101 protein-coding genes (2 of these 101 running past the window's edge) are annotated in these 113,400 nt (G+C 64.5%); 49 read left to right on the top strand and 52 right to left on the bottom strand.

What is annotated here, in order from left to right; all coding sequences use genetic code 11:
• On the top strand, window positions 1–387 hold the 3' end of the coding sequence (locus tag ACT6QG_RS14310) for a c-type cytochrome (RefSeq protein ID WP_444978234.1). The gene continues 774 nt to the left of window position 1, outside the view; the window shows 387 of its 1,161 coding nt (coding positions 775–1,161); the start codon falls outside the window, past its left edge; the stop codon is at window positions 385–387.
• A 254-nt stretch (window positions 388–641) separates the two neighbouring features.
• On the opposite strand, the gene ACT6QG_RS14305 is transcribed toward ACT6QG_RS14310, so the two are convergent.
• Window positions 642–848: a TOBE domain-containing protein gene (locus tag ACT6QG_RS14305; RefSeq protein ID WP_444978233.1), complete on the bottom strand. Its 207-nt coding sequence runs from the start codon at window positions 846–848 to the stop codon at window positions 642–644.
• Between the two features lie 360 nt (window positions 849–1,208).
• Here ACT6QG_RS14305 and ACT6QG_RS14300 point away from each other — a divergent pair, with 360 nt between their 5' ends.
• Window positions 1,209–1,739, top strand: coding sequence for a gamma carbonic anhydrase family protein (locus tag ACT6QG_RS14300; protein WP_444978232.1), 531 nt, complete (start codon window positions 1,209–1,211; stop codon window positions 1,737–1,739).
• 145 nt (window positions 1,740–1,884) lie between these two features.
• Window positions 1,885–2,637 (top strand): class I SAM-dependent methyltransferase, encoded by a 753-nt coding sequence (locus tag ACT6QG_RS14295; RefSeq protein ID WP_444978231.1) that lies wholly within the window; start codon window positions 1,885–1,887, stop codon window positions 2,635–2,637.
• Between the two features lie 136 nt (window positions 2,638–2,773).
• Here the strand turns inward: ACT6QG_RS14295 and hemA are convergent, their stop codons facing one another.
• Window positions 2,774–4,057: a 5-aminolevulinate synthase gene (gene hemA, locus ACT6QG_RS14290; RefSeq protein ID WP_444978230.1), complete on the bottom strand. Its 1,284-nt coding sequence runs from the start codon at window positions 4,055–4,057 to the stop codon at window positions 2,774–2,776.
• A 748-nt stretch (window positions 4,058–4,805) separates the two neighbouring features.
• Between hemA and ACT6QG_RS14285 the strand changes: the two genes are divergently transcribed.
• Window positions 4,806–5,936, top strand: coding sequence for a type III PLP-dependent enzyme (locus ACT6QG_RS14285; RefSeq protein WP_444978229.1), 1,131 nt, complete (start codon window positions 4,806–4,808; stop codon window positions 5,934–5,936).
• On the opposite strand, the gene ACT6QG_RS14280 is transcribed toward ACT6QG_RS14285, so the two are convergent.
• The gene (locus ACT6QG_RS14280; RefSeq protein ID WP_444978228.1) at window positions 5,924–6,121 is read right to left on the bottom strand and encodes a hypothetical protein; all 198 of its coding nucleotides are present in this window, start codon (window positions 6,119–6,121) and stop codon (window positions 5,924–5,926) included. The genes ACT6QG_RS14285 and ACT6QG_RS14280 overlap by 13 nt on opposite strands.
• Before the next feature lie 174 nt (window positions 6,122–6,295).
• On the opposite strand from ACT6QG_RS14280, the gene ACT6QG_RS14275 reads away from it, so the two are divergent.
• On the top strand, window positions 6,296–6,856 hold the full coding sequence (locus ACT6QG_RS14275; protein WP_444978227.1) for a GNAT family N-acetyltransferase: 561 nt from the start codon (window positions 6,296–6,298) through the stop codon (window positions 6,854–6,856).
• A gap of 399 nt (window positions 6,857–7,255) precedes the next feature.
• Entirely contained in the window at window positions 7,256–8,686 is a 1,431-nt protein-coding gene (locus ACT6QG_RS14270) for a homospermidine synthase (RefSeq protein WP_444978226.1), read from the top strand.
• Window positions 8,687–8,806: 120 nt separating this feature from the next.
• Here ACT6QG_RS14270 and ACT6QG_RS14265 read toward each other — a convergent pair whose 3' ends face one another.
• From ACT6QG_RS14265 to ACT6QG_RS14255, 3 genes are all read right to left on the bottom strand, one after another.
• Window positions 8,807–10,024: a patatin-like phospholipase family protein gene (locus ACT6QG_RS14265; RefSeq protein WP_444978225.1), complete on the bottom strand. Its 1,218-nt coding sequence runs from the start codon at window positions 10,022–10,024 to the stop codon at window positions 8,807–8,809.
• A gap of 105 nt (window positions 10,025–10,129) precedes the next feature.
• Window positions 10,130–10,879 carry an acetoacetate decarboxylase gene (locus ACT6QG_RS14260; protein ID WP_444978224.1) on the bottom strand — a complete coding sequence of 250 codons (750 nt, stop codon included), beginning with the start codon at window positions 10,877–10,879 and terminating at the stop codon, window positions 10,130–10,132.
• A gap of 123 nt (window positions 10,880–11,002) precedes the next feature.
• A complete protein-coding gene (locus ACT6QG_RS14255; protein WP_444978223.1) occupies window positions 11,003–11,995 on the bottom strand; it encodes a WD40 repeat domain-containing protein in 993 nt (330 codons plus the stop codon).
• Between the two features lie 215 nt (window positions 11,996–12,210).
• Between ACT6QG_RS14255 and hrpB the strand changes: the two genes are divergently transcribed.
• Complete coding sequence (hrpB, locus tag ACT6QG_RS14250) at window positions 12,211–14,691, top strand: ATP-dependent helicase HrpB (RefSeq protein WP_444978222.1); 2,481 nt, start codon at window positions 12,211–12,213, stop codon at window positions 14,689–14,691.
• 105 nt (window positions 14,692–14,796) lie between these two features.
• Here the strand turns inward: hrpB and ACT6QG_RS14245 are convergent, their stop codons facing one another.
• On the bottom strand, window positions 14,797–15,192 hold the full coding sequence (locus ACT6QG_RS14245; protein ID WP_444978221.1) for an acyl-CoA thioesterase: 396 nt from the start codon (window positions 15,190–15,192) through the stop codon (window positions 14,797–14,799).
• A gap of 854 nt (window positions 15,193–16,046) precedes the next feature.
• Between ACT6QG_RS14245 and ACT6QG_RS14240 the strand changes: the two genes are divergently transcribed.
• The 3 genes from ACT6QG_RS14240 (at window position 16,047) to ACT6QG_RS14230 (ending at window position 19,197) form a co-directional block, all read left to right on the top strand.
• A complete protein-coding gene (locus ACT6QG_RS14240) occupies window positions 16,047–17,252 on the top strand; it encodes a D-alanyl-D-alanine carboxypeptidase family protein (RefSeq protein WP_444978220.1) in 1,206 nt (401 codons plus the stop codon).
• A 149-nt stretch (window positions 17,253–17,401) separates the two neighbouring features.
• Complete coding sequence (locus ACT6QG_RS14235) at window positions 17,402–18,541, top strand: CobW family GTP-binding protein (protein ID WP_444978219.1); 1,140 nt, start codon at window positions 17,402–17,404, stop codon at window positions 18,539–18,541.
• Between the two features lie 101 nt (window positions 18,542–18,642).
• Window positions 18,643–19,197 carry a DUF924 family protein gene (locus tag ACT6QG_RS14230; protein WP_444978218.1) on the top strand — a complete coding sequence of 185 codons (555 nt, stop codon included), beginning with the start codon at window positions 18,643–18,645 and terminating at the stop codon, window positions 19,195–19,197.
• Here the strand turns inward: ACT6QG_RS14230 and ACT6QG_RS14225 are convergent.
• Window positions 19,187–20,416, bottom strand: a complete 1,230-nt coding sequence (locus ACT6QG_RS14225; protein ID WP_444978217.1) for a TIGR03862 family flavoprotein — start codon at window positions 20,414–20,416, stop codon at window positions 19,187–19,189. The genes ACT6QG_RS14230 and ACT6QG_RS14225 overlap by 11 nt on opposite strands.
• Window positions 20,417–20,855: 439 nt before the next feature.
• Between ACT6QG_RS14225 and ACT6QG_RS14220 the strand changes: the two genes are divergently transcribed.
• The 4 genes from ACT6QG_RS14220 (at window position 20,856) to ACT6QG_RS14205 (ending at window position 26,762) form a co-directional block, all read left to right on the top strand.
• Window positions 20,856–24,404 carry a DNA translocase FtsK gene (locus ACT6QG_RS14220; RefSeq protein ID WP_444978216.1) on the top strand — a complete coding sequence of 1,183 codons (3,549 nt, stop codon included), beginning with the start codon at window positions 20,856–20,858 and terminating at the stop codon, window positions 24,402–24,404.
• Between the two features lie 101 nt (window positions 24,405–24,505).
• Entirely contained in the window at window positions 24,506–25,309 is an 804-nt protein-coding gene (locus tag ACT6QG_RS14215) for a hypothetical protein (RefSeq protein WP_444978215.1), read from the top strand.
• A complete protein-coding gene (gene catB / locus ACT6QG_RS14210) occupies window positions 25,306–25,956 on the top strand; it encodes a type B chloramphenicol O-acetyltransferase (RefSeq protein ID WP_444978214.1) in 651 nt (216 codons plus the stop codon). Before ACT6QG_RS14215 ends, catB begins: the two co-directional genes overlap by 4 nt.
• Window positions 25,953–26,762: an aminoglycoside adenylyltransferase domain-containing protein gene (locus ACT6QG_RS14205; RefSeq protein WP_444978213.1), complete on the top strand. Its 810-nt coding sequence runs from the start codon at window positions 25,953–25,955 to the stop codon at window positions 26,760–26,762. The genes catB and ACT6QG_RS14205 overlap by 4 nt, the downstream gene beginning before the upstream one ends.
• 86 nt (window positions 26,763–26,848) lie before the next feature.
• Here the strand turns inward: ACT6QG_RS14205 and prfB are convergent, their stop codons facing one another.
• Window positions 26,849–27,979 (bottom strand): peptide chain release factor 2, encoded by a 1,131-nt coding sequence (prfB, locus tag ACT6QG_RS14200; RefSeq protein ID WP_444978212.1) that lies wholly within the window; start codon window positions 27,977–27,979, stop codon window positions 26,849–26,851.
• A 213-nt stretch (window positions 27,980–28,192) separates the two neighbouring features.
• Between prfB and ACT6QG_RS14195 the strand changes: the two genes are divergently transcribed.
• On the top strand, window positions 28,193–28,579 hold the full coding sequence (locus tag ACT6QG_RS14195) for a DUF423 domain-containing protein (protein ID WP_444978211.1): 387 nt from the start codon (window positions 28,193–28,195) through the stop codon (window positions 28,577–28,579).
• A 61-nt stretch (window positions 28,580–28,640) separates the two neighbouring features.
• Here the strand turns inward: ACT6QG_RS14195 and ACT6QG_RS14190 are convergent, their stop codons facing one another.
• Window positions 28,641–29,357 carry a hypothetical protein gene (locus tag ACT6QG_RS14190; protein ID WP_444978210.1) on the bottom strand — a complete coding sequence of 239 codons (717 nt, stop codon included), beginning with the start codon at window positions 29,355–29,357 and terminating at the stop codon, window positions 28,641–28,643.
• A gap of 342 nt (window positions 29,358–29,699) precedes the next feature.
• Here ACT6QG_RS14190 and ACT6QG_RS14185 point away from each other — a divergent pair, with 342 nt between their 5' ends.
• The 7 genes from ACT6QG_RS14185 (at window position 29,700) to phoB (ending at window position 37,436) form a co-directional block, all read left to right on the top strand.
• Window positions 29,700–31,421 carry an ATP-binding protein gene (locus tag ACT6QG_RS14185; RefSeq protein WP_444978209.1) on the top strand — a complete coding sequence of 574 codons (1,722 nt, stop codon included), beginning with the start codon at window positions 29,700–29,702 and terminating at the stop codon, window positions 31,419–31,421.
• Between the two features lie 151 nt (window positions 31,422–31,572).
• Entirely contained in the window at window positions 31,573–32,613 is a 1,041-nt protein-coding gene (gene pstS / locus ACT6QG_RS14180) for a phosphate ABC transporter substrate-binding protein PstS (RefSeq protein ID WP_444978208.1), read from the top strand.
• 395 nt (window positions 32,614–33,008) lie between these two features.
• Window positions 33,009–33,986: a phosphate ABC transporter permease subunit PstC gene (gene pstC, locus ACT6QG_RS14175; RefSeq protein WP_444978207.1), complete on the top strand. Its 978-nt coding sequence runs from the start codon at window positions 33,009–33,011 to the stop codon at window positions 33,984–33,986.
• Window positions 33,987–34,004: 18 nt separating this feature from the next.
• Entirely contained in the window at window positions 34,005–34,838 is an 834-nt protein-coding gene (pstA, locus tag ACT6QG_RS14170) for a phosphate ABC transporter permease PstA (RefSeq protein WP_444978206.1), read from the top strand.
• Window positions 34,839–34,971: 133 nt separating this feature from the next.
• A complete protein-coding gene (gene pstB / locus ACT6QG_RS14165) occupies window positions 34,972–35,796 on the top strand; it encodes a phosphate ABC transporter ATP-binding protein PstB (RefSeq protein WP_444978205.1) in 825 nt (274 codons plus the stop codon).
• 19 nt (window positions 35,797–35,815) lie between these two features.
• Complete coding sequence (gene phoU, locus ACT6QG_RS14160) at window positions 35,816–36,544, top strand: phosphate signaling complex protein PhoU (protein WP_444978304.1); 729 nt, start codon at window positions 35,816–35,818, stop codon at window positions 36,542–36,544.
• A 193-nt stretch (window positions 36,545–36,737) separates the two neighbouring features.
• Window positions 36,738–37,436 carry a phosphate regulon transcriptional regulator PhoB gene (gene phoB, locus ACT6QG_RS14155; protein WP_444978204.1) on the top strand — a complete coding sequence of 233 codons (699 nt, stop codon included), beginning with the start codon at window positions 36,738–36,740 and terminating at the stop codon, window positions 37,434–37,436.
• 42 nt (window positions 37,437–37,478) lie between these two features.
• Here phoB and ACT6QG_RS14150 read toward each other — a convergent pair whose 3' ends face one another.
• Both ACT6QG_RS14150 and ACT6QG_RS14145 read right to left on the bottom strand, forming a co-directional pair.
• On the bottom strand, window positions 37,479–38,348 hold the full coding sequence (locus ACT6QG_RS14150; RefSeq protein ID WP_444978203.1) for an EamA family transporter: 870 nt from the start codon (window positions 38,346–38,348) through the stop codon (window positions 37,479–37,481).
• Between the two features lie 216 nt (window positions 38,349–38,564).
• The gene (locus ACT6QG_RS14145) at window positions 38,565–39,122 is read right to left on the bottom strand and encodes a GcrA family cell cycle regulator (RefSeq protein ID WP_444978202.1); all 558 of its coding nucleotides are present in this window, start codon (window positions 39,120–39,122) and stop codon (window positions 38,565–38,567) included.
• 581 nt (window positions 39,123–39,703) lie between these two features.
• Here ACT6QG_RS14145 and ACT6QG_RS14140 point away from each other — a divergent pair.
• The 4 genes from ACT6QG_RS14140 (at window position 39,704) to ACT6QG_RS14125 (ending at window position 43,812) form a co-directional block, all read left to right on the top strand.
• On the top strand, window positions 39,704–40,906 hold the full coding sequence (locus ACT6QG_RS14140) for an aspartate aminotransferase family protein (RefSeq protein WP_444978201.1): 1,203 nt from the start codon (window positions 39,704–39,706) through the stop codon (window positions 40,904–40,906).
• Window positions 40,907–40,911: 5 nt separating this feature from the next.
• Window positions 40,912–41,838, top strand: a complete 927-nt coding sequence (argF, locus tag ACT6QG_RS14135) for an ornithine carbamoyltransferase (RefSeq protein WP_444978303.1) — start codon at window positions 40,912–40,914, stop codon at window positions 41,836–41,838.
• A 12-nt stretch (window positions 41,839–41,850) separates the two neighbouring features.
• Window positions 41,851–42,954, top strand: coding sequence for an Hsp33 family molecular chaperone (locus ACT6QG_RS14130; RefSeq protein ID WP_444978200.1), 1,104 nt, complete (start codon window positions 41,851–41,853; stop codon window positions 42,952–42,954).
• A 201-nt stretch (window positions 42,955–43,155) separates the two neighbouring features.
• Window positions 43,156–43,812, top strand: a complete 657-nt coding sequence (locus ACT6QG_RS14125; protein WP_444978199.1) for an FABP family protein — start codon at window positions 43,156–43,158, stop codon at window positions 43,810–43,812.
• A 127-nt stretch (window positions 43,813–43,939) separates the two neighbouring features.
• Here ACT6QG_RS14125 and hisS read toward each other — a convergent pair whose 3' ends face one another.
• The 4 genes from hisS to irrA form a co-directional block, all read right to left on the bottom strand.
• Window positions 43,940–45,472 (bottom strand): histidine--tRNA ligase, encoded by a 1,533-nt coding sequence (gene hisS / locus ACT6QG_RS14120; RefSeq protein ID WP_444978198.1) that lies wholly within the window; start codon window positions 45,470–45,472, stop codon window positions 43,940–43,942.
• A 127-nt stretch (window positions 45,473–45,599) separates the two neighbouring features.
• Window positions 45,600–46,220, bottom strand: a complete 621-nt coding sequence (locus ACT6QG_RS14115; protein WP_444978197.1) for an SCO family protein — start codon at window positions 46,218–46,220, stop codon at window positions 45,600–45,602.
• Window positions 46,221–46,246: 26 nt separating this feature from the next.
• Window positions 46,247–46,456, bottom strand: a complete 210-nt coding sequence (locus tag ACT6QG_RS14110) for a hypothetical protein (RefSeq protein WP_444978196.1) — start codon at window positions 46,454–46,456, stop codon at window positions 46,247–46,249.
• 229 nt (window positions 46,457–46,685) lie between these two features.
• Window positions 46,686–47,216: an iron response transcriptional regulator IrrA gene (gene irrA / locus ACT6QG_RS14105; protein ID WP_444978195.1), complete on the bottom strand. Its 531-nt coding sequence runs from the start codon at window positions 47,214–47,216 to the stop codon at window positions 46,686–46,688.
• Window positions 47,217–47,519: 303 nt separating this feature from the next.
• Between irrA and ACT6QG_RS14100 the strand changes: the two genes are divergently transcribed.
• Window positions 47,520–48,029: a disulfide bond formation protein B gene (locus ACT6QG_RS14100; protein ID WP_444978194.1), complete on the top strand. Its 510-nt coding sequence runs from the start codon at window positions 47,520–47,522 to the stop codon at window positions 48,027–48,029.
• A gap of 16 nt (window positions 48,030–48,045) precedes the next feature.
• Here ACT6QG_RS14100 and ACT6QG_RS14095 read toward each other — a convergent pair whose 3' ends face one another.
• On the bottom strand, window positions 48,046–48,603 hold the full coding sequence (locus ACT6QG_RS14095; RefSeq protein ID WP_444978193.1) for an HNH endonuclease: 558 nt from the start codon (window positions 48,601–48,603) through the stop codon (window positions 48,046–48,048).
• Between the two features lie 119 nt (window positions 48,604–48,722).
• Window positions 48,723–49,409 carry an alpha/beta hydrolase gene (locus tag ACT6QG_RS14090; protein ID WP_444978192.1) on the bottom strand — a complete coding sequence of 229 codons (687 nt, stop codon included), beginning with the start codon at window positions 49,407–49,409 and terminating at the stop codon, window positions 48,723–48,725.
• 278 nt (window positions 49,410–49,687) lie between these two features.
• On the opposite strand from ACT6QG_RS14090, the gene gluQRS reads away from it, so the two are divergent.
• On the top strand, window positions 49,688–50,602 hold the full coding sequence (gene gluQRS, locus ACT6QG_RS14085; RefSeq protein WP_444978191.1) for a tRNA glutamyl-Q(34) synthetase GluQRS: 915 nt from the start codon (window positions 49,688–49,690) through the stop codon (window positions 50,600–50,602).
• Here gluQRS and ACT6QG_RS14080 read toward each other — a convergent pair.
• From ACT6QG_RS14080 to ACT6QG_RS14045, 8 genes are all read right to left on the bottom strand, one after another.
• On the bottom strand, window positions 50,581–51,522 hold the full coding sequence (locus tag ACT6QG_RS14080) for an AEC family transporter (RefSeq protein ID WP_444978190.1): 942 nt from the start codon (window positions 51,520–51,522) through the stop codon (window positions 50,581–50,583). The two genes, gluQRS and ACT6QG_RS14080, sit on opposite strands and share 22 nt — an antisense overlap.
• A gap of 196 nt (window positions 51,523–51,718) precedes the next feature.
• Window positions 51,719–52,138, bottom strand: a complete 420-nt coding sequence (locus tag ACT6QG_RS14075) for an MliC family protein (protein ID WP_444978189.1) — start codon at window positions 52,136–52,138, stop codon at window positions 51,719–51,721.
• Window positions 52,139–52,337: 199 nt separating this feature from the next.
• Window positions 52,338–53,012, bottom strand: a complete 675-nt coding sequence (locus ACT6QG_RS14070) for an NUDIX domain-containing protein (protein ID WP_444978188.1) — start codon at window positions 53,010–53,012, stop codon at window positions 52,338–52,340.
• A complete protein-coding gene (locus ACT6QG_RS14065) occupies window positions 53,009–54,652 on the bottom strand; it encodes an ABC transporter ATP-binding protein (RefSeq protein WP_444978187.1) in 1,644 nt (547 codons plus the stop codon). The genes ACT6QG_RS14070 and ACT6QG_RS14065 overlap by 4 nt, the downstream gene beginning before the upstream one ends.
• Window positions 54,653–54,663: 11 nt before the next feature.
• Window positions 54,664–55,821 carry an ABC transporter permease gene (locus ACT6QG_RS14060; protein ID WP_444978186.1) on the bottom strand — a complete coding sequence of 386 codons (1,158 nt, stop codon included), beginning with the start codon at window positions 55,819–55,821 and terminating at the stop codon, window positions 54,664–54,666.
• Between the two features lie 4 nt (window positions 55,822–55,825).
• On the bottom strand, window positions 55,826–56,935 hold the full coding sequence (locus ACT6QG_RS14055; RefSeq protein WP_444978185.1) for a microcin C ABC transporter permease YejB: 1,110 nt from the start codon (window positions 56,933–56,935) through the stop codon (window positions 55,826–55,828).
• Window positions 56,936–56,988: 53 nt separating this feature from the next.
• Window positions 56,989–59,001, bottom strand: a complete 2,013-nt coding sequence (locus tag ACT6QG_RS14050) for an extracellular solute-binding protein (RefSeq protein WP_444978184.1) — start codon at window positions 58,999–59,001, stop codon at window positions 56,989–56,991.
• 14 nt (window positions 59,002–59,015) lie between these two features.
• Window positions 59,016–60,923, bottom strand: a complete 1,908-nt coding sequence (locus ACT6QG_RS14045; protein WP_444978183.1) for an extracellular solute-binding protein — start codon at window positions 60,921–60,923, stop codon at window positions 59,016–59,018.
• Window positions 60,924–61,150: 227 nt separating this feature from the next.
• On the opposite strand from ACT6QG_RS14045, the gene bluB reads away from it, so the two are divergent.
• Both bluB and ACT6QG_RS14035 read left to right on the top strand, forming a co-directional pair.
• Window positions 61,151–61,819: a 5,6-dimethylbenzimidazole synthase gene (gene bluB, locus ACT6QG_RS14040; protein WP_444978182.1), complete on the top strand. Its 669-nt coding sequence runs from the start codon at window positions 61,151–61,153 to the stop codon at window positions 61,817–61,819.
• Window positions 61,820–61,886: 67 nt separating this feature from the next.
• Entirely contained in the window at window positions 61,887–62,786 is a 900-nt protein-coding gene (locus tag ACT6QG_RS14035; RefSeq protein WP_444978181.1) for a methylated-DNA--[protein]-cysteine S-methyltransferase, read from the top strand.
• 6 nt (window positions 62,787–62,792) lie between these two features.
• Here the strand turns inward: ACT6QG_RS14035 and ACT6QG_RS14030 are convergent, their stop codons facing one another.
• The 4 genes from ACT6QG_RS14030 to murD form a co-directional block, all read right to left on the bottom strand.
• Window positions 62,793–64,766: a MacB family efflux pump subunit gene (locus ACT6QG_RS14030; protein ID WP_444978180.1), complete on the bottom strand. Its 1,974-nt coding sequence runs from the start codon at window positions 64,764–64,766 to the stop codon at window positions 62,793–62,795.
• On the bottom strand, window positions 64,767–66,023 hold the full coding sequence (locus ACT6QG_RS14025) for an efflux RND transporter periplasmic adaptor subunit (RefSeq protein ID WP_444978179.1): 1,257 nt from the start codon (window positions 66,021–66,023) through the stop codon (window positions 64,767–64,769).
• A 40-nt stretch (window positions 66,024–66,063) separates the two neighbouring features.
• On the bottom strand, window positions 66,064–67,623 hold the full coding sequence (locus ACT6QG_RS14020) for an efflux transporter outer membrane subunit (RefSeq protein WP_444978178.1): 1,560 nt from the start codon (window positions 67,621–67,623) through the stop codon (window positions 66,064–66,066).
• A gap of 242 nt (window positions 67,624–67,865) precedes the next feature.
• Entirely contained in the window at window positions 67,866–69,368 is a 1,503-nt protein-coding gene (murD, locus tag ACT6QG_RS14015; protein WP_444978177.1) for a UDP-N-acetylmuramoyl-L-alanine--D-glutamate ligase, read from the bottom strand.
• A 301-nt stretch (window positions 69,369–69,669) separates the two neighbouring features.
• Between murD and ACT6QG_RS14010 the strand changes: the two genes are divergently transcribed.
• Window positions 69,670–69,894, top strand: a complete 225-nt coding sequence (locus ACT6QG_RS14010; protein ID WP_444978176.1) for a YgaP family membrane protein — start codon at window positions 69,670–69,672, stop codon at window positions 69,892–69,894.
• A gap of 65 nt (window positions 69,895–69,959) precedes the next feature.
• On the opposite strand, the gene mraY is transcribed toward ACT6QG_RS14010, so the two are convergent.
• The 7 genes from mraY to ACT6QG_RS13975 form a co-directional block, all read right to left on the bottom strand.
• Window positions 69,960–71,042, bottom strand: coding sequence for a phospho-N-acetylmuramoyl-pentapeptide-transferase (gene mraY / locus ACT6QG_RS14005; RefSeq protein WP_444978175.1), 1,083 nt, complete (start codon window positions 71,040–71,042; stop codon window positions 69,960–69,962).
• 3 nt (window positions 71,043–71,045) lie between these two features.
• A complete protein-coding gene (locus tag ACT6QG_RS14000) occupies window positions 71,046–72,446 on the bottom strand; it encodes a UDP-N-acetylmuramoylalanyl-D-glutamyl-2,6-diaminopimelate--D-alanyl-D-alanine ligase (RefSeq protein ID WP_444978302.1) in 1,401 nt (466 codons plus the stop codon).
• 68 nt (window positions 72,447–72,514) lie between these two features.
• Window positions 72,515–74,017, bottom strand: coding sequence for a UDP-N-acetylmuramoyl-L-alanyl-D-glutamate--2,6-diaminopimelate ligase (locus ACT6QG_RS13995; protein WP_444978174.1), 1,503 nt, complete (start codon window positions 74,015–74,017; stop codon window positions 72,515–72,517).
• Between the two features lie 180 nt (window positions 74,018–74,197).
• Window positions 74,198–76,093: a peptidoglycan D,D-transpeptidase FtsI family protein gene (locus tag ACT6QG_RS13990; protein WP_444978173.1), complete on the bottom strand. Its 1,896-nt coding sequence runs from the start codon at window positions 76,091–76,093 to the stop codon at window positions 74,198–74,200.
• A gap of 10 nt (window positions 76,094–76,103) precedes the next feature.
• Complete coding sequence (ftsL, locus tag ACT6QG_RS13985; RefSeq protein WP_444978172.1) at window positions 76,104–76,757, bottom strand: cell division protein FtsL; 654 nt, start codon at window positions 76,755–76,757, stop codon at window positions 76,104–76,106.
• 5 nt (window positions 76,758–76,762) lie between these two features.
• Window positions 76,763–77,800, bottom strand: coding sequence for a 16S rRNA (cytosine(1402)-N(4))-methyltransferase RsmH (rsmH, locus tag ACT6QG_RS13980; RefSeq protein ID WP_444978171.1), 1,038 nt, complete (start codon window positions 77,798–77,800; stop codon window positions 76,763–76,765).
• Window positions 77,797–78,270: a division/cell wall cluster transcriptional repressor MraZ gene (locus ACT6QG_RS13975; protein WP_444978170.1), complete on the bottom strand. Its 474-nt coding sequence runs from the start codon at window positions 78,268–78,270 to the stop codon at window positions 77,797–77,799. Before ACT6QG_RS13975 ends, rsmH begins: the two co-directional genes overlap by 4 nt.
• Before the next feature lie 333 nt (window positions 78,271–78,603).
• Between ACT6QG_RS13975 and ACT6QG_RS13970 the strand changes: the two genes are divergently transcribed.
• Window positions 78,604–79,155 carry a DUF3060 domain-containing protein gene (locus ACT6QG_RS13970; protein WP_444978169.1) on the top strand — a complete coding sequence of 184 codons (552 nt, stop codon included), beginning with the start codon at window positions 78,604–78,606 and terminating at the stop codon, window positions 79,153–79,155.
• Between the two features lie 170 nt (window positions 79,156–79,325).
• Here the strand turns inward: ACT6QG_RS13970 and ACT6QG_RS13965 are convergent, their stop codons facing one another.
• From ACT6QG_RS13965 to ACT6QG_RS13920, 10 genes are all read right to left on the bottom strand, one after another.
• Complete coding sequence (locus ACT6QG_RS13965) at window positions 79,326–80,117, bottom strand: GntR family transcriptional regulator (protein ID WP_444978168.1); 792 nt, start codon at window positions 80,115–80,117, stop codon at window positions 79,326–79,328.
• 304 nt (window positions 80,118–80,421) lie between these two features.
• On the bottom strand, window positions 80,422–81,702 hold the full coding sequence (locus ACT6QG_RS13960; RefSeq protein ID WP_444978167.1) for a UxaA family hydrolase: 1,281 nt from the start codon (window positions 81,700–81,702) through the stop codon (window positions 80,422–80,424).
• Window positions 81,703–81,710: 8 nt separating this feature from the next.
• A complete protein-coding gene (locus ACT6QG_RS13955) occupies window positions 81,711–81,998 on the bottom strand; it encodes a UxaA family hydrolase (protein ID WP_444978166.1) in 288 nt (95 codons plus the stop codon).
• A 267-nt stretch (window positions 81,999–82,265) separates the two neighbouring features.
• A complete protein-coding gene (locus ACT6QG_RS13950) occupies window positions 82,266–83,264 on the bottom strand; it encodes a zinc-dependent alcohol dehydrogenase (RefSeq protein ID WP_444978301.1) in 999 nt (332 codons plus the stop codon).
• 11 nt (window positions 83,265–83,275) lie between these two features.
• Window positions 83,276–84,046 (bottom strand): SDR family NAD(P)-dependent oxidoreductase, encoded by a 771-nt coding sequence (locus ACT6QG_RS13945; RefSeq protein ID WP_444978165.1) that lies wholly within the window; start codon window positions 84,044–84,046, stop codon window positions 83,276–83,278.
• A 3-nt stretch (window positions 84,047–84,049) separates the two neighbouring features.
• On the bottom strand, window positions 84,050–85,363 hold the full coding sequence (gene hpsN / locus ACT6QG_RS13940) for a sulfopropanediol 3-dehydrogenase (protein WP_444978164.1): 1,314 nt from the start codon (window positions 85,361–85,363) through the stop codon (window positions 84,050–84,052).
• A 44-nt stretch (window positions 85,364–85,407) separates the two neighbouring features.
• Window positions 85,408–86,496 (bottom strand): ABC transporter substrate-binding protein, encoded by a 1,089-nt coding sequence (locus tag ACT6QG_RS13935; protein ID WP_444978163.1) that lies wholly within the window; start codon window positions 86,494–86,496, stop codon window positions 85,408–85,410.
• 179 nt (window positions 86,497–86,675) lie between these two features.
• Window positions 86,676–87,464: an ABC transporter ATP-binding protein gene (locus ACT6QG_RS13930; RefSeq protein ID WP_444978162.1), complete on the bottom strand. Its 789-nt coding sequence runs from the start codon at window positions 87,462–87,464 to the stop codon at window positions 86,676–86,678.
• A gap of 9 nt (window positions 87,465–87,473) precedes the next feature.
• The gene (locus ACT6QG_RS13925) at window positions 87,474–88,256 is read right to left on the bottom strand and encodes an ABC transporter permease (protein ID WP_444978161.1); all 783 of its coding nucleotides are present in this window, start codon (window positions 88,254–88,256) and stop codon (window positions 87,474–87,476) included.
• Complete coding sequence (locus ACT6QG_RS13920; RefSeq protein ID WP_444978300.1) at window positions 88,253–88,969, bottom strand: ABC transporter permease; 717 nt, start codon at window positions 88,967–88,969, stop codon at window positions 88,253–88,255. Before ACT6QG_RS13920 ends, ACT6QG_RS13925 begins: the two co-directional genes overlap by 4 nt.
• A gap of 311 nt (window positions 88,970–89,280) precedes the next feature.
• Between ACT6QG_RS13920 and ACT6QG_RS13915 the strand changes: the two genes are divergently transcribed.
• Window positions 89,281–90,321: a LacI family DNA-binding transcriptional regulator gene (locus ACT6QG_RS13915; protein WP_444978160.1), complete on the top strand. Its 1,041-nt coding sequence runs from the start codon at window positions 89,281–89,283 to the stop codon at window positions 90,319–90,321.
• Window positions 90,322–90,363: 42 nt separating this feature from the next.
• On the opposite strand, the gene ACT6QG_RS13910 is transcribed toward ACT6QG_RS13915, so the two are convergent.
• Both ACT6QG_RS13910 and ACT6QG_RS13905 read right to left on the bottom strand, forming a co-directional pair.
• Window positions 90,364–91,380 (bottom strand): Ldh family oxidoreductase, encoded by a 1,017-nt coding sequence (locus tag ACT6QG_RS13910; protein WP_444978159.1) that lies wholly within the window; start codon window positions 91,378–91,380, stop codon window positions 90,364–90,366.
• Complete coding sequence (locus ACT6QG_RS13905; protein ID WP_444978158.1) at window positions 91,377–92,309, bottom strand: hydroxyacid dehydrogenase; 933 nt, start codon at window positions 92,307–92,309, stop codon at window positions 91,377–91,379. Before ACT6QG_RS13905 ends, ACT6QG_RS13910 begins: the two co-directional genes overlap by 4 nt.
• Before the next feature lie 701 nt (window positions 92,310–93,010).
• Here ACT6QG_RS13905 and ACT6QG_RS13900 point away from each other — a divergent pair.
• Both ACT6QG_RS13900 and ACT6QG_RS13895 read left to right on the top strand, forming a co-directional pair.
• Complete coding sequence (locus ACT6QG_RS13900; protein ID WP_444978157.1) at window positions 93,011–93,781, top strand: ABC transporter ATP-binding protein; 771 nt, start codon at window positions 93,011–93,013, stop codon at window positions 93,779–93,781.
• A 151-nt stretch (window positions 93,782–93,932) separates the two neighbouring features.
• Entirely contained in the window at window positions 93,933–94,754 is an 822-nt protein-coding gene (locus ACT6QG_RS13895) for an ABC transporter permease (RefSeq protein ID WP_444978299.1), read from the top strand.
• Window positions 94,755–94,808: 54 nt separating this feature from the next.
• Here ACT6QG_RS13895 and ACT6QG_RS13890 read toward each other — a convergent pair whose 3' ends face one another.
• Entirely contained in the window at window positions 94,809–95,561 is a 753-nt protein-coding gene (locus tag ACT6QG_RS13890) for a GntR family transcriptional regulator (RefSeq protein WP_444978156.1), read from the bottom strand.
• 190 nt (window positions 95,562–95,751) lie between these two features.
• On the opposite strand from ACT6QG_RS13890, the gene ACT6QG_RS13885 reads away from it, so the two are divergent.
• From ACT6QG_RS13885 to ACT6QG_RS13850, 8 genes are all read left to right on the top strand, one after another.
• The gene (locus ACT6QG_RS13885) at window positions 95,752–96,762 is read left to right on the top strand and encodes an ABC transporter substrate-binding protein (protein WP_444978155.1); all 1,011 of its coding nucleotides are present in this window, start codon (window positions 95,752–95,754) and stop codon (window positions 96,760–96,762) included.
• Window positions 96,763–96,936: 174 nt separating this feature from the next.
• Window positions 96,937–97,749, top strand: coding sequence for a succinate dehydrogenase/fumarate reductase iron-sulfur subunit (locus ACT6QG_RS13880; protein WP_444978154.1), 813 nt, complete (start codon window positions 96,937–96,939; stop codon window positions 97,747–97,749).
• On the top strand, window positions 97,746–98,075 hold the full coding sequence (locus ACT6QG_RS13875; protein ID WP_444978153.1) for a succinate dehydrogenase: 330 nt from the start codon (window positions 97,746–97,748) through the stop codon (window positions 98,073–98,075). The genes ACT6QG_RS13880 and ACT6QG_RS13875 overlap by 4 nt, the downstream gene beginning before the upstream one ends.
• A complete protein-coding gene (locus ACT6QG_RS13870; protein WP_444978152.1) occupies window positions 98,072–98,458 on the top strand; it encodes a succinate dehydrogenase, cytochrome b556 subunit in 387 nt (128 codons plus the stop codon). The genes ACT6QG_RS13875 and ACT6QG_RS13870 overlap by 4 nt, the downstream gene beginning before the upstream one ends.
• 6 nt (window positions 98,459–98,464) lie before the next feature.
• The gene (locus tag ACT6QG_RS13865; RefSeq protein ID WP_444978151.1) at window positions 98,465–99,196 is read left to right on the top strand and encodes a sulfite exporter TauE/SafE family protein; all 732 of its coding nucleotides are present in this window, start codon (window positions 98,465–98,467) and stop codon (window positions 99,194–99,196) included.
• A 9-nt stretch (window positions 99,197–99,205) separates the two neighbouring features.
• Complete coding sequence (locus ACT6QG_RS13860; protein WP_444978150.1) at window positions 99,206–100,078, top strand: fumarate hydratase; 873 nt, start codon at window positions 99,206–99,208, stop codon at window positions 100,076–100,078.
• 110 nt (window positions 100,079–100,188) lie between these two features.
• On the top strand, window positions 100,189–100,800 hold the full coding sequence (locus ACT6QG_RS13855) for a fumarate hydratase C-terminal domain-containing protein (protein WP_444978149.1): 612 nt from the start codon (window positions 100,189–100,191) through the stop codon (window positions 100,798–100,800).
• A complete protein-coding gene (locus ACT6QG_RS13850; RefSeq protein ID WP_444978148.1) occupies window positions 100,797–102,524 on the top strand; it encodes an L-aspartate oxidase in 1,728 nt (575 codons plus the stop codon). The genes ACT6QG_RS13855 and ACT6QG_RS13850 overlap by 4 nt, the downstream gene beginning before the upstream one ends.
• Window positions 102,525–102,582: 58 nt before the next feature.
• On the opposite strand, the gene ACT6QG_RS13845 is transcribed toward ACT6QG_RS13850, so the two are convergent.
• Together ACT6QG_RS13845 and msrB are read right to left on the bottom strand one after the other, a co-directional pair.
• Window positions 102,583–104,736, bottom strand: coding sequence for a S9 family peptidase (locus ACT6QG_RS13845; protein WP_444978147.1), 2,154 nt, complete (start codon window positions 104,734–104,736; stop codon window positions 102,583–102,585).
• Window positions 104,733–105,176 (bottom strand): peptide-methionine (R)-S-oxide reductase MsrB, encoded by a 444-nt coding sequence (gene msrB, locus ACT6QG_RS13840; RefSeq protein ID WP_444978146.1) that lies wholly within the window; start codon window positions 105,174–105,176, stop codon window positions 104,733–104,735. The genes ACT6QG_RS13845 and msrB overlap by 4 nt, the downstream gene beginning before the upstream one ends.
• Before the next feature lie 377 nt (window positions 105,177–105,553).
• Between msrB and ACT6QG_RS13835 the strand changes: the two genes are divergently transcribed.
• From ACT6QG_RS13835 to ubiB, 6 genes are all read left to right on the top strand, one after another.
• A complete protein-coding gene (locus ACT6QG_RS13835; protein WP_444978145.1) occupies window positions 105,554–105,967 on the top strand; it encodes a Ros/MucR family transcriptional regulator in 414 nt (137 codons plus the stop codon).
• Between the two features lie 203 nt (window positions 105,968–106,170).
• On the top strand, window positions 106,171–107,169 hold the full coding sequence (gene lptB / locus ACT6QG_RS13830; RefSeq protein ID WP_444978298.1) for an LPS export ABC transporter ATP-binding protein: 999 nt from the start codon (window positions 106,171–106,173) through the stop codon (window positions 107,167–107,169).
• Between the two features lie 40 nt (window positions 107,170–107,209).
• The gene (gene rpoN / locus ACT6QG_RS13825; RefSeq protein WP_444978144.1) at window positions 107,210–108,787 is read left to right on the top strand and encodes an RNA polymerase factor sigma-54; all 1,578 of its coding nucleotides are present in this window, start codon (window positions 107,210–107,212) and stop codon (window positions 108,785–108,787) included.
• 94 nt (window positions 108,788–108,881) lie between these two features.
• Entirely contained in the window at window positions 108,882–112,358 is a 3,477-nt protein-coding gene (locus tag ACT6QG_RS13820) for a sensor histidine kinase (protein WP_444978143.1), read from the top strand.
• Between the two features lie 143 nt (window positions 112,359–112,501).
• Entirely contained in the window at window positions 112,502–113,302 is an 801-nt protein-coding gene (ubiE, locus tag ACT6QG_RS13815) for a bifunctional demethylmenaquinone methyltransferase/2-methoxy-6-polyprenyl-1,4-benzoquinol methylase UbiE (RefSeq protein WP_444978142.1), read from the top strand.
• 54 nt (window positions 113,303–113,356) lie between these two features.
• Window positions 113,357–113,400, top strand: the start of a protein-coding gene (gene ubiB / locus ACT6QG_RS13810) for a 2-polyprenylphenol 6-hydroxylase (protein ID WP_444978141.1). Its footprint extends 1,525 nt past the window's final position; only the first 44 of its 1,569 coding nucleotides appear in the window; it begins with the start codon at window positions 113,357–113,359; its stop codon lies off the right edge, out of view.

Raw genomic sequence — 113,400 nt, 5'->3', positions numbered from 1 at the left:
GTGTGGGCGGTTTCCACCGGCGATTCACTGGTGCTGCGCCAGCCGGCCACCCAGGATGGCCCGCTGTCCTGCCCCTCGACCGAGGCTGCCGGCATTCCCCAGGATCTGGCCGCTGCCGGTGTGAAGATTCTCGGCACCCCGGCCAAGCTGCCGGTGGATGGCGATGCCGCCGCCAAGCTGGCCCAGACCTTCATGAGCGATGTGCCGAACGCCAATCTCGCTACCGCCGCCAATGCGCTGATCTCGGCCTATTGCACGGTCGTGTCCGCGGACAAGGCGCTGGAAGCCCCGCAGCAGAAGGAGTTCGTGAACGTCTTCGGCACGCAGGTCATCCAGACCCTGCAGATGGAAGAGGCACGCCTCGTTTCTGCCGCCGCGGCCAAGTGAACTGTGGTCAGGTGAACTGTGGCCAGGTGAGCTGGGATCAGGTGATCTGTCGCGAAGAGGGGTGAGGGCATGGGGGAATGGGCGCTTCAGTCGCCCGCCCCGCAGCTGGCCGCGCCCTGCATCACCGAGCCATCTGCCCGGCGCTGAAGAGCCGCCGGACGGGATCGAAAAGAAAGGCCGGTCGGGTTTGCCCCGCCGGCCTTTCCTTTTCCGGGCCCGGCCATGCGCGGCATGGCAGGCCCTGTGCGGTGAACTCACTTCACGGCGACGAGAACGTCCGATGCCTTGACGATGGCGGTGGCTTCATCGCCCACCTTCAGGTTCAGATCGTCCACGGCCTCATTGGTGATGGAGGCCGTGACCTTCAGGCCCTGCACATCCAGCACCACATGGGCGGTGGTCGCGCCCTTCTTGATTTCGAGGATCTTGCCGGGGAAGGCGTTGCGCGCGGAAACCTTCATGATGGTCATATCCTTTTCGGTGGCCAGGTTTCATGTGGCCATGGCACGGCCAGCATGCGTCATGGCAAGCGCGTATAAGCTATATCTTTTTGGCTACAGCTTCAATGCGCCCGATGGTCTTCCCGGGGAGGGGCAGACATCTGCACGCGGGCCGGCCGTGGCGATGATGGTGCCATCCGGACAGGGATGGGCGCCGGCGAGAGGCGATTTTCCGGTTTCCCTGCGGCGCTGAAACATTCTAAAGCTGGTCTGGCTACCGGCCGGTTTGCCCTTTCACCATGGAATGTGGCAGACCTCGCAAGAATGTGAAGGCAGGGCAGGCGCCAGGGGGCGCCGGCTGCCTGTTGGAGGAAATCGACCATGCCGCTTTATTCTCTTGATGGCATTGAACCCCAGTTGCCAGCATCCGGAAATTACTGGATCGCGCCGACCGCCGTACTCATCGGCAATGTCATCATCAAGGAAGGGGCAAGCGTATGGTTCGGCGCGGTGCTGCGCGGCGACAATGATCCGCTGATCGTGGGTGAAGGCACCAATGTGCAGGACAACAGCGTGCTGCACACCGATCTCGGCATTCCCATGACCCTCGGGCGCAATGTCACCGTGGGCCACAAGGTGATGCTGCATGGGTGCGTGATTGGCGACAACACCCTCATCGGCATGGGCTCCACCATTCTCAATGGCGCGAGCATTGGCGCAAACAGCATTGTGGGCGCGAATGCGCTGGTGACGGAAAACAAGAGTTTCGAGGGCAATTCCCTCATTGTCGGCTCACCCGCGCGGGCCGTGCGGGCGCTGGATGAGGAGACCATTCGCCGCCTCACCCTCAGCGCCGAAAGCTACCAGCGCAATGCCGAACGCTTCGCCAAGGGGCTGAAGCGGATCGACTGAGACAGGCCGGTGAGGGAGGGCTCACACGGTTCTTTCATCCGATGACAGGCGTGCTGCCGCAGGCCCGTTCCGGCGGGCAGCCTTCTGTCATCATCCGCATGGCCGCCATCTGTGGCCATGCGCGCGGAATATCGGGAGCTTGATCGTGTCTTCGTTGTTCGACCGTATCGCAGCCTTGCATGGCGAGCGGCCATGGGGTGCAGTGCTGGATGCGGGCACGGGGCGCAGCTCGATGCGCTGGCTTCTGGGGCTTGAAACGGAACGCTGGACAGCGGTGACCGGGGCATCATCCATGGCCCGGCAGACACGGCTGGAGGTTGGCGAACGGATGCGGGAGGATGACCGCATCGTCATCGGCAACTGGTCTGATCCCGAATTTCTCGCCGGGCAGCGTTATGATACCGTTCTGGCGGATTATCTTCTGGGTGCCATCGAGGGCTTCTCGCCCTATTGGCAGGATCGTCTCTTTGAAAGATTGCGGCCGATGGTGGATGGCCGGTTATATGTCATCGGGCTGGAGCCATATGTCCACCGCTGGCCGGCGGATGTGGATGGCCAGCTTGTGAGCATGATCGGGCGGGTGCGTGATGCCTGCCTGCTTCTGGCCGGGGCGCAGCCTTATCGCGAATATCCCATGGACTGGACCCTGCGCCATCTTGAATCTGCCCGCTTTCGCATCATCTCCGCGGAGAAAATCGCCATTCGCTATGGGGAGCGCTTCGTCAACGGGCAGCTCGACATGTGCGTGCGCAATGCGGACCGCTTCCAGGACGGGAAGATGGCCGCGGCGATGCTGGAGCATGTGGAGCAGTTGCGGCAGCGGGCTCTGGCGCATGTGCGCCAGTATGGCGGCATTCGCCACGGGCATGATTATATCGTGGTGGCCGAACCGGTCTGAGCCGTGCGCGGGGACATGACCGGCCCGCATCGCGTTCATCCATTCATGCGGAGGGTTCCATCATCCGGCAGGACCGGCGCACAAAAAAGCCCCGGTTTTTGACCGGGGCTTTGAAAATCTGCAGTGCGCGTAACGGTCAGCCGCCAGCGACCGGAACCGGAATGGGGGCCGGCCCAAGCGCCACGCGGCGCGAGCGGCTCTGTTCCGCCAGACGGTCGGCATAAGGCAACTCCAGCCGCTCCCACACATCGCTCAGCGCCCGGACCAGATGCGCGATCAGCGCGTCATCATGGAAGGGGGTGGGAGTGATGCGCAGCCGCTCCGTGCCGCGCGGCACGGTGGGGTAATTGATGGGCTGGATATAGATGCCATATTCCGCCAGCAGCAGATCGGTCGCCATCTTGCAGGCCTTGGCATCGCCCACCATCAGCGGAATGATGTGGGTGTCGGTGTTCATCTGCGGCAGGCCCGCGGCGGTAAAGGCCGCCTTGACCTTGGCCACCTGGGCGCGCTGGCCCTCGCGCTCCACCTGGGATTCCTTCAGGTGGCGCACGGATGCAGCCGCCGCCGCCGAAATGGCCGGAGGCAGGGCGGTGGTGAAGATGAAGCCCGGTGCATAGGAACGCACGGCATCAATGATGACGCGCTTGCCGGTGATATAGCCGCCGATGACGCCGAAGGCCTTGCCCAGCGTACCCTCGATGACATCCACCCGGTGCATCACGCCATCACGCTCGGCGACACCGCCGCCGCGTGCGCCATACATGCCAACGGCATGCACTTCATCCAGATAGGTCATGGCGCCATAGCGCTCGGCCAGATCGCAGATTTCCGCGATGGGGGCGATGTCGCCATCCATGGAATAGACGCTCTCGAAAGCGACCAGCTTGGGACGGTCGCCCGCCGCGATCAGCAGTTCCTCGAGATGCTCAAGGTCGTTATGGCGGAAGATGGCCTTCTGCCGGCCGCCCTGGCGCACGCCCTCGATCATGGAATTGTGGTTCAGCTCATCGGAGATCACCACGCAATCGGGAATCAGCTTCACGATGGTGGAGATGCCGGTGGCGTTGGAGATGTAGCCGGAGGTGAAGACGAGGCCGGATTCCTTGCCGTGCAGGTCCGCCAGCTCGCGCTCCAGATTCACGATCTCATGGCTGTTGCCGGAGATGTTGCGGGTGCCGCCCGCGCCCGCGCCGCGCGCTTTTGCGGTCTCGCACATGGCGTTGACCACCTTGGGATGGGAGCCCATGCCCAGATAGTCATTGGAGCACCACACCACGATTTCACGCGGGCCGCCGGGGGAATGCCACACCGCGCGCGGGAACTGGCTCGCATCGCGCTCGATTTCGGCGAAGGTCCGGTAACGGCGCTCCTTGCGCAGAGCGTCAATGGCATCAATGAAGAAATGATCGTAGTTCATTCCATTCCCTGCAGGCGGCGGGGGGCCGGGGCTTGGTTGTCCCGACTTCTTCTAATCCTAGTATTGGGCACATTGCGCCCTGATCTTCTTCTAATCAAGGCCTTATCGGTCAGGCGCGGCGATCCGGCGCGCCTGCGCCCCGCGCAATACGTAGGATCCCGGAGGCTGACACGAAAAGAGGCAGGATCTGGTGCATTTTTCGTCATTTGCCTCTTGCATCGTCAGGGCGAATCTCTTAAATCCGCCCTTGCCCAAATTCGCACGTGCCTGTGGTTACGTGTCGGTCGGTAGGATCTCCGGACAAGAGGCCGGAAAGCTGCCAGGACGATCGACAAGCTGGAGGGAACCAGCCCACCCCGCTCCTCAATGCGGGGGACGTGACTTGAAGCAACGACGTAAGGGCTTTTTTGGTCTCGGCGGCCCCTCCACAGGGTTGCGTTACTGAAGAGGCGCTACATCTTGCCGGCCGTGCGGAGCGGGAACTCCCTCTCCAAACGCGCGCAGTCTTTTTCGCCCGGGTCATGCCGTGCGTGAAGATGTGCTGTCGGTACCATGATGCGGCCGGTTGAAAAGACCGGCGAAGCGGGCATGGTTCGTGGCTTCGTAGGCGTGTCCACATCGCCGGGAAGCACGGATGCATGCCCCGGATGGGTCAACTGCCGCCGGGATGGCGCGGTGTCTCATTCGTTCCTGTCGGCGCGCGGGCCCCACCGCGCATCACGAGGCTTCTGGTCACTGGGAGGATACCATGACCGATCGCATCCGCGAGTTCCTGCGCAACCGACGTGAAGACGGTCCCTGCGTGGTGGTTGATCTGGACGTTGTGCGTTCCAATTATCGTGCTTTCGCCCGCGCGCTGCCGGACACCCGCGTGTTCTATGCCGTCAAGGCGAATCCCGATGCTTCTATTCTGAAGGCGCTCCAGGAGCTGGGCTCCTGCTTTGACTGCGCCTCTGTCAACGAGATCCTGATGGTGCTCGCCACTGGCGCCACCGCGGATCAGATCTCCTTTGGCAATACCATCAAGAAGGAGCGCGATATCGAGCGCGCCTTCAAGCTGGGTGTGCGCCTGTTCGCTGTCGACTGCTATGAGGAAGTCGAGAAGATCGCCCGCGTGGCGCCCGGTTCCAAGGTGTTCTGCCGCATCCTGTGCGATGGCGCGGGTGCCGAGTGGCCGCTCTCCCGCAAGTTCGGCTGCGAGCCGTCCCTTGCCGTGGATGTGCTGGAGCATGCGCACCGTCTCGGCCTTGCCGCCTATGGTGTGTCCTTCCATGTGGGTTCGCAGCAGAAGAATGTTGATGCGTGGGACGGGGCCCTGGCCACCGCCGCCGGCATTTTCCATGAATGCGCGGAGCGGGGCATCGCCCTCTCCATGGTGAATCTGGGCGGCGGCTTCCCGGCCCGCTACCTGCAGGACGTGCCGGCCGCGCAGGCCTATGGCGAAGCCATCTTCTCCTCCCTGCGCAAGCATTTCGGCAACCGTATCCCGGAAACCATCATGGAGCCGGGCCGCGGCATGGTCGGCAATGCCGGCCTGATCGAGACGGAAGTGGTGCTGATCTCCCGCAAGTCCGAGGGTGAGGCGCTGCGCTGGGTGTATCTCGACATCGGCAAGTTCGGCGGTCTGGCCGAGACGATGGACGAATCCATCCGCTATCCGCTGCGCACCCCGCGTGACGGCGATGACACCGCCCCGTGCGTGCTTGCCGGCCCGACCTGCGATTCGGCTGACGTCATGTATGAAAAGACGCCGGTCGAGCTGCCTCTCTCCCTCGCGATCGGTGACAAGATCCTGATCGAGGCGTGCGGGGCCTATACCACCACCTATTCGGCGGTGGCATTCAACGGCTTCCCGCCGCTGAAGTCCTACGTCATCTGACGCGCCGGGGCGTGCTCCGGCACGCCCGAACGCAGCCTGGCATTGCGCCCGCCCCATGGCTGGGCGAGGGCTGGTGCATGGGCCGGGTCGAGGCCGGAGATCGAGTGCCCTTCCGGGCGGGTGGCCTTGCGGCCGCGCCTGTTGAACGGTCCGATCATCCGGTGTGGACCTTCGCCCGCGCTCATGCCGCCCTGTTCTGCCTGCTGCGTCTTCCCCCGGTTCCGGCTGTGCCGCCCGGAGGCGTGAGGAGGGGGTAAACCCCCTCGTCTTCCGCAGCCATCCTTGTGCCTGGTTTGCTCAGGCCCGGTCGCACATGTGGCCGGGGTGGCGTTCTTCACGTCTCGGTTATGGCACAGGAGATGCCGGTGACTGACATTGTGCTTGAATCCGTGGAAGATGTGGCCGCGCGCGATGCCCTGCTCGAATTGTGCATGGGCGAAGGCTGGCGCGCCAAGGCTTCCGAACGCCTGCGTGAGGGCCGTCTGCCGTCCGAGGGGCTGGCTTTTGTCGCCCATGGTCCGGATGGCCGTCTCGTCGGCTCCGTGCGCCTGTGGGATATTTCCGCGGGTGTGAATTGCCCGGCGCTTCTGCTGGGGCCGCTTGCGGTTCACCCCTGGTTCCGCGCGCATGGTCTGGGCGGGGCGCTGATGCGCGCAGCCCTCGATGCCGCGCGCGCACTGGGCCATGGCGCGGTGCTGCTGGTGGGGGATGCCGCCTATTATGAGCGCTTCGGCTTTTCCAGTGCCCGAACCGGCGCATTGTGGATGCCCGGCGCGTTCGATCGCCACCGCCTGCTGGCGCTGGAATTGCAGACCGGGGCGCTGGAAGGCGCGCGCGGTCTCATCAGCCCCACCGGGCGCCTGCTGGCTCGCCCCTCCCTCGACGATCTCATCGCTGTGGAGCTGCGTCAGTCGGCCTGAGGCTGAAGCTCGGTGAAACGCCTTTTGCCGGTTCTTTTGCCGAGAGAAGGCATCACTGCACGGTGGAGCCCATGAGGACCACTGAAGCGCCGGGCTGCGGCGCAGGCAGGGGATGTGCCGTGGCGGGTGCAGGGCGTGCAATGCGTCCTGATTCTTTTCCCGCGCCGGCGCATTTCGGGGCATGAGCGGGGTGCATCAGGATGATGCGCGGCCCGGAAGCCGAAAGCGTTTCGCCATGAGGTGAAAGGCTTCAGCCTGTCATATCAGTGTCTGCTCCATCGCGTGAACTGCCGTCGCGTGCCCTGCGCATGCGGCGGCAGTTCCGTTTTTGATGGGGCTCCCTTTCCTCCCGCGCGCGTGCAATGCAAAACTGGGCATCCGAAACGGAAGGCGGGAAAAATGGGAAACTGGCCGGTGCATGCGCAAATTGACGGCCCGATCGTGATGATCGGCTTCGGGTCCATCGGGCGTGGCGCGTTGCCGCTGATCGAACGGCATTTCAGCTTCGATCGCGCGCGCATGGTGGTGATCGACCCTCTGCCCACGCATGCCTCCCGCCTTGAAGCCGCCGGTATCCGTTTCATTCAGGCCGAGGTGACGGCGGAGAATTACCGCGACCTGCTCACCCCGCTGCTGACAAACGGGCCGGGGCAGGGATTTTGCGTCAATCTCTCGGTTGATGTCTCCTCCATTGCCATGATGGAACTGTGCCGGGAGATTGGCGCGCTTTACATCGATACGGTGATCGAGCCGTGGAAGGGTTTCTATTTCGATGAAACCCTCGGGCCGGCCGGGCGTACCAATTATGCGCTGCGCGAAAGCCTGCTGGATGCGCGCCGGCGCAATCCCGGTGGCAGCACGGCGGTTTCCACCTGCGGGGCCAATCCGGGCATGGTGTCATGGTTCGTGAAGCAGGCTCTGGTGAATCTGGCTGCAGATACGGGACTGGCCCATGCCCTGCCCGCCACGCGCGCCGAATGGGCCGGGCTGGCCCAAACCCTCGGGGTGAAGGGCATTCATATTGCCGAGCGTGACACCCAGCGCGCCCGCCGCCCGAAAGCCATGGGCGAGTTCGTCAATACATGGTCGGTGGAAGGCTTCGTGGCCGAGGGATTGCAGCCGGCGGAGCTGGGCTGGGGCACACATGAGAAGCGCCTGCCGGCCCTTGCGCGCACGCATGCGCAGGGCTGTGGCGCGGGCATTTATCTGCTGCGGCCGGGCGCGGATACGCGCGTGCGCTCATGGACCCCGACAGCACAGGCCCAGCACGCCCTGCTTGTCACCCATAATGAGGCAATCTCGATCGCCGATTATCTGACCGTGCGCGAGGAGGGCAAGGTCATCTACCGCCCCACCTGCCATTATGCCTACCATCCCTGTGATGACGCCATTCTCTCTGTCCGCGAGATGTTCGGCAATGGCGGCCATGCCCAGGGCAGCTGGCGCATTCTGGAGGAGGAGGACATTCTGGACGGGCGTGATGAGCTGGGCGTGCTGCTCTATGGCCATGCCCGCAACGCCTACTGGTTCGGCTCCCGGCTGTCCATCGAGGAAACGCGCGCGCTGGCGCCGGGGCAGAATGCCACCGGCCTTCAGGTCACATCCGCGGTGCTGGCCGGCATGGTCTGGGCGCTGGAAAATCCGCGTGCGGGCATTGTCGAGGCGGATGAGATGGATTTTGCCCGCTGCCTTGAGGTGCAGAAACCCTATCTGGGCCCGCTGGCCGGCATCTATACGGACTGGACCCCGCTGACCGGCCGCCAGACCCTGTTTCCCGAAGACATCGACAGGGATGATCCCTGGCAGTTCAGCAATATTCTGGTGCCCTGACCCTCACCCGCCACGGCCTCTTCACGGGGCCTGCGGCATGGCCCGTTCCCCATGAAAAAGCCCCCGGCGCTGGCCGGGGGCTTTCAGTGGTCTGAAGCATCCACCAAACAGGGCGGAGGCTCAGTTGTGCTCTTCCGTGGTGGTGCGGCTGTGTTCTTCCGTGCGCAGGCCGGTATCATTGGTTTCGCGCGAAAGGTGGTGAACGTCATGCACCACAATGCCGATGTCGCTGGCCGGCATCTTCAGCCAGTCACGCTGGCGCAGGGTCTTGATGGTGTCATCATAGCCCGTGCGCCAGTGGTCGCGCATCGATGAGGTCGAGAACTCATAGTCCTTGTATTCGCGCTCATATGCCTTTTCCTGATAGATCAGGTGGCAGATGTTCACGGGGCCGGATGCGGCATATTCATCCATCAGCTCGCGGTCTTCATCATTGAGCTGGTCGGCCGGCACCCGCTGGAGGGCGCTGTAGAGCTTGCCGCGCAGGTCCTGCACCCGGCGGAACACGTCCGTGGTGTAGCGGGTGCGGCTGGAATAGGTGATGTCCTTCTGGCGCTCGGCCACATCATAGATATCGCGCGGCAGGGGGCCACGGGCGCTGAACAGGTCCACCTGGAAGACCAGCGCGCTGGGATGGTCCGGCTGGTCCAGCAGGAACTGGAGCGGGGTGTTGGAGACAACGCCGCCATCCCAGTACAGCTCGCCGTCGATCTTCACGGCCGGGAAGCCGGGAGGCAGCGCGCCGGAGGCCATGATGTGCTCCGGCGTGATGACATCCACCTTGTTGTCGAAATAGATGAAGTTGCCGGTGCGCACATTCACCGCGCCGACCGAGAAGCGCTTCTCGCCGGAATTGATGCGGTCGAAATCCACCAGCTTGAGCAGCGTCTCGCGCAGGGGCGAGGTGTCATAGAAGGAGGTCGCCCCGCTCGCGCCAGCCGGCTGCAGCAGCGGGCCGGGAATGCGCGGGCTGAAGAAGCCGGGCTGTCCGCGCAGAACCGTCATGGTTGCGCTGAGCTGGTTGCGGATCTGGCGGAAGATGTCCCCTTCGGGAGTCCACATGGCGAACTTGCCGTGCGAGATGGTTTCCCAGAACTCGCGCAGGCGCTGGACACGCAGCTCCGGCGGGTTGCCGGCGATGATCGCCGAATTGATCGCGCCGATGGAGACGCCGGAAATCCAGTTCGGTTCGGCGCCAGCCTCCGCCAGAGCCTCATAGACACCCGCCTGATAGGCACCGAGCGCCCCACCGCCCTGAAACACCAGGGCCAGCCGCTGGTATTCGTTCACGATATCGCACAGATCCGGGGGGAGTTGTTCCTTGGTGCTCTGAACCATGTCGTTCCTCTCTTCTGCAAGGGCATGGATGGCTGATAGGCCGGAGATGATTGTGGAAAGGACAGGGCGGGAAGGGGCGGCATCGCACCCTTCCCGCCAGCCGCCTCACTTCTTTCCGTCAGCCAGATAGTCGTAGACCACCTTGCCCATGCCGAGCGTGAGGTCCGCCTTCAGATGCACGGCGGACAGGACTTCCAGAACCGGAAGCTGGGATACGGTGCACAGCGCGTGCGGGAACAGGCCCAGGGCGGAAGGCCCGGTCCAGCATTCCTTGAGCACGACATCCTCGGCCGCATACTGGACCAGCTCGCAGATGCGCGGGGTGCCGTCCACATGAGGGATGATCTTGAGCAGGAAGGCCGGTGCCTTCACCGATTCCAGAACGGCGTCATGGTCCGCGGCCACATGCTTGTAGCCCATGGTGGCGGAGGCGCACAGCACGCTGCCATAATAGAGCGAGCCGACCAGCGTGTCCTTTTCCACTTCCAGCGTCGGGTTGGCGTACTTCTTGGGGAAGCCCCACAGTTCGCGCCCGCCGGCAATGGGAGCCTCGTCGTTCAGATACATGTCGAGCACATATCCGCCCTTGACGCCGTCGAGGGTCACCGGAATGACCTGCCCGGTTTCAGTATAGTCGCCAAAGCCGGTGGAGTCCGGCATGCGGATGAACTCATACTTGACGATCGGCTCATCGAACTTCAGCGGCTCGGGCACCACCTTGGCGAGCGCGGCCGGGTCCGTGCGATAGGTGATGGTGAGAAATTCGCGATCAATGAAGCGATACGGGCCTCGGGGAAATGAAGGGCTGGTGAGCGGCATGGAATAGGCCGCGCGGCGGACGTCCTCGATCTTCATGATACGGCGACTCCAATCTGAGGGATGCAGACAGGTAAGGCATCAGCTATAGCGCGTGGTGCAGCGCAATAACACCCCCGGACCGAGGCGTTTTAACCTGTAAAGGACAGTTTTGCCGGGTCATCAGAAGTTGAGTAGCCCGGCAGAGCCATGTGTTGTGGCGAAAGCCAGGGCTCCGCCGGGGGCGTTCCACGCCATTGCACTGACGGGATGACCATCCGGGGCGCGCAGAAGTATTTCAGCACCGTCCGATATCCGGACCATCATCACCATGCCATCATCATATCCGATCGCCAGAACCGGGTCGGTGGGGTGCGGTGTAACGACGCTGACCCGGGCGGAGGGCGAGGGCGCCAGCATGGCGGGCTGTTTGCCCATGGGGCCATCCTTGGCCTGGAACGGCCAGAGAATGGCCTCGCCCGAGCCGGAGGAGGCCAGCCATTTGCCATCCGCCGTGAAGGCGAAGGAGCGCACGCGCGAGGGATAGCCGGTCATGCGCATATGCGCGCCATCAGCCACCCGCCAGCCATGCAAGGCGGGCTCCTGCATGGTGGAGACGATGAAGCGGCCATCAGGCGAGAACAGCACGCCCAGATGCGAGCCCTTCCAGTCCAGCCGCTCCGGCTTTGCGCCGGCCGCATTGGGGAACCAGAGCGTCACCCCGCCATAATGGGCGATGGCCAGGCGCAGCCCCTTGGGCGCGAAGGCCAGTCCGCCGACGGTCGAGGGCGCATCAAAGCTGCTGATCTCGCCCTTTGCATTGCGGACAAAGGCGGTTTTGCCGGCAGACCAGGCGATCGCCCCGTTCGGCCCGATGGCGATACGGTCGATCCAGCGCCCCTTGTGCTCGGAAACGGTGTGGGGAATGCCATCGGCCCGCACCTCCACCACCCTGCCGTCGTCACCGCCGGTCAGGATGCGGGTGTTGTCGGCGACCGCGCACAGGGTCACGCCCTCATGCAGGCGGACGCGGCGCAGGTCGTCGCCGGCCAGAATCAGCTCCCCTTCCGCCGTGACATAGGCCGGGGCAGCGCCAAGAAAGGCGGCGGCGATGATGTCGGCATCCAGGGAAAAGGGCTGGACCTTGTCGGTGAGGCTGGAAGGGGCGGAGGACATCGCTTTGCTGATTCCCGCTGAATGACACAACTGCCTCTCTTTAAGCCTTTGTGCCCAAAACCGAAACCACGTTGCTGCGCGGGAGGTGGAAAAGAGGGCGCATACAGGCGGTGATTGCCGCAGATCCGCCGCCCGTTCGGGCACATCCGGCGCGCATGGTTCCCTTGTGGGCTGAAACTGCTTTATGAGCGGGGCGGTTTTTCAGGCGGCCCTTCATGTTCGATACAGCCCTGCCCATTGATGTGATCCTGCCGGAGCTGCGCGCCACGCTTGCGGCGCGCTCCGGCGCCGTGCTCGTCGCCCCGCCCGGCGCGGGCAAGACGACCCGCGTGCCACTGGCGCTGCTGGATGAGCCATGGGTTGCGGGGCGGCGCATTCTGGTGCTGGAGCCCCGCCGCCTTGCCGCCCGCGCCGCCGCCCTGCGCATGGCGCAGACCCTGGGGGAGGCTGTCGGGGAGCGGGTGGGCTATCGTGTGCGGTTGCGCGCCGAAATATCCCGCCGCACCCGTATCGAGGTGGTGACGGAAGGGGTCTTCACCCGGATGGTGCTGGATGATCCGGCGCTGGAAGATGTGGCCGCAATTCTCTTCGATGAGTTCCACGAGCGCAGTCTGGATGCGGATCTGGGCCTTGCTCTCGCGCTCGACAGCCAGAGCGGGCTGCGGGAGGATCTGCGCCTGCTGGCCATGTCGGCCACGCTTGACGGGGCGCGGGTGGCGGCCCTGATGGGGCAGGGAGGCGAACCGGCCCCGGTGCTGGTGAGCGAGGGCCGCGCCTTTCCGGTGGAAACCCGTTATCTCGGCCGCGATGCGCGCGCGCCCATTGCCCCGCAGGTGGCCTCCGCCGTGTTGCAGGCCCTGGCGCAGGAGGAGGGATCGGTGCTCGCCTTCCTGCCGGGTGCCGGTGAAATCCGCCGGGCGCAGGAGATATTGGCCGCCAGTATCCGTGATCCCTCGGTGGATTGCGTGGCCCTGTTCGGCACGCTGGATCAGGCCGAGCAGGACCGTGCCATAAGGCCCGCGCCGGCCGGTCGTCGCAAGGTGGTGCTGGCCACCTCCATCGCGGAGACATCCCTCACCATAGAGGGCGTGCGGGTGGTGGTGGACAGTGGCCTTGCCCGTGTGCCGCGTTTCGAGCCGGATGTGGGCATGACCCGGCTGGAAACCGTGCGTGTCTCGCGCGCCAGTGCGGATCAGCGGCGCGGGCGTGCGGGCCGTACCGGGCCGGGCATATGCTACCGGCTGTGGAATGCGGGTGAAACCGCGAGCCTCCCGCCCTTCGCCACACCGGAAATCCTGAGCGCCGATCTCACCGGGCTGGTGCTGGATCTGGCGCGGGTGGGGGTGCGTGATCCCGCCGCTTTGCCATTTCTGGACCCGCCGCCCGCCCCCGCCATTGCCGAGGCGCGGGCGCTTCTGGAACTGCTTGGCGCGCTGGACAGGACGGGCGCGGTCACAGCGCTTGGCCAGCAGATGGCGCGCCTGCCGCTGCCGCCCCGGCTTGCCCATATGGTGGTGAGGGGCGCGCAACTGGGATGCGGGCGGCGCGCTGCCGAAATCGCCGCCCTGCTCACCGAGCGCGGGCTGGGGGGCAATGATGTGGATCTGCTTCACCGGCTGGAGGCCTTCCGCCGCGATCGCTCCCGCCGGGCGGAGGATGCGCGCCGGCTGGCCGGGCGCTGGGCGGAGCTGGCGCAGCGCGATGCGGAGCCGCTTGCGGGGGAGGCGCCGGAGCCGGCCGCCCTGCTGGCGCTGGCCTATCCGGACAGGGTCGCCAAGGCGCGCGGGGATGGCACACGCTTTTTGCTGGCCAATGGGCGCGGCGGCATGATGGACCCCGCCACCAGCCTTGCCCGCGCGCCTTTTCTGGCGGTGGCGGACATATCCGGCAAGGCCGAATCCGCCCGAATCTCCCTTGCCGCGGCGCTTGATGCCGATGAGGTGGAGAAGATGTTCGCCGGGCAGATCCGTTCCGGGCGCGAGATCGAGTTTGACAGGGCGGCCCATGCGGTGCGCGCGCGGGAGGTGCGCCGGCTCGGCGCGCTGCAGCTGGCCAGCCGGCCCTGCAAGCTGGAGGCGAATGGGGAAACCGCCCGCCTTCTGGCCGCAGGCATTGCCTCTGTGGGGCTGGACAGGCTGCGCTGGAGCACGGCCCTGCAGCAGTGGCGCGAGCGGGTCATGTTTCTGCGCGCCGCGGAAGGAGAGCCATGGCCGGACCTGTCCGATGCCGCCCTCGTCGCCAGCGTGGAAGAATGGCTGGCCCCCTTCATTGAAGGCGAGACATCCCTTTCCGGCATTGGCGCGGACCAGATCTCCAATGCCCTGCACGCGCTCTTGCCCTATGCTCTTGCCCAGCGGCTGGAGGAGGAGGCCCCCACCCATTTCACGGCGCCCACCGGCTCACGCCTGCCGATAGATTATGGCGCCGAGGGCGGGCCGCAGGTGAGCGTGCGGGTGCAGGAGCTGTTCGGGCTGAAGACACATCCGGCCATGGCGGGCGGGCGTGTGCCGCTGACGCTGGCGCTGCTGTCTCCCGCCCATCGTCCGATCCAGGTGACGAAAGACCTGCCGCAATTCTGGCGCGGCTCCTGGAAGGATGTGCGGGCGGACATGCGCGGGCGCTATCCCAGGCATCCATGGCCGGAAGACCCGGCACAGGCCCCGCCGACAAGCCGGGCCAAGCCGCGCGGAACGTGAAGCGGGCGGCACATGGCCCGCGCCGGCCGAGCCTTTATGGCGCGGAGGGACGGGAGGCCTTGTGAAGCCGGTGCTCCACAACGCCTCTTTTCCGGGTGGGGTGGCTCATGCGCCTTCGGGCGGCAGGGGCCGGGGATGGCCATCCTTGTCCACGGCGACACAGGTGAACACTGCCTGCGTGACCTTTACGGCCTCGCTCGATCCGCGATCCCGCCGCCATGCGGCGACATCGATGCGGATGGAGGTGCGCCCGACCTTCTCGATTTCCGCGAACAGGCTCACCTCATCGCCCACAAAGACCGGGGAAATGAAGCTGATGGCTTCCACAGCTGCTGTCACGGTGCGGCCCTTGGCGCGGCGGGCGGCGACATTGCCCGCGGCAAGATCCATCTGCGCCATCAGCCAGCCGCCGAAAATATCGCCCGCGGCATTGGTATCGGCCGGCATGGCAATGGTGCGGATGGCGGGGGCGCCCGCTGGCATCTGGGTATTGTCCGTCATGGAAGCATCTCCGGGAGGGGGCCGCGCGTGAAGTATGGGCGGCAGGAAAGACATGTGCCCGGCAGTATACGGAAAAGCGAGACCATTCCACCTGCCGGAAAAACACTGTCCACCCTTATAGGAGACATGGGGTGGCGCGATTGTGACCTTTCACACGCCGCCTTTTATCGCGCGCATGTTGCCGCGGGCGGGGGAGGGGATGATACGTTTGGTGTAGAAGAAATGGCCTGAAATGTGTCGTGGGAGAGTTGAATTTGATTCATCTCAGAGATTTTCGGGCCGGATTATGTTTTCTGAAGCCAATCCATGTCTTCTCGGGGCAGACAGGGCATGGATAACCGGCTCCGTCTGGCTGTGTGGGCGGAGCCGGTGCACCCGACTTGAGGATGAGGCGCCATTGCTTGCCTCTCTCTGTGTCAACCTGCTCCATTTCTTCACATTTCAGGATATTTCACCTGCTCCGCGCCGGCCGGGCGGGTGGCATGCACTTTCGCTTGTCTTCCGACATGCTGATGCGGGCCGCAGTAAAATCTGCACATTGTGAGCGGGTTGCAAGATTTCGGCGAAAATGTGGCGGGAAATCGCCGGTTGTTTCTTGCCGGAGCCGGCGTCATTCGTGGCTTATCGTCTTTCCCCGGTCGCAGAAAAGGGCTAAAGAGAAGCCACACACTCAGGGGCTCTCCTTTCAGGACGGGAGCGATAGCTGGTGCGCGTGGCCTATCTTGTACACATGTTGCCCTCGGGACATGCCGGAACGGCAGGTGCAGGCGGCATGGCGCGCTTCCGGTCACTGACGCACCGGATCCTGCACTGGAAGACTGGCCCGAACCATGCGTAACAGGAAGATGTCAGCCTTGAAACCGCGGTTTGCTTCCCTTCTGGCTCTGGTGGCCCTCATGGGCCTTGCGCCTGCCGCCGCGCAGGCCAGCCCCTTTCTGCTGGTGGAGGCGGATACCGGACGGGTGGTGGAGCAGAAGGATGCGGGCAAGCCCTGGTACCCGGCTTCCGTCACCAAGCTCATGACCGTCTATGTCGCGCTCCATGCCGTGAAATCCGGCCGGATGACCATGGATACGCCGCTGACGGTCTCCAGCCGCGCCGCCGCGCAGAAGCCGTCCAAGATGGGCTTTGCGCCCGGCACCAAGATCACGCTGGGCGATGCCCTGCGCATGCTCATGGTGAAGTCCGCCAATGATGTCGCGGTCACCGTGGCGGAAGGTGTGGGGGGCTCGGAGCCGACATTCGTCGCCGAGATGAACGCCATTGCCCGTCATCTGGGCATGAGCGGCACCCATTTCGAGAATCCCCACGGCCTGCCCAACTCCCAGCAGGTGACCACCGCGCGGGACATGGCCATTCTCGCCCGCGCGCTGATCTATCATTTCCCCGATCAGGAAGCGCTGTTCCGCATTCCGGCCATCCGCATGGGGAACAAGGTCTATCGCAACAACAACCGTCTGATCGACCGCTATCCCGGAGCCGATGGGATGAAGACCGGCTTCATCTGCGATTCCGGCTTCAATCTGGTGGCAACCGCTGAGCGTGACGGGCGGCGGCTGATCGCGGTGGTGTTTGGCGGGCGCTCCGCCGTGGCGCGCAATGAAGATGCCGCCCTGCTGCTGGAAAAGGGTTTCCGCTCCCAGCCGACGCTGGGCATTTTCGGGGGCATGGCGCAGACCCTCTCCTCCCTGCCGAATGCCGGGGGAACACCCGCGAGCATGCGCGCCCAGGTCTGCAGCGCCGAGCGTGGCGTCGTGGCTGCCGAGAATGAGGATGAGCGCCCCAATGCCCGTCTGCTGGGCGGTGTTCTGTCCTTCGGGGATTCCGGCCTGCCGGCCTCGGGGGCGGAGCTGCTGCAGAATCTGCCGCCTTCCATGCCGCCGGTCGAGGTTTCCGCGGATACGAGCGGCGTGCAGGTGCGCTCTGCCACCAAATCGGATGGCAAGAAGACCCAGACACGCGCCTCTTCCGGGCAGGGGGCTGCAAAGCCCAAGCCGCAGAACCGTGCGGCCTCGCCCGCCGGCTCCGCTCCGGTTCCGCCCACGCGCCCGGCCGGCTGAGCCGCCTTGCCCTCATAAATCCCCGGGAAATGCGCCGTGCCTCCGCCCGGCGCATTTTTCTTGTGAGGAGAGGCGGGAAAGATGCCGCCGGCGCCGGGCCATGGCACTTTCTGATTCCGCAAGCGGCGCAAACATTCTAGCCTGCCGCCATGTCTGGATCAGATCGCAAGGCGGGGCCGCCCGCCCCCATTTCCGTCACCGTGCTCACAGGCTTTCTCGGCGCGGGAAAGACGACGCTTCTCAATGCCCTTCTGGCAGACCCGGCTTTGGCTGATACCGCCGTTCTGATCAATGAGTTCGGTGAAATCGGGCTGGATCATCTGTTCGTGCGCGCGGTGGAGGAGGGGGTAGTGCTGCTTTCTTCCGGCTGCCTGTGCTGCACGGTGCGCGGAGATCTGGTGGCGGCGCTGGAAGATCTCCTGCGCGGGCGGGACAATCACCGCCTGCCGCCCTTTTCCCGCGTGGTCATCGAAACCACCGGTCTGGCTGATCCGGCCCCGGTTCTGCACACCCTCATGACCCACCCCTATCTGATGCTGCGTTACCGGCTGGACGGGGTGGTGTGCGTGGTGGATGCGGTGAATGGCATGGCGACGCTGGATGCCCATGAGGAAGCCGTGAAGCAGGCGGCGATGGCGGATCGCATCGTGCTGACCAAGACCGATCTGCTCACCACGCCGGAGCTTCAGGCGCAGGGTGCGGAGTTGCGCGCCCGCCTTGCCCGGCTTGCGCCGGGGGCCATGCTGCTGGATGCGGCAGCAGGTGAGGCCGGGCCAGGGGCGCTGCTGAATGCCGGTCTCTATGATCCTGCGACCAAGACGCCGGATGTCGCCCGCTGGCTGGCGGCGGAGGAGGTGGCAGCCGCGCAGGATCTGGCCGCGACAGGACAGGCCCATGGCCATGACTACAACCGGCATGATGCCCATATCCGTGCCTTCACTCTCGCCACGGATGCGGCGATTCCCGCATCGGCGCTGGATCTGTTTCTGGAGCTGGTGCGCGCCAGCCATGGGTCGCAGGTGCTGCGGCTGAAGGGCATCGTGAAGGTGAGGGAAACCCCGGAGCAGCCGGTGGTGATCCATGGCGTGCAGCATGTGATGCATCCGCCGGAGCGCCTTGCCGAATGGCCCGATGATGACCACCGCACCCGGCTGGTGATGATCGTGCGGGATCTCGATCCGCGCCAGATCACCCGGCTGTTCAATGCCTTTCTTGGCATTCCCGAAATTGATGCGCCAGACCGCGCGGCACTGACGGAAAACCCGCTGGCGCCGCCGGGCCTGCTTTAGGCCAGCCCTGCGGCTCCGGCCGTCCCGGGCTCTTGTGGTGGAACCGGATGCGGGGCCTGGCTCTTGTTGTTTCGTGGTGACCGGAAGAGTGAGGACGGAAAATGCAGCATGATGCAGCCGGCATTCTGGATTTCTGGCGCAAGGCCGGCCCTGACAAATGGTTCGGCGGTGGCCCGGCTTTCGATGATGAGGTGAGACAGCATCTTTTGCCGGCTTATGAGCAGGCCGTCGACCGGCTTCTGGACCATTGGCAGAAGGATGCCGAGAGCGCGCTGGCCCGGCTGATCCTGCTGGATCAGGTGCCGCGCAACATCTTTCGCGGCTCCCCGCGTGCTTTCGCGACCGATGCTCTGGCGCGGGCAGGGGCGGAGGAGGCCATTGCGAAAGGGTTCGATCGCGCCCCGGAGGTGGAGCGGGCGCCCACATTGCGCGGCTTCTTCTATCTGCCGCTCATGCATGCGGAAGATGTGGAGGCGCAGGCGCGCTGTGTCGCGCTCTATCGTGAATGGGGCGAGGAAAACGGCCTTTCCTACGCCCTGGTCCATCAGGATATCATCGTGCGCTTCGGCCGCTTTCCCCATCGCAACCTGATTCTGGGCCGGACGATGACGCCCGATGAGCAGGCCTATCTGGATGCGGGTGGCTTCAGCGGCTGATTGCGCTGTCCATCTGTCCCAGATGCGCAAGAACACCCTCGGCCGCGGCGCGCCCGGTGGCGAAACAGGCCTGAAGCAGATAGCCGCCGGTTGGGGCATCCCAGTCCAGCATTTCGCCGCATGCGAAGGTGCCGGGGAGGGGGCGCAGGGCGTAATCCTCGCCCACATCATCCCAGACGATGCCGCCCGCGCTGGAAATGGCGCGGCTGATGCCGGCAAGGCCGGTAATGGCGACAGGCACGGTCTTGATGAGATGGGCAAGGGTGGCGGCATTCTCCGGGCGCTCCTGTCCCATGGCCTCACGCAGCAGGCCGGTGGCGACAGGTGAGAGCCCGGCGGCCTTGCGCATGAGATTGGAGAAGGACAGCTTGGGGGAGGCGGCCTCGATGCGGGCGGTGAGGGCCGTGACATCCATGTCCGGGCGCAGATCGACAAGCAATGTGCTCATGCCGCTCTGCACCTCGTGCCGCAGGCGGCGGGAGAGGGCATAGATCGCCCCGCCCTCAAGGCCGTTCTGCGTGACCATCGCCTCGCCGCGTACCCTTGCGCCACCGCATGTGAGGGCAATGCGCTTGAGGGGTGTGCCGGCAAAGCGGTTTCGGAACAGCTCTGACCAGTTCACATGTACGCCCATATTGGACGGGCTGAGTTCGCGCACCTGCACGCCCTTTTCGCGCAGAATACGCACCCATCCGCCATTAGAGCCCAGCCGCGGCCAGGATGCGCCCCCGAGCGCCAGAATCGCGGCCTGCGGCCGGGCGGTGCTGCGCCCCTCCGGGGTCTCGAAGACAAGGCTGCCCGTGTCATCCCATCCCAGCCAGCACTGGCGCGGCATGAGCATGGCACCCTGCCGGGCCAGCCGCGCCAGCCATGCGCGCAGCAGGGGCGAGGCCTTGAAGCTTTTCGGGAAAACCCGCCCACTGCTGCCGATAAAGGTTTCCTCTCCCAGCTCCAGCGCCCATTCGCGCAGGGCCTGCGGGGGAAAGCGCTCCAGCGCTGGCCTCAGCCGGTCCGCGGCTTCGGCATAACGGGCCAGAAACAGCTCGAACGGCTCGGAATGGGTGAGATTGAGTCCGCCACGCCCGGCCATGAGGAATTTGCGGGCCGGTGAGGGCATGCGGTCATGGATATGCACGCACAGGCCGGCCTGTGTCAGGCGTTCTGCCGCGGCAAGGCCGGCGGGGCCTGCGCCGATAATGGCGATATGAGGGGGGGCCATGGATCAGACCGGGATTTCACCAGCCTGTGGCCGGTGCGGATGACGGGGGGTGAATGCGGAAGGCGAGTGTAGAGCGCCTGCCTGTCACATGGAACCATGCGGGGATCACGGACATGGTAAATGAGGTGTAAAACCTCATTGAGGGGCCGCGCGGCGGAGAACGGTGCTGTTCCCCTCTCCCCATCCGTTGCCGATGTGCGCCCCTAACATGTTGGCAGAACGTGCTTAATCCGTGTCCATGCCGGGTTCCGGCCGAAGTTTCCCATGAGTAAGGTCTTCCCCGGCTCTCGACCTCCTGCCGGGTGCGGGAAGGCAGGGGTGTGGACCCTGCATCATCTCTATGCACAGCCTGGCCTTCATTTGGCCGAAGATGAAAACCTCCTTTTAATTCCGCCCTCCTATCCCTTGGAACATCAGCGTTCCTTTGGGTTATGGATCTATGTCAGCTTCGAACCAGCCTCCGAGACAGGTCAACTTCCCCTCGCTCCTGGTTTCGGAGGATGTTGGCGCGGTTGGGCGCTCACATGCCTCCGCCGAAGCCGAGTCCTCCGTTCATACCTGGATCGACTCGGACTTCGTGCCGAGCTGGCTTCGTCCCTTCAGCCTGGGCGGAACCGCGCGCTTCACCCGCACGCCCGACCATCTGCTGCGCAAGAATGACGAGCCTGAACTCCAGATGGACAGCCCCGGCTACTGCATCGGCGGGGCGGGCTGGCATTTTCTGGATGTGCCGGGCGAAGTCGAGGAGGATCTGGCCTCCTATCCCAGCCTGAAGGCAGACCTTGAGGCGCTGGAAACCGCTTTTTCCGACATGAAGGGCGCGGCCCATCTGAAGGAAGAGGACATGCTGCCCAACGGCTACCGGGCCGGTGAGACGGCGCGGGACGAGGCGGAAAGCTTCAGGGCGGAATCTGGCCTGATCGCCAGCTTTGTTTCCGAGGAGCTGGGCCCGGCCCATGCGGGGCAGGCGGAAGCACTGTCTGCCATGGAGGACGCCTCTTGCGAGGACGCTTCCTACGAGGACGCTTCCTACGAGGACGCGGCCCACGGGGAGATGGCTCATGAGGAAACCGCCCATGGGGCGGCGCCCTGGGCCGCCGTGGAAATGGACGGGCTGATCGACCTGCTGGAAACCGCCGGGCAGGATGCTGCGCCTGAGTCTGAGCCGGAAGCCGCATCGGTACAGCTTGTCGATTCAATTGGACGGCAGATGGCGGAAAGCTGGTCTGTGCGTGTGGTGGATACGGCCGGTCCGCCCGCCTATCTGCTCGCGCTCCAGCAGGCCATTCTGCTGGGCCATGCCGATTTTGTGCGCGATTATGTGCATGAGCCGGTCTCCCGGTCGCAGCAGCCGGTCTCCCGGTCGCAGCCTGCCCTCGATGAGATCGAGGACAGCGGCGATGCCGTGATGCTGAGCGACTGGGATGAGCCGCTTGAACTCCAGACCGCCATCTCCGATGCCGGGCACGGCATGGAGGATGGCGATGCGCTCATGCTGAGCGATTTCGATGAGGAACCGCAGGCTGAAGCCATGATGCGGGCCAGCGATGCGCGTCCGGCTGTGGCCGTGGACGAGCGGATGATCGCGGCCGCCATCGCGGAAGCGGTGGCTGAGGCCATCACCATGCCCGCCCTTCAGGCCCCGGCGGCTCTCGACGAGAGCCCGGTTGCGGGCGAGAGCGCGGCTCTGGCACAGGAAGATGAGGCCCAGGACGATGCCGCACAGGCTTGGCAGGTGCAGGAATGGGAAGATGCCTTCCTGACCTATCTGGCCGATGAGGAACTGGAAGAAACGGCTTCCGCGCCGGTGGTGGAACAGCCTGCCCTGAAGGTGGAAGCTGCCGCTGCCGCGCTTGTGGAGCGTGTGGCGGATGAAGAGGCCGAGATCATCGCGGTGGCTGACGACGCCGGTGATGTGATCGCCGCCCGGATCGCCGAGGCGGAGATGCCGTGCGCGGCGGATGAGGTGCAGGACGACGCTGACGAGGAAGCCCTTCAGGCGCAGGCCGGGGACGACCGCGTTGAGGAAGACTGCGAGGACATTGAGGATATCGAGCTGGCGGCCGGTGAGGATCTGGATGCCGATGACGATGTCCATGTCGCGGAGGAGGACGCTGCGGAGGAGGTTGCCGTGGAGGCAGCCGCAGAAATTCTCCATGCCGTGCCGGCTCCGGTCGCGATGGATCAGGAGGCCGCCAGCCTTCGGCCTGCCGCTGCCGCTTTCACCGCGCCGGTTGTCAGCTCCTTCTTCTGGCAGCCCTATCAGCAGACGATCGGGTCCGATCTGATGCGGTTCGGGGCCGGCGTCGCCGCAGCCGTGTCTGCCGCGCCTGTCGCTGTCGCGTCTGCGTCGCCCGCGCCGCAGGCTGGCGCTTCCGTGCCGGCTCTGTCCCCGGAGGTTCCCCCTTCTGCCGCCCTGCCTGCCATGCAGGCGGATGATGAGGAGGAGCAGGGCGGCTTCACGGGCTATGAGCTGCCCTCACTGGACCTGCTGAGCGAGCCGCCCCAGCTTGAGCCGGACTATGAGCTTTCCGAAGAGGCGCTGGACCAGAACTCCACCGCGCTCCAGCAGATCCTGCGTGATTTCGGTGTGCGTGGCGAGATCATCGATGCCAATCCCGGCCCGGTGGTGACCCTCTATGAGTTCGAGCCCGCACCGGGGGTGAAGTCCTCCCGCGTCATTGGTCTGGCAGACGATATCGCCCGTTCCATGAGCGCCATTTCCGCCCGTGTGGCGGTGGTGCCCGGTCGCAATGTGATCGGTATCGAACTGCCCAACCGCCGCCGTGACACGGTGTGGCTGCGTGAACTGCTCTCCAGCCAGGAATTCGGCGAGGCCCGCACCAAGCTGGGCATCGGCCTTGGCAAGACCATCGGTGGCGAGCCGGTGATCGCGGATCTGGCCCGCATGCCGCATCTGCTGGTGGCCGGCACCACGGGTTCCGGCAAGTCGGTCGCCATCAACACCATGATCCTGAGCCTGCTCTACCAGCACACGCCGGAACAGTGCCGTCTCATCATGATCGACCCGAAGATGCTGGAGCTGTCCATCTATGAGGGCATTCCGCACCTGCTGACCCCCGTGGTGACGGACCCCAAGAAGGCCATCATCGCCCTGAAATGGGCGGTGAAGGAGATGGAGGACCGCTACCGCAAGATGGCCCGCCTCGCCGTGCGCAACATCGATGGCTACAACGCCCGCATGGCCGAAGCGCGCGTCAAGGGCGAGGTGATCACCCGGCAGGTCCAGGTGGGCTTCGACAAGGAAAGCGGCGAGGCGCTGTATGAAGAGCAGGAGATGGACCTCTCCCCGCTGCCCTACATCGTCATCATCGTGGATGAAATGGCCGACCTGATGATGGTGGCGGGCAAGGAAATCGAGGGCGCGATCCAGCGTCTGGCCCAGATGGCCCGCGCCGCCGGGATCCATCTGGTGATGGCCACCCAGCGCCCGTCGGTGGATGTCATCACCGGCACCATCAAGGCCAATTTCCCCACCCGCATCTCCTTCCAGGTGACCAGCAAGATCGACAGCCGCACCATTCTCGGTGAAATGGGCGCGGAAACGCTGCTGGGACAGGGTGACATGCTGTTCATGGCCGGTGGCGGCCGTATCCAGCGCGTCCACGGCCCCTTCGTCTCGGATGCCGAGGTGGAGCATGTGGTGAACTTCCTGAAAACCCAGGGCGGGCCGGAATATCTGGACGACGTGGTGACCGACGAGGAAGCCGACGGCCCGGCCGACGGGGATGACAGCGCGGTGTTCGACAAGAGCGCGCTGGGTGAAGGTTCCGGTGACCTTTACGATCAGGCGGTGGCCATTGTGATGCGGGACCGCAAGGCTTCCACCTCCTATATCCAGCGCCGCCTTCAGGTGGGCTACAACAAGGCCGCCAGCCTGATGGAGCGCATGGAGAATGAGGGGATTGTCGGCCCCGCCAACCATGCCGGAAAGCGCGAGATCCTCGCCTTTTCACGCGGGGATTGAGAAGCCGTCCATTCCACAGCAAGGCCCCGGTCGCAGGACCGGGGCTTTTTGTTTTGAAAACGCCATGGCGGGCGGGATGATGCCGCCCGAATGGAGGCCGCGTGATGGGCATTGATGGTGAGGGGCGGATCAAAACGGTGGGAGAGCCCCCATGGCAGGAGGCCTTTTGCCCGGTGCTGGAAGATGTCCGTCGCCGCCTGTCCCCCGGTTCCATGCGGTTCATCCACAGCGTTCATGTCTATGGAAGCGTTGCTGCCGCAAAGGCCGTGCCCGGGCGCTCCGATCTTGACCTGTGCCTGATCCTCCACCACCTGCCCGGAGAGGATGAGACGGCTCTTCTCGAACATGTCAGGCAACAGATCGAGGCGGCCCATCCGGTGGTGGGCAAGGTGGATCTCGATATCGGGTGTGTGGATGATCTCTCCGCGCCGGAGACAGGCATGGCGTGGCGCTATTGGCTGCGTCATCACTGCCGGCGCCTGATGGGGGAGGATCTGGCGGCGGATATTCCACTGTTCCGCCCCTCCCGCGCCCTTGCCCATGCGGTGAACGGGGATTTCCGGCAGGTGCTGGGGGCCTATCTGGAGCAGCTGGAGAAAGCGGGCAGCCGGGAGGAGAGCGGTCGTCTCATCCGCGCCGCCGCGCGCAAGCTGGTACGCTCCACCAATATATTGCGCCATGATGCGGACAGGGACTGGCCCGATAGCCTGGAAGACCATGCCCTGCGGTTCAGCACAGCCTTCCCCGAGCGCCGGGCGGACATGCTCTATTTTCTGGAGCAGTCCCGGATGGCCAATGGCGATCCGGCCGCGTTTGCAGGGCGGATGCGCGGTTTCATCGGCTGGATGGCGGATCTGGCGGAAAAGACAGATTCTTCCGGGCCGAAACAGAAGATTTTACCATGACACAGTTCTTTGAAAGCCCCTTCCGGGGCATCACGCTCGACAGGCAGGTCACCAATCCCAATATCCATGTGGGGCGGTACAGCTATTATTCCGGTTATTATCATGGCCACAGCTTCGATGACTGCGCGCGCTTCCTGCTGCCGGATGCCGGGGTGGACCGGCTGATCATCGGCAGTTTCTGTTCCATTGGCTCGGGCGCGGCCTTCATCATGGCCGGAAACCAGGGCCACCGGAATGACTGGATCAGCACCTTCCCCTTCTTCTGGATGTCCGAGGTGCCGGCCTTCGCCGGGGCACAGAACGGGTATGAACCTGCCGGGGATACGGTCATCGGCAATGATGTGTGGATCGGTTCGGAAGCCATCATCATGCCGGGCGTGCGGATTGGCGATGGGGCGGTGATCGGCACCCGCGCTTTGGTGACGCGCGATGTGGAGCCTTTTGCGATTGTGGGCGGAAATCCCGCGCGCACCATCCGCAAGCGCTTTGACGAGGCGCAGGTCGAGATGCTGATGGAGATGAAATGGTGGGACTGGACGGATGAGCAGCTCCAGCCCGCCATGGCGCTTCTCACCAGCGGGGATGTGGCGGGGCTGCACCGCTACTGGCGCACTCACGCCGGGGCGCATCGGGACCGGCCCGAATGACGGCCGGGCGGGATGACGGGCGCCAGATTTCCGGGGTGGTGCGCCTGCTGCAATCGGTCTTTCACCCTGCACTTGCCGGTGTCTGTCTTCATGGCTCCGCGGTCGCGCACGGGCTGCGCGCGCAGAGTGACATCGACATGCTCGCCATCATCGAGGGCACGATGACGGATGCGCAGCGAGATCACCTGCTGTCCGGTCTGCTGGAGATGTCCGGCCGGCATCCGGCACCGCCTGATGGGCCGCGCTCTCTGGAGGTGATGGTGTTTGCGCGCGCCGACCTGTCCGCCGGACTGTTCCCTGTCCGGGTGCAGTTCACCTATGGCGAATGGTTGCGGGGCTGCTTTGAGGCCGGTTCCTGCCCTGCGCCTGTGGCCGACCCGGACAACACGCTTGTTCTGGCGCAGGCGCGGCTGGCATCCCGGCCGCTGCTTGGTCCGCCCCTTTCCGAGTTTCTGCCTGCAATTGCGGCGGAGCATGTGCGCATAGCGATTGGCGAGGCGCTGCCGGCTCTTGTCGGCGGCCTGTGCGGGGATGAGCGCAATGTTCTGCTCACCCTCGCCCGCATGTGGCGGACGGCGGCGCAGGGGGATTTTGTCAGCAAGGATACCGCAGCCGCATGGGCCGCGCCCCAGCTGCCGGAACCGGCATCACAGGCTCTTGCCCATGCCCGCGCGGCATATCTGGGCGAGGTGGAGGAGGGTGATTGGCGCAGCCGGCAGGCGCAGGCCCGGGAGGCCGCAAGCCATATGCGGCAGCGCATTCTCGCGCAGCTCCAGCATCCGGCGGAAGATCTGCCCCGCACATGATAAAGGCCGCCTCAGGAAAAGGCGGCCTTTCAGTCTTCCGGGGTGGGATGCGGGGCATCCTCTCCCGTCACGGCTTCAGGTGGGGGTCAGTCCACGTCTTCCACATTCACCGGCCCGCCGCCATAGGCGCGCTGGGCAAGGGCTGCCTGCATGAAGGGATCGAGATCGCCATCCAGCACTTCCTGCGGGGTGCCGGACTGCACGCCCGTGCGCAGATCCTTCACCAGCTGGTAGGGCTGGAGCACATAGGAGCGGATCTGGTGGCCCCAGCCGATATCGGTCTTTGAGGCCTGCTCGGCGGCGGCGGCCTCCTCGCGCTTTTTCAGCTCGGCTTCATAGAGCTTGGCGCGCAGCATGTTCCACGCCGTGGCACGGTTCTTGTGCTGGGAGCGGTCACCCTGGCTCACCACGGCGATGCCGGTGGGGATATGGGTGAGGCGCACGGCGGATTCGGTCTTGTTCACGTGCTGGCCGCCCGCACCGCCGGAGCGCATGGTATCCACCCGCACGTCGGATTCATTGATGTCCACCACGATGCGGTCATCGATGACAGGGTAGATGACCACCGAGGCGAAGGAGGTCTGGCGGCGGGCATTGGCATCGAAGGGCGAGATGCGCACCAGACGGTGCACGCCGGCCTCGGTCTTCAGCCAGCCATAGGCATTGTGGCCCTTCACCAGAACGGTGGCGGACTTGATGCCGGCCTGCTCGCCCTCGGATTCGTCCACCAGCTCCACCTTGAAGCCGCGCCGTTCCGCCCAGCGCTTGTACATGCGCAGCAGCATCTCGGCCCAGTCCTGGCTGTCGGTGCCGCCGGCGCCCGCATGGACTTCCAGATAGGTGTCGCTGGAATCCGCCTCGCCCGAAAGCAGGGATTCGAGTTCGCGCCGGGCCAGTTCCACCTTCAGCGCATCGAGCGCGCCGGTGGCTTCGGAGACGATGCTCTCGTCCTTTTCCGCCTCGCCCAGCTCGATCAGCTCGATATTATCGGCCAGATCCTGGGTGATGCGGTCAATCGCGTTCACGCCGTCTTCCAGCGTGGTGCGCTCCTGCATCACCTTCTGCGCCCGCTCGGGCTCGTCCCACAAGGTGGGGTCCTCTGCCATGGCGTTCAGCTCGTCGAGCCGCCGCCGTGCGCGATCCACATTGATGTGTTCGCGCAGCAATTGCAGGGATTGTGTGATCTCGTCGACCTTCGCGGCGAGTTCCGCACGCATGGCTTGTCATCTCCGGATAAGGCCGCGGAAGATAGCCAGCACCGGGCCATGTGTAAACGGCCCAACTGACCCAAAGGCAATTTCGTGATGCCGCCTGTGGGTTCGCCTGCCTTGCGCAGGCTGAAAGCGGGCTGGTAAGAAACTGCGGGCCGTCTGCCGTTCCCGGTTCAGGCGCGCCGCAAACATGAGGCGCAGGCGCGCCGGGGTGGGGTCATGGACTGGTGGAGACGGATTCTGTTTTTTCTCGGCGGGCTTTATGGTGCGCTCGGGGTGGCGGCAGGCGCGGCGGCGGCCCATCTGGTCGGGGATGACATGCTCACCACCGCCTCGCATTTCCTGCTGTTCCATGCCGCCGCACTGGTGGCCATAGGTGCGGCCAGCGCCGCGGTGGATGGCGGGCGCGCGCCCCTGCTCACCGGCGCATCCGCCATTGCGCTCGGCACATTCCTGTTCACCGGCGATCTGGCCCTGCGGGCCCTGTCCGAAGGGGAATATCACTGGGGCACCGCGCCCGTTGGCGGCAGCGTGCTGATTGTCGGCTGGATCTTTGTGGCGATTGGCGGCCTGATGGCGCGCGGCAAGCCGCAGACCCATGGCTGATGAACGTTGAGTGAAAATCGCGGCCCTGCCTCCGGGCGGGGCCGCATGGCTTTCGCGCGGCTTACTGGGCTCCCGCGGCACCTTGCCCCTGCTGCAACAGGCCACCCAGCCCGCCAAGGCCACCCAGCGCTCCAATGCCGCTCTGGATGCCCTTGATGGTCTTGGCATTGAGCTGGATGATCTGAACCTCCGGCGGGAAGGAGAATTTCGCCGGGTCCTGCGGCGCCCGGGTCACGCGCTCCGCCTCGAACAGGACGCGGGGCGCTCCGCCCATTTCCGTGTGGCTGCGCAGGGCAATGCCGTCACTGGTGATGCAGGTGACGGTTTCTCCGGTCTTGGTGTCGTCCAGATGCCACAGGTCACAGCTCTCCCCGGCCACCTCGGCCTCTCCCACCTTCCTGCCGGTGCCCCTCTTGATGGTGGCGGCATATTGGGGCGGCAGCTCCACCTCCATCGCCATGTTGGGCATGGCCGGCACGAGGGTCAGCATTTTTGCGGTTTCCAGATCGATGATGCCGGTCATCACCGCATCCTCGCCGGGCTTCTTCATCTCCACCCGCATCTTGCCCTTGTGATGCGACATCTCCAGCCGGGCTCCGCGCATGGACTTTGCTGTCATGGAGTAGTCCACGCTCGGCTTGGGCAGGGGGGCGCTGGCTGCCTCCCCGGCGCTTGCCGGTTCCAGAATGCCTGCTGCACACACAACCAGCACCGCACCCATCGCCGGATGGAACAGTCTGCCGGATATGGGAGGCAGGTGGCCGCACATCGACTTCATTCAATCCGTTCCTGTTACTTTACGCTCATGATATCAAACGGTTGACCCGCGTATATAGAGTTTAGCAGCTTTACGCCCGCAAATGAGGCGGTGCCGATCACATTGCGTGACGGAGCTGGCACAAACCGGTTCCGGCGCCTGTTCGCCCTGATCCGGACCTGTGGGCCATGGAGTGTCGTAAAGCTTTTGCGCATTCGGGCGACCATCAGAATTCAGCCTGTATTTTTGATTCGCTGATATTCTGGAGACCGGCCTTTGGCCCCATGGGCCGAAGGTGGCAGGGCTTTGCATTGGCCGGGGCTTCAGGCGCATGGTATCAGCTAAGGTTCGGGGGAGGCGCCCATGTCGCGTGGACGCAAGAGCGGGGACAAGTCGGTGCAGGGGGACGATCAGCCGCAGCGTGCCGGGCGTGGGGCGCGGCCGGCGCGGGCCGCCTCGGCGCGCAAGGCCCGCCCGGATGGGGATGTCATCCGGGAGGATGCGCCCGAGCGGGACGCGCCGCCGCCTGAACAACCCGCTCCTGTTCCCCCCAAGACGGCCCCCCCGAAATCTGGCGGCCCGAAACCTGACCTCTCCGTGATGCCGGAAACGGCCGCGCCGGAGCCTGTGTCCGGGTCTTTGCCCCAGCCGCTTTCGCAGTCTCCGCCTCTTCCCCTGGCTGAATCCCATGCCGTGCCGGTTCCCGCAGATGATGCCGCCGCCCGGCCGGCTTTTCTGGAAGGGGCCGGGGAGCAGCCTTCACCGGTGATGCCCTCCCCGTCGCCCATGCCTGAAGATGAGCCGGTTGTGACCGTGACCGCGCTGAACCGTTTCCGCCGCGCCCTGTGGGTGTGGTGGGCGCTGGTGGCGATTCTGCTGCTGGCCTGCGCCTGGGGCGGGCTGTTGCATGTCGGTCTGGCGCTGGCCCTTGTCGTGATAACCGCCGCGCCCGGTCTTGTGCCCGCGCCCCGCCCGGCGCGCAAGGCCAGCCCCGCCCCATCCCCCCGCAGCCGGAGGGACAGGCGGATCGAGGCGCTGGTGGCCGCCTTGCCGGAGCCGGCCCTGCTGCTGACAGCAGGGGGCGAGATCGTCACCGCCAATGCACGCGTGGCCCTTTCCATAGGGCAGGCGCGGGCGGGAGACCCCCTGTCTTTCGTGGTGCGGGTGCCGGAAGTGCTGGAGGCGGTGCGGGCCGCCGCCACCGATGGGCTGACAAGACGTGTGGAGTTTGCCGAGCGCGTGCCGCTGGACCGGTGGCTGGAGGCCCATGTGGTGCCCCTGCATCTGGATGGGCGCGCGAGGAAAGGGGCGTCCGCGGCGGCCTCGCCCCCTGATGGTGTGTTGCTGACCTTCCGGGATCTGACACATCAGAGGCGGGTGGAGCAGATGCGCGCGGATTTCGTCGCCAATGCGAGCCATGAACTGCGCACGCCGCTGGCCTCGCTCTCCGGCTTCATCGAAACCCTTCAGGGACCGGCCCGCAATGACGAGAAGGCCCGGGAGCGTTTTCTCGGCATCATGTCGGCCCAGGCCCGCCGCATGTCCCGCCTGATCGATGACCTGCTCTCGCTCTCCCGTATCGAGCTGCATGCCCATGTCCAGCCCGAGACCGAGGTGGACCTGTGTGACATCCTCAACCATGTCTGTGACGCCCTCTCGCCGCTGGCGCAGGAGCGGGGCATGCAGATCGAGCAGATCTGCGAGGCGCGGAGCCTGCCGGTGCGGGGGGATCGTGACGAGCTGATCCGCCTGCTGGAAAATCTGGTGGAAAATGCCCTGAAATATGGATCGGGCGGCGAGCGCGTCACCGTACGCATGTCGCGGGAGGAGGCGCCGAATGGTGCCTTTGCGCTGGTCAGCGTCCGCGACTATGGTCCCGGAATACCGCCCGAGCATCTGCCCCGCCTTACGGAGCGCTTCTACCGGGTGAATGTGGCAGCCAGCCGGGGGCAGGGGGGAACAGGGCTGGGACTGGCCATTGTGAAGCACATTGTGGCGCGCCATCGGGGGCGTCTGAACATCGAAAGTGTGCCAAATGAAGGCGCAACTTTTTCATTCCGACTCGACATTTTGCCGGACAAGTAAAATTCCTGTTCAGGATCAGCCTGTTATCAAGTCATTTAACTGTCACCCATGCGTCATAGAAGGTTGGCTCAGGCGGACTATGAGTCCGGCACTCAATTATTGCGTCACGGCGGGGTCGTCGGGCAGCAGTGATTAGGCAAGGAGAGAGAACGTGAAGCTCACTACCGCTTTCGGCACCATGGCCATTGCTGGAACCATGTTTGCCGGTGTTGCCCAGGCGACCGATTTCAATGGCGCTGGCGCGTCTTTTCCGGCTCCCGTCTACCAGAGCTGGGGCGCGGCCTATAAGGAAAAGTCCGGCAATGCCCTGAACTACCAGTCCATCGGCTCTGGTGGCGGCCAGAACCAGATCATCAACCGCACGGTTGATTTCGGCGCTTCCGATGCCCCGGTCGCCGACGACAAGCTGGAAGCCAACAAGCTGCTCCAGTTCCCCACCGTGATCGGCGCCGTTGTGGCGACCTTCAATCTCGATGGCATCAAGAGCGGCGAGCTCAAGCTCACCGGCCCGCTTCTGGCCGATATCTATATGGGCAAGGTCACCAAGTGGAATGACAAGGCGATCGCCGACCTCAATCCCGACCTGAAGCTGCCGAACCAGGCCATCGTTCCGGTGTATCGTTCCGATGCCTCCGGCACCTCCTACATCTTCACCAACTATCTCTCCGACGTGAGCGCCACGTGGAAGAGCGAAGTGGGTGCGGCCACCTCCGTGCAGTGGCCGGCCGGCTCGGGCGCCAAGGGCAATGAGGGTATTGCCTCCAACGTCAAGAACCTCAAGGGCGCCATCGGCTACGTGGAATATATCTACGCTTCCGCGAACAATCTGGTCGTGACCCAGCTCCAGAACAAGGCCGGCAACTTTGTCAGCCCCGACGTGCCGAACTTCATCGAGGCCGCCGACGCTGCCGACTGGGACAATGCGAAGAATTTCGCCGCGCCCATGATCAACACCGCCGGCGAGAAGGCCTGGCCGATCGTCAGCCCCACCTATGTGCTGCTGCCGACCAACCCGACCAATGTGGAAGCGTCCAAGGCGGTCATGGAGTTCTTCGCCTGGGCCTACACCAAGGAAGGCGCCGAGATCGCCGAGAAGCTGCACTACATTCCGCTGCCGGAATCTGTCGTGAAGCGTATCGAAGCCGCCTGGAAGGACCAGGTGAAGGGCCCGGACGGCAAGCCGGTCCTCTGAGAGCTTCCAGAAGCTGAGTGAACGGTTTCGCCTCCCCTGATGTCAGGGCATCGGGGGAGGCGATCCCGGAGCCATGGCCGGAAGGACCATGGCCTGCACATCACGGATGCCCGTGTGGCATCTGTCCATGCCGCACAAGAACGGCATCGCGCATCGAGTTGCATGGCTTCATCGGAAGTCGGGAGAGGAACGCGGTGGCTTCGGGACCGGATCGCGCCGGAGTGGCTGTCGGGATGGGTGTCCCTGTCTGGCGGAAGTCGGCGGGCATGTGCGCCGGGCGCAGTGCCTGCGGGGCCCTGCCGCAGTGAAACGGACTTTTCGGGGCCTGATGGCGGGTCCTGATATTTTCAATGAGAGCCACGCACGGGTCGTGGCGGGCGAAGGGTTGGCATCCGATGGACGCAACGGTGGACAGTTTGAAGGGAGGCGGAAGCCAACCCATTCATTTGGCCCGGCGGCGAGGGGCGATTTCTGACCCCATCTTCGTGGGTCTGCTCTGGGCGAGCGGCATATTCGTCCTGATCCTGCTGGGACTGATCATCACCGAGCTGTTCAAGGGCGGCCTGCCGGCCCTGCAGCATTTCGGCCTCGACTTCATCTGGACGGCCTCCTGGAATCCGGTGACGGAGAAATATGGCGCGCTGGTGATGATTTACGGCACGATTTTCAGTGCCGTCATCGCCGTGGTCGTTGCGCTGCCCCTGTCCTTCGGCATCGCCTTCTTCCTGACTGAAATCGCCCCCCCGGCCCTGAAGCGGCCCATCGGCGTGGCCATTCAGCTTCTGGCGGCCGTGCCCTCCATCATCTTCGGCATGTGGGGCTTCTTCATCATCGTTCCGCTGATGGCCGCCTATGTGCAGCCCCCGCTGATCGACTGGCTGGGCGGCATTCCGCTGATCGGCCTGCTGTTCCAGGGCCCGCCGCTGGGCTCGGGCATGCTCACCGCCGGCCTCATTCTGGCGGTGATGATCCTGCCCTATATCACCTCCATGTTCGTGGAAACCCTCGAGTCCGTGCCGGCCATGCTCAAGGAGTCGGCCTATGGCGTGGGGTGCACCACCTATGAGGTCTACAAGAATGTCTCGGTGCCCTACGGCCGCACGGCCATGGTGGGCGCGGTGATGCTGGGCCTTGGCCGCGCGCTTGGCGAGACCATGGCGGTGACCTTCGTCATCGGCAATGCCACGCGTCTTTCGGCCTCTCTCTTCGCGCCGGGCGCCACCATCGCCTCCACCATCGCGAACGAGTTTCCCGAAGCCCCCATCGGCTCGCTGAAGCTGACCTCGCTGCTGGAGCTGGGCTTCATCCTCTTCGTCATCTCCTTCATCGTTCTTGCATTGTCCCGGGCGCTCATCCGCTCGCGGATGGACTGATCGGGAAAGGCACGCATCATGGCTTCTCTTGCAGTCCGCCGGGCCAAGGACACGACGATCAAGGCCATCTCCATCGCGTTCGCGGTCTTCAGCATCTTCCTGCTGGGCTGGATCCTGTGGACTTTGCTGGCGCGGGGCCTTCCCGCACTGGGGCTGAATGTCTTCACCCAGATCACCATGCCTCCGGGCCAGAATGGCGGCCTTCTGAACGCCATTGTCGGCTCGATCATCCAGGTCGGCATCGCGGTGCTGATCGGTGGGCCGATCGGGATTTTCGCCGGCACCTTCCTTGCCGAAAACGGCAAGGGCACCAAGATTGCCAGCATCACCCGCTTCGTGAACGACATCCTGCTTTCCGCCCCGTCCATTCTGGTCGGCCTGTTCATCTACTCCCTTCTGGTGGTGCCCTTCGGCGGCTTTTCCGGCTGGGCGGGTGCGCTGGCACTGGCCATTCTGGTCATCCCGGTCGTGGTCCGCACCACCGAGGACATGCTGAACCTTGTGCCGGTGGGGCTGCGTGAGGCCGCCTTCGCGCTGGGCGCCCCGCAGTGGAAGGTGGTGATGTTCATCACCTGGCGTGCGGCCCGTGCCGGTATCGTCACCGGCGTGCTGCTGGCCATTGCCCGTGCGGCGGGCGAGACCGCGCCCCTGCTGTTCACCTCGCTGGGCAACAATGCCTGGTCGGTTGACCTGAACCGCCCGATGGCGAGCCTTCCTGTCGCCATCTACCAATATGCCGGCGCACCGTTCGATGACTGGGTTGCGCTTGCCTGGGCCGGCGCCCTGCTGATCACCGCCGGCGTGCTCTTCATCAATGTGGTATCGCGCCTCGTTCTGGCGCGGATGAACTGACCTTCAGGCCGGATGCCGAAGGGCAACATGCACACCACCTTCACCCGACGGATGGTTCGCCGGGTTCGCACCATCCTCGTGCCCCCAAGGCCCTCTGACATGGCCGGGCAAAAGAAAGTTCAGTGAGGCTCAGATGACTTCTGCGGTCGATCCCACCTTCAATATCTCCTCTTCCGTGGCCGCCAAGCCGGGCGCTGCCGCCGCGGCCACGAAGATCAAGGTGCAGAACCTGCAATTCTATTACGGGCAGAACCACGCCCTGAAGAATATCAATTTCGATATTCCCGAAAAGCGCGTGACGGCGATGATCGGCCCCTCGGGCTGCGGCAAGTCCACCCTCCTGCGCGTGTTCAACCGCATGTATGACCTCTATCCCGGCCAGCGCGCCGAGGGGCAGGTCATGTTTGACGGTGTGAACATCGTCGGCAAGGAGCTGGATTCCACCGTGGTGCGCTCGCGCATCGGCATGGTGTTCCAGAAGCCCACGCCCTTCCCCATGTCCATCTATGACAATATCGCCTTCGGCGTGCGCCTGCATGAGCGCCTCAACAAGGCGCAGATGGATGAGCGCGTGGAATGGTGCCTGCGCAAGGCCGCCATCTGGGAAGAAACCAAGGACCGGCTGAACACCTCGGCGCTGGGCATGTCGGGTGGCCAGCAGCAGCGCCTGTGCATCGCCCGCACCATTGCGGTGCGCCCCGAGGTGATCCTGCTGGACGAGCCGACCTCCGCGCTCGACCCGATCTCCACCTCCAAGATCGAGGACCTGATCGACGAGCTCAAGCGCGAGTTCACGATCGTGATCGTGACGCATAACATGCAGCAGGCCGCGCGCTGCGCCGACAACACCGCCTTCTTCTATCTGGGCGAGCTGATCGAGGTGGCGCCTTCGGACGTGATCTTCACCAACCCGAAGGAAATCAAGACGCGCGATTACATCACCGGCCGCTTCGGCTGAGGGAGAAGGACAAATGGAGATGCCCGATCATATCGTTACGTCCTTCGATATCGAACTGAAGGAAATCAGCCGCGCCGTTGTGGAAATGGGTGGCAAGGCCGAGCGTCTGGTGGCGGATTCCGTCACCTCGCTCATCAAGCGCGATGTGGCGCTGGCGCAGAAGGTGGTGATGCTGGATGCCGGCATCGACCAGGTGCAGCGTGACATCGAGGAGAAGGCCGTCCTCATCATCGCCAAGCGCCAGCCGGTGGCCGGGGACCTGCGCGAGATCGTCGCCGCGATCCGCATCGCCAATGATATCGAGCGGATCGGTGATCTGGCCAAGAATATCGCCCGGCGCGTCATCGCGATCGAGGGAGAGTATCAGCCCCAGAAGCTGGTGCGCGGCGTGGAGCATATCTCCGATCTGGTGCTGGAGCAGCTCAAGGAAGTGCTGGATGCCTATGCCGGCCGCAATGATGCCAAGGCGCTGGAAGTATGGGGCCGCGATGGCGCCATCGACACCATGTACACCTCGCTGTTCCGCGAGCTGCTGACCTATATGATGGAAGATCCGCGCAACATCTCGGTGTGCACTCATCTTCTGTTCAGCGCCAAGAATATCGAGCGCATGGGCGACCACGCCACCAATGTGGCGGAGATCGTCTATTACATGGTCACCGGCGAGGTTCTGCCGGAAAGCCGCCCCAAGGCGGATGCTTCCAGCGACACCACTGTGGTGTTTCCCGGAACGGGCGTGAAGGGCTGACCTCCCCTCGGGAGGTGGTCAAACCGGCTCATGGCCCGCCCTGCATCTCGATGGGATGCCGGCGGGCCTCCGGCCTGTGCGCGCGGGGCCTTCAGAGGCCTTGAACCGCGCATCTTTTCCCTGCCAGCCGGAATTGTCCCGCGCCCTCCCGGGGCGGCACATTCGGGCGCAGGCCGCAAGATGGATGTGAACAGTGGCGGCGCAAATTCTGATCGTCGAGGACGAGGAGCCCCTCACCTTGTTGCTCCGCTACAATCTTGAAGCGGAAGGTTATGGTGTGGAGAGCGTGGACCGGGGCGACGAGGCCGAGACGCGGCTGCGCGAAACGGTCCCGGACCTGGTGATCCTCGACTGGATGCTGCCCGGCCTTTCCGGCATTGAACTGTGCCGTCGCCTGCGCAGCCGGCCGGAAACACAGCGCCTGCCTGTCATCATGCTCACCGCCCGCGGGGAGGAGACCGAGCGTGTGCGCGGCCTTTCCACCGGGGCGGATGACTATGTGGTGAAGCCCTTCTCCGTACCCGAGCTGCTGGCCCGCGTGCGCGCCCTGTTGCGCCGGGCCAAGCCGGAGCATGTGGCCACGCTGTTGCGGGCCGGAGACATCCAGCTTGATCGTGAAACCCATCGTGTCCACCGGGCCGGGCGCGAGGTCCATCTCGGGCCGACCGAATTCCGCCTGCTGGAATTCCTGATGCAGAGCCCCGGCCGCGTCTTCTCCCGCGAGCAGTTGCTGGACGGGGTCTGGGGACAGGATGTCTATATCGACGAGCGCACGGTGGATGTGCATGTCGGCCGCCTGCGCAAGGCCATCAATCGCGGGCGCCAGTCCGATCCCATCCGCACGGTGCGCGGGGCGGGCTATTCCTTCAACGAGATGTTCGCACGGGGCTGAGGCGCTGCTCTGCTCCGCCGCCGGCCCGCGCGAACAGGAAGGTCAGGCCGTGATGTCCGGCACGGGCTCGGCCTGCACGCGCTGGTTCAGCCAGATGCTGCTGATGACGAGCAGGGCGCCGGCAATCTGCCCGGCGCTGAGGGCCTCCCCCAGCAGACCCCAACCCAGAAGCACGGCGGTGAGGGGGCTGAGAAAGCCGAGCGAGGACACCACGGCCGTCTCCAGCCGGGAAATGCCTCGAAACCACAGAATATAGGTCAGCGCGGCTCCGAACACGGACAGCCAGCCAATGCCCATCACATTGTGCAGGGTGATGGTGGCCGGCGGCGGCTCCAGCAGCAGCGCGAAGGGCACGAGCAGCAGCCCGCCGGCCGTGAGCTGCCAGGCGGCAAAGGTGGTGAGCGAGACAGGCGGCATCCAGCGCCGGCTGAGCACGAGGCCGGCCGCCATGGAACCCGCGCTGATCAGGCCGGCGGCCACACCGGAAGGGTTCAGCGCCGTGCTGGGCGTCGCAACCAGAAGGGCCACGCCGCAAATGCCCGCCAGCACAGCCAGTATGGACCACAGGCGGATCGGCGTGCTCAGCAGAAAATAGGAGAGGATGATGACGATGGGCGGCTGGAAATTGGCCAGTGTCGCCGCGACACCTCCCGGCAGCCGGTAGGCGGCATAGAACATCAGGCCCCAGAACATCGAGAAATTCAGCGCCCCGAGAATGAAGCTGCGCACCCACCACACTCCCCATGGCAGCTTGCGCGTGAAGGCCAGCAAAAGCAGGCCGGCCGGCAAGGCGCGCAGGGTGGCGGTCGTGAGGGGATAGTCCCTGGGGAGGAATTCCGTCGTCACATAGAAGGTGGATCCCCAGATGACAGGCGCAAGCGCCGTCAGGAGAATATCAGAACTGCGGGACATGGGGGCATCTCTACCGGGCGTGTCGGTGCTGTGAAGGAGGGGCAGGCAGACAGGTTGAGCCGCACAGGCCACCCATGATGCCTGTTTTTTATGCACGGGCAACGTCCGAAAGGTTGTTTGCGGCGGATGGTGGGGCGCAAACAGAAAACGGGGCGCCAGGCGCCCCGTTTGGGAAATTGGGATGACGCTGTCTCGCGTCGGAAAAGGCCGCAGCCCTCAAAGATAGGCGAGGCGGCGATCGCGGCGGCGATCCTGCACCGGCTGATAGGCGATGCGGGCATGGTGCGCGCAATAGGGCACGCCGGGCGTGGAGCGGGCGCCGCAGAAGTGGAAGCTTTCGCTGCCCGGCTCGCCGATCGGCCAGCGACAGGTATATTCGGTGAGGCTCATGATGGTGCAGCCCTGACCCATGGGCACCACATTGTCCTCGACAATGCGGGCGACGGGAGCTTCCTCCACCATATCCTCCAGCACGGGCGCAAGGGCCACATTGCCCTGCGTCACCGGACGCTGGGGAGCAACAGGCTGTTCCTGCTGCTCCATCTGTTCCTGCTCGAGCTCCTGCTCCACCGCCTGTTCAGGCCGGGTCTTGCCACGGGGCCGCGCGGGAGGGGCGGAAACCGACTTCGCACGCCCGGAAAGACCCAGGCGGTGCACCTTGCCGATCACCGCATTGCGGGTGACTTCGCCCAGTTCACCTGCGATCTGGCTTGCAGAGAGGCCTTCGCTCCACAGCTTCTTCAGGAGTTCGACGCGCTCGTCGGTCCAGCTCATCGCTCATCTCCAATTGCCGCATCATCAGTCCCGGCCGGATCGCACACGGCTCGGGTCATCACTATGGCCGTTTCATCCGCCGGTTTGCAGGCGGAACGAGAACCCGGCCACCGGGCCCGGCATCTCGGGCTGTAGTGCAGCTTCACAATCTCTTGTTACCGCGAGGTGGTGATACACGACATCTCGTAGGTAGCAGCGGCGAAGCTACAATATGCCCGGCTGCGGGAACAGGCCCGGTTAACGAATCATTAGCGTTTTCCCCAGTTGCTTGCGAGCATTTCCTTCACACGCCCGTCCTGCGGGTTCTGCCGCCGGCGCGCGCGGGGGGTGAATTGCCGTTTCGGCAACCCTTGTCCGCGTTTTGCGTATCGGGGCCTGTCAAGAATTGTTGACCTCGCGCGTGTGATCATTAGAATTTCAATGTCGGGCCGTCCCCCGCTGGGGCGGCCCTTTTTAGTTTGTGCCTTGTTGGTTCTTACATGCGCGGCTGCCGTCCAGGACGGATCTTCCGGCCGCGTTGTCTGTTCCGTTTTCCATCCAGCCCCGTGAGGAGGGGCATCCAGGCACCCCAGGAGGGTCTCGTGATCACCGCCGTTCTGCCGACCTATGCGCGCATCGACCTCGAATTCGAGAGGGGAGAGGGCTGCTGGCTCGTCACGACGGACGGGCGACGTTTTCTGGATTTCACCGCCGGCATCGCGGTGAACGTGCTGGGCCATGCGCATCCCCATCTGGTGAAGGCGCTGGAAGGCCAGGCCGAGAAGCTCTGGCACATCTCCAACATTTTCCGCATTCCCGGCGGTGAGCGGCTGGCCGAGCGGCTTTGTGCCGCCACCTTCGCCGATACCATGTTCTTCACCAATTCCGGCGCCGAGGCGCTGGAATGCGCCATCAAGATGGCCCGCAAATATCACTTCGCCAATGGCGATGCGGAGAAGAACCAGATCATCGCCTTCAAGGGGGCTTTCCACGGGCGCACGCTGGCGACCATCGCGGCGGGCGGCAACCCGGCCTATCTCGAAGGCTTCGAGCCCAATATGCCGGGCTTCACCCATGTGCCCTTCGGCGATATCGAGGCGGTCTGCGCGGCCATCACCCCGCGCACCGGCGCGATCCTGCTGGAGCCGGTACAGGGCGAGGGCGGCGTGCGTGTTCACCCGGAAGGGTTCCTCAAGCAGTTGCGCGCCCTGTGTGATGAAAAGGGCCTGCTTCTGGTGCTGGATGAGGTGCAGTGCGGCGTGGGCCGTACCGGCCGACTCTTCGCCCATGAATGGGAGGGCATCACGCCGGATATCATGGCCGTGGCCAAGGGCATTGGCGGCGGTTTCCCCATGGGAGCCTGCCTTGCCACCGAGAAGGCCGCCAAGGGCATGACGCTGGGCACGCATGGCTCCACCTATGGCGGCAATCCGCTGGCCATGGCGGTGGGCAATGCGGTTCTTGATGTCATCCTGAAGGATGAGTTCCTGGCCCATGTGAATGCGGTCAGCACCCATCTGCGCGCCCGGCTGGAAAAGCTGGTGGCCGATCATCCGGCCATTGTGGCCGAGGTGCGGGGCAAGGGCCTGCTGCTGGGCCTGAAGCTGAACGTGCCGGTGGGTGAAATGATCACGCAGCTGCGGGGCGAGGGGCTGCTGGCTCCCGCGGCGAGTGACAATGTGATGCGTCTGCTGCCCCCGCTCGTCGTGAGTATTGAGGAAGCGGATATCGCGGTCGACAAGATCGAGACCGTGTGCCGGCGGCTGGAGGCGGCTGGTGCTGTGGTGCAGGGGGGCGCCGAATAATGGGGATGGAAAGCGGATTGCGTCATTTTCTTGACCTGACGGAACTGTCGGCCGCGGAACTGCGCCGGCTTCTGGACTTCTCGAAGGACCTCAAGGCCCGTTTCCGGAAGGGCGAGCAGGAAAAGCCCCTGACGGGGAAGATCCTCGCCACGGTGTTCGACAGGCCCTCCACCCGCACGCGCGTGTCCTTTGATGTGGGGATGCGCCAGTTGGGCGGCGAGACCATCATGCTCACCGGCGCGGAGATGCAGCTGGGCCGGGGGGAGACCATTGCGGACACCGCCCGCGTGCTCTCCCGCTTCGTGGATGCCATCATGATCCGCATTCTGGATCATGATGCGCTGCTGGAGCTGGCGGAATATGCCTCCATCCCGGTCATCAATGGCCTGACCCGCGTCTCCCATCCCTGTCAGGTGATGGCGGACCTGATGACCTTCGAGGAGCATCTGGGGCAGATCAATGGACGCGCCGTGGCATGGGTGGGCGATTCCAACAATGTGCTCGCCTCATGGATCCATGCCGCCGAGCGGTTCGATTTCACGCTGAATGTCGCCACACCGCGCGAGTTCGCCCCGCGACAGGACATGGTGGATTTCGTCGCCGCCACCGGTGCGAAGGTGCATTTCACGCAAGACCCGAAGGCCGCGGCCGAAGGGGTGGACTGCATCCTCACCGATACCTGGGTCTCCATGGGCGACAAGGAGGCCGAGCGTCGCCACAAGCTGCTCGCCCCCTATCAGGTGAATGGCGATCTGATGCGCCTTGCCAACCCCGATGCCATCTTCATGCACTGCCTTCCCGCCCACCGCGGGGAGGAGGTGACCAGCGAAGTGATGGACGGGCCGCAATCGGTGGTGTTTGATGAGGCGGAAAATCGCCTGCATGCACAAAAGGGCGTTCTGGCCTGGTGCTTCAATGCGGCGGGAGAATGAGGAGACTGCCTCATGAGCGCTGACAGGAAAAAGGCTGCCGGTTCATCCGGCGCGGATGAGGGCGCCAAGGCGCAGGGGAGCGCAAGAGCCCATGCGGCAGGCGCTTCCGCCGCCCCGGGCGAGGGCCCGCGCACCCGCAAGGCCAATGCGGATGTGGTGGACAATATCGTCACGCCCTTTCAGGTGGATGCGCTGGATGTGCGCGGGCGTGCCCTGCGTCTGGGGTCCACCCTGGATGCGGTGCTCGCGCATCATGACTATCCCGCCCTTGTGAAGCGGGTGGTGGGCGAGGCGGTGACGCTGGCGGTTCTGCTCGGCTCCTCCCTCAAGTTCGAGGGGCGCTTCATTCTGCAGACGCAGACCGATGGCCCGGTGAACATGGTGGTGGCGGACTTCGTCGCTCCCGACAAGATCCGCGCCTATGCCCGCTATGATGCCGATGCGCTGGCGGAAGCCGAGCGCAAGGGCGAGGCCACGCCCGCCGCCCTGCTGGGGCGCGGCCATCTGGCCATGACCATTGATCAGGGGCTTTCGACCAACCGGTATCAGGGCGTGGTGGCGCTGGATGGCAGCGGGCTGGAAACGGCGGCGCATGAATATTTCCGCCAGTCCGAGCAGATTCCCACCCTGGTGCGTCTGGCCGTGGGCGAGGAAATGCGGGCCGGCGGGAATGCCTCGGCATGGCGGGCCGGCGGGCTTCTGGTGCAGTTCTTCCCGCAGGATGCTTCCCGTTCCCGCATGGCGGACCTGCCCTCCGGTGATGCGCTGGAGGCGCAGAATGGGGATGATGGGCAGGTGGACGAGGCCTGGATCGAGGCCCGCTCCCTGCTCGGCACGCTTGAGGATGTGGAACTGCTGGACGATACGCTCTCCAGCGAGCGGCTGCTGTTCCGCCTGTTCCATGAAGGCGGCGTGCGCGTTTATGATGTGACACCCGTGCTTTCGCACTGTTCCTGCTCCCGCGAGAGGGTGGCCGGTGTGCTGGCGGCCTTCTCCCGCTCCGAGCAGGAGGCCATGGTGCATGAGGATGGCACGGTGAGCGTGACCTGCGAATTCTGCGGCCGGAACTATGGTTTCACGGCCGAAGAAGTGCTGGGCGAAAACGTCGAAGAGTGATGGACCCGGCCGGGCCTGTTCCGGCCGGATTATCCCTCTTTCCAGCCCCCCTTCATATGGCCGGGCCTCCATCGGCCGCACCGCCCCGGCATGATCCGGCCCCGACGGATTTTCGGAACGCTTTTATCTTGTGCCGCTCAGTCTTGTAATGGCCGGAGGGGGGCGGTATCCCGATGAAGGTCCATGCCAAGCGGGTGTTTCATGCACAAAACTCTCCCTGAAGACATTTTCACCGAGCCGGAAGATTTCTCGCCGGATACCCTGGCCAGTCTCGGCCCGCTGCGTCGTCTGGCCGGCGTTTGGGAATCCGCGCACGGCACTGACGTCAATCCCAAGGCGGATGGGCCGGAGCAGCGCAAGTTCATCGAACGCGTGCGGATGGACCCGATTGATCCGCAGACCAATGGTCCGCAGCTTCTCTATGGGCTGCGCTATCACATCAACATCACCACTCCGGATGAAGATGCCACCTTCCATGATCAGGTCGGCTACTGGCTGTGGGAACCGGCCACCGGGGTCATCATGCAGACCATCGCGATTCCGCGCGGGCAGGTGGTTCTGGCCGGCGGCAAGGCATCCGCCGATGACAAGAGCATCTTCGTGGAAGCCCGGCGCGGGGATGTGCGCTTCGGCATTTCCTCTTCCCCCTTCCTCGATGAAGCCTTCCGCACGGATTATTACCGCATCGACATCACCTTCAATGAGGATGGAAGCTGGACCTATCTGACCCGCACGGATCTTGCCATCCGCGGCAAGGAGCCGGCCTTCAATCATCATGACACGAACACGCTCAAGCGTGTGGAGGCCCCCAAGCCCAACCCGCTCCTGACGATCCTGAAGGGACGCGGGGAAGCCTGAGGCAGGCCGGGCCCGGAAATGGAAACGCCCGCACCGGCCAGAGCCGTGCGGGCGTTTTCGTATCACGGGCGGGAAAGGGCCTGAGACGCTGGTGATGCATCAGGCCCCTTTCGGGTAAGGCCGAAGATCAGTCGTCCAGCCCGAGGGTCGGCTCGGCGCGGCGTTCCAGCACGCCGCGAATGGCCTCCACCAGCTCGCTTTCCTTCACCGCGAACTGGGCCGGGCGCACGGCGCGATATTCGGCATTGTCGGCGATGGAAGCGGCGATCTTCGCACCCTCCACCAGATCCTTGATCTGGACCTCGCCGGCCTCCTTCTCGTTGGAGCCCTGAATGATGACGGCCGGCGCACCGCGACGGTCAGCATATTTCATCTGCGGCTTCATGCCCCCGCCGCCCATATACATTTCGGCACGGATACCGTTGGCCCGCAGGTCCGAGACCATCTTCATGTAATCGGCGATCCGCTCGGGCTGCCTGTCCATGACCAGAACCACGACCGGCCCGATTTCCGCCGCCACATCCAGCTTGCCCAGTGCCGCCAGCGCGGACAGAAGGCGCGAGACACCGATGGAGAAGCCGGTCGCCGGCACCTTCTCGCCCTTGAAACGGGCCACCAGCCCGTCATAACGCCCCCCGCCGGCAACCGAGCCGAAGCGCACGGGGCGGCCTTCATCATCCTTGATCTGGAAGGTCAGCTCGGCCTCATAGACCGGACCGGTATAATATTCGAGGCCGCGCACCACGGAGGGGTCGATCTTCACCCGGTCCTGATAGCCGGCGGCGGCCACCAGAGCGGCGATCTCGCGCAGCTCCGCCATGCCCTCCTGGAAGGCGGCATTGTTGAGCAGGCTGGCTGCCATTTCCACATCGCCACCCAGCTCAAGGCGCGCCCCATCGCCATCGGCGGACAGGCCGCTCTCACCCGAAAGCATGGCCAGCACAACGGCGCTCTGCCTTGCATCCAGCCCCGCGCCCTTGGTGAAGTCTCCGCTCTCATCCTTGCGGCCCGCGCCGAGCAGCAGGGAAACACCCTCCAGACCGAACTTGTCGAACTTGTCGATGGCGCGCAGAACCGTCAGGCGGCGGCCGGCATTGTCATCACCGCCAAGGCCGATGACCTCCATCACCCCATCCAGAACCTTCCGGTTGTTGACCCGGATGACATAATCCCCGCGCGGCACGCCCACAGCTTCCAGCGTGTCGGCAGCCATCATGCAGATCTCGGCATCGGCGGCCACACCGGGCGCGCCCACCGTATCGGCATCGAACTGCATGAACTGGCGGAAGCGGCCCGGGCCGGGCTTTTCGTTGCGGAACACATAGCCGGCGCGATAGGAGCGGAACGGCTTGGGAATCGTCTCATAATGCTCGGCCACATGGCGGGCGAGCGGGGCGGTGAGATCATAGCGCAGCGAGAGCCACTGCTCGTCATCATCCTTCAGCGAGAACACGCCTTCATTCGGCCGGTCCTGATCGGGCAGGAACTTGCCGAGGGCATCGGTATATTCGAGCACAGGGGTTTCCAGCGCCTCGAACCCGTAGAGGGCATAAACGGCGCGGATCTTCTCCAGCATGGAATGGGTGGCGGAAAGCTCCGCGCCGCTGCGGTCAGCAAGGCCACGGGGCAGCCGGGCCTTCGGCTTGAACACTTTCGCCATGGGAAATCTCGATATCTGTCAATTGAAAGGCTGTCCCAGCCTCATAGAAGAACACGCCGCCCGCGGCAAGGCAGCGAAGGCGTGAAGCATCGGCATGGGGCCCCGGAGGGGTGAAAAACAAGGCCGCTCAGAAATAACGTCGCAGATCCTGCGCGGCATCCTGGGGTGCGCGCTTGGCATTGAAGGGAGCGACATAGGCGCCGGTCTTGTCCATGAGATAGACGGAGGCCGTATGGTCCATGGTGTAGTCGCCATCCTGCAGCGGCACCTTGCGGGCATAGACCCGGTAGGCTTTCGAGATCCGGTCCACCTGCTCGGGCGTGCCGCTCAGGCCGCGCAGTTGCGGGGCGAAGCTGGAGAGATAGTCCTTCAGAACCTCAGGCGTATCCCGCTCCGGGTCCACCGTGACGAAAAAAGCCTGCACCTTGTCTGCATCCGGCCCCAGCGCATTGAAGATCTCCGTCATCTCGAACAGGGCTGTCGGGCAGATGTCCGGGCAATGGGTGAAGCCGAAGAAGACCAGAGACGGCTTGCCCACCAGATTGGCCTCGCTCACCTTTTCCCCATTCTGGTCCACGAGCTGGAAAGGCCCGCCAATGCCGGCGGATGTTCCATTCGTGCCGCTGGAGGGCAGGAGCATGGTCACCACCACCACCAGCAGAACCGCCCCGGCCGCAAATGCTGCAAACAGGGGCAGAACCTTGCTGCGGGCTGCCGGGCGGGCGCTCTTTCGGGGGGAGCTGGACATTACGAACCTTCCGGCCTCGGGGGCGCTCAGAGACAGGCGGCCAGACCTGCATTCAGCACATCAAAGAAGACCGCTGTTCCGTAGCGGCTCCACAGCAGGGCGGCAATGAGCAGTAATGCCGCGCCAAACCCGGCAAGGCCAAGCACAGGCCAGTGCTGGGCAAGCCAGCTCTCCTGCGCCCGGGGCGAAGGGGCAGGGGATATGTGGTGCGATGCGGGTGGCGGAAGGGGCCGCATGGGGCAATCCTCATCATCCATAGGCCGTGTCTGGGCGCACTATAGCACATTTGGACACAGATGATGGGGGATCATGCCTCCGGGAGGGGGAGGGGCCACATGGGGGCCGGTGTGCGTGAAGGCGCACGCGCAGACATGAAAGCGCAGGGGCTGGCCAAAAAAATACGCGCCAGCCCCTGCGGCAGGGCGGCGCGTATCCTTGAACTGAAACCTGTGGTGCGCGCGGGCCTCAGGAGGCCTTCTTGCGACGCAGGCGGACGACCACGTCCACACGGGCAATCTCATAGCCTTCCGGCGGCTCGGGCAGCTTGTCCAGATGCACCTGCGTGGCCGGGATGTCGATCAGATCATTCTGCCCTTCGAGGTAGAAATGATGATGGTCGGAGGCATTGGTGTCGAAATAGGTCTTGGACCCGTCAACGGCCACTTCGCGCAGCAGTTTCGCTTCCGTGAACTGGTGCAGCGTGTTGTAGACGGTGGCGAGCGAGACGGGGAAGCGTGCCTTGATGGCTTCCTCGTGCAGGATTTCGGCGGTCACGTGCCGGTCGCCCTTGGCGAACAGCAGCCAGCCGAGCGCAAGACGCTGGCGGGTGGGGCGCAGGCCCACTTCACGCAGCATTTCGCGCACGTCATGGAACGGGCAACCCGTGCGCCGGGCTACGGAAATATCACGCAGCTGGGCAACAGGCAGCATGAGTTCCTCGGTGTCCGCCGAAAGGGGGATGCCAAAGGTGGCGCGGGGTCGGGTCATTTCGTTCATTTCGGGCCGCAATCCGATGAAGCTGTGTGATCAGGGCTGCCGTTTAGGAGAATTCCAGATGCGAATGCCTCCGAACACGACAAACAACATATACTCCAAATGATGGATATGCGCCAGTTCCCCAGGGTGAATAAGAAAGACTCAAAATAACGGAATGATGTCAATTCTCTCAATGACATGCGGATTTTCACCGCTTTGCGGCGTTGAATTGCCGTGCGATACGGGTTCTGGAGAGGCGCCCTTTTGCCCCGCAGCAATGTGCGGCATCATGGGCCCGATACAGGCTCGGCTCTGGAGGTTGGTGTGAGCGCAGGTCCCCGTTTGTCCTATTCCCTCACGGCTGCGAGCGCGCTTCTGGTCGCGCTTGGATGTACCTTCGCGCTTGCGGCGGCATGGTATTTCCAGCTTGTCGTGGGCCTTGCCCCCTGTCCGCTCTGCCTCGACCAGCGCATCGCCTATTATATCGGCGTGCCTGTTGCGATTCTCGTCCTGATTCTGCTCAGTGCGGGTTACAGGGGCCTTGGGCGGCTCTTGCTGGGCCTTCTGGCGCTGGGGCTGGCTGCAAATGCGGTTCTGGCCGGCTATCATGCCGGGGTGGAATGGCACTTCTGGCCAGGGCCGACAGCCTGCTCGGGCGGTGTGCCTGTTGTGACCGGAAATATTCTGGAGGCTCTGGGCACCACGCGCGTGCCGCGTTGCGATGAGGCTCCATGGGCATTCCTTGGCCTTTCCATGGCGGGCTGGAATGTGCTGATCGCCGCCGCTCTGGCGCTCATTGCCGGCTGGGGCGCGGTGAGCCAGCAGCGCATCTGATGGCCGCGTTGCCGGTTCACGGCTCCAGCTCGGTATCCCAATAGAGATAGTCCAGCCAGCTTTCATGCAGATAATTGGGCGGGAACTGCCGTCCATTCCGGTGCAGGTCCTGTACCGACGGGGGATAGGGCATTTGCGCCGGCCACATGCCGATATCGCCCGGCATGGCACTGCCCTTGCGCAGATTGCAGGGCGAGCAGGCCGCCACCACATTTTCCCAGGTTGTCTGCCCGCCCCTGGAGCGCGGGATCAGGTGATCGAAGGTGAGATCCTCGCGGGAGCCGCAATACTGGCAGGAGAAGCGGTCTCGCAGGAAGACATTGAAGCGGGTGAAGGCGGGCTGGCGTGCGGGCCGGATAAAGGTGCGCAGGCTGACCACGCTGGGCAGGCGCACCTCGAAGCCGGGACTGCGCGCATATGTGTCGTAATATTCGACAATGTTCACCCGGTCCAGAAACACCGCCTTGATGGCATCCTGCCAGGACCAGATGGACAAGGGATAGTAACTCAGCGGACGGTAGTCCGCATTGAGAACGAGGGCCGGCCAGGCCCCTTGTGATATCGCCGTGGTCAAGGACAAGACTCCCCGCCATCTTCCATGGGTCCGCCATGGAGCGTTTCCGCCGCGCTGCGATATTCTATATGTCGCGTGTCATTCTTGTGAAGCCTTCTGTGTGAAAGCCCTTCGCGGCATCAGGGGCGGGGGGCGGCGAGGGCATCGGCCAGAAATGCGCCGCCGCGTGAAATCCCCTCCGTATCAATGCCATGGGGCAGGTCCGGGCTCAGGTGCCACTGCACGGGCACGCCGGCGGCGGTGAGGGCGTTGGCGGAGGCAAAAAGCGCATCGGATGGAATCACCTCATCCACCCCGCCATGCACCAGCAGGACCGGCGGGGGCGCGCTGAAGGGGGCGGGCGGGGGATGGGCAATGCCACTCCACAGGCTGGAATAGGCGATGATCCCCGCCGGCGCCTTCGGCATGTGCAGGCCCATCTGCAGCGCCATCATGCCGCCCTGGCTGAAGCCCACCAGCGCCAGACGGTCCGGGCCGAGATTGTGCCGCTCCAGTTCCAGATCCAGAAAGCGGGCGAGAATGGGGGCGGCCTCATCCACGCCGCGCGCCAGCTCGTGCGGGTCCAGCGCATGCAGGGGAAACCACTGGCGGCCAATGGGAGCCTCGCTGCACGGATCGGGCGCATGGGGGGAGACAAAGGCCGTCCCCGGCAGCTCCTCGCCCCAGATCTCGCCCAGATCGATCAGGTCCCGGCCATCCGCGCCATAGCCGTGCAACAGAACCACAAGGCTGTCGGCTGGTCCGCCATGACGCGGGGGCAGGCGGGGACCATCCAGAAGTGACGTCGTATCCCGGTTGAGCGGCATGAGGCATGTTCCATGGGCTGCGAGGAGGCGCGGGTGAACTGTCACATATTATGCGTACAGGTTGTATCTCGCCAGCTTTGATATGCGCTTTGTGCATATAAGATGTGCATTCATGGCATGGCCATGTTGGCATGCAGGGGACGCCTCTTCTTCTGAAGGGGGTGCTCTCCTTTTTGTCGTGAAATGCTTTATGGTGTGGGCATGATGCAGGGCCACTCCATTTGCCATTCCCCCATGCCGCACGGCCCCTTCCTGCGCTGGCCGGTCTAGGGCTGATCATGTCTGCCTTCATCTGCCGTTTTGCCCCGAGCCCCAATGGCCGGCTGCATCTGGGCCATGCCTTCTCCGCCCTGCTGAATGCCGATGCGGCCCGCGCGGCCCATGGCACCTTTCTGCTGCGGATCGAGGATATCGACACCACACGCTGCCGGCCTGAATATGAGCAGGCCATAGGTGAGGATCTGGCCTGGCTGGGCATTGTCCCCGCAGATGCGCCCCGTCGCCAGAGCGCGCATTTCGCGGACTATGCCGCCGCCCTTGAGCGGCTGGAACGGATGGGGCTGGTGTATCCCTGTTTCGAGAGCCGGGCCGAAATTGCCCGCAAGGTGGCGGAGCATGAGGCGCGCACCGGGCGCCCGGCCCCGCGGGACCCCGATGGCGCGCCGCTCTATCCCTTCAGCCGTACCGATCTTTCAGATGCGGTGCGCAGACAGCGCCGCGCGGCGGGTGAGCCTTTCGTGCTGCGGCTGGATATGGCGGCGGCGCTGGGGCATTCGGGTGGTGCGCTCTTCTGGCATGAACTGGACAGTCTTTCTCCCGCATGTGCTTCCGGCACGCCTCTTGTCGCGGAACCGGCGGCATGGGGAGATGTGGTGCTGGCCCGGCGGGATACACCCACCTCCTATCATCTCTCGGTGGTGGTGGATGATGCGATGCAATCCATCAGTCATGTCATTCGCGGGCAGGACCTGAAGGCCGCCACCAGCGTGCATGTGCTGCTTCAGCATCTGCTCCGGCTGCCGTCCCCGATCTATCACCATCACCGGCTCATTCTGGATGAGCAGGGACGCAAACTCTCCAAGAGCCGGGATTCGACCAGCCTGAAGGTGTTGCGTGATCAGGGCATGAGCGGCGCGGATGTGCGCTCCATGCTGGGCTTGCCCGCCTCTGTTCAGCCCACCCCCAGCACATAGAGCCACAGGGCGACGGTAAAGACCGAAAGCCCGGTGGAGAGCGAAACGGCGCTGCTGGCCGTATTCACCGCCAGCCCATGCCGGCGCGCCAGCAGATAGCCATTGATGCCGCACGGCATGGCGGCGAACAGCACCGCCACCCCCGCCCATGCCGGCGGCATGGGGAAAATCATCGTCAGCAGGAACACCGCCGCCGGATGCACCATCAGCTTGAGGAAGCTGATGAGGACGGGCTGGCGCATATCCCCGGCAATGCCGTAATGGCGCAGGGACAGCCCCAGCGAGATCAGCGCGCAGGGGCTTGCGGCGGCGCTGAGAAGATCCACCATCTGCCCGGCAAGCCCGGTGGCGTGAAGACCCGTGAGCTGGGCGATGCCACCTGCATAAATGCCGATGAGAATGGGGTTGAGCGCCAGGGTCCGCAGCAGGCGCATCTGGGTGGAACGGCGGAACAGGCCGGCCCCGCCCTCCATCATCAGGGTCGCGGCCACCATCATCACCGGCAGATGGATGGCCAGAAGCAGGAACAGCGGCACCGCGCCTGCCTCCCCATAGGCGCTCAGAATGAGCGGCAGGCCCACAAACACCGTATTGGCCTGCCCGGCCGTGAAGCCATGGATCACCGCCTCTTCATGGCTGCGCCCGAACAGCTTGCGGGCGGCCAGCATGGCCAGGCCGAACACGAGGAAGGCCCCGGCGAAATAGGAGATCCAGTAGCCCCAGGGCTGGGCATCCGGCAGGCGGGCCTCGCTCAGGGTCTTGAAGATGAGAACCGGGACGGAAAGGTTGAAGACGAATTCCGCCAGCCCGTCCGTCGCCTTGTCGCTGAGCAGTCCGATGCGCGCGGAGCCATAGCCGATGGTGATCATGCCGAAAATCGGCAGGATGATCACCGCGATGCCCATGAAGGACGAGAGCATGGGGGCAGTTCTCGGGTCAGCCCGTTGAGGCGGGCGGGGTGGGCCGGATGAAGCGATGTGGCGGGAGATATGGCGGAGGCCAGAGCGGGCGAAGGGCCTGCCTGGACGGGCCAAAGGCCCTCCACCTCTTGCCGGTGGCGCCCGGCTGAAGGCGCCACCGGCGGTGTGATGAAAGACGGGAGCCGGTAGGGACGGCCTATTTGGCTGTGGCGTCGGTGGCGGGAATGGCCTTGCAGGTCATCAGCGGAACGGATTCCGCACCTGCCGTGAGATTGCGCAAGGTTGCCTCACCGCCCTTGCTCCACCATTCGAACGGGCCGGAAATATAGCGCGCACCGGAAGCGCTGATGGTGGTGGTGAAGAGGCGCGTGCCATCCTCAACCGCCAGCAGCGCCAGCGCATTGGGCGGGGCGTTGACATAGGTGACATCACGCGTGCCGGCCTGCCCGCAATCATAGTGCACCGTGCTGGTATCGGCAGGGCCGGTGCCAAGAGTGATGGAGGTCTGCACTTCCGGGCCGGCCGCGCGGATCTCCTGCGCACTGGCGGCGGCTTGCAGGCCAAGGGTGGCGCAGAGCGCGAACAATGCGGGAACTAGGCTGCGGCGCGTCATCATGCCGGGGATCCTTGTCTTTCTGGTGAGGCAGGGAAGCGGGGCGGGAGACATCCGCAGGCCCGGAACGGTGCCGGTGCCCTGCCATGGTGCGGTTTCACGGCATGATAGGTGTCAGGTCTTGCATCGGGCAAGTGCCATGGTGAAGAAGTGCCATGGTGAAGAAGTGCCGTGGTGGAAGGGAGCCGCAGGCCCCCTCCGCTCATGTGCCGGATGACGGTGCCGGCGCGGCGATCAGCTCCGGCAGGCGGGCGCGGTTGAGCGCCAGCCATTGCAGGGCGATGATGAGATAGCCATTGCTGCACATGTCCTGCCCCAGCAGGGCGATGGCCTCATCCACCGGCAGCAGGAAGGGGCGGGTCAGCTCGGCTTCCCCGGCAAGGCCCCCGCGCTCGGGCAGATGGGTGGCATCCACCACCCCCAGAAAGAAGCTGGCATATTCATCTATGATGCCCGGCGTGGGCAGAAAGCGCAGCATGGGCACGAGATGTGATGGCGTCAGGCCGGTTTCCTCCGCGCATTCGCGCAGGGCCGCATGTTCCGCCACCTCACCCTCTTCCAGCCCGCCGGCGACAATCTCCACCAGCTCGCCCTGTTCCGGGCCCAGCATCAGCCATGCCGGCAAGCGGAACTGGCGAATGAGCACAACGGCATTGCGTGCGGGATCATAGGGCAGAACGCCCACCGTGCGCCCGGCGCGCAGCACATCGCGCTCCTGCTTCAGGGCCGGACCTTCCGCCGGATGGAGGGTCACCTCGAAGCGCTCATAGCGCCGGTAGCCGCCGGCCAGAAGGGTGGGGGCTGAAACCTCCACCCGCATGGCCTCTTCCTGCGGGCGGGGGAAGGGCTGGGCGGGCCTATCGGAGACCGGCTTCATTGGCGCACCACACCGCTTTCAGCGGTTTCAAGCGAGAAGGCGGCGGAGAATAGGGCGCGGGTGTAATCCTGCTTCGGAGTCTCGAACACATCGCGCGCCGGGCCATATTCCACGGCCTGTCCGCCCCGCATCACCAGAATATGGCTCGCCAGCGCCGAAACGACCCGCAGATCATGGGTGATGAACATGAAGGCCAGATCGCGCTTGCGCTGGAGCGCGCGCAGCAGATCGACGATCTGGGCCTGAACGATCATGTCGAGCGCGCTGGTGGGTTCATCCAGAACCACGAAGGCCGGCTCCAGCGCCATGGCGCGGGCAATGGAGATGCGCTGGCGCTGGCCGCCGGAAAACTCGTGCGGATAGCGGTGGCGGGCCTCCGGGTCGAGGCCCACATCCTTCAGCGCCTCGATCACCCGCTGCTCGCGCGCATCGGCGGAAAGCGCACGCTCATGCACCAGCAGGCCCTCGCCAATGATCTCGCTCACCGACATGCGCGGGGAAAGGGCGCCATAGGGGTCCTGAAACACCATCTGCATCTGCCGGCGCAGCGGGCGCATGGCCTTGAAGCCGAGGCCGTCAATCCGCTGGCCCAGAAACGCCACCGGCCCGCTCCTGCTGGAAATGAGGCGCAGCAGCGCCAGCCCCAGCGTGGTCTTGCCCGAGCCGGATTCCCCCACCACACCCAGCGTTTCCCCCCGCCGGATGGTGAGGCTGACCCCGTCCACCGCCTTCACATGGCCCACCGTCTTGCGGAAGAAGCCTTTTTTGATGGGGAAGTGGACCTTCACATCCTGCGCGTCCAGCACCACCTCGCCATCCGATGCGGGGGCAGGGTCGGGCTTGGGTTCGGCTTTCAGCAGGGCCTGTGTGTAGGGATGCCGGGGATTGTCGAAGGTTTCCTGTGCGCCGCCCTGTTCCACGATCTCGCCCTTCTGCATCACGCAGACCCGGTCGGCGATCTTGCGCACGATGTTGAGATCATGGGTGATGAACAGCATGGCCATGCCAAGGCGGGCCTGAAGCTCCTTCAGCAGTTTGAGGATCTGCGCCTGCACGGTCACGTCGAGCGCGGTGGTGGGTTCATCCGCAATCAGCAGGTCCGGGGAATTGGCCAGCGCCATGGCGATCATCACACGCTGGCGCTGCCCGCCGGAAAGCTGGTGCGGATAGGAGGAAAGGCGCTCCTCCGGGTTGGGAATGCCCACCTCGTGCAGCAGTTCCAGCGTGCGCTTGCGGGCGGCGGAAACGCTCATACCGCGATGGAGGATGAGCATCTCCCCCACCTGCTTCTCGATGGTGTGCAGCGGGTTGAGCGAGCTCATCGGCTCCTGGAACACCATGGTGATGCGGTTGCCGCGCACCCCGCGCAACTCCTGCTCGGGCACGGTCAGCAGGTCGCGTCCCTCGAACAGGATTTTTCCGCTGGGGTGGCTGGCGGCCGGATAGGGCAGCAGCTTCAGCACCGAAAGCGCGGTGATGGATTTGCCGGAGCCGGATTCTCCCACCAGCGCGAGCGTTTCGCCCTTGCGCAGGTCGAAGGAGATGTTTTTCACCGCCAGCGCCTGCTTGCCCTCGCGACGGAAGGCGATGGAGAGGTCCTGTACGGAGAGCAGCGGGGTCTCGGGGGAGGTGTTGGTCATGGTCTTCCCCCTCACTCGAAGGTCTTGCGCGGGTCGAAGGCATCACGCACCGCCTCGCCGATGAAGATGAGCAGGCTCAGCATCACGGCCACGGTGAAGAAGGCGGTGAGGCCCAGCCAGGGTGCCTGGATATTGTTCTTGCCCTGCGCCAGCAATTCACCCAGCGAGGGCGAGCCGGGAGGCAGGCCGAAGCCGAGAAAGTCCAGCGCTGTCAGTGTCATGACCGAGGAGGACATGATGAAGGGCAGCATGGTCAGTGTCGCCACCATGGCATTGGGCAGCAGGTGGCGGGTCATGATGGTGAAATTGCCCACCCCGAGCGCCCGGGCGGCCTGCACATATTCGAAATTGCGTGCCCGCAGGAATTCCGCCCGCACCAGCCCCACCAGCGAGACCCATGAGAACAGCAGCAATATGCCCAGAAGAACCCAGAAGCCCGGCACCAGCACCGAGGAGATGATGAGCAGCAGATAGAGCGAGGGAATGGCGGTCCAGATCTCGATCACGCGCTGGAAGATGAGGTCCACCCATCCGCCGAAATAGCCCTGCACGGCACCGGCCGCGATGCCGATGATGGAGGAAATGATGGTGAGCGTGAGCCCGAACAGCACCGAGATGCGGAAACCGTAAATCAGGCGCGCCAGCACATCGCGGCCCTGATCGTCCGTGCCCAGCCAGTTGTATTCCAGCCCCGAGCAGCCGGACACGCCCTTGCGCTCCGCCACTTCCCGGCACTGTTCCTCGCTCAGCATCCATGTGGGCGGGGAGGGGGCCGGCGTCGGCAAATCCAGATTATGGGTGGAATAGGAATAGCGGATGGGGGGCCAGATCATCCAGCCGCCCTTTTCCCTGATGAGATCCTGAAGATAGGGGTCGCGATAATCCGCGTCCGTCTCGAAATCGCCGCCGAAATCGGTCTCGGGATAGGCTTTGAGGACCGGCACATAATAGTGCCCCTCATAGGAAATGAGCAGCGGCTTGTCATTGGCGATGAAGTTCGCGCTCAGCGAGAGCACGAACAGCACCGAGAAGATGATGAAGGACCAGTAGCCGCGCCGGTTGCGCACGAAATTGGTGAGCCGGCGCCGGTTGAGCGGGGAAAGCCAGTGGCGCTTTTCCGGGGCGGGGGCCGTGGCGGCGGTCTGGGGGGCGGATGCGGTTGTGCTCATCGCCTCACACCTCCCGCGATTCAAAGTCGATCCGCGGATCCACCAGCATATAGGTGAGGTCCGAGATCAACCCGACAATCAGCCCCACGAGGGAGAAGATGTAGAGCGTTGCAAACACCACCGGATAATCGCGGTTCAGCACGCTCTCGAAGGAGAGCAGGCCAAGGCCATCCAGCGAGAAAATGGTCTCGATCAGCAGCGAGCCGGTGAAGAAGGCGGCAATGAAGGCGCCCGGAAAGCCGGCAATGACGATGAGCATGGCATTGCGGAACACATGCCCATAGAGCACCCGCCGCTCGGAGAGGCCCTTCATCCGGGCGGTGGTGACATATTGCTTGCGGATTTCCTCAAGGAAAGAGTTCTTCGTCAGCAGGGTCATGGTGGCAAACGCCCCCAGCACCATGGAGGTGATGGGCAGCACCAGATGCCAGAAATAGTCGAGGATCCGCTCCGGCCAGCTCATCTGCCAGAAATTCTCCGAAACCAGCCCGCGTAACGGGAACAGATCCCAGAAGGAGCCGCCGGCAAACAGCACGATCAGCAGAATGGCGAACAGGAAGGAGGGAATGGCATAGCCGATGATGACAACGGCCGAGGTCCAGATATCAAAGCGCGACCCATCCCGCATCGCCTTGGAGATGCCGAGCGGAATGGAGATGGCATAGGTGATCAGCGTCATCCACAGGCCGAGCGAGACGGAGACCGCCAGCTTTTCGGCAATGAGGTCAATTACCGTGATGTCGCGGAAATAGGAGCGGCCGAAATCGAAGGTCGCATAATCCGTGATCATCTTGAAAAAGCGTTCATGGGCGGGCTTGTCGAAGCCGAACTGCTTTTCAAGTTCGGCGATGAAGGCCGGGTCCAGCCCCTGTGCGCCGCGATATTTGGAGCTGACCGTATCGCCGCCCCCCTGCATGGCCGCCGCCGGGCCGGAAAAGTCGCTGCCGCCGCCGGAAATGCGGGCCGTGGCGGAAACATCATCCCCGGTGATCTGGGCGATGACCCGTTCCACCGGGCCACCCGGCGCGAACTGGATGATGACGAAAGACACCAGCATGATGCCGAGAATGGTGGGCACCATGAGAAGAATGCGGCGAAGGATATAGGCGAACATCACGTCTCCCGATCAGCCGTGACGATGCAGGACAAGGGCGGTTGCAGGCATGTTCAGCCCCTGCCCACTGGCGTTGTCTCATGCGGGATGGCATCGCTGCCCTGGCGGCTCCACCAGCAATCCAGCGCGCCCAGCTCGTAGAAGGGCTTTTCCGCCGGCTGGCCGAACACATCCCAATAGGCGATGCGGTGGCTTTCGGCATACCATTGGGGAATCCAGTAGAAATTGGCGCGCAGCACCCGGTCCAGCACCCGGCATATGGTGGTCAGCTCTTCTGCCGAGGTGGCCGAAATGGCCTGGGTGATAAGCGCGTCCACCACCGGGTCCGAAATGCCGGCCACATTGTAGGAGCCGGGCGTGCGGGCCGCCTCGGTGGAGAAATAGGCCCGCAACTCCTCGCCCGGATAGGGCGAGACGCTGTAGCGGCGGGAGATGACATCGAAATCGAAATTCTGGAGGCGCAACTGGTATTGCGCCGGGTCCACCACACGGAATGTGGCGGTAATGCCGACCTTTTTCAGATGCCCGATGAAACGGGCATGATGCCGCTCCATCGCGCCATTGAAATCCAGAAACTCGATGGTGAAGGGCTTGTCCTTCCCATCCACCAGCCTGCCCCCCCTGAAGCGGTATCCCGCCGCCTTCAGCAGTTCCACCGCCTGCAGGCGCAGGGCCCTGTCCTCACCCGAGCCATCGGAGACAGGCGGCACCCATGGCGGGCCGAACACCGCTTCCGGCAGCCGGGCGCGGAAGGGTTCCAGAAGCTGCACTTCCGCCGGGGAGGGTTCTCCCCGCGCCATCATGTCCGAATTCTGGAAGAAGGAGGATGTGCGCGCATAGGCGTCATACATCAGGTTCTTGCGGGTCCACTCGAAATCGAACAGCAGGTTGATCGCCTCGCGCACGCGGCGGTCATAGAATTGCGGGCGGCGGGTGTTGAGAAACCAGCCCTGCACGCCGGAAAAGGCATTGTTGGGCAGGGTTGCCAGTTTCACGCGGCCCTCGCGCACGGCGGGGAAATCATACTGGGTGGCCCATTCGCGGGCGGTGAACTCTTCGCGAAACAGATAGGCGCGGGCCTTGAAGCCCTCGAGGCTGGCGATCCGGTCGCGGAAATACTCATAGCGCACGGTGCCGAAATTGTAGCGCCCCTTCATGGTGGGCAGGTTCTGCCCCCAATAGTCCGCCACACGCTCATATTCGATGTAACGCCCCGGCTCGAACCGCGCCACCTTGTAGGGGCCGGAGCCGAGCGGCAGTTCCAGCGAGGAGCGGTTGAAGGGGTGCTTTTCCAGATAGGCGCGCGAGAAGATGGGCAGGCCGGCGGCGGTGAGGGGCGCGCTGCGGGAGCGGCCGGCCTCGAAGGTCATCACCACCGCATGGTCGCCATCGGCCTCCACGCTTTTCAGCGTCCGCAACGCCATGCGGATGGTCTCGTAGCCATGCGCCTTCAGCGCCTCGAAGGTGGCCACCACATCGGCCGAGGTGAGGGGCGTGCCATCATGAAAGCGGGCCGTCTCGTTCAGCACGAAGCGATAGGTCAGCCCGTCCGGCGCCACCTCCACAGCACTGGCGAGGCGCGGATACATGGCGCTTTTCTCATCGCCCGCCGCGCTCATCAGCGTATCGTAGATCAGCTCGATGCCGAAAGCGCCATTGCCGCGCTGGTTATAGGGGTTCAGCGTGTCGAAGGTGTTGAAGGTCTGGTTGTAGAATACCGCGGACCCGACCTGCGAGAACGGCCCGCCCTTGGGAGCATCCGGGTTCACATAGGCGAAATGGGTGAAGTTTTCCGGATATTTCAGATCGCCGAAAAAGGACAGACCATGGCGGCGTTCCAGCGCCTGTGCCGCGCCGCCCTCATCGCCGGCCGTATCGGGAATCTCCGCCGCGCCATCTTCCTGTGCATGGGCCATGGCGGGCAGAAGGGCGGTGGCGAAGGTGCCACCCATGGCCCCCAGCACGGTGCGCCGGCTCACGGTGACATGAAGCGCCTGTGCCGGGGCCGCATCCGCCGGTGCGGCGGACCCGTTCTGCATCAAGCTGTTGTCGGCACCGGTTTTCATCTGGCCGCGCTCCCTCATGGCTGGGCCTTGGGCGCATTGCGGATGGTCGCGGCCTTTGCGGCATCGAACCACCAGATGTCCGGGAAGGAGAAGCTGTAGGCCGGCAGCTTCTCCGGGTGGCCGAAGCGGTTCCAGCGGGCGGTGCGGGTGAAGTTCAGCGTCCATGCGGGAATGACGAATTCATTCCACAGCAGCGCCCGGTCCAGCGCGCGGGTGGCGGCGACCAGATCGGCGCGGTCGCGGGCATAGATCACCTTGTCGATCAGCGCATCAATGGCCGGGTTCGCGATGCCGGCGAAATTGTAGCCGCCCTGCTGGTCTGCCGAGGAGGAGCCGAAGAAGCTGCGCTGTTCATTGCCCGGGGAAAGGGACTGTGCCCAGACCGAGACGATCATGTCGAAATCACGCGAGCGCACGCGGTTGGTATATTGGGAGGGGTCCACCACGCGCACATTCACCGTGATGCCGAGGCGCTCCAGCGCGGGCTTGTAGAAGACGGCGGCGCGCTCCATGGCGGGGCTGTTGAGCAGGATCTCTATGGTGAAGGGCTCGCCCTTGGCATTCACCAGCTTGCGGTTCCTTACCTCATAACCGGCTTCCTTCAGCAGGCGTGCGGCCTCGCGCAGATTGCCGCGCCGGGCCCCCTCGTCACCGGATGAGGGATTGTTGAAGGGGGTGGTGAACACCTCTGCCGGCAGGCCATCCGGCACCGCCTTGCGCACCTCTTCCAGAATCTCCAGCTCGCGTCCTTCCGGCAGGCCGGAAGAGGCCAGTTCCGTACCGGAGAAATAGGAGTTCACCCGTGTGTACTGGCCAAAGAAGAGGGTGTGGTTCATGCCCTCGAAATCCAGCGCATAGTTCAGGGCCCGGCGCACCCGCCGGTCCTGGAACTTTTCCCGGCGCAGATTGGGAATGAAGGCCTGCATCAGGCCCACGGCGCGGTTCTCGAACATCTCCAGCACCACATCACCCGCCTTGCGGGCGGGGAAATCATAGGCACTGGCCCAGTTCTTGGCCGAGCTTTCAATGCGGAAGTCATACTGGTCGGCCTTGAAGGCTTCCAGCATCACGGTTTCATCGCGGAACAACTCGTAGCGGATCTCGCCGATATTGTTGCGGCCGACATTCACCGGCAGATCCTTGCCCCAGTAATCGGCCACCCGTTCATAGGTGATGGATCGGCCCGGCACGAAAGAGCGGACCCGGTACGGGCCGGAGCCCAGCGGAATCTCCAGCGTGCCCTGGGTGATGTCACGCGGCTTGCCGTGTGCGTCCTTTCCGGTCCACCAGTGTTTGGGCAGAACCATGAGCTGGCCGACGATGAGCGGCAGCTCGCGGTTTCCGGCCTGGTCGAAGGTGAAGGTGATGTCGCGCGGGCCGGTTTGCTCCGCCTTCACCACATGGCTGTAATAATAGCGCTGGTTCGGGTTGTTCTTGGTGAGCACCTCGAAGGACCAGATGACGTCTTCCGGGGTCACCTTCTGGCCATCATGCCATTTCGCGCCCTCGCGCAGACGATAGGTGACGGAGGAAAAGTCCTCCGGGTGGCTCACACCCTCGGCCAGCAGGCCATATTCGGTGGAGACCTCATCCATGGCCGAGGTCATCAGCGTATCATAGATGAGGGTGATGCCGGAGGCGACGGAGCCGCGCGGGATGATGAAATTGAAGCTGTCGAACGTGCCGTCATCGGCAAGGCGCAGCAGGCCGCCCTTGGGGGCATCCGGGTTCACATAGGCGAAATGGGGAAAGCCCGGCTGGTATTTCGGCTCTCCCATGAGAGAGAGGCCGATGCGGAATTTCTGCTCCGAAGCCTGCTGCGCGACGCTTCCCTGCGCATCTTTTTCCTGTGCCAGTGCGGGCATGGCGGGTGCGGCCATGGCGGCAAGGAGAAGGGCGAGGCGGGTGGTGCGCGCAAACATCGGCAACTCCGGTTCGAATCCTGAGGACAGGATAACGGGATAGCTGAATATGACACTGCCTGTAGGGGCAGAAACAAGGCAAGGTGCGCCATGATGGAGCCCGGCGCCAGCCCCCTGTGTATGGTCATGATTGGCCTGCGGCTTCGCGCTGGCGTATGCAGGGGCCGGATGCCCTTGCGGAAATGCCGGAAAACGGCTGGAAAGATGAGGCAGGAGGCCGCTTTTCCATGAACAGCTTCAGTGCGGCGGAGCGCGCCGCCATCTATCGTTGCATTGCTGAACGGCGTGATGTGCGCCGCAATTTCCTGCCCCGCCCGGTGGAGGACGGGATGCTGCGGCGGGTTCTGGAGGCCGGCCATGCGGCGCCTTCGGTGGGCTTTCTCCAGCCCTGGAACTTCATCGTGATTCGCAAGGAGGAAACCAAGGCCGCCCTGCATGGCGCCTTCTCCCGCGCGAATGCCGAGGCTGCCGCCATGTTCGAGGGCGAGCGGGCGGATCTGTACCGCTCCCTCAAGCTGGAGGGGCTGCGGGAGGCCCCCGTGCTGCTGTGCGTCACCTGCGAGCGTGGCCGGGCGGGGCCGGTGGTGCTGGGGCGCACCCACCAGAACGAGATGGATCTCTATTCCACGGTCTGCGCCGTGGAGAATATCTGGCTGGCGGCGCGGGCCGAGGGGCTGGGCGTTGGCTGGGTCTCCATCATCGCGCCGGATGATGTGCGCGCGATCCTGGCGATACCGGAGGCGATCGTGCCGGTGGCGCTGCTGTGCATCGGCCATGTCTCGCATTTCGAGACGACGCCGGAGCTGGAACAGGTGGGCTGGCGCCAGCGCCTGAAGCTGGATGACCTGATCTTCGAAGAGCGGTTCGGCCACAGGTCCGGCGGGGACGAGGGGTGAAAACGGGTGGGCAGATGGCTCCGGCCATGCTGGGATGGAGGCTACCTCCGGCCGATCCTCAGGAGACATGATCTTGCCTCTGCCCCCATCCCTTCACATGTCCGGGGCCAGCCCCCTGGCCATCGCGGCGGCGGACTACGAGGTGGTGCGTCAGGCGGTGGAATATATTTCCGCCCAGGCCCGCCGGCAGCCGCATATGGAAGAGATTGCCGCCGCCTGCGGGGTTTCCGCCCGCATGCTGACAGAACTGTTCCGCCGCTGGTGCGGCCTCACCCCCAAGGCGTTCCTGCAGGCGGTGACGCTGGATCGCGCCCGCCGTCTTGTTGCCGAATGCCCGAATGTGATGGATGCGGCGCTGGAGCTGGGCCTGTCCGGTCCCGCCCGCCTGCATGACCTGTTCGTGGTGCATGAGGCCATGTCGCCCGGAGAGTGGAAGACGGGCGGGGCGGGCATCACCATCCGCCATGGCTTCCACCCCTCTCCCTTCGGACAGGCGCTGGTGATGACAACCCCGCGCGGCCTGTGCGGTCTGGCCTTCGCCGATGAGGGGGGCGAGGCGGCGGCGCTGGAAGACATGCGCCGGCGCTGGCCGCAGGCGGATTATGTGGAGGACAGGACGCAGACCGCCCCCTTCATCTCCCGCATCTTCACCCCCGGTGCATGGCGGGCGGACCAGCCCTTGCGGGTGGTGCTGATCGGCCGGGATTTCGAGGTGCAGGTGTGGGAAAGCCTGCTGCGCATTCCCTTTGCAGGTGCCTCCACCTATTCGGCCATTGCTTCCGGCATGGGGCGGCCCGGGGCGGCGCGGGCCGTGGGGGCGGCCGTGGGGCGCAACCCCATCTCCTTCGTGGTGCCCTGTCACCGGGTGCTGGGCAAGAGCGGCAAGCTCACCGGTTATCACTGGGGGCTCACCCGCAAGCAGGCCATGCTGGGCTGGGAGGCCGGCATGGCGCAGGCGGAAGGGTGAGCGCCCTCAATGCCGGGTGAGCGCCTCCACCGGGTCCAGCATGGAGGCGCTGCGGGCCGGCAGAAAGCCGAACAGGCCGCCAATGATGCTGGATGAGACGAAGGCCACGACGATGGAGCTCATCGAATAGATCAGCTTGAAATCGGAGCCGGCATATTCGAACAGATAGCCAAAGCTTAGCGCCAGCGCGATGCCCAGCACGCCGCCAATGAGGCAGACCAGCACCGCCTCTGTCAGGAATTGCTGGAGAATGTCGCTGCGCCGCGCGCCGACCGCCATGCGCACCCCGATTTCCGCCACCCGTTCGGAGACCGAGACCAGCATGATGTTCATCACGCCAATGCCCCCCACCAGCAGCGAGATGAGGGCGATGGCGGCAATCAGCAGGGTCAGCGTCTCGGTGGTGGCGGTGATGGTCTTGCGGATGTCATCCGTGTTGAGGATGAAGAAGTCCTTCACCCCGTGGCGCTGGAGCAGCACATCCGTCACCGCCTGTTCGGCCAGTGCGGTATCCGTGTCATCGTGAACCCGCACGGTGATGGAACGCAGGATCGAGTTGCCCAGAATGCGCGCCTGCACCGTGGTGTAGGGCATGAAGACGGAGAGGTTCTGGCTTCCGCCGAACCCGCCCTGCTGGGGGGCGGCAATGCCGATGACACGGCTGGGCACATTGCCCACCAGAATGACCTGGCCGATGGGGTCGCCCTCGAAATCGGCGAACAGGGTCTTGCTGGTGTTCTCGTCGATCACCGCCACCTGTTCCAGATCATGCACCGCCTGCGGACCGAACAGGCGCCCGGCGATGAGGCGGGTGCCGCGCGCATCGAAATACTGCTCGCCCACCCCATTGACGAGCGCCGTCGCCTCCTTCGGCCCGAAGCGCAGGGTCTTGGAGGTGGAGACCGTGGGCGTCACCGCCGCCACATAGGGCTGGCGGGCCAGCGCATGGGCATCATTGATGACCAGGGTGGTGATCTTGCCCGATCGGGCATCGCCGAAATCCTTCCCCGGAAACACCTCCAGCGTGTTGGTGCCGAGTGAGGAGATGTTTTGCAGCACCTGCCGGCGCGAGCCCTCGCCCAGCGCCACCACAGCCACCACCGAGGCAATGCCGATGATGATGCCCAGCATGGTGAGAAAGGTGCGCAGCTTGTGCGCCTTCATGGCCAGAAGCGCCATGCGGAAGGCTTCCTGAAACCGCATCAGCGCGGCCGACCATGAGCGCGAGCGCGCCGCATCCAGCGCCTGCTGTCCGGTGCGCTCCGGCCTTGCGGCAGGAGCCGGGGCCGGCTTGTCCGTGCGCCTGTCCGAGATGATCCGGCCATCGGAGAACTCGATGATGCGCTCTGCCCGCGCCGCGACATTCGGGTCATGGGTGACGATGATGATCGTCTTGCCCCCCGCATGCAGCTCTTCCAGAATCCGCAGCACTTCCTCGCCGCTGGTGCTGTCGAGCGCGCCGGTGGGCTCGTCGGCGAGGATCAGGTCCGCCCCGTTCATCAGCGCGCGGGCAATGGAGACGCGCTGCTGCTGGCCGCCGGAAAGCTGGCCGGGGCGGTGGTCCATGCGCTCGGCCATGCCGAGGCGGGTGAGCAGCTCCGCCGCCCGCTCCCGCCGCGCGCCCGCCTCCCAGCCGGCATAGATGGCGGGAATTTCCACATTGCCCAGCGCGGTGAGTTCCGCCAGCAGGTGATAGCGCTGGAAGATGAAGCCGAAATGCTCGCGCCGCAGGGCCGCCAGCTCATCGGGTTCCAGGCTCGCGGTCTCCCGACCGGCAATGCGGTAGCTGCCGGAGGTGGGCCGGGCGAGGCAGCCCAGAATGTTCATGAGGGTGGATTTGCCGGAGCCGGAGGCCCCGACAATGGCCACCATCTCCCCCGCCTCGATGGTGAGGTCGATGTCATTGAGAACGGTCAGCACGCCCTCGCCGGCGGGAAATTCCCGCCGCAGCTTTTCGAGGACGATCAGCGGTTCGCTCATCTAGAAACCCATGGGGCCGCGACGGCGCGGCATGCTGCCTGAAGCCGCGCCAGCGGCCAGTTGTCCGGTCACCACCCGCTCGCCCGCGGTGAGACCCTCAAGGATTTCCGCCTCGGTGCGGTTGTTGAGCCCCACCTTCACCTGGCGGGTGGAAACCTGCCCGTCCCGGCCCAGGACCTGGACGCTGTAGAGCCCGTCGGTCCCGCGTGCGCCAAGGGCGGCGGAGGGAATGGTGAGGGCATTCTCCGCTTTGCCCAGCACGATATAGACCTGTGCCGTCATATAGGTGCGCAGCCGCCCTTCCGGGTTCGGCACATTGAACAGGCCATTGTAATAGATGGCCTCGGAAGTGGAGGTGCTGCTGCTGGCGCTGGATGCGGAGGACGAGAAGCTGCTGTCGCTCTTGATGGATTCGGGCGCCGGCTCAATCGCCTGCAAGGTGGCCTCATAGCGCCGGTCCGGCTCGCCGATGATGTTGAAATAGACCGGCTGCCCCGCCTTGACCTTCACCACATCGGCCTCGGATATTTCCGCGCGCACGGTCATGGTTTCAAGGTCACCCAGAATGATGATGGTGGGGGCGGACTGGGCGGCATTCACCGTCTGCCCCTCCTGGGTGACGATGGAGAGCACCGTGCCCTCTATGGGGGCGGTGATGCGGGTATAGCCGAGATTGGCCTGCGCCGTGCTCACCGCCACTTCCGCCTCGATGATCTGCGCATCCAGCGCCGCGATCTGGGCGCGGGTGGTGGCGACATCCGCCTGCGCCACCTCGAAATCTGCGCGGGAGACCGCGGTCTGGGTGATGAGGCGGGACTGGCGGGCCAGGGTCTGCTCGGCCAGGCGCAGGCTGGCTTCCTTCTCCAGCTTCTGGGCGCGCACATTGGCGAGCGCGGCCTGCGCCGTGCGCAGGGCGTTTTCCTGCGTGATGGAGTCGATCTCCGCCACCAGATCGCCCTTGCGGATCTTCTGCCCCAGCTCGACCGCCACCGAGGTGACGCGGCCGGAGGCCTGCGCGCCCACCGCCACCAGCCGCGCGGGCTTGAGAATGCCGGTGGCCAGAACGGTTTCCTCCACCGTGCCGATGGTGGCCGGCGCGCTCATGATGCGCGGGGCCTCCTCCGGTGTCATCCAGCTGCGCAACAGCAGAAAGGCCAGCACCACAATGACAATGATGATGCCGATGCTGATGACCCGCCGCCTGCCCGCCCGCAGGGCGGCGCTGTTGAAGCCGGATGTGCCGGACCCGGTATTCATGCGCGGCTCCCGTGCTGGTCATGTCTCATAAGCGGGCCTCTCACTGGAACGACCGGGCAAAATGAGGGCCGGTATCCTGATCCACCACGGCAGGGGTCTTCACATCCACATCCCCGGTCCAGCCCCCGCCCAGCGCCTTGTTGAGCGCGATATAATATGTGGCGATGGCGACGCGGCTCTGCAGCAGCGCATCCTCGGACGAATAGAGCGAGCGCTCGGCATCCAGCACTTCCAGAAAGCTGGTGGAGCCGTTCTGGTAGAGTGAGCGGGAAAGCTGCGCGGCCTGCCGGTAGGAGCCGGTGGAGGCCGAGAGGCGCTCCGCCTTGCGGCGGGTGTGGGAGAGGGAGACGATGGCGTTCTCCACATCCTCCAGCGCGGTCAGAATGGTGGCGTGATAGGTGAGGAAGGACTGGTCGCGCTGCGCCTCGCGCACCTCCACCTCGGCCTTGAGCTGGCCGCCATGGAAAACCGGTACGGTCAGGGATGGCCCATAGGACCAGCTGATGGAGGCGCCACGGGCCAGATCGCCCAGCTTGGTGCCCATGGTGTTCACATTGCCGGTGAGGCTGACGCTGGGATAGCGCGCCGCTTCCGCCTGTCCGATCAGGGCCGTGGAGCGGCCCAGCTCGCGCTCGGCCGCGCGCACATCCGGGCGGCTGCGCAGCACGTCTGCCGGCACGCCCTTGCGGATGGCGGAGCCGGGCTGGGGAATGCGCCCGCCCTTGTCCATCAGCTCGGCAAGGGCGGTGGGCGGCTGGCCGGTGAGAACGCTCAGGCGATGCACGCTCTGGGCATAGGCGGCCTGAAGGTCGGGAATGGTGGCCTCGGTGCTGGCGGCCTGCCCCGCGGCATTGGCCGCATCCACGGCGCTGACGGCCCCGGCCTCATAGCGGGTGCGGGTGAGGGCGGCGGTCTCGCGCTGGGTGGCGGCGGTGCGGCGGGCGAGGGCGATGCGGGCCTGATAACCGCGCGCCTCGACATAATTGGAGGCGACATCTCCCACCAGTGTGAGGAGCGCGGCCTGAAGATCATCATCGGCGGCCTGCATGCCATATCTGGCAGCTTCCACCCCGCGCCGGTTCATGCCGAAAATGTCCAGCTCCCAGCTGGCATCGAAGCCGGCGCGATACTGGGTATAGCGCCCGCCGGCATCCAGCGCGCCATCCTGCCCGATGACAGAGCCATTATCGCCGCGGGTGATGGAGCCTGAACCATCGGCGATGGGAAACAGCGTGCCCATCTGCTTGCGATAGCTCGCCCGCGCCTCGCGCACCCGGGCCTTCGCCGTGGCGACATCCAGATTGCCGGCAACGGCGACATCCATGATCCGGTTGAGATGCGGATCCCGCAGGGTCTTCCACCATTCGCCGAGCTGGGGCGGGTTGGGGGCGGTCTGCTCGGAGGCGGGCCGGGCGCGGCTGTTGCTCCAGCTGTCGGGAAGGGGGAAGCTGGGCGTTGCATATTCCGGCCCGACGGCACAGGCCGCGAGCCCCAGCGCCAGCCCGGTTGCCGCCAGCAGGCGCAGGGTGCGATGCAGCCTCGCCCCTCGCGCTGCTGCGGGGCATGAGGATCTGCTCAGGGCCTTTGGGGATTGGCTCACGCCCACTCTGATCACCTGTCGGCCCGGCTCCGGGGCTTGCGGACTGTTGCATGCTGGACAGCTGCAAGTCCCTGATAAATCATGAAGCGGCGGCAGCTTATAGTTAAAAAATGGTAACTGACCCTTATTGTCCACCTTCCCCGGTGTCAATCCGGATGAGGGGGCAGCAAGCCGCCGCCCCCCCCCCCGGTGTGCGCCATGAAAAAAGGCGGCAACCCGTATGGGCCGCCGCCTGATCTGGCTCAGGGGTGCGGTTTGGCGCCGCCTGATCCGCCTTTCGCGCCCAGATGGGCGGGGCAATGCGGAGGCGGGGTGACCGGCGGGGACGAGGGGGCATGCCCCACCCGTTCGCGCGCTTTCACGCCGGGCAGGGCGCGCACCAGTTCGCAAAAGGCATCGCCGCGCACTTCAAAATTGGGGAACTGGTCGAAACTGGCGCAGGCGGGAGAGAGCAGAACGACCGGATGGGGCAGGCCGCTTTCCAGCGCTTCACGCGTTGCCGCCTCAAGCGCCCGGTGGAGCGTGCCGGAAATCTCGTGCGGCACGCTTGTGCCCAATGTCGCGGCGAAATCCTCTGCGGCCTCGCCAATGAGATAGGCTTTGCGCACCCGTCCGAAATGGGGGCTGAGGGCGGAGATGCCGCCCGCCTTGGGCTTGCCGCCGGCAATCCAGAAAATATCCTCGAAGCTCACCAGGGCCCGCTCGGTGGAATCGGCATTGGTGGCCTTGCTGTCATTGATGAACAGGACCGGGCCAAGCTCTCCCACCTGTTCCATGCGGTGGGCAAGGCCGGGAAAACGCTGCATGGCGGCGGCGATGATCTCCGGCGCGACACCCAGCGCGCGGGTGGTGGCATAGGCGGCGGCGGCATTCTGCGCATTGTGCACACCGCGCAGGGAGCCGATGCCGGACAGATCCAGCCGGAAGCGCTCCGCCCCGTTCTCGCTCACCACGAGGGCCGTCCCCTCGCGCCAGATGCCATCGGCCAGCGGGCGCTGCATGGACAGGCGCACCACATGGTGGCCGGCCTCTTCGGCGCGGTCGGCCATGGCCGCGCTGAAGGCATCATCCACACCGATCACAGCCGTACCGCTGTTCTCGATGCCGGCAATGAGGCGCTCTTTGACCTCGGCATAATGTTCGAGCGTGCCATGGCGGTCGATATGGTCAGGCGAGATGTTCAGCATCACCCCCACGGTGGGGTCGAGGCCGGGGGCGAGATCCACCTGATAGGAGGAGCATTCCACCACATGCACGCGCCCGGCCTTGGGCGGGGCGAGGGAGAGCAGGGCCGTGCCGATATTCCCGCCCATCTGCACATCCCGCCCGGCAATGCGCAGAATATGGGAAATGAGCGCGGTGGTGGTGGATTTGCCATTGGTGCCGGTGATGGCGACAAAGGGGGAGCGCCGGGCAATGGCCGCGCGTTCACGGCAGAACAGCTCGATATCGCCGATCACCTCCACACCCGCCGCCCTGGCCAGTTCCACCGACCAGTGTGGCGCGGGATGGGTGAATGGCACGCCGGGCGCAAGAATGAGGGCGCGCAGGGTGGACCAGTCCAGCGTGCGCAGGTCCTGCACGACAATGCCCGCCCCGGCCGCCGTCTGCCGGGCCTTTTCATTGTCATCATAGGCAATGACATGCGCGCCGCCGGCCTTGAGCGCCAGGGCTGTCGCCATGCCGGAACCGCCAAGCCCGAACAGGGCGACGGTTTCATCCTTCATCACTGTAACTGGGATCATGACTGTCCATCTCGCGAGGGCCGGAAGGCGGCCTGTCATTCTGTCCTGCTGTAAAACTTTTGGGCAGTGGAGGCCACAGCCCCGCGCAAGAAAATACCGGCGCGGTGGGGCAAGGTGCCGTCTTCGGGCCCCGGATGGGGCGGATGGCAAGGTCGGAGAGGGGTGGTGGAGGCGGGTCGCACAGGTCCGCGCGGAAGTGTCACGCTTGTCCGGGGCGGGGGCAGATCCGGGGAAAGCTCGACTTGACAATTCATGATATTAGAAACATTGAATATGAAGATTCCAAACCGGGAGATCAGGCATGTCGCCGAATGTGGGTGGAGCAGACCGCATATTGCGGTTCATTGTGGGCATCATTCTTGTGCTGGTGCCATTTGCGGGCGCCAGCATCGTGCCGGCACTGGCGCAGATCGGCGGCTGGGTGTGGGCGATTGGTGCGGTGGGCCTGCTGATGCTGCTGACCGCCCTGTTCCGTTTCTGCCCGGCCTATCCCTTGCTGGGCATCAATAGCTGCCCGCGCCGCTGAAGGGCGCTGAATCAAAACGGCCCGGAAGGTGATCCCTCCGGGCCGTTTTGTCGGGAACGGGTCTGTCAGCGCAGCTTCAGCGTGGCAAGGCCGATCAGCGCCAGCACGACGGCGATGATCCAGAAGCGGATGACCACCTGCGGTTCGGTCCAGCCCATCTGCTCGAAATGGTGATGGATGGGGGCCATCTTGAACACCCGCTTGCCGGTGAGCTTGAACGACACCACCTGAACGATCACCGAAACCGCTTCCAGCACAAACAGGCCGCCAACGATGGCGAGCACGATCTCATGCTTGGTGACCACCGCGATGGAGCCAAGCAGGCCCCCCAGCGCCAGCGAGCCGGTATCACCCATGAAGACCTGCGCGGGCGGGGCATTGAACCACAGGAAGCCAAGGCCGGCTCCCATCAGCGCCCCGCAGATGACCGCGACCTCGCCGGCACCCGCCACATAGTGAATCTGCAGATAATCGGAGAAGACGACATTGCCGGCCAGATAGGCGATGAGGCCGAATGTGCCCGCCGCGATCATCACCGGCACGATGGCGAGGCCATCGAGACCATCGGTGAGGTTCACCGCATTGCCGGCCGCGACGATGACGAACGCGCCGAAAATGACAAAGAAGACGCCGAGATCCAGCAGGAAATCCTTGAAGAAGGGAAAGGCGACGGATGTCGAAAGGCCCGTGCGCCCCACATTCATGATGATGATGACCGCGACGCCGGCAATCAGGAACTCGATGGCCAGCCGCTTCTTGCCGGACAGCCCGTTATGGGTCTGCTTGGTGACCTTGAGATAGTCATCATAAAAGCCGATCAGGCCAAAGCCGAGCGTGACCAGCAGCACCACCCACACATAGGGATTGGCCAGGTTCGCCCACAGCAGCGTGGCGACGAAGATGCCGCACAGGATCATCAGCCCGCCCATGGTGGGCGTGCCCTTCTTGGCCAGATGCGATTGCGGCCCGTCGGTCCGGATGGGCTGGCCCTTGCCCTGCTTGACCCGCAGCATGGAGATGATCGCCGGCCCGAACAGGAACACGAACAGAAGCGCTGTCACCACCGCGCCACCGGTGCGGAAGGTGATGTAGCGGAAGACGTTGAAGGCCGGTACGGACTGTTGGAGTTCAGCAAGCCACTGAAGCATGGGTCATCCTTTGGGGAACGCGGTCGCGCTGTCGCGGAACCGGTCAGAAAGGGTTTTTACCAGCACGCCCATGCGGCTCCCGTTGGAGCCTTTCACCATCAGCGTGTCACCGGCGCGGATCGCGCTGGCGACCATCGGTTCGAGATGGTGGGCATCATCGGCATAGCCGCCGCGCCGCTCGGGGGGCAGGGCCTCCCAGAGCGCGTGCATGAGCGGCCCGCTGCAAAAGACGAGATCGATGCGATGGGCCAGAATGCCCTCGGCCAGCGCGGCATGGAGAGAGGCGCTGTCCGGCCCCAGCTCCAGCATGTCGCCCAGCACCGCGATGCGCCGGCCACGCGGGCCGGTCTCCATCTGCCCCAGCACACTCAGCGCCGCGCGCATGGAGGCGGGATTGGCGTTGTAGCTTTCATCGATCAGCGTGGCCTCGCCACTGCCCAGCGCCAGAACAACCGGCACGCCCCGCCCGGCCGGGGGGCGCATGCGGCCAAGCGCGATGGCGGCCAGGGCCAGATCCGCCCCCACCAGTTCCACGGCGGCGAGAACGCCAAGCAGGTTTTCCACGATATGGCGGCCCGGCATGGCGGCCTTGAAGGTGAGGGGCGTGCCCAGCACATCCGCCACCGCAACCGAGCAACCGGGCTGGAGGGTGAGGTTTTTCAAATGCACATCAGTGCCCTCCGCCGCACCGAAAGTGACGATGCGGGCGACCCCCTTGGCCTGCGCGGCCGCATGGAGGCGGGCAAACTGCGGATTATCGGCATTGAGAACGGCCGTGCCGCCGGCTTCCAGCCCGTCGAAGATCTCGGCCTTGGCGTCCGCAATCGCCTCGATGCCGGAGAAATGCTCCATATGGGCGGCTTCCACGGTGGTGATGAGCGCCACATGCGGGCGCACCAGCTGCACCAGCGGGGTGATCTCTCCCGGATGGTTCATGCCGATCTCGAACACCGCGAAACGGGCGCTGCGCGGCAGCCGCGCGAGGGAGAGCGGCACGCCCCAGTGATTGTTGTAGGAGGCCGCGGAGGCATGGGTTTCCCCCTCCGCCTCCAGCGCGCAGCGCAGGGCTTCCTTGGTGGTGGTTTTCCCCACCGAGCCGGTGACCGCAATGATGCGGGCGGATGAGCGGGCGCGGGCCGCGCGGGCCAGATCATTGAGCGCGGCGAGCACGTCTTCCACGATGAGAAGGGGGGCATCCGCCGCAAAGCGGCCGGCCTTGTCGCGGGCGACAACAGCCAGCGCCGCGCCGGCGGCCAGCGCCTTTTCCACATGGTCATGGCCATCGCTCGTCTCGCCGGTAATGGCGAAGAAGGCGTCGCCAGCCTCCAGCGTGCGGCTGTCGATGGAAATGCCGCGGGCGGGGCCGGGCGCACCGCGCATCTGCGCGCCCATGGCGGAGATCATCTCGTCGCGTTCATGGAGCACGGGCCGGGCTGCGGGCGGGGATGTTGTGGCCTCGGGTCCATGCTCGCTCATGCGTCATCTCCTGCGCGCATCTTGTTCGCGCCGTGCCCCGAAGTGCTTTCGAGGGCCGCGCGCACCACATCCCTGTCGGAAAAGGGCAGAACCTGTTGGCCGATGATCTGGCCGCTTTCATGGCCCTTGCCGGCCACGATCAGGGCATCACCGGGGCGCATCATGGCCACGGCGGCATGGATCGCCTCCGCCCGGTCGCCGATTTCGCGGGCATGCGGGGCGGCATCGAGAATCTCGGCGCGGATGGTGGCTGGGTTCTCGCTGCGCGGATTGTCATCGGTGATGATGACCACATCCGCCTTGTCCGCCGCAATCGCGCCCATCAGCGGGCGCTTGCCCTTGTCACGGTCCCCGCCGCAGCCGAACACGACGATCAGACGCCCGGTAATGGCCGGGCGCAGCGTATCCAGAACCGTGGCCAGTGCCTCGGGCTTGTGGGCATAGTCCACAAAGACCGGGCGGGCCGGGTCCGCGCTCACCTGTTCGAGCCGTCCGGGTACGCCTTCCAGATGGGCGAGAGCCGCCAGCGCGGCGGTGCGCGGGGCACCGCTGGCAATGGCAAGGCCTGCCGCCAGCAGGGCATTTTCGGCCTGAAAGCGTCCCACCAGCGGCAGCAGCACATCCATGCCATCGGTGAAGGCGAGACGCTGCCCCACCCCTTCGGGGGTGATGCCGGCGAGGGTGATGCTTGCGCCTGAACCTTCCGCGCCAAAGCTCAATGTGGGCAGGCCACGGGTCTGCGCCCAGGCCAGCGCCGTGGCCGCATGGGGGGCTGAAAGCACGGCGACAGCAGGGGCATCCTGCGGCATCAGCTCCGTGAACAGACGCATCTTGGCCTTGAAATAGGCCTCAACCGTGGGGTGATAGTCGAGATGGTCGCGGCCCAGATTGGTGAAGCCGCCGGTGCTGATCTGCACCCCGTCCAGCCGGCGCTGGTCGAGCCCGTGGGAGGACGCCTCCAGCGCGATATGGGTGATGCCCGCCCCGGCCAGACGGTCCAGCGTTTCATGCAGGTCCACCGGATCGGGCGTGGTGAGGGAGCCATAGGTGGTGCCATCGGGTGCAACAAGGCCGATGGTGCCGAGATAGGCCGCGCGGTGGCCCAGCTTTTCCCAGATCTGCCGCAGGAAAAAGGCGACGGAGGTCTTGCCGGCCGTACCGGTCACGGCGGCCACGATTCCGGGCTGGCGCGGATGGAAGCGGGCGGCCGCCAGGGCGAGAGACCGGCGCACATCCAGCGAAAAGGCGAAATCCACGTCCGCCGGCGTATCGGGCAGCGGGGCCAGGGGTTCCAGCAGGATGGCGCTGGCCCCGCGCGCTATCGCATCGGGAATGAAGCGGGCGCCATCGGCACGGTTGCCGGAGATGGCGACAAAGAGGAAGCCCGGTTCCACCTTGCGGCTGTCTGCGGTGATGCCGCTGATCGGGCGTTGTTCCGCCTGCGGGCGGAGAATGCGGGCATGGCCGGCAAGAAGCAGGCCGAGAGTGTGGTTCGCCATGGTGCCCCCTTTTGGCACTCTCGCCGCCTGCTTGTCATCTCCCTCAGCCTGCCAAAATGCATGACAGAACCGGGATATGTTGATGATGCATCCTGTGCCGTTGCGTCAGCATCGCGCACCGCCGGCGGGATGTGCAGCATGACTGTGCCGGGGCGGCGGCCTGCGCCCCGGCACATGGTTTCAGCGCCCGGCCAGCTTCTGGCCGCTGTTGCGGAGCATTTCTTCCGCCGTCGGGAAATTCTGGCGGGGAGAGACGCCAAGCATGGGGGCGATACGTTCCACGATGGCGCCGGCCGTGGGGGCCGCGTTCCAGCCCGAGGTGGCATAGCCATAGGTTTCCGGCAGGCCCTTGGGCTCATCCAGCATCACCAGCACATGGTAGCGCGGGGCATCCATGGGGAAGATGGCGGTGAAGGAGGTGAGCAGCTTGTTCTTGGCATAGCGCCCGTTCACCACCTTCTCGGCGGTGCCGGTCTTGCCGCCCACCATATAGCCGGGCACATCCGCCTTGCGGGCGCTGCCCTTCTCCGCATTCATGCGCATGAGATAGCGCATCTTGTCGGAGGTGGAGGGCTTGAGAACCTGTTCCGACACCTGCCGCGCTTCCTCGGGCGTGCGCTTGAGGAAGGTGGGCGGCACCAGCAGCCCGCCATTGACCATGGAGTTCACCGCCATCACCGCCTGAAGCGGGGCGACGGAAAGGCCATGGCCGAACGCGATGGTCGCGGAGTTCAGCTCACCCCAGTTGCGCGGCACGATGGGCATGGCGCTTTCGGCAAGCTCCGTGCGCAGCCGGTCGAGCTGGCCCATTTTCTTCAGGAACTTCTTGTGCGCGTCCACGCCCAGCGCCAGCACCATCTTGGCGGTGCCGATATTGGACGAATACTGGAAGATCTCGGGCACGGTCAGCACCCGGTTCTTGCCATGATAGTCATTGATGGCAAACTTGCCGAAACGCATCGGCCCGCGCGCATCGAAGGTGGAGTTCAGCCCGATGCGATCGGAATCCAGCGCCATGGCGAAGGACAGCGCCTTGAAGGTGGAGCCCATTTCGAACACGCCGGTGGTGAGGCGGTTGAGATAGGCGATGTCGGTCGGGTCACCGGGCTTGTTGGGGTCGAAGTCCGGCAGCGAGACCATGGCGATGATCTCGCCGGTATTCACCTCGATCACAAGGCCCATGGCGTGCAGGGCGGAGAACTTGTTCTTGGCCTTGAGCAGTTCGTCACGCATGGCGTGCTGCACGCGCATGTCAATGGACAGCTCCACCGGCTTGAGCTGGCTGTCGACAGCAAAGCCCGCCAGATGCAGCTCGTTCAGGCCGCGTCCGTCCACCCATTTCTCAAGGCCGGAAATACCCTGGTTGTCCACGTTCACCCCGCCGATGACGTGGGAGAGGATGGGACCGTCAGGATAGATGCGGCGGTTCTCGCGCAGGAAGCCGATGCCGGGCAGGCCCAGCCGGTGGATCTCTCGCTGCTGGGAGGGCGTGATGTCACGCTTGATCCAGGCAAAGCCCTTGCCGGAATTCAGACGCTTGCGGGTTTCTTCCACATCAAGGTCGGGCAGAACCTTCAGCAGCCCTTCAAGCGCCTCGTCCGGGTCGATGAGGCGGCGCGGTTCGGCGAACAGGGAGGGGGATTTCACGTCGATGGCGATGATGTCGCCATTGCGATCGACAATCTCCGGGCGGGCAGACGAAATGGCATCGGAGCCGCGCCCGCGGGCCACATCGTTTTCCGCGGTGATCGCCAGATGGGTGAGCTGTGCGGCAATGGCCAGAAACACGCCGCAAAAACCCAGCATCACGAACTTGATGCGCGCGCCGGCGACCCGGGCCGGGCTGGCATTGGGGTTGCCCTTCGCGGCCTGCTTCACGATGCGGAACGTGCCGAGGCTCACGGAGCGCAGCAGGCGGCCGGCCAGCGCGCCAGTCTTGCCGACACCGTGAATGACGCCAAGCGCCCCCCGCGCAAGCGCGGGCACGAGGCGGTCGGAAACGAATCCCCCGCCCGCACGGGCATGGCCCTCGGGCGCGGAAGGATTGCGGGGGGAAGAGGAATCTGGATGCGTCATGATGGCCTCGTCAGCGTGCGCCGGGCAGAGAGCCGGGAGGCAGAATGGGAGCCATGCCGCCGGCAGGGCGGCCCGCAGGCGCGGGTGCGGCCATCTGCGGGGTGTAATAGGCCGGAGGCGGTGGCGGAACAGGGTCGATCACCTGCCGTGCCGGAGCCGGCGCGGTGCGGGCGGGTGCGGCCGTGGCAACGGGTCGCGGTCGCGCCGCGGGCGGATTGGCCGGGCGGGGCGGAGGGGTTGAGGGGCGCATGGCCGAGGCGGCCGGCAGGGTGGCGCTGTCGGAATTGCGGTTCGTCGCCGCCGGGGCGGAGCGGCTGACAGAGGAGGTGACCAGCGGCTCGTCCACCAGCGCCTCGATCATGCCGCCGATTCCGTCAGAGCTGTCGGACGGCTTTGCAGGCAGGTCGGCAAGATCGGAAACAGAGGCCATGTCCAGCCGCTTCAGGTCCAGATGACGTTCCACAAGCCCCTGGATATAAAAGGGTGAGGTCCGCCGCGCCCATTCCGCCTTCATCAGCGCGATGGCGTCACGTTCCTTGCGGATCGACGCGCGCAGGTTCGCAAGGCGTTCCGCCTCCATGGTGGACGCATATTTGAGCTGGTAGACCACCGCCGCGGTCACCAGCAGGGCGATGACCATGATGATATTGGCGATCCGAAACATTGCGCCTAGCGTCTCCGGCCGTTCCTTTGCGGAGACGGGGCCGGAAGGAGCCCCGTCAGGTCGCCGTCCGTGTGCGCGGGTTGATCCGTGCGTTCGGCCGCGCGAAGCTTCGCGGACCTTGCGCGTGGATTACCTGCCACTTCGTCGGAGCCGGGCTCCACGGCGCCTTTTGCAACGAGGCGAAACGAGGGAGCCGGCCCTTCCGCTTGCGGCATGTGACGCGATGCGGACGGTGCCTTGCTCCTTGATGCCAGAAAATTCTTAACGATCCTGTCTTCCAGCGAGTGGAAGGTGACGACAACCAGCCGACCGCCGGGCCTGAGAGCCCTTTCGGCGGCCGCAAGCGCTTGTGCGAGCTCGGATAATTCCTCGTTCACAGCAATCCGCAGCGCCTGGAAGGTGCGTGTCGCCGGGTGCATTTCCCCCGGTTTTGCCCACACCACGCGCGAGACGATCTCGGCAAGCTGGCTGGTGCGGGTGATGGGTGCTTCGCCGCGCGCCTTCACAATGGCCCGGGCAATGGCGCGCGACTGGCGCTCTTCCCCCAGCGACCAGATGACATGGGCGAGATTCACCTCATCCAGTTCCGCCACGAGATCGGCGGCGGAAGGGCCGGTGTCGCCCATGCGCATGTCGAGCGGGCCATCACGGCGGAAGGAAAAGCCGCGCTCGGCCTGATCGAGCTGCATGGAGGAGACGCCAATATCCAGCACCACGCCATCGAGCGGGGTGAAGCCGGCTTCTTCTGCGCGCACATCCAGCTGGGAGAAACGGTCCTGCACCAGTTGCAGGCGGCCATCAAACGCGCGCACCAGTTCTTCACCGGCCGCGATGGCCGTGGGGTCGCGGTCGAAGGCGAGGAGACGGCAGTTGGCCGCCTTGAGAATGGCGCTGGTGTAGCCGCCTGCGCCGAAGGTGCCATCGACATAATGTCCGGCATCCTTCGGCGCGAGGTGGGTGAGAACCTCGCGCAGCATGACTGGCAGATGACGGGCCGGTCCGCCAGCGGCGTCGGTTGGGCCGACCCCGTGACCCGTCTTCATTCTGCCTTGCCCCGCAGGTTCTCGCTTCGGGAGCCGATGGCCTTGCGCAACTCGCGCACCCTTTGGGTGGCCTCCGCGAGATGCACTTTCAGCCGCTCCGGTTCCCAGATCCGGAATTTGTGCCCCAGCCCCACAAAGGCCACCTGATCGGTGATGCCGGCATGGGTCTTGAGCGTCTCACTCAGCACCACCCGTCCTTCCGGGTCCACGCGCAGGGTTTCGCTGGTGCCGTAAAGGGCGGCGGCCAGCTCCTCGCGCTCCTCCGAATAGGGCGGATAGCGTTCGATCAGCGCCTCGATTTCACCGAGGAGCCTGTTGCCACCGGCATCCAGAGCGGGCTCCGCAAGGGAAGGGTGGCAATACAGACCTTCTGCCCCATCACGGGTCAGCACAGCGCGGAAGGGCGCGGGGATGGAAACCCGGCCCTTGGCGTCGAGACGCATCGTGTATGTGGACACGAAGCGGTCCATGGCGCCGGTGTGCCTTCCTTTTCAGCCGCTCCCGGAAAGGCCGGAAGCCTCTGGACGGGGCAGCCGTCCATTCATGTCTTGGGTATGAATGGGCTATCATGGGAAATCATGGGCGTCAATGGAACAGGGTGGGCGCTCACGGGTGGTCTGTGGGTCGGGCCTGCTTAAAAAACCAGCATTGGCAAGGGTTCTTCGGGCATGCCATGATGGTGCGGGCAGATATATGATGCCCAGGTGCCCTGCGGCGGAAACGCTTTCCCGCCCCTTGGGACTTGCCGTGCCGCCCGGCATCGGGCTTGCTGTGTCCATCCAGCCATGAATGGAGATTTCACCGTGAAGACTGGCCTGTCCCAATCCTTTTCCCCGTTTCTGCTGCTTCTGGCCCTTGGCGCACCGGCTGTGGCCCAGGCTGATGCCGGGCAGGGGGATGAGGAGCCGCAGATTGTCATCGAGGGGCAGGGGTTGAGCCGTGATGTGCCCTGCGGCGGTTCTTCCGTTGGCATTTATGGCGCGGAGAACACCGTGGCGCTGACAGGGGATTGCGGCGCTGTCTTCGTGCATGGCAAGGGCCATGTGGTGCGCTTCGAGAAGGCCGGCGAGGTGGTTGTCACCGGCGTGGAAAACAGGATCACCGGAGGTGAGGCGACAGGGCTTGCCGTCGCCTCCGCCAGCAATCAGGTTGAAACCGCGATCCGTCCGGCGGAAGGCTCCGCCGCTGTCGAGGTTGCGGGTGCAGACCATGTCGTGAAGCTGAAACTGGCAGGCCCCACGGTGCTGGATGTCGCGGGGGTGAAGAACAAGGTGAGCTGGGCTTTGCAGGATGGGGCGCCAGACCCGAGGATCGACATTTCCGGTGCCATGAATGACGTGAAGCGTGCGCCCTGAGGCGCTCTCACCCGCATGGCCCAAGGCGCCAGTCCGCTAGCCTTCTATATTGCTTCAGCCATGCCCCTGTATGGGGAGGGGTGGGCTCGCCCCTCTTTCCATGATGCCACATCGCCGGCCGGGGCCGTGTCAGGAAATGCGATTCCGTGGGGAGGGCGTGCCCGGAAGGTTCAGCTGAGATCCGCCAGATAATGGAAGTTGCCGGTCAGGCAATAGCTGCGCCGCCATTCCACCGGGGTCTCATCCAGCCCGAAGGCGAGCCGGTCGATCAGCAATGCGGGCGTGCCTGCATCGACATTGAGAAGCCCGGCCTCTGCCGGCCCCACTGTCACGGCCTTCAGCTTTTCACGCGCCCGCGCAACGGTGATGCCGTATCGACTGGCATAAAGCCCGTACAGATTGTTGGGCACGGGCATATCGGCAAGGCCGGGAAACAGCGCCTCAGGCAGGGTGAGGGTTTCGGTCAGCAGCGGAACATCATCACAGGTGCGTACGCGCCGGATATGCAGAACCCGCGCGCCCCGGACCAGATTGAGGGCGGAAGCCTCGGCCACGCTGGCCCTGGCCTTCTCTATGCCCAGCACCCGGCTTTCCGGAAAGCGGCGCTTGCCATCATCTCCCACCAGCTTGAAAAACTGGAAGAGAATGCGCTCTTCGTCATGCCGGGCGACGAATGTGCCGCGCCCCTGACGGCGGGTGACCAGATTTTCAGCCGCCAGCTCATCCAGTGCCTTGCGCACGGTGCCCTGGCTCACGCCCAGTTCTGCGGCCAGATGCATTTCGCTCGGCAGCGGCTCACCGGGGCTCCAGACGCCATCCACCATGCGGCGCACGAGGGTTTCCCGCACCTGCCGATAGAGGGGTTTGGACTCCAGGCTGTCGCGCTCCTCCGGCCCGGGCGCGAAGGCGGGTTTTTCCGCGCGTCGACGGATGGCGGTGCTGCCGCTGCTGGCCTTGCTCATCTGCCTTCCGCCCCTTTTCTCATTCTTGCTCCGCAGCACGCCTTGATCGCATGCCCATGACCGCCGGCAAGCCTTCTGGCCTGGGGATCATGCCGTCTGCATCAGGCCGGATGACCGGACAGTAAATACTCTGTCTTATGTAATATAAAAGCATGGGCGGCGGCAATTGCCATAAGGGCGAAGATCCGCCCTGCCGGAACAGTGGAAGCCACGCACCGGACGGATCTGGTGGTGGTGTTTGAAACAGCCATGCGGATGCGCATGAAAAGGGGGCGGCCAAGTCTGGCTGCCCCCTTCTTCTTGATCAGGCGCTGCGATACAGCTTGGTCATCACGAATTCCCGGTGACCGAGGGATTCGGCAGCCGTGAGGCGGCCATTGGCGGTGCGGACGATCATGTCGATCAGCGCGTCGCCGGCCTGCGGAATGGTCATGTCGCGCCGCAGCACGCCGGACACGTCCACATCGATATGCTCGCCCATGGTGCGCACCGTGCGCGGGTTTCCGGTGATCTTGATGACCGGCACGATGGGATTGCCGATCACATTGCCCTGCCCGGTGGGGAAGGTGTGGATGACATAGCCGGCCGCCGCCATCAGCGTGACGCACTCGGCCGCGGCCGAGGAGGTGTCCATATAGTACAGGCCCGGCCCCTTCGCGGGCGCCTCGGCCGGCTCCAGCGCATCGATGAACTTGCTTTCGCGGCCGATCTTCTCAAGGTTCCCGAGGGCCTTTTCCTCAATCGTGGTGAGGCCGCCGGCAATATTGCCCTTGGTGGGCTGGCTGTCGGAAAGGTCATCGGTCTTGTGGGCCTCGATGACATCCTCCTGATAGGCCTTCCACATCTTGTACCATTTGTCCGCAATCTCGGGAGAGGCCGCCCGTTCCTTGCACAGATGCTCCGCGCCGGTGATTTCGGAGGTCTCTCCGAACACGCCATAGATGCCCAGCGGGATCAGCTTGTCATACATGTTGCCAACGGTGGGGCAGGAGGACAGGCCGGTGGTGGTGTCGCTCTCGCCGCACTTGGTGGAGACCCACAGGTCGGAGATCGGGCATTCCTCGCGCGGAAGCTCGGCGGCCCACTGCACGAAGCGCTTGGCCTGATAGGAGGCGCGGGCAATGGTGGCAATGTCGCCATTGCCCTCGATGCCGAAGCCGACAACCGGCTTGCCGGTGCGGGCAATGCCTTCCACCACCCGGTTGGTCCACTGGTCCTCGATGCCGATCACCACCACGGCGGCGACATTGGGATTGGAGCCGATGCCGATGAGGGTGCGGAAATGGATATCCAGATCCTCGCCGAACTGAAGGCGGCCATAGGCGTGGGGCAGCGCCATGGTGCCCTTCACATTGTTGGCCACGGCCTCGCAGGCCGCGTTGGAAAGATCATCCAGCGGCAGCAAGATGACATGGTTGCGCACACCGACGCGGCCATTCTCGCGGCGCCAGCCCATGAAGGTGGCGTCCTGATAGGCGGCGGAGGCCAGTTTTGCAGGTGTCGCCCCCGTCACCAGCTGGTCGGGTGCGCCCCCGTTGAAGGGGTTCTGCGCGGTCTGGGCGTGGAACATGGCAATTTCGGACATTTCACACCTCACCAGCGCTTCGTCTTGACGTTATGGACATGGACATGTTCGCCCCTGGCGATATCGGCCTTGGCGATGCCGATGTCCTGGCCGTATTTCCAGATGGTATCTCCCGCCTTGATATCGACGAGCGCGACCTTGTGGCCGATCGGCACGTCCATCTTTGATGTCAGGTTGAAGGCGGAATTGTCATGCGTGACGACGCACAGCATGTCCGTACCGGCCTTCAGCCCCTCGACCACGACGACACCAACGGTGTCTTTCTTTTCATGAACCAGCAGTTGGGGCGCGCTCACGCTTTCCTCCTCTTGTTGTCCTTGTGCCAGTGTGTTGGCATATGTCTTATATAAGATATTATATGTAACAGTGCAAATGAAATCTGCCGGAACCTGTTCGGAATGTCACTGTTCCGCTGCGGTGGAATGCGGGTTCAGGGGCCCGGCAGTGCGGGTGGGGTGGCGTGCGCCGGAGGGGCTGCCGCATCGGGCGGCTCCGGCACCCGGCACCCGGCGCACGCGCAGCCGGCTTCAGGGAGGGGGAGCCGGCTGGCAGGATCGGCTGGATCAGGTGACGTTCAGGACGATTTTCGCGGCATTGGTGCGCGCGGCGTCCATGTCGGCGAAGGCGGAAACCGCATCGTCAAAGTCGCGTACCTCAATCCATTCCAGCGTTCCCAGGCGCCCGGATGAGAGGGCGTCCACCGTCGCCCGGAAATCCGCCGGCGTGTAGCAATAGGTGCCGGAAACGATGATCTCCTGAAGGGTGATGCGGCGGATATCAAAGCCGTCCATTCCCGGCAGAAGCCCGGCATGGACGATCACCCCGCCCGGGCGCACGGTGCGGCTGGCTGTGGCGCGGGTGGCGGCGGCCCCCACGGCATCGATCACAAGGTCGATGCTGCTCTCCTGCGGCGCGTCGGCATCCTCCGGTGCATGGCAGGCGAATCGCCCGGCGCGCCTCACCGTCTCCCGCCGTCCCGCATGGGGCTCCACCACATGGATGGCCGCGGCGCCCTGCATGGCGAGCACGAGCGCGGCGGCAAGGCCGATCGCCCCGCCGCCCAGAACAAGGCAGCGCGCGGCGGAAAGCGGTTGGTCCAGCAGGCGCGCGCCGGTATTGACCGCGTGATAGGCCACCGCCACCGGCTCGGCCAGTGCGGCATGGATGAAGGAGAGGTGGTCGGGAATGGCCACCAGATTGCGCTCGGGAATCCGCACCATCTGGGCAAAGGCGCCCGGGCGCGGCGGCATGGAAATGATCTGCCGCTCCGGGCACAGGTGAGAGCGGCCGGATTCGCATGCCGGGCATGTTCCGCAGACCACCAGCGGATTGATGGTGACCCGCTCTCCCGCGCGCGGGCCGCTCATGATCCGCCCGGCCGCCTCGTGCCCCAGTATGAGGGGGGGCGGACGGCGGGCATCATGCCCGTGATAGGCATGCATGTCCGAGCCGCAAATGCCGACAGCCTCGACCCTGACAACCACCTCGTCATTGGTGGGCACGGGGTCGGCCTCGATGCGGAATTCAAGGGCGTTGGGGCCGGTATAGACCAGTGCTTTCATCACTCACCCCCTCATTTCGCGGTGAAGCCGCCGTCTACCGCAAGGATCTGGCCGGTGACATAGGCGGAGGCATCGGAGGCGAGAAACACCGCGGGCCCCACCAGATCCTCCATCCGCCCGTTCCGGCCGATGGCTGTCTGCGCCGCATTGCGCGTGGCCCGATCCTCATTCTCGAACACGGCCTGTGTGAGCGCGGTGGGGAAGAAGCCGGGGGCAATGGCATTGCAGGTGATGCCCCGCGCCGACCAGGCCTCCGCCATCGCCCGGGTGAGCTGGGCGATGGCCCCCTTCGCGGCGCCATAGGGGGCCGAATCGGGGAAGGCGCGGAAGGATTGCAGCGAGGCGATATTGATGATCCGCCCCCGGCCCCGCTGCGCCATGGCTGGCGCCAGCGCCTGCACCAGCAGGAAAGGCGCGCGGACATGTACGGCCATGTGCAGGTCAAACGCCTGCGGGCTGACCGCCTCATAAGGCTGGCGCAGATTCATCCCGGCGGCATTGATGATGATGTCGATGGCAAGGCCGCGCTCCTGCACGGCCTCCACCACTGTTGCCGGGCCATCGGCTGCACCAAGATCCGCCTCGACCCATGTGCAGGGCGTGCCCTGTGCCTCAAGATCACGCGCCGCCGTTTCAAGGGCGGCCTTGCGTCTTGCGGCCAGAAGGATGCCGGCGCCCGCCTGCCCAAGGCCCATGGCCATGGCAAGGCCGATGCCGGAGCTTCCGCCCGTGACCAGCGCGGTGCGACCGGAAAGGTCGAAAAGGGGGGAGAGTCTGAACATGGCTCAGGCTTCCACCGGCAGGCCAAGGTCGAAATTGTGGCCGGGGAAATATTTGTCCAGCCGGTAATCCCCCGTGCGCGCATGGGCTTCCATGCCCTCAAGCCGGGAAATGCGGGCCGTGGTCTGGGCGATGGTCTTGCAGGCCTCACGATCCATCTGCTGCCAGGTCAGCGGCTTGAGGAACTTGTGCACGGACAGGCCGGCCGAGTAACGCGCCGCGAACTTGGTGGGCAGGATATGGTTGGGGCCGGAGCACTTGTCGCCAAAGGCGACAGTGGTTTCCTCGCCAAGGAACAGGGAGCCGTAATTGGTGAGGCTGTTGCGCCACCACTCCAGATCCGCGCAGTGGATCTCCAGATGCTCGCTGGCATAACGGTCGGAAATCTCGACCAGTTCCTCTCGTGTATCGCAGACGATGACTTCTCCATAATCGCGCCATGCGGCGGTGGCGGCCTCGCGCGCTGTCTTGGGCAGTTCGTCGATGAGGCGCGGCATGTGGCCCATCACCTCCTCCGCCAGCCGGCGCGATGAGGTGAACAGCCAGGCGGGGCTCTCATGCCCATGCTCGGCCTGGCCGACCAGATCGACCGCCACCATCAGCGGATCAGCGGTCTCATCGGCGATTACCGCGACCTCCGAGGGGCCGGCAAACACGTCGATACCCACCTTGCCGAACAGCATGCGCTTGGCTTCGGCGACATATTTGTTGCCCGGGCCGACAATGATATCCGCCGGCTTGCCGGTGAACAGGCCATAGGCCATGGCGGCGATGGCCTGCACGCCGCCGAGCGTCATCACCACATCCGCGCCGGCCACCTTCATGGCATAGAGCACGTAAGGATGAATCCCCGCGCCCCGGAACGGGGTGGAGCAGGCGACCACGGTGCCGACCCCTGCCGCCTTGGCGGTGGCGATGGACATGTAGGCCGAGGCGATATGAGCATATCGCCCGGTGGGCACATAGCAGCCGGCGACATTGCAGGGCACCAGCTTCTGCCCGGCCGTGAGCCCGGGAAGAAGCTGCACTGAGAAATCCTTCACGCTGTCGCGCTGGGCTTCCGCGAAACGGCGCACCTGATCGGCCGCGAACTCGATATCGCGTCTCACGCTCTCGGGCACTTCAGCGGCCCGGCGTTCCATGTCCTCGCGGGTGATGAGAATGGGGCCATCCCACTTGTCGAGTTCCAGCGCATAATCGCGCACGGCCGCCTCGCCCCGGCGTTCGATTTCGCCGAGCATGGTGGTCACCACGTCCTGCGCGGTGCCCGTCTCCGTTTCCGGGGTCTTGGTTGCGCGCTTGAGATATTCAATGGCCATAGCGTTCTCCATTACGCCGCGCATGTGGGCGGGCGAGGGTGTGTTCAGTTGGGCTTGTCAAATTCCGTGGCGAAGGCTTTCAGCCGCGCATCATCGGTGACCTTGCGCATGAAGCTGGTGTCCACGAAGGTCCTGGGGTCCGGGGCGGCGGGAATGGTGCCGACTTCGCTCATGAAGCCGCCGATATTGTTCAGCCAGCCATCAAATGCGGAGTCCTTGCCATCCCGCTGCAGCAGGCTGTTCTGCTCGTCGAGGCTGAAGGTGGGGCGCAGCCTGAATTCCTGGTCTATGGCCTCGTCCGAAGCCTCGACCCCGCCATCGGCATAGAAGCGCTTCGCCATGGCGCGTGCCTCCTGGGGGTGGGCTTTGGCCCAGCTCCAGCCACGCAGATAGACCGCGAGGATCTTCGCCACCTCATCCGGGTTCTGCTTCGCGAATTCGGGGCGCACCACCAGCGTGCCGGGCACAACGGCATCGGCATCCGCGCCAGAGCACAGCACCTTCGCGCCGGCCTTTTCCTCCAGCGTATAGGTATGGGGCGCCCAGACGCCGACAACCGTGTCGCGGTTCGCCATCATGGCCGAGATCACCTGGGCCTGCCCGAGATTGACGAACTGCATGTCGGAGGATTTCAGGCCCCATTTCTTCAGGCAGGCGCGGGCGGCATAATCGGCGGTGGAATTGGTGGTCAGCAGCAGGCGCTTGCCCCTGAGCTGGCCAGGATCGGCCCTGATGGCATCCACCTTGTCGCCCGCCGCCATCATCGCATTGGTTCTGGACTCGTCATTGGTGATGCCCACCGTGACAAGACCGAACCGCGCCGCGCCCAGCACCGCGGGAACAGCGCCCGTGCCGCCGACATCCCAGGAGCCCGCCTGCGCCGCCGCCACCTGCGGCGCGCCCGCGGGGAAGGTGACGAATGAGGGATCGAGCCCCACATCCTTCCACCACCCCTTCTCTGTCGCGATATAGAAGGGCAGGGCCCAGTAAAGGGCTGGAAGATAGGAGATCTTCACCTTGGCGGGTGTTTGCGTGGCGGCGTGGGAGACACCACTCATCAGTCCTGCTGCGGGGGTGAGGGCAAGCGCCAGTGCAAGGGCGCCTGGCAGGATCATTCTGTAACTGGGTTTCATGGGTGTTCCTCCCGAATGTCACTGACTGGGCAGTGTGTCATCTGGCCGGTTCTGTTCTTTCCGGGCACAGGTCAGGCATGCCCCGGCAAGGCCATCGCCGGGGGTGGTTGTTCCGGTTGCGGTTTGTGGGTCCTCGTGCCGATCAGGCGCCGGCTGCTGGCCGGGCCGGAGAGGGGTCTCTAGTGCGCCTCTTCCAGCTTCTCCTCGCGCAGGGATTTCCAGATATGGGTCCGCAGATGGACGAAGGATTCGAGATCCATCACATCCTCGATGCGCGGATAATCTTCCCACCGTTCGGCAAGGCGGATGGACTTCACATCCACGATCTCCTTGATCCGTCCCGGGCGGCGGGTCATCACGGCCACCCTGTCGGCCAGATAGACCGCCTCCTCCACCCCATGGGTAATGAACAGGACGGTGCGCGGATTGCGCCGGGCAAGACGCACCAGCTCCTCCTGCATCACCACGCGGGTCTGGGCATCGAGCGCGCCGAAGGGCTCATCCATCAGCAGCACCTGCGGGTCCAGAACATAGGCGCGGGCGATTGACACGCGCTGCTGCATGCCGCCGGAAAGCTGATGGGGATAGGCGCTCTCATAGCCTTTCAGGCCGATCATCGCGATCGCCTCATGCACACGCTGGCGGCGTTCCTGCACGGGCACATTCTTGTTGCGCAGCCCCAGCTCGATATTCTCGAACACGGTTTTCCATGGAAAGAGGCCGAATTGCTGGAACACCACGGCCCGGTCCGGTCCCGGTTCCCTCACCTGCGTCTCGCCCACCAGAACCTTTCCGGCGGAGGGAAACTCGAATCCCGCAGCCATGCGCAGGCAGGTGGTCTTGCCGCAGCCGGAAGGCCCGACAATCGCGACAAATTCCTTGTCCGCCACTTCCAGGCTGATGCCTTCCAGCGCCTTGACCGAACCGCCGAAGCATTTGTCGACGGCATCAAAACGTATGCTGCTCATCTTGTCCTCTCAGGCTCTTCCGACGCGGCGATGGAGACGGGTCTCAAGCGCGCGCAGGGCGACGTCGATGAGGACGCCGACAAGTCCGATGGCGGCCATGCCGACCATCACGGTTGATGTGGAAACAGCGGACTGGGCCTGCACCATCATGTAGCCCACGCCCGTGGAGGCGACGATGAGTTCCGCCCCTACCAGTGACTGCCAGCCAAGGCCCGCGCCAATGCGCAGCCCCGCCACGATGGCCGGAACGGATGCGGGAAGCAGCACCTCCGTGATGATGCGGTGGGAGGGCGTTCCCAGCATTTCCGCAGCCTCGATATAGCGCGGGTCCACCTGACGCGCGCCGCGATAGGCATTGAGCAGGCAGGGCGGAAAGGCGCCGGTGAAGATGATCAGGACAGGCCCGCCAAAGCCGGTGCCGAACCAGAGCGCCGCAAATGGCACCCAGGCGATGGGCGCGATGAAGCGCAGCGCATCGAACAGTGGGGAGATGATGTCATCCAGCAGCCGGAAGCGCCCCATCAGCAGCCCGAGCGGCACGCCGACCGCAACCGCCAGAAGATAGCCCGCCGCGAAGCGTTCGAGGCTGGAATACAGGTGCTGGAGCAATGTGCCGCCGGCAAAGGCCTGTGTGGTCAGCATGGCCAGCCTCTGGATCAGCTCCAGCGGGCCGGGCAGAAAGGCGCGATTGACCAGTTCGCTGGCCGAGATCGTGGCCCAGAAGAGGAAGAAGCAGGCCAGCCCCAGCGCGCCCAGAAGAAGGCGTTTGTTCGGGTCGAGGGTCTCTGTCACAGCGCGCCTCCCCTTGCCGGAAGCCAGCTGAGGGCGCGATGCTCGATCCAGCCCAGAAGGGCGGTTGAGAGGGCGCCGAAAATGGCAACGCAGATCATGCCGACCAGAATCATGCCGGGATAGATGTCCTGCTGCGCCAGGTTCAGGAGGTGGCCAAGGCCCGCCAGGGCGCCGACCAGTTCGGCCGCGACAAGGGTGGTCCAGCTGGCCTGCAAGGAGAGGCGCAGGCCGGTGAAGATCATCGGGGCGGAGCCGGGGACCAGAACCTCGCGGACAAAGCGCAGGCGCGGCGTGCCCAGCATGGTGGCGGCCTCGATGATGGACCGGTCAATGCTGCGCACGCCCGCATGGGTATTGATGACCGAGGGAACGAAGGCCGCAAAGAAGATGACCAGCATCTTGGCGGCATCTGACAGGCCGAGCCAGAGAATGGCCAGCGGAATCCATGCCAGTGGCGGTATGGGCCGCAAAAGCATGAAGACAGGGTTCAGGAAGGCTTCTGCCGTCCGGCTCCAGCCCATCAGCAGGCCGAGCGGCACGCCGATGATGATGGACAGGGCAAAGCCCATCGCCACCAGTTTCAGGGATTGCAGCACATGTATGGGAAGGGTGGAGTCACCATATCCGCGAAACATCACCTGTGCCGCGGCGGACCATGTATCCGAGGGTGTGGGAAAACGACCGGACGGAACCAGTCCGGTCACGCTTGTCATCATGAACCATAAGCCAGCGAGTACGGCAAAAGCCGCAAGGCCGATGGCGGACCTGCGCCTTAACAACATGGACGTCCTCCCGTCACTGTCTGCCCCTCTGCGGGGGCATTGCGGCTTGCGCGGTTCATTGTGAACTCATTTATGCAAGCGCTTTCATTCAGGCTAACAGCATCTCCCTTCCTGTCAAGAATGATCGAACGAAAGTCTGATGAATTATGGGTGATCCGGCCTGGCATGCGGCGGAAAGCCCCTTCACTCCGGGGATGTAACCGTATACATGGATGGTTTGGTCTTGTCGGGCGGGGCATGTCATGCAGAAGAAAACCAAGGCGACACTGGCGGATGTGGCCCGGCTTGCGGGCGTTTCCACGGCCACGGTCTCGCGCGCCCTCTCCCGGCCGGACCTGTTGCAGGGCGAGACGCTGGAGCGGGTGCATTCCGCCATTTCCAGGCTCAATTATGTGCCCGCCGGCGCGGCGCGTGCGCTGGCCTCAGGCCGGACGATGACCATTGGCGCGGTCATGCCCACGCTGGATCACGCCATCTTCGCCCGCGCGCTTCATGCCATGCAGACCGAGCTGGCGGCCAATGGCTACCAGTTGCTGGTGGCCGCGCATGATTATGCGCCGGAGAATGAGGATACGGCCGTGCGCGCCATGCTCGCGCGCGGGGTGGATGCGCTGATGATCGTGGGGGCGGATCATCTGGACGAAACATGGAGCCAGCTGACACAGGCTTCCGTGCCGGTCCTGCTCACATGGTCTTTCGATCCGCGTGTGCCCTGCATCGGTTTTGACAATGAGCTTGCCGGGCAGATGACCGTGCGGCATCTGCTGGATCTGGGACATCGCCGGTTCGGCATGATTTCAGGCTTTCTCCACGCCAATGACCGCGCCCGCGCCCGCGTGGCGGGGGTGCGCAAGACATTGCAGGCGCATGGCATCGCTTTCACGGACGAGGATGTCGTGGAAACGCCTTTCACGCTTGCCGGCGGCAGGATGGGGCTGGCCCGGCTGATGAACCGCAAGGCCCCGCCCACGGCCATTATCGGGGGGAATGACGTGCTGGCGGTTGGGGCCGTGTTCGAGGCGCAGGCGGCCGGCTACCATGTGCCGGATGACATCTCGATTGTCGGGATCGATGATCTGGAGATTTCCGCCCATATCAACCCGCCGCTCACAACCGTTCATCTTCCGACGGCCGAACTCGGGCGGGCGGCCGCAACCTGCCTGCTTGCCCGCCTCAGGGGCGAGGGGGAGGGCGAGGGGCGCGGCAATCGCATTGAAATGCCGATCGAACTTGTGGTGCGGGGATCATCCGGGCCCGTGGGGGAGAGCAGGGCGCCCGGATGATCCATTCTCTGGCGCAGACGCCTGTGGGAGCGGTCTCGGTGTTCAGCCGGGGGGAAGGCCGGCGCGGGTTTTCAGGTCCGACAGAAGGGTGTCGGGAACCAGAATGCCCTCCTGGCGGGCTGTTGCGCGCAATGTGATGCGGCGATCTCCCGGCAGGCGCGTGCCGGGCTGTTCCAGAATGGCGGACAGCAATGTTTCGAGCCGCTCAGGAAAATCCGCGCCACCAAGGCGCACCGGGTCCATGACAATGAAGAGCTGGCCGATGCTGGGCGCTTCCCCTTCCGCCGTGAAGAAGGAGGACGCCTGAAAGCCGAACTGGCCTCCCGTCATGGCGGCGGCCAGAATTTCCACCATCAGCACCAGCGCGGCGCCCTTGGCATCCCCTATCGCCACCATGGTGCCCTGAAGGGCGGCCTTGGCATCCGTGGTGGGGCGGCCCGCGCTGTCCAGCGCCCAGTCATCGGGAATGGCCTCACCCTTCTGGGCCGCGACCATGATCTTTCCGCGGGCCACCTTGCTGAGGGAGGCATCGATCACCAGAGGGGCGCCGGCCCTGCGGGGGGCGGCAAAGGCGACCGGATTGGTGCCGAAAATCCCCCTTGAGCCGCCCCAGGGGGCAATGCCGGCCGGGGAGTTGGAGAAGGCGAGCGCACAGAGCCCTTTTTCTGCAAGGCTCTCCACATGGTGCCCGAGCACCCCGGCATGATGGGATGCAAAAATACCCACGCCTACGCAGCCCATGTCACGGACGCGTTCGGCTGCCGCATCCAGCCCGGCGCAGATGGCGGGGAAAGCCAGACCTGTGCCGGCATTGACGCGCAATGTGGCCGGGGCGGTCCATTCCAGCCGGGGCGTGGCACGGCCATCCACCTTGCCGCTTGCAAGCTGATCCGCATAGGCCGGAAGGCGGGAGAGGCCATGGCTGGCAATGCCATCCGCCTCCGCTGCAACAAGGGCCTCCGCCGTGGTGCGTGCGGAAGCGGGAGAGCAGCCGGCATGTTCCAGAACCGCAATGGCCAGCCTGCGGGCATCATCCAGTGACAGGCGCGCATTCATCATGCTTGCTCCTTCAGAAGCTGCAACACGGCATCGGCAATGACGCCGCTCACGCGCACATTCGATTCCTGCGTGACGCCGGCAATATGCGGGGTGAGAACGAGATTGGGCACACCGGCCAGAACGGTGCCGGCGGGCAGGGGTTCGGTTTCAAACACATCCAGCATGGCGCCGGCGAGATGGCCGGATTTGAGCGCATCGGCAAGGGCGGCTTCATCCACGACCCCGCCGCGGGCGGCATTGATGAGCACGGCCCCCGGTTTCATGCGGGCGAGAGCAGCCGCATCGATCAGGTTGCGTGTGTCCGGCGTCAGCGGGACATGCAGGCTGATGGCGTCACTGTGCGCCAGCAGTTCCTCCAGCTTCACCGGGCGTGTCTCATGGGCGGCAAAGGCTGGGTGATCTGCCGGCAGGAAGGGATCATGCGCCAGTACCGCCATGCCCAGCGCCCGGGCCCGACGGGCGGTTTCCCGCGCGATGGCGCCGAACCCGATGAGGCCGAGGGTCTTGCCGCTGGTTTCCCGGCCCATCAGCCGGTTGCGCGGCCATGTGCCATCCATCACATCGCCTGTGGCGAGATAGGCGCCGCGCAGGAGCATCATCACACCGCAGATCACATATTCAGCGACGGCAATATCATTCGCGCCGCTCGCCGGGCGCACGGCAATGCCCTTTGCCTCGCAGGCCGCCACATCAATATTGTCCAGCCCCACACCAAGGCGACCCACCATGACCAGCTTCCGGCCCACCGCGATGAGGGGGCCGCGCACCTGTGTGCGGTTGCGCACGATGAGGATTCTGGCATCGGCGAGAAGAGCGGCAAGTTCTTCGGGCTTGTCTGCAAGGGTGGGGTCATAGTGCAGGTCATGTATCTCGCGCAGGCGGTCCAGCGCGTCCTGATCCATGAATTCGGTGACGACGATATCGGGCATGGCGGGTCCTGATGGCTGCGGAAAGTCGGGGCAAGACAGGTATGATATGTCTTATATAATATATAAAATAAGAAAAGACACAACCCCGCCTCCATTCTGTTCCGCATGGAGGCGGAGGAATGGGTGAAGGGCGCCAACCCATTCATGTGATGGTGGAATTTCAAGTCCGGAGCGGCGCTTGCGGGCCGGGATATATTCTTGCGGGCCATGCGCTGATGAAACAAGCAGGCAGACAGAGTTTCCGCGCGCTCTGAACAGGGGGCAAAGCCTTACCAATCCTTGTTCATTCAGATCTGTTGTCAAAGTCAATCAGAGCGTTGATTGATTCAGGCCTGTTTCTGCCATATCATGTGTCTTATAAATGATATTAGACTTATTTACAGCTTGCCTGCCATAGTCTAGCATCATTCCAGCAGGGCTGCTCTCCATTGTGCGGAGAGTGTGGGCTCTGGGGTGAACCGGTACCTGGCCGTGAAGGCATGCGATTGGGTGGCACGCCAAACACCCGCACATGGCATCGCATGGGCATATCCCTCTCCGGTATTTCCGGTGGATCTGCGCTTTCCCGTCCCGGTTGCCTGAAGAGAGGACGCAAAACCGGGCCGCCATGCCCGTCATCCGGATATTTCAGGACCATCGCAAGAGTATCCCGCTCAAACAAGGCCAGAAGGCCGTGGCGGAAATTCCCGAGGGAGGGACGCATGGGTTCGTATAAACCTCTTCTGGAGGTGAGTGGCGTCACGCTGCAATATAAAACGCCAAATCATCTGATTACGGCCACCTATCGGGTGGACTTCAATGTCTTCACAGCAGACAGGTTCATTCTTCTGGGGCCTTCGGGATGTGGAAAGTCCACCCTGCAAAAGGCTGTTGGCGGATATATCACGCCGACCGAGGGCGAGATGCGTCTCAAGGGGCAGGTGATCCATGCGCCGGGGCCGGATCGCATGATGGTGTTTCAGGAATTCGACCAGCTTCTGCCCTGGAAAACCGTGCGCCAGAATGTGGCGTTTGCCCTTGTCGCCTCGCGCCGCCTGAGTGCGGCGGAAGCAGACGACCGGGCCATGCACTATATTGAAAAGGTGCATCTCACCAAATTTGCGGACAGCTATCCGCACATGCTCTCCGGCGGCATGAAGCAGCGTGTCGCCATTGCCCGCGGGATGGCCATGGAGCCCGATATTCTGCTGATGGATGAACCATTTGCGGCTCTCGATGCGCTGACCCGCCGCCGGATGCAGGATGAGCTTCTGGCCCTGTGGGACGAGACAAAGTTCACGGTTCTGTTCGTCACCCATTCCATTGCCGAAGCCATCAAGATTGGCAGCCGCATCCTCCTGCTTTCACCGCATCCGGGCCGGGTCAAGGCTGAACTGAACAGCACCACCTGCCCGGAGCGGGCCCATGAGCTTGAGCAGCAAATCCAGCACATGCTGTTTGCAGAAGACGTGGGAGAGACGGCAAATGCTTGATATTGCAGATACCTCACACGCTCGCCCGATGCCGTCATCCTCCCGGTCCAAGCCTTTGGGGGCGTCCATGTCTTCTTCCGCCACCTCCTCTTCATCCAGCCCTGTCACCCGGGAACTTGCCGATCGCCCGGAGATCTATCGCAAGGATGATATGAATGAGAGCATCACGGTGGTTGAAAAGCCGCTGTCTGTTTTTGAAACGGTTTACAATATTGGCTTCGTTCGCAAGCTTCTTATTCTGGCGGCCTTGGCCCTGTTGTGGGAGGCTTATGGCCGGTATATCAATAATGAGCTGCTGTTTCCCACGTTTACAGCCACCATTACAGCCTTTTTCCATGGTGTGATGAGCGGTGTGCTGCCAGACCGGGCGTGGGGCTCCCTGCGGGTGCTATTCATCGGTTATGCCATCGGCATTGCTCTTGCGGGTGTCCTGACAGCGGTGGCGATGGCGTCACGCATCGGCACCGACTTTCTTGAAACCATGACCTCCATGTTCAACCCGCTGCCGGCCATTGCCCTGCTGCCGCTGGCACTGATCTGGTTCGGGCTTGGCACGGCGTCTCTTGTTTTCGTGCTGGTGCATTCGGTGACATGGGCGATTGCGCTCAACACCCATTCCGGCTTCCTCGGGGTGAGCAAGACGCTGAAGATGGTGGGGCGCAATTATGGGCTTGCCGGCCCGCGCTTTATCTGGACCATCCTCATCCCGGCCGCGTTCCCCTCGATCCTCACCGGCCTGAAGATCGGCTGGGCCTTCGCATGGCGCACCCTGATCGCAGCGGAACTGGTGTTCGGTGTCTCTTCCGGTTCCGGCGGTCTTGGCTGGTTCATCTTCGAGAACAAGAACATGCTGGATATTCCCAATGTGTTCGCAGGTCTCCTGACAGTCATCATCATCGGTCTTGTGGTGGAAAACCTGATTTTCCAGACTCTGGAAAAGCGCACCATCCAGCGCTGGGGCATGCACGCCTGAGGCGGAAGCGGCAGATGTCGCGGTGAAGAGGGTGGCCGGTTCAACTGGTCACCCTCAATCCAGTTCGGTCTGGTATTTCAGTCTGGCGCTCCAGCTCTGGCGATATTCCACCCGTCGCCCGTCAAGGCCGAACGAGATGCGGCGCACATGCAGGACAGGTTCGCCGGTTTTGGTGCCCAGGGCCTCTGCAATGGCGGCATCTGCGCTATCCAGGCCGATCTGGTCCTGTGTCCGCATGATGGTGACGCCACAGCGCTTCTGGTAAAAGACATATATCTCCTCGCTGATATCCGCTCCCGTCTTCAGGTCGAGCCGTGCAAACATCTCGGCGGGCAGGATGACCTTTTCATAGACGAGTGGCTCGCCCGCCTCGCTGCGTGTGCGCAGCAGCACCAGAACCTTCTCATGCGCATCCAGTTCAAGCTGCCGGCGCTCCTCCAGCGTCGCATTGCGGACGGACTGGCGCAGCAAATGGGCAACCGGATCGAGCGGGCGGCCATCGGCATGCACGAAGCGCAGGAAGCGGAAGCGCGATTGCGCGCTGGAATGCGCGACAACCTGCGTGCCCCGCCCATGCTGGCGCTCCAGAATGCCTTGTGAAACAAGGTCTTCCATGGCCTTGCGGATCGTGCCGATGGAGACGCCCAGCTCCGTACAGAGCTGTTGCTCGCTCGGCAGATATGAGCCGGGCCTCCAGATGCCATCAATGATGCGCTTTACCAGAAGATCGCGGATCTGCTGGTAAAGCGGGCGGGCCTCCAGACGGACCGGATGATCCGTCACGCGTGGAGTTTGATCTAATGTCATATATATGACCTATGACTATTGACACAAGTTTCAGAGAGCGTACTCTGAATGTGACGCTACACAATCATAAAAACGTCGCGGGGAGCGCTCTTTGAAACCTGTCAAACAGGGAGGGGTGTTTTCCGGTCTGGAGGCGGGAGCGTTGAACCGGCAGAAAACACGCCGGCATGCTCTCTCAGGGAGAACGCCAATGGGTTCATATTTCAAGAACGCGGCTTTTGCGGCTGCGGCCGTGCTCGCGGCCAGCCTTGTCTTGCCGGCACAGGCGGAAACGCAAACCGTGCGCCTCGCCAAGCAGTTCGGCATTTCCTATCTGCCCATGACGGTGATGGAGGAAAAGGGCCTGATCGAGCAGGAGGGCGCCAAGCGCGGGCTGAAGCTGAAAGCCGAGTGGCTGCGCTTCACCGGCGGCTCCGGCATGAACGAGGCGCTGCTCTCGGGCAATCTGGATGTGGCGGGCGGGGGTGTGGGGCCCATGCTCACCATCTGGGGGCGCACGCGCAACAACATGCAGGTGAAGGGCATCGCCTCTCTCAATGCCATGCCCCTGTATCTGGTGACGGTCAATCCCGACGTGAAATCGCTGAAGGACTTCAAGGGCACGGACAAGATTGCCGTGCCGGCTGTGAAGACCTCCATTCAGGCGGTGACATTGCAGATGGCCGCGGAGAAGGAGTTCGGCCCCGGGCAGCAGAACAGGCTGGACAAGCTCACCGTCTCCATGGGCCACCCGGATGCACAGCTGGCCATGATGGGGGGCAAGTCCGAGGTCACCGCCCATTTCGGCTCCTCGCCCTTTCAGGAAGCGGAGCTGAAGGATCCACGCGCCCGCAAGGTGGTGGACAGTTACGAGGTTCTTGGCGGGCCGCACACCTTCAATGTGTTGTGGGCGACCAGCAGGTTTGCCAGGGAAAAGCCGGAAGCCGTGGAAGCCATCATTGCCGCGCTTGAGGAAGCCAATCGCATGATCCGGGAAGATCCCGAGGGCATGGCAGAGCTGTGGATCAAGGCAGAGAAGGTGAACATGGACCCGAAGGAGGCCGCCGACATCATTCGCGCGCCGGCCAATGAGTGGACCACGACACCGAAAAATGTCCTGAAATATCTCGATTACATGCATCGAGCCGGACTTGTGACCTCGAAAACAGATGACTGGAAGGATCTGTTCTTCGAGAATATTCACGACGCATCGGGCAGCTGACACCATCTGGATGGGTGGCATGGGTGATGGAGCGCGTTCTCCCGGTCGCCCGCAGCCGCCCATCCCCCTCCGGCCCCCTGCGGCATGCGCAAGCCCGCAGCCAGGGCGGCAGGACCGTCACGGATTTTGAATGCGCTCCCGGGATTTTCCCCGGCGCAAACCGGATACGCACCCATGAACAAGATCACGCCTGTGGAGCGGTCGGCGCATGCGCCGCTCGAACGGTCCCTGCTGGTCCGCGTCTGGCGCGGCAAGGCGGGTGATCGTCCCGAAGACGGCGCATTCGAGGACTTCCCCGTGCCGCGCCGGCCCAACCAGACCATTCTGGATGTGGTGACAGAGATCCAGCGCGGTCAGGACCCCACCTTGTCATACCGTTTCGCCTGCCGGGTGGGCATGTGCGGCTCCTGCGCCATGGTGGTGAATGGCCGCCCGCGCTGGACATGCCGCACCCGGGTGGATGCGGTGACGCAGGACGATGTTCTGGTTCTGGAGCCGCTGCGCAATCTGCCCGTGGTGAAGGATCTGGCGGTGGATATGGAGCCCTTCTTCGAGAAGTGGCGTGATGCGCATGGCTATTTCGAGCCCGGCCCCAATCCCCCGGATGATTTCGCGACTGTACGGCCAGACAGTGCAGAGCGGCAGGAGGCGGATGCCGGCATTGAATGCATCAATTGCGGCGTGTGTTACTCCGCCTGTGATGTTGTGGCCTGGAACCCGGACTATTTCGGCCCGGCCGCACTCAACCGCGCATGGACATTGGTGAATGACGCGCGCGACAAGGGCCGGCAGGCACGCCTTTCGGCGGTATCGGGCGATGTGGGCTGCCATTCCTGCCACAGCCATATGAGCTGCACCGAATTCTGCCCCAAGGGTCTTTCACCCACCTTTTCCATTGCCGGCCTGAAGCGTGCAACGGCGGCGGATGCCGGCTTCTCGCTCTCGCGCCTTCTGGGCTGGGGGCAAAAGCGGGGAGATGCATCATGACGCCCCTTCTTTATGTCGCCCAGCGCGGTTCCGCGGTGGTGCTGGCGCTGGCGGTCGCGGTGCATCTGGCCACCATGATCCATGCGGTTCGCGGGGGGCTCAGTGCTGGCGAGATTCTGGCACGCACGCAGGGAAATGGCTGGTTTCTGGCCTTCTATGTCCTGTTCGTGCTGGCGGCCGCTGTGCATGCACCCATCGGCCTGCGCAGTGTCGTTCGTGAGTGGAGCCATTGGCGCGGGCGCTCGCTGGATGTGGTGATGCTGGGCTTCGCCCTGTTCATCGTGGTTTTTGGCCTGCGGGCCGCGCTTGCGGTGTATCTGCCATGAACACAACAACACGCCCTGTCTCCCTTCCGCAGATGAGCGGCCCGCTTCGCGCGGCGCACCGCAAGCCGGGCTTTGTCGCGGCGTTGCTCCACCGGCTTTCGGGTGTTGCCCTCGCGCTTTTCCTGCCCATGCACTTCATCGTGCTGGGGCTGGCGCTGGGTGGAGCAGACCGGCTGGACAGCTTTTTCGCCATCACCCAGTACTGGCCGGTCAAGCTGGCCGAATGGGGCATGGTGAGTGCGCTGGCCGTGCATATGGCGCTGGGGCTGCGCATTCTGGCCATTGAATGGTTCTCCCTGCGCGGCAATACAGCTGCGGTGGTGGCCGGCTGCATTGCCGCGGGTCTCGGCGTGGGCCTGCTGTTCCTGCTGAACCTGTGGTGAGCGGCCATGCTGGGCATATCCCTTGCCACCTTGTCTGTGCTGTGGGCCGGCGCTTTTGTGGGAGCCCTTGCAGGGGGCGGGGCGGGCTTTGCCTTTGCGGTTGCCGCTTCCGCCATCTGGCTGCATGCGCTCGATCCGCTCCAGACGACAGCCTTGACCGTTGCCTGTGGCAGCATCCTGCATTTCGCCCTGGTGTGGCCGATCCGCCGTTCCATTGATGGCCCGCGTCTGGCGCCCTTCCTCCTTGGCGCGATGATTGGCGTGCCTCTGGGCGTGGTGCTGCTGACACATGTGAACCCGCTGCCCCTGAAACTGGCGCTGGGCACGGGGCTTGTTGCCTATGCGCTTTATGCCCTGCTTGCCCCGCGCCTGCCGCATGTGGCGGGAGGGGGCGTGGTGGCGAATGCCGGGGTGGGGCTTCTGGGCGGTATCCTCGGCGGGATTGGCGGCTATTCCGGCGTGCTGCCAACCATCTGGACCCAGCTGCGCGGCTGGCCGAAGGAGATGGCGCGCGGTGTGTACCAGCCCTTCATCCTGTTTGCCCATGTGCTCACGCTGATTGTGGTGGGCTTTGTCGGCATCGAGCCGGATTCCTACCTGCTGATTGCCCTGTCCCTGCCGCCGCTGGCGCTGGGCGCCTGGGCCGGCCTGAAGATCTATGGCCGGCTGGATGAAAGACGTTTCCGGCAGATGCTGTCCCTGATGATCCTGGGATCGGGCCTTCTGCTTCTGGTTTAGGAGATGATGATGGAACTGCAACTGGATGAAGTGGAAAAGGTGTGCTCGGATCTTTATGTGCGCGCGCTGAAGCTCCTGCCGCCGGATATCAAGGCCGGTTTCGGCCGCCTGCTGGAGAGCGAGACGGATGAAACCGGCCGCGCCATTCTTGGCACCATGGTGCGCAATATTGAGGTTGCGGAGAAAACACGGAACATTCTGTGTCAGGATACTGGCATTCCCATCTACAATGTCACCATCGGCCGCAATGTCATCTTTGATGGTGCGGGCCTGAAACAGGCGATAAGGCGGGGGGCCGAGCGTTCGACGCGGGAAAACTCGCTGCGCTCATCCGTGGTGCATCCGATCACCCGCAGGAATGAACAGACCTCCTGCGGCATTCGCGTGCCGGTGATCCATGTGGATTTCGATGAGCGCGAGGAAACCGTGTCCATCGAGATGATCCCCAAGGGGTCCGGCTCGGAAAACGGCTCCTATCTCCAGATGCTGCTGCCCTCTGACGGCATCACGGCGGTGAAGCGCTTCGTGGTGGACAGGGTGATCGATCTGGGCGGCCGGGTGTGCCCGCCCACCATTGTGGGGGTGGGCATTGGCGGCACATCAGACCTGTGCATGCATCTGGCCAAGATTGCCGCCACCCGCCCGCTGCGTACCACCTGTCCAGATCCGGAAGGCGCGAAGATCGAGGCGGAGCTGTCACGGGCGGTGAACGAGCTGGGCATCGGCCCGCAGGGGCTGGGAGGGCGCTCCACCGCCTTTGCGGTGCATGTGGAAGTGGCGGCCACCCACATCACCCAGAACCCGGTTGCCGTGAATATCCAGTGCCATTCGGCCCGTCGCGCCGTTGCCACCATCACGCCGGGCGGCATCGATTTCCAGTAGATCCGGACACAGCCGCCCCCGGGGGCGGAAAATGACTAAGCAGGACAAAGGGATGGAGTGTCTTTCCGCACACGGGAGCGGACGGGACAGGCTCCATGCAGGAGACGCCAATGGCCCATCATGTTCTTGAAATGCCCATCACTGCCGAAAAGGCGCGTGCATTGCGCATCGGCGATACGGTGACGCTCCAGCGCACCCTTTATGGCATTCGCGATGCCACCCTCATCCATATGTTCGACAAGGACCGCCGCACGCGGATGGATCTGGATGGACACGCTGTCATCCACACCGCGCCCAATGTGCACCGGGTGGAGAAATCCCCCGAGGCGCCAGCCGGCTTCACGCCTTTCTGCATCGGCACCACCACCTCCATGCGCATGGAGCGCTTCACGCAGAAGCTGATGGCGCGTGAGGGGGTGCGGCTCATCATTGGCAAGGGCGGCATGGGGCCGGCTACATCCGCTGCTTTCCATGAGATGGGCGGGGCTTATCTGGCCATTGTGGGCGGTGCGGCGGCGCTGGAAACCACATGGATCGAGCAGATCGAGGATGTGGACATGGAGGATCTGCTGCCCGAATGCCTGTGGCGCTTCCGTATCCGTGATTTCGGTCCGCTTCTGGTGGGCATGGATGCCCATGGCGGCTCGCTTTACGCGCAGGTGCAGGAGGATGTGGCCTCCCGGCGCGATGCCATTCTCAAGAGCATTGGAGCACTGGCATGAACAGGATTCCAGGGCGCCAGACCGACATTCTCATCCTCGGCTCCGGCGGGGCCGGGCTGTTCGCCGCCCTGCACGCGAAAAAGACCGCGCCGGACCTGCATGTGACGGTGGCGGTGAAGGGCCTTCTGGGCAAGTGCGGCTGCACGCGCATGGTGCAGGGCGGCTACAATGTGGCACTTGCACCGGGAGACTCGGTGGAGCGCCATTTCATGGATACCATCGAGGGCGGCAAGTGGCTGAACAATCAGGATCTGGCCTGGAATCTGGTGGTGGAGGCGCAACGGCGCATCCGCGAGCTGGAAACGGAGCTGGGCTGCTTCTTCGATCGCAACCCGGATGGCTCGGTGCACCAGAAGGCCTTTGCCGGCCAGACCTTCGACCGCACCGTCCACAAGGGTGACCTCACCGGCATCGAGATCATCAACCGCCTGTCGGAACAGGTGTGGCGGCGTGATGTGGCGCGGCTGGAAGACCACCGCGCGCTGGACCTCATTCCCGCCGCCGACGGGTCCGGCCTCGGCGGGGTGCTGATGCTGGACATGCGCACCGGGGAACCGGTTCTGGTCCAGGCGCGGGCGGTGCTGCTGGCCACCGGTGGCGGGCCCACCATGTACAAGTTCCACACCCCCTCGGGCGACAAGTCCTGCGATGGGCTGGCCATGGCCCTGCGCGCGGGCCTGCCGCTGCGCGACATGGAGATGGTGCAGTTCCACCCCACCGGCCTTCTTGCCGGCCCCGGAACGCGCATGACCGGCACGGTGCTGGAGGAGGGGTTGCGCGGGGCTGGTGGCTGGCTTCTGGACCGCACGGGAGAGCGGTTCATGCATCTGTATGATCCGCGCAACGAGCGCGCCACCCGCGACATTGTCAGCCGCTCCATCATGCGCCGCATCCGCGATGGCTATGCCACGGAAAATGGCGGCGTCCATATCCAGATGGCGCATCTGGGCGTGGAGCATGTGCGCAAGACCTTCAAGGGCATGGTGGAGCGCTGCGCCGATTGCGGGTTCGATCTTGCCGCCGGCCGGGTCGAGGTCATTCCCACCGCCCATTACATGATGGGCGGCGTGGTGTTTGGCCAGAACTGCGCCACCGCCATGCCCCGCCTGTATGCGGCTGGCGAGGATACGGGCGGCGTGCACGGGGCTAACCGGCTGGGCGGCAATGGGGTGGCCAATTCCACCGTGTTCGGCGGTGTCGCCGGCGCGGCCATGGCGCGGGAGATCGACCGGCGCGGGGCGCTTCCCGATTGCGATCCGGCAGCGCTTGAGGCCGCGATGGCGCGCGCTTTCTCGCCTCTTGGCAGGGATGCGCGCGAGCTGCCCGCCATCCGCGAGGCCCTCTATGAAACCATGTGGAGCGATGTCGGCATATTGCGCACGGCGGACGGGCTGAAACGGGCCGCCATGGTGCTGGAGGATCTTTCCGCCGCCATCGCCCGGGCGGGCGCGCCAGATGGGGAGCGCCGCTACAACATGACATGGATGGACCGGCTGAACCTCGAAAACCTGGTGCAGGTGAGTCGCGCCATCTGCGCCGCCGCACTGGCGCGGGAGGACAGCCGGGGCGCGCATTTCCGCGAGGACTTCCCCGAAACATCAGACCTTGCCACCTCCCGTTACACGGTGGTGCGGCAGGCCGGGGAACAGGTGGAGATTTCAACCGAGCCGGTCATCTTCACCCGTATCCGCCCCGGCCAGTCCCTGCTGGATGATGCGGCGTGAGGAAGGCGGCCGCCGGAATGTCAAACCCCGCCAGAGAGGATCTGGCGGGGCTTTCTTGTCAGTCCGCCGGTTGCGGAGCCTTGTCCTGCAAGCCCACGGTCGCCAGCGCAAAGGCGTGGGAGAGGGCGACTTCATCCAGCCTGTCGAACCGGCCGGAGGCCCCGCCATGGCCCGCATCCATATTGGTGCGCAGGAGAATGGGGTTTTCAGACATGTTGGCCGCCCGCAGATGCGCCACCCACTTGGCGGGCTCCCAATAGGTCACGCGCGGGTCTGTCAGCCCGGCCAGCGCGAAAATGGCCGGATAGGGCTGGGCCTTCACATTGTCCACCGGCGAATAGGCGCGGATGCGCCGGAAGGCGTCCGCATCGGTGATGGGGTTGCCCCATTCGGGCCATTCGGGCGGGGTGAGGGGGAGCGTGTCATCCAGCATGGTGGCGAGCACATCCACAAAGGGCACTTCGGCAATGATGCCGGCGAAGAGGTCCGGCCGCATATTGGCGATCGCCCCCATCAGCATGCCGCCGGCCGAGCCGCCATGGGCGACGATGCGGTCCGGCCTTGTGAAGCCCTGCGCGACCAGATAGTCCCCCGCCGCGATGAAATCGGTGAAGGTGTTGGTCTTCCTGTCCAGCTTGCCGTCCTTGTACCAGCGCCAGCCCTTGTCCGTGCCGCCGCGAATATGGGCGATGGCATAGATGAAGCCGCGATCCACCAGTGACAGGCGGCTGGTGGAGAAGCTGGCCGGAATGGTGATGCCATAGGCGCCATAGCCATAGAGCAGCAGCGGGGCGGACCCATCCAGCACCGTGCCCTTGCGCCAGAGCAGGGAGACAGGCACCGTTTCACCATCTCCCGCCGGGGCGAGGATGCGGCGGGTCTCGTAATCCTCCGGATTATGGCCGGAAGGCACCTCCTGCCTTTTGAGCAGGGCACGCGCGCGGCTTGCCATGTCATAAGCCCACACCTCGGAAGGGGTGGTCATGGAGGAATAGGTGAAGCGGATTTCGCTGGTCTCGAACGGATAGGCCCCGTTCAGCCCCAGCGCATAGGCTTCCTCCGCAAAGGAAATGGCATGCTCATCACCTGTCGCCAGTGCGCGGATGGTGATGCGCGGCAGCCCGCCCTCCCGCTCCAGCCGCACCATATGGCCGGCAAAGACGGTGTTGGAAAGGATCATGCGCCCGGCAAAATGGGGCACCAGATCGCGCCAGTGCGCCTTTTGTGGTGTGGCCACGGGGGTATGGACGATCTTGAAATCCTCCGCCCCGTCCGCATTGGTCAGCATGATCAGGCTGTCCACACCGTTCAGGGCCGGGTGGTGCTCCACATCATAGCGCAGCCCCACCGTGCGGGGGGTGACGAGACGCGGGCGGGCGTCATCATCACCCAGATCGAGCAGATGGACTTCCGATGTTTCATGATCGCCACAGGCGATGAGGCCAAATGCGCGGGACTGGGTCTCCCCCAGCGAGACGAAGAAGCCCTTGTCCTGTTCCTCATAGATCAGGACATCGCTCTCCGGCGCGGTGCCCAGCACATGACAGAACACCTGTGAGGGGCGGTGCTCTTCATCTCGGCGGATATAATAGAGCCGGGTGCCGGCGCTGTTCCACAACAGGTCTCCCGTGGTGCCGGAAATGGTATCCGGCAGATCCGCGCCAGTGGACAGATCACGGATGCGGATATCATAGAGTTCCGCACCGGAACTGTCGGCAGACCATGCCAGGCGCGCATGGTCATGACTGTGTTTCCAGCCGCCGAAATGGAAATAGCTCTTGCCTTCCGCTTCCCGGTCACCATCCAGCAGGATGACTTCCGTGCCATCGGGAAGCGCCTTGCGACAGGCGAGCGGATGCTGGCCGCCCTCGCGGTGGCGGCTGTAATAGGCAAAGGCGCCATCGGGGGCGGGCACGGAGGAGTCATCCTCCCGGATGCGTCCGCGCATTTCCCTCACCAGCGTGCCGCGCAGCTCGGCCAGTGGCGCGAAGAAGCTGTCTGCATAAGCATTCTCGGCTTCCAGCCATGTCCTGATCTCGCCGGGCAGGGCGGAGGGGTCGCGCATCACCTCGCGCCAGTTTTCCGCGCGCAACCAGCCATAGTCATCGCTCAGGGCAATGCCATGCACCGTGCGGACAACGGGGTGACGGGCGGCCGGAGCGGGAGGCGCGGGCAACCGGGCAGCGGTGCCGGGGGCTGAAGGAGAGGTCATGCTTTGCTTTCGTCATCCAGGGCGAAGGAGAGGGCCGTGCCATTCATGCAGAAACGCAGGCCCGTAGGGGGCGGTCCATCAGGGAAGACATGGCCCAGATGGCTGTCACAGCGCGCGCAGCAGACCTCGATGCGCCGCATGCCATGCGACACGTCCTCATGCAATGCCAGCGCATTCTCGCTGATGGGAGAGAAGAAGCTGGGCCAGCCGGTGCCGGAATCAAACTTGGTGTGGGAGCTGAAGAGCGGGGTGCCGCAGGCCACGCAGCTATAGGTGCCCTCGCGCTTTTCATCCCAGTAGGGGCCGGTGAAGGCGCGTTCCGTGCCCTGCTCGCGGGCGACGCGGAACTGCTCGGGGGTGAGGCAGGCCCGCCATTCGCTTTCACTGCGGACAATCTTCTCCCCCGCGGGGGGTGGGGGTGTGTGTGAATCCGAGGCCATGATGTGTCTCCGCGAACAGATGTTCCGCCATGCGGGCCGGCATGTTCCCGCAGATAGGCAGGCGATGGCTATACCGCAAGGTAAGGGTGGATTCTTGCGCAAAATGGTGGAGAAACAATGATTGCTTCGCTGAAGGCCGGAAGCTCCACCCCGCACAAACTGTTAAAATCATGGCGTTTAAAGAATTGTACGGGTGTTGTTGAAAATGTACTTGCTTTTTGTTATCTGTGGAACTTAATGGGTAGATGAACTTGTCGCGTTGATTGACGCGTCTGCCTGTATGTCCCGCATGCCTCCCAGCATTCGGTCCATATCGTCTGTATCCGCGGGATTGCAGTCCAGGGCGGAGCCTCATTCAAGAATATGAAGAAAGTGACATGAGCGAAGAAGCTGAAACGACCATTCACATGGAACTGGCGGCGCATATCGTCTCTGCCTATGTCAGCAACAATACAATCGCGGCGCCAGACCTGCCGGCATTGATTCATGATGTCTATGCAGCACTGGGACGCCTTGCGCAGGGCGAGGAAGAGCAGATTGTCGAGCAGATCAAGCCTGCCGTTCCGGTCAAGCGCTCGATTACGCCTGATTTCATCATCTGCCTGGAAGATGGCAAGAAGTTCAAGTCGCTCAAGCGCCACCTGCGTACCCAGTACAATCTGACGCCCGAACAGTATCGGGAAAAATGGGGTCTTCCGCCGGATTATCCGATGGTGGCGCCCAATTATGCGCTGGCGCGCTCCGCGCTGGCCCGGCAGATGGGGCTGGGGCAGCGCCGCACCGAGGGCTGACCGGCACTGGACCTGCTGTATCCTGTATGATGCAGCCACAGGCGGAGCGCTTCATGCAGGGCGCTCCGCTCATCTGTTCTCAGGGCATGTTCCGCGCGGGTTGCGGCCCGGATATTGCATGGCGCGTTGCATCCCGTGAAGGGACGTTCTACATCTAGCACTTCGGGGGCTCCAGCCTGGAGGTAAAGTTGAGCGTCCTTTCCATGATTGGCAGGGCCACCGGCAAGGGGCGGCTTCCTGAGGCTTCTGTTCGGGCCCCGCAGGCGCGGCCGGCACCACAGGCCGCGCAGATGGCAGGCGCGCCGCCGGCCCCACGGCCCGCACAGGTGCGGCAGGCCGCGTCGGCATATGCACAGGCTGCCCGTGCATATGCCATGTCTGCGGCCGATGCGCCGGGGCAGGGCGGTTCCCCCGGGGGGGCAGCGCCTTCCTCCTTCGTATCCGGCAATGGCAGCGGCGCGGTGCCGCAAAACCAGCTCGGCCCATCCCTCGCCACCTATGGCCTCGCCAAGACCTATGGCGGCCGGCAGGTGGTGCGCGATGTCAGCATGAATGTGCGCCGGGGAGAGGCCGTGGGCCTGCTCGGCCCCAATGGCGCCGGCAAGACGACCTGCTTCTATATGGTGACCGGTCTCGTTCAGGCGGATGCCGGACGCATCGAGCTTGAAGGTCATGATGTCACCAGCATGCCGATGTATCGCCGCGCGCGTCTCGGCATCGGCTATCTGCCGCAGGAAGCCTCGATTTTCCGGGGCCTTTCGGTGGAAGACAACATCATGGGCGTGCTCGAGGTGACGGTGAAGGACCGGGCCCGCCGGAAGGAGGAGCTGGAAGAGCTTCTCGACGAGTTCAAGATCGGCCATGTGCGCAAGTCCCCCTCCATCGCCCTTTCTGGTGGTGAGCGGCGGCGTGTGGAAATCGCCCGCGCCTTGGCCAGCCATCCGGCCTTCATGCTGCTGGACGAGCCTTTCGCCGGCATTGACCCGATCGCCGTCGGGGACATCCAGTCCCTCGTGCGGCACCTGACCGCGCGCGGCATCGGCGTGCTCATCACCGACCATAATGTGCGCGAGACGCTGGGGCTGATCGACCGCGCCTATATCATCCATTCCGGTTCGGTGCTGATGGAGGGCGATTCCGAATCCATCGTCTCCAGCCCCGAAGTGCGTCGTCTCTATCTGGGCGAGGAGTTCCGCCTATGAGACTGGCCCGCGCCTTTCAGATATCCGGGGAGGCGCACCCATGGCCATGACGCCAAAGCTGGAGTTTCGCCAGACCCAGTCTCTGGTGATGACGCCCCAGCTCATGCAGGCCATCAAGCTGCTTCAGTTCTCCAACATGGAACTGACAGCCTATGTGGAGGCCGAGCTGGAGCGCAACCCGCTGCTGGAGCGGGTGAATGAGGATGGCGCACCGGAAAGCGCGGAGGCTGAGGCATCCGCCGCCTCGGGCGGGGAAAGCGCAGACGCGGATTCCGGCCCCGCATCTTCCGAAACCGTGCAGGATGCGCCCGCGACCGAAGACTGGATGGCCGCCGATATGGAGCCCAGCCGGGCGGAAATGGAAAGCCGGCTGGATACCGATCTGCGCAATGTCTTTCCCGATGACACGCCTTCCGGCGCGGCGGTTGCGCCCGGCCTTTCGGGCGGGTCCGCCTCCACCATGGAATGGGGCGGCGGCGAGCGGGGAGAGGATTATAACCCGGAAGCGTTTCTGGCCGCAGAAACCACTTTGGCGGACCATCTGGAAGCCCAGCTCGCGGTGTCCGAGCCTGATCCGGCGCGGCGACTGATTGGCATCTATCTCATTGGTCTCATTGATGAGACCGGCTATTTTTCCGGTGACCTCGAACAGGTGGCCGAGCAGCTCTCCACCAGCCGGGCCGAGGTGGAGGATGTGCTGCACCTGATCCAGACCTTCGAGCCTTCCGGTGTGGGTGCGCGTTCGCTGGCTGAATGCCTCGCCATCCAGCTGAAGGAAAAGGACCGGTTCGATCCGGCAATGCAGGCGCTGGTGGCGAATCTTGAGCTTCTGGCCCGCCATGACCGCAACGCCCTCAAGCGTGTCTGCGGGGTGGACGGGGCCGATATTGCCGACATGATCGCCGAAATCCGCCGTCTGGACCCCAAGCCGGGCCTGATTTTCGGTTCCGGCGTGGTGCATCCGCTGGTGCCGGATGTGTATGTGCGTCCGGGGCCGGATGGCACATGGCGGGTGGAGCTGAATTCCGACACGCTGCCGCGCGTTCTGGTGAACCAGACCTACCATGCCACCGTGGTGCAGGCCGCCCGCTCGCCCGAGGAAAAGAGCTTTCTGGCCGAATGCATGCAGAGCGCCAGCTGGCTGACCCGCTCGCTGGACCAGCGCGCGCGCACCATTTTGAAGGTGGCCAGCGAGATCGTGCGCCAGCAGGACGGGTTTCTGGCCCATGGGGTGCGCCATCTGCGCCCGCTCAATCTGCGCACCGTGGCGGATGCCATCGGCATGCATGAGTCCACCGTCTCGCGCGTGACCTCGAACAAATATATCGCGACCCCGCGGGGCGTGGTGGAGATGAAGTTCTTCTTCTCTTCCGCCATTTCCTCCTCGGGCGGCGGGGAGGCGCATTCGGCGGAATCCGTGCGCCACCGCATCAAGACCCTGATCGATCAGGAAAGCGCGGATGATGTGCTTTCCGATGATACGCTGGTGCAGAAGCTGAAGGCGGATGGCATCGACATTGCCCGCCGCACGGTGGCTAAATACCGGGAAGGCATGAATATCCCTTCCTCCGTGCAGCGGCGCAGGGAGAAGCTGGCGCTGCGGCAGGAGCAGGGCTGAGCGCGGCAGGGCTTGAGCGACATCGCCCCGGTTCGGCGGTGCATGAGCGGGAAGCCGGGACAAACCCGGCCACAGGAATGTCGGGTGGGGGGACATGCTTCAGACGTCGGTCGTCATATTCGCCGCACTGGCGTATCTGGGGCTGCTGTTCGCCATTGCCAGCTATGGTGACCGCAGACGGCCGGAAGCGCGCCGCCGGGCCTCGCGCCCGCTGATCTACTCGCTCTCGCTCGCTGTCTATTGCACCTCATGGACCTTTTTCGGCTCGGTGGGGCTGGCGACGACGCAGGGCTTCGACTTTCTCACCATCTATGTCGGCCCGGCCATACTGATGGTGCTGGGCGCGCCCCTTCTGCTGCGTGTGGTGCGGCTGGCGAAGGCCAACAACATCACCTCGATCGCCGATTTCGTCGCCGCCCGCTATGGCAAGCATCAGGGCATTGCGGCGCTGGTGGCGCTGGTGGCCATTGCCGGAGCCATTCCCTATATCGCCTTGCAGCTGAAGGCCGTTTCCGCCTCGCTTCTGGCGGTTCTGGGGCATTTTGCCGGAGATGCCAGCCGCTGGGCACTGGCGGGGGATCTGGCCTTGCTGGTGGCCTGCGCCATGGCGGCGTTCGCCGTGCTGTTCGGCACCCGCCATACCGATGCCACCGAGCATCAGGATGGCATGATGCTGGCGGTTGCGGCCGAATCCCTGGTGAAGCTCGCAGCCTTTCTGGCCGTTGGCATCTTCGTCACCTTCATCCTGTTTCCCGGCCCGCTGGAATTGTGGCGCACGGCGCGTGATCTGGGCCTCACCACGCCCTTCCAGAGCGGCATCTCGCTGGAAAACTGGATCATCATGACGCTGTTGTCCGGCAGCGCCTTCCTGCTGCTGCCGCGCCAGTTTCATGTGGCGGTGGTGGAGAACAAGGGCGAGGAGGAAATCCGCCGCGCCCGCTGGCTGTTTCCGCTCTATCTGGTGCTCATCAACCTGTTCGTGGTGCCGCTGGCCCTTGCGGGGATGGTGCTGTTTCCCAACGACATCATGGACAGCGATGTCTATGTGCTTTCCGTGCCGCTGGTGGCGGGGGCGGAGGTGCTGGCCCTGCTGGCCTTCATTGGCGGGCTCTCGGCGGCCACCGCCATGGTCATCGTCGAAACGGTGGCTCTGGCCATCATGATCTCGAATGATCTGGTCATGCCGCTTCTGCTGCGCCGGCGCGCAAAAATGGCGGATGACAATATCCATGGCGAGGACATGGTGGGGCTGCTGCTGCTGGTGCGGCGCATCGCCATTTTTTCCATCCTGCTGCTGGCCTATCTCTATTTCAGCGCGACCGGGGATGTGCAGCTGGCCAAGATCGGCCTGTTGTCCTTTGCCGCCATTGCGCAGGTGGGGCCGGCTTTTGCCGTCGGGCTCATGTGGCGGCGGGCGACCGCGCGGGCGGCGATCTGGGCCATTCTTTCAGGCAGCCTGGTGTGGGCCTATACGCTGATGCTGCCAAGCCTGGCAGAAGGCGGCCTCATCTCGCGCACGGTGGTGGATCATGGGCCTTTCGGGCTCATCTGGCTGCGGCCGACAGCCCTTCTGGGCGTCTCGGCGGACCAGCTCGCCCATGGGGTGGTGTGGAGCCTGTCCATCAATATTCTGGTGCTGCTCGTCGTGTCCCTGCTCACCCGGCCGAGCCAGGTGGAACAGGTGCAGGCCGACCTGTTCGTGGGGCAGGGATATGACCGGCGGCCCTACCGCCCGCCTTTCCTGCCCTGGAGGTCCGCTGTCACGGTGGGGGAGGTGGTCACCACCGTCTCGCGCTATCTGGGGGAGGAACGCACCCATGTTTCCTTCACCGGCTTCGCCCGCTCGCGGGGGATGAGCTTTGATCCCAATCGCGAGGCGGATGCGGATACGGTGCGCTATGCCGAGCATCTGCTGGCGGCCGCGGTCGGGGCGGCCTCCTCACGGCTGGTGCTCTCGCTGCTGCTGCGCAAGCGCACCGTTTCCACCAAGGCGGCGCTGAAGCTGCTGGATGATGCCTCCGCCGCCATCCAGTACAATCGCGAGCTGCTCCAGAGCGCCATCGACCATGTGCATCAGGGGATCGCGGTGTTCGACCGCAAGCTGGAGCTGGTCTGCTGGAACCGGCAGTTCGGTGCGATGCTGGATCTGCCGGCCTATTGCTACACCATGGGCATGCCGCTGGGCCGCATTCTGGAATGCGCGCCATCCGAGCCGGCCCAGTCGCTGGCCCAGAGGCTGCACGGCTATACCCATCCCTCGCCCGAGTTTTCCGAGCGCCTGACCCGGCGCGGCATGGTGATCGAGGCGCGCTCGGACCCGATGCCGGATGGCGGCATTGCCGTGACATTCACCGATATCACCGCTTCGGTGGAAGCCGCGCTGGCGCTGGAGCGGGCCAATGAGACGCTGGAGCGGCTGAATGAGGCGCTGGGCCGCGCCAAGGGCGAGGCGGAGGCGGCCAATGTCTCCAAGACCCGCTTCCTCGCCGCGGCCAGCCACGACATTCTCCAGCCGCTCAATGCCGCGCGCCTCTATGTGACCAGCATGGTGGAGCGTGCCCGGGGCGAGGAGGAGCAGCGCCTTGCCGGAAATGTCGATGCCTCGCTGGAGGCGGTGGAGGAAATTCTTGGCGCGCTGCTGGATATTTCGCGCCTCGACAGCGGCGTGATGCGCCCGGAACTGAGCGTGTTCCGCATTGCCGATGTGTTCCGGCAGCTTGAGATCGAGTTCGAGCCGCTGGCCCGGGCAAAGAAGCTTGATCTCGTCTTCATGCCCTGCTCCCTTGCCGTGCGCTCGGACAGGCGTCTTCTGCGCCGCCTGTTGCAGAACCTCATTTCCAATGCGGTGAAATATACCCGGCAGGGCCGTATCCTGGTGGGATGCCGGCGGCGTGGCGGGCGGCTCCAGATCGAGGTGCACGATACCGGTATCGGCATCGCGCAGGCCGAGCAGCGCATGGTGTTCCAGGAATTCCAGCGCCTCGACCATGGTGCGCGGGAGGCGCGGGGGCTGGGGCTGGGGCTTTCGATCGTGGAGCGTATTTCCCGTGTGCTGGAGCATCCGCTCTCCCTGCACTCGGTGCAGGGACGGGGCACGGCCTTCTCGGTGGACCTGCCCATGGCGGCACCCGTGCCGGAAGAGCGCAATGCGCCGGACCGGCCCCTGCGCGCCGCATCGCATCTGGATGGGCTGGTGGTGCTGGTGGTGGACAATGAGCCGGCCATACTGGAGGGCATGGCCCTGCTGCTGAGCGGCTGGGGCTGTCGCGTGCTGACCGCGCCGGATGTGCCGGCAGCGCTGGAGGAGGTGCGCAAGGCGGAGTGCATGCCGCATATCGCGCTGATCGACTATCATCTGGATGACGGGCTGGGCACGGATGCCATCACCGCGCTGCGCTGGAAGCTGGGCCGGCTGCCGGCCGTGCTCATCACCGCGGACCGCACCCGCAAGGTGCGTGAAACCGCTCATGCGGCAGACATGATGCTGCTGAACAAGCCGGTGAAGCCTGCGGCCCTGCGCGCCATTCTCACCCATCTGCGGACCTTGCGGGAGGGGGCAGCCACGGGCTGAGGCCGGCCCTTGCCCGCCTGTGCGCGGGTGGGGGTACAGCGCGATGCTGCATGGCGTTGTGACGCATCATCCGATAAGGTCCGCCGGCAAAGACGACCACGCGAACCGAACCGCACGACCGAACAGCATTTGGGCGACCCGATATGAGCGAACCGACCAGCAATCCGTCATCTCCCGAAAATGGCGCCCGCGCAGAGGGTGAAACCCATTTCGGCTTTCGCTCCGTGCCGCTGGGCGAGAAGCAGGATCTGGTGGACGATGTGTTCCACAAGGTCGCCAAGCGCTATGACATCATGAACGACCTGATGTCCGGCGGGCTGCACCGGGTGTGGAAGGATGCGCTGGTTTCCAAGATGCGTCCGCCGATCAATGATCGCCCCTTCCGCCTGCTGGATCTGGCCGGCGGCACCGGGGATGTGGCCTTTCGCGTGGCGACGGCCGGTGGGCCCAATACCCGCGTCACCGTGGCCGACATCAACCGGGAAATGCTGGCCGTGGGCCGCGAGCGGGCGGAAAAGCGCGGCTTTTCCGGCAAGGTGGAGTTCCAGGAGGCCAATGCCGAGGAACTGCCTTTCGAGGACCGCAGCTTCGATGCGGTGACGATTGCCTTCGGTATCCGCAATGTGCCGCGCATTCCCAAGGCGCTGAAGGAGATGCGCCGGGTGCTCAAGCCCGGCGGGCGCGCCTTCGTGCTGGAATTCTCGAAGGTCGATGTGCCGGTGCTCGACAAGATCTACGAGACCTACAGCTTCAATGTCATTCCCAAGATCGGCGGCCGTGTGGCGGGCGATGCCGAGCCTTACCAGTATCTGGTGGAATCCATCCGCCGCTTTCCCCATGCGGAGGCTTTTGCGCAGATGATGCGGGATGCCGGTTTCGGCCGTGTGGACTTCATGCGCATGACCGGCGGCGTGGTGGCGCTGCACTGGGGCTTCCGCATCTGAGCGGATCTTGCCACAAGCTCGGGAAATACAGCGGATGATGAAGGGGCCGAAGTCGTGATCTTGATTCTTGCCGATGCGGTGCGGCTTGCCCGTGCAGG

It is taken from the genome of Haloleucobacter ellipsoideus, from assembly GCF_052491725.1.
This window is presented reverse-complemented; position numbering and strand designations above follow the sequence as displayed.

What these genes read in the sequence shown, in the direction of transcription:
- ACT6QG_RS14305 (WP_444978233.1), bottom strand. Translation starts at nt 848, where the DNA reads ATGAAGGTTTCCGCGCGCAACGCCTTCCCCGGCAAGATCCTCGAAATC.
- ACT6QG_RS14300 (WP_444978232.1), top strand. Translation starts at nt 1,209, where the DNA reads ATGCCGCTTTATTCTCTTGATGGCATTGAACCCCAGTTGCCAGCATCC.
- hemA (WP_444978230.1), bottom strand. Translation starts at nt 4,057, where the DNA reads ATGAACTACGATCATTTCTTCATTGATGCCATTGACGCTCTGCGCAAG.
- ACT6QG_RS14285 (WP_444978229.1), top strand. Translation starts at nt 4,806, where the DNA reads ATGACCGATCGCATCCGCGAGTTCCTGCGCAACCGACGTGAAGACGGT.
- ACT6QG_RS14280 (WP_444978228.1), bottom strand. Translation starts at nt 6,121, where the DNA reads ATGAGCGCGGGCGAAGGTCCACACCGGATGATCGGACCGTTCAACAGG.
- ACT6QG_RS14275 (WP_444978227.1), top strand. Translation starts at nt 6,296, where the DNA reads ATGCCGGTGACTGACATTGTGCTTGAATCCGTGGAAGATGTGGCCGCG.
- ACT6QG_RS14270 (WP_444978226.1), top strand. Translation starts at nt 7,256, where the DNA reads ATGGGAAACTGGCCGGTGCATGCGCAAATTGACGGCCCGATCGTGATG.
- ACT6QG_RS14265 (WP_444978225.1), bottom strand. Translation starts at nt 10,024, where the DNA reads ATGGTTCAGAGCACCAAGGAACAACTCCCCCCGGATCTGTGCGATATC.
- ACT6QG_RS14260 (WP_444978224.1), bottom strand. Translation starts at nt 10,879, where the DNA reads ATGAAGATCGAGGACGTCCGCCGCGCGGCCTATTCCATGCCGCTCACC.
- ACT6QG_RS14255 (WP_444978223.1), bottom strand. Translation starts at nt 11,995, where the DNA reads ATGTCCTCCGCCCCTTCCAGCCTCACCGACAAGGTCCAGCCCTTTTCC.
- hrpB (WP_444978222.1), top strand. Translation starts at nt 12,211, where the DNA reads ATGTTCGATACAGCCCTGCCCATTGATGTGATCCTGCCGGAGCTGCGC.
- ACT6QG_RS14245 (WP_444978221.1), bottom strand. Translation starts at nt 15,192, where the DNA reads ATGACGGACAATACCCAGATGCCAGCGGGCGCCCCCGCCATCCGCACC.
- ACT6QG_RS14235 (WP_444978219.1), top strand. Translation starts at nt 17,402, where the DNA reads ATGTCTGGATCAGATCGCAAGGCGGGGCCGCCCGCCCCCATTTCCGTC.
- ACT6QG_RS14230 (WP_444978218.1), top strand. Translation starts at nt 18,643, where the DNA reads ATGCAGCATGATGCAGCCGGCATTCTGGATTTCTGGCGCAAGGCCGGC.
- ACT6QG_RS14225 (WP_444978217.1), bottom strand. Translation starts at nt 20,416, where the DNA reads ATGGCCCCCCCTCATATCGCCATTATCGGCGCAGGCCCCGCCGGCCTT.
- ACT6QG_RS14220 (WP_444978216.1), top strand. Translation starts at nt 20,856, where the DNA reads ATGTCAGCTTCGAACCAGCCTCCGAGACAGGTCAACTTCCCCTCGCTC.
- catB (WP_444978214.1), top strand. Translation starts at nt 25,306, where the DNA reads ATGACACAGTTCTTTGAAAGCCCCTTCCGGGGCATCACGCTCGACAGG.
- ACT6QG_RS14205 (WP_444978213.1), top strand. Translation starts at nt 25,953, where the DNA reads ATGACGGCCGGGCGGGATGACGGGCGCCAGATTTCCGGGGTGGTGCGC.
- prfB (WP_444978212.1), bottom strand. Translation starts at nt 27,979, where the DNA reads ATGCGTGCGGAACTCGCCGCGAAGGTCGACGAGATCACACAATCCCTG.
- ACT6QG_RS14195 (WP_444978211.1), top strand. Translation starts at nt 28,193, where the DNA reads ATGGACTGGTGGAGACGGATTCTGTTTTTTCTCGGCGGGCTTTATGGT.
- ACT6QG_RS14190 (WP_444978210.1), bottom strand. Translation starts at nt 29,357, where the DNA reads ATGAAGTCGATGTGCGGCCACCTGCCTCCCATATCCGGCAGACTGTTC.
- ACT6QG_RS14185 (WP_444978209.1), top strand. Translation starts at nt 29,700, where the DNA reads ATGTCGCGTGGACGCAAGAGCGGGGACAAGTCGGTGCAGGGGGACGAT.
- pstC (WP_444978207.1), top strand. Translation starts at nt 33,009, where the DNA reads ATGGACGCAACGGTGGACAGTTTGAAGGGAGGCGGAAGCCAACCCATT.
- pstA (WP_444978206.1), top strand. Translation starts at nt 34,005, where the DNA reads ATGGCTTCTCTTGCAGTCCGCCGGGCCAAGGACACGACGATCAAGGCC.
- pstB (WP_444978205.1), top strand. Translation starts at nt 34,972, where the DNA reads ATGACTTCTGCGGTCGATCCCACCTTCAATATCTCCTCTTCCGTGGCC.
- phoU (WP_444978304.1), top strand. Translation starts at nt 35,816, where the DNA reads ATGCCCGATCATATCGTTACGTCCTTCGATATCGAACTGAAGGAAATC.
- ACT6QG_RS14150 (WP_444978203.1), bottom strand. Translation starts at nt 38,348, where the DNA reads ATGTCCCGCAGTTCTGATATTCTCCTGACGGCGCTTGCGCCTGTCATC.
- ACT6QG_RS14145 (WP_444978202.1), bottom strand. Translation starts at nt 39,122, where the DNA reads ATGAGCTGGACCGACGAGCGCGTCGAACTCCTGAAGAAGCTGTGGAGC.
- argF (WP_444978303.1), top strand. Translation starts at nt 40,912, where the DNA reads ATGGAAAGCGGATTGCGTCATTTTCTTGACCTGACGGAACTGTCGGCC.
- ACT6QG_RS14130 (WP_444978200.1), top strand. Translation starts at nt 41,851, where the DNA reads ATGAGCGCTGACAGGAAAAAGGCTGCCGGTTCATCCGGCGCGGATGAG.
- ACT6QG_RS14125 (WP_444978199.1), top strand. Translation starts at nt 43,156, where the DNA reads ATGCACAAAACTCTCCCTGAAGACATTTTCACCGAGCCGGAAGATTTC.
- hisS (WP_444978198.1), bottom strand. Translation starts at nt 45,472, where the DNA reads ATGGCGAAAGTGTTCAAGCCGAAGGCCCGGCTGCCCCGTGGCCTTGCT.
- ACT6QG_RS14115 (WP_444978197.1), bottom strand. Translation starts at nt 46,220, where the DNA reads ATGTCCAGCTCCCCCCGAAAGAGCGCCCGCCCGGCAGCCCGCAGCAAG.
- ACT6QG_RS14110 (WP_444978196.1), bottom strand. Translation starts at nt 46,456, where the DNA reads ATGCGGCCCCTTCCGCCACCCGCATCGCACCACATATCCCCTGCCCCT.
- irrA (WP_444978195.1), bottom strand. Translation starts at nt 47,216, where the DNA reads ATGAACGAAATGACCCGACCCCGCGCCACCTTTGGCATCCCCCTTTCG.
- ACT6QG_RS14090 (WP_444978192.1), bottom strand. Translation starts at nt 49,409, where the DNA reads ATGCCGCTCAACCGGGATACGACGTCACTTCTGGATGGTCCCCGCCTG.
- gluQRS (WP_444978191.1), top strand. Translation starts at nt 49,688, where the DNA reads ATGTCTGCCTTCATCTGCCGTTTTGCCCCGAGCCCCAATGGCCGGCTG.
- ACT6QG_RS14080 (WP_444978190.1), bottom strand. Translation starts at nt 51,522, where the DNA reads ATGCTCTCGTCCTTCATGGGCATCGCGGTGATCATCCTGCCGATTTTC.
- ACT6QG_RS14075 (WP_444978189.1), bottom strand. Translation starts at nt 52,138, where the DNA reads ATGATGACGCGCCGCAGCCTAGTTCCCGCATTGTTCGCGCTCTGCGCC.
- ACT6QG_RS14070 (WP_444978188.1), bottom strand. Translation starts at nt 53,012, where the DNA reads ATGAAGCCGGTCTCCGATAGGCCCGCCCAGCCCTTCCCCCGCCCGCAG.
- ACT6QG_RS14065 (WP_444978187.1), bottom strand. Translation starts at nt 54,652, where the DNA reads ATGACCAACACCTCCCCCGAGACCCCGCTGCTCTCCGTACAGGACCTC.
- ACT6QG_RS14060 (WP_444978186.1), bottom strand. Translation starts at nt 55,821, where the DNA reads ATGAGCACAACCGCATCCGCCCCCCAGACCGCCGCCACGGCCCCCGCC.
- ACT6QG_RS14055 (WP_444978185.1), bottom strand. Translation starts at nt 56,935, where the DNA reads ATGTTCGCCTATATCCTTCGCCGCATTCTTCTCATGGTGCCCACCATT.
- ACT6QG_RS14050 (WP_444978184.1), bottom strand. Translation starts at nt 59,001, where the DNA reads ATGAAAACCGGTGCCGACAACAGCTTGATGCAGAACGGGTCCGCCGCA.
- ACT6QG_RS14045 (WP_444978183.1), bottom strand. Translation starts at nt 60,923, where the DNA reads ATGTTTGCGCGCACCACCCGCCTCGCCCTTCTCCTTGCCGCCATGGCC.
- bluB (WP_444978182.1), top strand. Translation starts at nt 61,151, where the DNA reads ATGAACAGCTTCAGTGCGGCGGAGCGCGCCGCCATCTATCGTTGCATT.
- ACT6QG_RS14035 (WP_444978181.1), top strand. Translation starts at nt 61,887, where the DNA reads ATGATCTTGCCTCTGCCCCCATCCCTTCACATGTCCGGGGCCAGCCCC.
- ACT6QG_RS14030 (WP_444978180.1), bottom strand. Translation starts at nt 64,766, where the DNA reads ATGAGCGAACCGCTGATCGTCCTCGAAAAGCTGCGGCGGGAATTTCCC.
- ACT6QG_RS14025 (WP_444978179.1), bottom strand. Translation starts at nt 66,023, where the DNA reads ATGAATACCGGGTCCGGCACATCCGGCTTCAACAGCGCCGCCCTGCGG.
- murD (WP_444978177.1), bottom strand. Translation starts at nt 69,368, where the DNA reads ATGATCCCAGTTACAGTGATGAAGGATGAAACCGTCGCCCTGTTCGGG.
- ACT6QG_RS14010 (WP_444978176.1), top strand. Translation starts at nt 69,670, where the DNA reads ATGTCGCCGAATGTGGGTGGAGCAGACCGCATATTGCGGTTCATTGTG.
- mraY (WP_444978175.1), bottom strand. Translation starts at nt 71,042, where the DNA reads ATGCTTCAGTGGCTTGCTGAACTCCAACAGTCCGTACCGGCCTTCAAC.
- ACT6QG_RS14000 (WP_444978302.1), bottom strand. Translation starts at nt 72,446, where the DNA reads ATGATCTCCGCCATGGGCGCGCAGATGCGCGGTGCGCCCGGCCCCGCC.
- ACT6QG_RS13995 (WP_444978174.1), bottom strand. Translation starts at nt 74,017, where the DNA reads ATGGCGAACCACACTCTCGGCCTGCTTCTTGCCGGCCATGCCCGCATT.
- ACT6QG_RS13990 (WP_444978173.1), bottom strand. Translation starts at nt 76,093, where the DNA reads ATGACGCATCCAGATTCCTCTTCCCCCCGCAATCCTTCCGCGCCCGAG.
- ftsL (WP_444978172.1), bottom strand. Translation starts at nt 76,757, where the DNA reads ATGTTTCGGATCGCCAATATCATCATGGTCATCGCCCTGCTGGTGACC.
- rsmH (WP_444978171.1), bottom strand. Translation starts at nt 77,800, where the DNA reads ATGAAGACGGGTCACGGGGTCGGCCCAACCGACGCCGCTGGCGGACCG.
- ACT6QG_RS13975 (WP_444978170.1), bottom strand. Translation starts at nt 78,270, where the DNA reads ATGGACCGCTTCGTGTCCACATACACGATGCGTCTCGACGCCAAGGGC.
- ACT6QG_RS13965 (WP_444978168.1), bottom strand. Translation starts at nt 80,117, where the DNA reads ATGAGCAAGGCCAGCAGCGGCAGCACCGCCATCCGTCGACGCGCGGAA.
- ACT6QG_RS13960 (WP_444978167.1), bottom strand. Translation starts at nt 81,702, where the DNA reads ATGTCCGAAATTGCCATGTTCCACGCCCAGACCGCGCAGAACCCCTTC.
- ACT6QG_RS13950 (WP_444978301.1), bottom strand. Translation starts at nt 83,264, where the DNA reads ATGAAAGCACTGGTCTATACCGGCCCCAACGCCCTTGAATTCCGCATC.
- ACT6QG_RS13945 (WP_444978165.1), bottom strand. Translation starts at nt 84,046, where the DNA reads ATGTTCAGACTCTCCCCCCTTTTCGACCTTTCCGGTCGCACCGCGCTG.
- hpsN (WP_444978164.1), bottom strand. Translation starts at nt 85,363, where the DNA reads ATGGCCATTGAATATCTCAAGCGCGCAACCAAGACCCCGGAAACGGAG.
- ACT6QG_RS13935 (WP_444978163.1), bottom strand. Translation starts at nt 86,496, where the DNA reads ATGAAACCCAGTTACAGAATGATCCTGCCAGGCGCCCTTGCACTGGCG.
- ACT6QG_RS13930 (WP_444978162.1), bottom strand. Translation starts at nt 87,464, where the DNA reads ATGAGCAGCATACGTTTTGATGCCGTCGACAAATGCTTCGGCGGTTCG.
- ACT6QG_RS13920 (WP_444978300.1), bottom strand. Translation starts at nt 88,969, where the DNA reads ATGACAAGCGTGACCGGACTGGTTCCGTCCGGTCGTTTTCCCACACCC.
- ACT6QG_RS13915 (WP_444978160.1), top strand. Translation starts at nt 89,281, where the DNA reads ATGCAGAAGAAAACCAAGGCGACACTGGCGGATGTGGCCCGGCTTGCG.
- ACT6QG_RS13910 (WP_444978159.1), bottom strand. Translation starts at nt 91,380, where the DNA reads ATGATGAATGCGCGCCTGTCACTGGATGATGCCCGCAGGCTGGCCATT.
- ACT6QG_RS13905 (WP_444978158.1), bottom strand. Translation starts at nt 92,309, where the DNA reads ATGCCCGATATCGTCGTCACCGAATTCATGGATCAGGACGCGCTGGAC.
- ACT6QG_RS13900 (WP_444978157.1), top strand. Translation starts at nt 93,011, where the DNA reads ATGGGTTCGTATAAACCTCTTCTGGAGGTGAGTGGCGTCACGCTGCAA.
- ACT6QG_RS13895 (WP_444978299.1), top strand. Translation starts at nt 93,933, where the DNA reads ATGAATGAGAGCATCACGGTGGTTGAAAAGCCGCTGTCTGTTTTTGAA.
- ACT6QG_RS13890 (WP_444978156.1), bottom strand. Translation starts at nt 95,561, where the DNA reads ATGACATTAGATCAAACTCCACGCGTGACGGATCATCCGGTCCGTCTG.
- ACT6QG_RS13885 (WP_444978155.1), top strand. Translation starts at nt 95,752, where the DNA reads ATGGGTTCATATTTCAAGAACGCGGCTTTTGCGGCTGCGGCCGTGCTC.
- ACT6QG_RS13880 (WP_444978154.1), top strand. Translation starts at nt 96,937, where the DNA reads ATGAACAAGATCACGCCTGTGGAGCGGTCGGCGCATGCGCCGCTCGAA.
- ACT6QG_RS13875 (WP_444978153.1), top strand. Translation starts at nt 97,746, where the DNA reads ATGACGCCCCTTCTTTATGTCGCCCAGCGCGGTTCCGCGGTGGTGCTG.
- ACT6QG_RS13870 (WP_444978152.1), top strand. Translation starts at nt 98,072, where the DNA reads ATGAACACAACAACACGCCCTGTCTCCCTTCCGCAGATGAGCGGCCCG.
- ACT6QG_RS13865 (WP_444978151.1), top strand. Translation starts at nt 98,465, where the DNA reads ATGCTGGGCATATCCCTTGCCACCTTGTCTGTGCTGTGGGCCGGCGCT.
- ACT6QG_RS13860 (WP_444978150.1), top strand. Translation starts at nt 99,206, where the DNA reads ATGGAACTGCAACTGGATGAAGTGGAAAAGGTGTGCTCGGATCTTTAT.
- ACT6QG_RS13855 (WP_444978149.1), top strand. Translation starts at nt 100,189, where the DNA reads ATGGCCCATCATGTTCTTGAAATGCCCATCACTGCCGAAAAGGCGCGT.
- ACT6QG_RS13850 (WP_444978148.1), top strand. Translation starts at nt 100,797, where the DNA reads ATGAACAGGATTCCAGGGCGCCAGACCGACATTCTCATCCTCGGCTCC.
- ACT6QG_RS13845 (WP_444978147.1), bottom strand. Translation starts at nt 104,736, where the DNA reads ATGACCTCTCCTTCAGCCCCCGGCACCGCTGCCCGGTTGCCCGCGCCT.
- msrB (WP_444978146.1), bottom strand. Translation starts at nt 105,176, where the DNA reads ATGGCCTCGGATTCACACACACCCCCACCCCCCGCGGGGGAGAAGATT.
- ACT6QG_RS13835 (WP_444978145.1), top strand. Translation starts at nt 105,554, where the DNA reads ATGAGCGAAGAAGCTGAAACGACCATTCACATGGAACTGGCGGCGCAT.
- lptB (WP_444978298.1), top strand. Translation starts at nt 106,171, where the DNA reads ATGATTGGCAGGGCCACCGGCAAGGGGCGGCTTCCTGAGGCTTCTGTT.
- rpoN (WP_444978144.1), top strand. Translation starts at nt 107,210, where the DNA reads ATGGCCATGACGCCAAAGCTGGAGTTTCGCCAGACCCAGTCTCTGGTG.
- ACT6QG_RS13820 (WP_444978143.1), top strand. Translation starts at nt 108,882, where the DNA reads ATGCTTCAGACGTCGGTCGTCATATTCGCCGCACTGGCGTATCTGGGG.
- ubiE (WP_444978142.1), top strand. Translation starts at nt 112,502, where the DNA reads ATGAGCGAACCGACCAGCAATCCGTCATCTCCCGAAAATGGCGCCCGC.